The sequence below is a fragment of the Janthinobacterium rivuli genome, from assembly GCF_009208735.1.
Taxonomy (GTDB): domain Bacteria; phylum Pseudomonadota; class Gammaproteobacteria; order Burkholderiales; family Burkholderiaceae_D; genus Janthinobacterium.
In genome coordinates this window covers 169,305-281,359 of record NZ_WFLJ01000009.1, presented here as the reverse complement: position 1 = coordinate 281,359, position 112,055 = coordinate 169,305, and the positions used below count along the sequence as shown (strand labels likewise).

Sequence of the window (112,055 nt, the reverse complement as noted above, 5' to 3'; positions counted from 1 at the left end):
TCCTGACAGCCCGCAGCGACGAGATCGACCGTATCGTCGGCCTGGAAATCGGCGCCGATGACTACGTCACCAAACCGTTTTCGCCGCGCGAACTGGTGGCGCGCATCCGCGTCATCCTGCGCCGCGCCGGTGTCGCGCAAGCGCCCCGCGAGACTGGCATGACGATAGCCGCGCCTGTCGCCGCGACCGCGCCGGCGCGCTTCGAATTGCGCGCGCTGGAGGCGAAAGTGCTGTTTCACGGCCAGCCGCTGGACCTGACCCGCTATGAATACCTGTTGCTGAAAACCCTGCTCACGCATCCCGGTCACGTGCTGTCGCGCGCGCAACTGATGCAGCGCGTGTGGAGCGGTGCGCCCGACACGCTCGAGCGCACCGTCGACGCGCACGTCAAATCGCTGCGCGCCAAGCTGCGTGCCATCGATGCGCAGGTCGACCCCATCCAGACCCACCGTGGCCTCGGCTACAGCCTGGCCGGCGCATGAAGATCGGCCTGCGCATCCTGCTGGGCTATTTCCTGATCGTCGGCCTGGCCGCGTGGTTCTTGCTGAATGTGTTCATGGAGCAGGTCAAGCCCGGTGTGCGCTCGACCCTGGAAGACACCCTGGTCGATACTTCGCAACTGCTGGCCAGCCTGGTGGCGCCCGACGTGAAGGCGGGCACGCTGGCGCAGTCGCCCGTGGCCGAACGCATGCAGGATTACGCGCGCCATGGCGTGGACGTCAATATCAATGGCGTACGCAAGCGCACGCTCGATTACCGCATCTACATTACGGACCGGCGCGGCATCGTGCTGTTCGACTCCAGCGGGCGCGACGTGGGGCGCGACTATGCGCGCTGGAATGACGTGTATCTGACCTTGCAAGGTAAATATGGCGCGCGCAGCACGCGCACCCGGCCGGACGACGAGATGTCGACGGTGATGCACGTGGCCGCGCCGATCCGCGATGGCAGCGAGGTGATCGGCGTGCTGACGGTGGCCAAGCCGAATGCCAGCGTGCAAGCGTTTGTCGAACGCAGCCAGCGCAAGATACTGCAGCGTGGCGCCATCCTGTTGCTGCTGTCGCTGCTGATCGGTCTGGCGTTCGCCTGGTGGTTGCACCATGCGCTGGGCAAGCTGATGGATTACATCGGCGACGTGGAAGCCGGGCGCAAGGTGGCGCTGCCGGCGCTGGGCAGGAACGAGATCGGCACCCTGGGCCGGGCCCTGCAGGCGATGCGCACGCGCCTCGAGGGCAAGGAATATGTGGAGCAGCTGATGCATACCCTGGCGCATGAATTGAAAAGCCCGATCGCCGCCATCCAGGCCTCGGCCGAACTGTTGCAGGAAGACATGCCGCCGGCCGAGCGCCGCCAGTTCCTGGCCAGCATCCTGGAACAGAATGCGCGCCAGCGGCAGCTGATCGACAAGCTGCTGGCCCTGGTGCGCGTGGAAAAGCAGCAGCGCCTGGACAACCCCGAGCGCCTCGCGCTGGGGCCCCTGCTGGCGCAAGTGGCGCAGGACGCGGCCGCCAGCCTGGCGGTACGCGGCGTGCAGTTGCGGCTCGATGCCGACGAGCTGAGCGTGGCCGGCGACGCCCTGCTGCTGCGTCAGGCGCTGGGCAATCTGCTCGACAACGCGACCGGTTTTGCGCCGCCCGGCAGCTGCATCGATCTGACGGCGCGGCGCCAGGGCGCGCATGTGGACATTGTCGTGCGCGACCGCGGCGCAGGCATTCCCGCGTATGCGCTCGAGCGCGTCTTCGAGCGCTTTTATTCCCTGCCGCGCCCGAGCGCCGGCAAGAGCACGGGCCTGGGCTTGCCCTTTGTGCGCGAGGTCGCTTCCCTGCATGGCGGCACGGTCGAGGTGCTCAATCATCCGGAGGGCGGCGCCTGCGCGTGCCTGCGCCTGCCGCTGGCGTAGCGCCATGCAATTATTTCCGGACTTCACACGCAACGCACATTCAGCGCACATGGTTTTTTTACACTGGCATCCTCACTTCAAGGATACGCCATGCAAAAAACTCTATTCGTCAAAGCGTTGATCGTGTTCGGCCTGATGCTGGTGATCGGCCTGCCTTTGCTGATGATTCAGGAAACGATCAAGGAGCGGATGGAATTCCGCCAGGAAGCCGTCAACAGCATCGCCGCCGATTCGGTGCGCGAACAAACCATCATCGGTCCCATCCTGGTGATTCCCTACACGGAGCAGTACGAAGAGCGCGTGGAGGTGGCCAGGGGCGATGACAAGGAAGTAAAAGCGCCCGTACGCACGGAGTTGCTGCACCGCACGGCGCAGCGCCGCCTGCTCGTGTATCCGAACTTCTTGCTGCAGGACGGCACCATCGAGACCGACCGCCGCTACCGCGGCATCCACCAGGTGCTGGTGTACAGCGGTCAGCATGCGTTCAGGGGCGACTTCACGGTGCCGGCCAGCACGCAGTTGCCGCGCAAGTCGCCGGATTCGCGCGTCACTCTGGGCGAACCGTTCGTCGCGCTGTCCATCGAGGACGTGCGCGGCATCCGCAATATCCCGAAAATCGATTGGGGTGGGCGCCAGATCGAGTTCGAGCAGGGCACCGACCTGTTTGCCTTCCGCAGCGGGCTGCACGCGCCGCTGGGCGCCATCCCGCTGGCACAGGCGCAACAGGTGAAATTCAGCTTTGACCTGGGTCTCGACGGCATCGAACGCCAGCATTTCGTGCCGGTGGCAAAAAATAGCCAGATCAGCATCAAGTCGAACTGGCCCCATCCGCAGTTTGGCGGGCGCTTCCTGCCGTCGCCGAAGAATCGCCAGATCAACGCCGATGGCTTTCAAGTCGAATGGAATATCTCGTCGCTGGCCACCAATGCGCAAACGCAGCTGAGCAGCATCGAAGGCGAGTTCAAGGTGCCCGACAGCGCGCCGCTGGGCCAGATCGACCGCTTCAGCGTCGGCTTCATCGAGCCGGTGAACGTGTATTCGCAATCGGACCGGGCCACCAAATATGGCTTGCTGTTCGTGGCGCTGACCTTTGCCGCTTTCTTCATCTTTGAAATTTTGAAGAGCCTGCCGATCCACCCGGTGCAGTACCTGCTGGTGGGCCTGTCGCTGGTGATCTTCTTCCTGCTGCTGGTGGGCCTGGCCGAGCATATCGCCTTCCTGGCCGCCTACCTGATCGCCAGCGCCGCCTGTATCGTGCTGACCAGCTTTTACCTGATGCACGTGCTGCACAACGCCTGGCGCGGCATCGGCTTCGGCCTGGCGCTGACGATGCTGTATGGCGCGCTGTATGGTTTGCTGAACTCGGAAAACAACGCGCTGGTCATGGGCAGCATCCTGCTGTTCGCCGTGCTGGCGGCCATCATGGTGGCGACGCGCAAGGTGGACTGGTATCAGATTGGCAAAGGAGCGCCGCAGGAGTAGGGGTTGCCCGGACACCATGGATGGGAAGGGCGCACATGCCATCGTGCGCCCCGTGTGTTTCTGTCATCGCCCGCCAGACCGCATGCAGCCGTGCTGTGCGTCCGTTAAGTTGCCTCGCGGCAGCGCTTTTTCGACGCCCCGACAACTCCCGCAGGGGCGTCGCGCAACACTTTGACATACCTCGTGTTAACTTGTTGCGTCAAGGGTTTTTGTGCTATATACTAGCCGGCTTCGGTATGGATTCGTCTTTTTTGAGTCCTACGTTACTTTGTAGTTAAACAAGCCCCGCCCAATCGCAGGTGGGAATGGAGAAAAAATGAGCCTAGGCCTTCTCGGTCGCAAGGTTGGTATGATGCGCATTTTCACGGATGAAGGGGATTCGATCCCGGTCACCGTGTTGGACGTATCGAACAACCGTGTTGCGCAAATCAAAACCCCTGAAACAGATGGTTACTCCGCTGTTCAGGTCGCATTCGGTCAACGTCGCGCTTCCCGCGTGACCAAAGCTGTTGCTGGTCATCACGCTAAAGCTGGTGTTGAAGCCGGTACTCTGTTGAAAGAGTTCCGTGTCGACGCTGCCAAAGCCGCTGAACTGAAAGCTGGCGATGTTGTCGCTGCTTCCCTGTTCGAAGTCGGTCAAAAGATCGACGTGCAAGGCGTTACCATCGGTAAAGGCTATGCAGGCGTTATCAAACGTTACCACTTCGCTTCTGGCCGTGCAACGCACGGTAACTCGCGTTCGCACAACGTTCCAGGTTCCATCGGTATGGCACAAGATCCAGGTCGCGTTTTCCCTGGTAAGCGCATGACCGGTCATCTGGGTGACGTCAACCGTACGATCCAGAACCTCGTGATCGCCCGTATCGATGCCGACCGTCAGCTGCTGCTGGTCAAAGGCGCGATTCCAGGTGCGAAAAATGGCCAGGTAGTTGTCTCGCCAGCCATCAAAACCAAAGCCAAGAAGGGAGCTTAAACGATGGAACTCAAGCTTCTGAATGCGCAAGGTCAAGCCGCCTCGAACGTTGCTGCAGCCGATACGATTTTCGGCCGTGACTACAATGAAGCGCTGATCCACCAAGTCGTCATCGCTTATCAAGCGAATGCACGTAGTGGTAACCGCAAGCAAAAAGACCGTGAAGAAGTTCACCACACGACGAAAAAGCCATGGCGCCAAAAAGGTACCGGCCGCGCTCGTGCTGGTATGTCGTCGTCGCCACTGTGGCGCGGCGGTGGTCGGATTTTCCCGAACTCGCCTGACGAAAACTTCACCCACAAAGTGAACAAAAAAATGTATCGCGCAGGTATCTGCTCGATCCTGTCGCAGCTGGCTCGCGAAGAGCGCCTGATCGTCATCGACGATCTGACGATCGACGCGCCAAAAACCAAGCTGCTGTCGCAAAAATTGAACGGCCTGGGCTTTGATTCGGTTCTGATCATCACCGACGTTCTGAACGAAAACCTGGAACTGGCATCGCGCAACCTGCCTAACGTACTCGTCGTTGAGCCACGTCACGCAGACCCGATGTCCCTGGTGTTCTACAAGAAGATCCTGGTCACCAAAGCTGCATTGGCCAAGATTGAGGAGATGCTGGCATGAGCGCGATTTTGAAACATAGCGAAGAACGCTTGATGAAGGTGCTGTTGGCGCCCGTGATTTCCGAAAAGGCCACCATGGTCGCGGAAAAGAACGAGCAAATTGTATTCCGCGTACTGCCGGATGCAACCAAGCCTGAAATCAAGGCAGCGGTCGAACTGCTGTTCAAGGTTGAAGTTCTGTCCGTGCAAACTGCAAACCGCGAAGGTAAGCAAAAGCGCACCGGCAAGTTCAACGGTCGTCGTAACCATACCAAGCGTGCTTTCGTGTGCCTGAAGCCTGGCCAGGAAATCAACTTCTCCGAGGAGGCTGCATAATGGCACTCGTTAAGATGAAACCAACCTCGCCAGGCCGTCGCGGCATGGTGAAGGTGGTGAATGCCGACCTGTACAAAGGTCGTCCGTTCGCTGCCCTGGTTGAAAAGAAATCCAAGACCGCTGGTCGTAACAACAACGGTCACATCACCACCCGTCATATCGGTGGTGGTCACAAGCAACACTATCGCTTGATCGACTTCAAGCGCACCAAAGATGGTATTCCAGCGAAAGTGGAACGTATCGAATACGATCCAAACCGCACCGCGAATATCGCTCTGTTGTGCTACGCCGACGGCGAGCGTCACTACATCATCGCAACCAAAGGCATGGCCGTTGGCGACAGCGTGATGAACGGTTCGGAAGCACCGATCAAATCGGGTAACTGCTTGCCAATCCGTAACATCCCAGTCGGTACCGTGATGCATTGCGTCGAAATGCTGCCAGGTAAAGGTGCTCAAATGGCACGTACCGCTGGCGCTGGCGTTGTGCTGATGGCACGTGAAGGTACCTACGCTCAAGTGCGTCTGCGCTCGGGTGAAGTACGTCGCGTGCACATCGAGTGCCGTGCAACGGTTGGTGAAGTCGGCAATGCCGAGCACAGCCTGCGTAAAATCGGTAAAGCTGGCGCGATGCGCTGGCGCGGTGTTCGTCCTACCGTTCGCGGTGTGGTCATGAACCCGGTCGATCACCCGCACGGTGGTGGTGAAGGTAAAACAGCAGCTGGTCGTCATCCAGTTTCGCCTTGGGGCCAACAGACTAAGGGTAAGAAGACACGCAGCAACAAGCGTACTACTTCCATGATCGTCTCGCGCCGCGGCAAGAAATAAGGGGTAGCACATGACACGTTCATTGAAAAAAGGGCCGTTCTGTGACGCCCACCTGGTGAAAAAAGTTGAAGCCGCGCAAGCAGCCAAAGACAAAAAGCCAATCAAAACCTGGTCGCGTCGTTCGACAATCATGCCTGACTTCATCGGCCTGACGATCGCGGTGCATAACGGCAAGCTGCACGTGCCGGTTTATGTTTCCGAAAACATGGTTGGTCACAAGCTCGGCGAATTCGCACTGACCCGTACGTTCAAGGGCCATGCAGCTGACAAAAAGGCTAAGAAATAATGGAAACTAAAGCTATCCTCAAAGGTGTGCGCCTGTCGGACCAAAAGGGCCGCCTGGTTGCTGACCTGATCCGTGGCAAGAAAGTTGACGCTGCACTCAACATCTTGCAATTCAGCCCGAAAAAAGGTGCTGCGATCATCAAACGCGTTCTGGAATCCGCTATTGCGAATGCCGAGCACAATGATGGTGCGGACATCGACGAATTGTTCGTGAAAACGATCTACGTCGAAAAGGGCCCCGTCCTGAAGCGCTTCACCGCGCGTGCAAAAGGCCGTGGCGACCGTATTTCGAAACAATCCTGTCACGTTTACGTGACTGTCGGTAACTAAGGAGCCACGATGGGTCAGAAAATTCATCCAACCGGTTTCCGTCTGGCGGTCACCCGTAACTGGGCTTCGCGCTGGTATGCAGGCAACGGTAATTTCGCTGCCATGCTGAACGAAGACTTGAAAGCACGTGCTTACCTGAAAAAGAAACTGAAGAACGCTTCCGTTGGCCGCATCGTTATCGAGCGCCCAGCCAAGAACGCGCGCTTCACGATCTACAGCTCGCGTCCAGGCGTGGTCATTGGTAAAAAAGGCGAAGACATCGAAGTACTGAAGTCCGCGCTGACCAAGATCATGGGCGTACCTGTTCACGTGAACATCGAAGAAATTCGCAAGCCAGAAATCGACTCGCAACTGATCGCCGATTCGATCGCTCAGCAGCTGGAAAAACGGATCATGTTCCGCCGCGCCATGAAGCGTGCAATGCAAAATGCAATGCGCCTGGGTGCTCTCGGTATCAAGATCATGTCGTCCGGCCGTCTGAACGGTATCGAAATCGCACGTAAAGAGTGGTACCGCGAAGGCCGCGTGCCTCTGCATACCCTGCGCGCCGATATCGACTACGGTACCAGCGAAGCGTCGACCACCTACGGCATCATCGGTGTCAAGGTGTGGGTATACAAGGGTGACCGCGCGCCTAACGGCGATGCACCAGTCATCGATACCCCAGCTGACGAGAAGAAAAGCCGCGGCCCACGCCGTGACGATGGCAAGCCAGCTGGCCGTCCACGTCCAGCCGGTGCCGGTGCGAAACCATCCACAGCACCAGGTGCACGTGTGCGTACCGCCGCTAAACCGGCCGCCGCAGCAGCACCAGCTGAGAAAGCAGGAGAATAATCATGCTGCAACCAGCACGCAGAAAGTATCGTAAAGAGCAGAAAGGCCGTAATACCGGTATTTCGCACAGCCGCGGCACCGCCGTGTCGTTTGGCGAATTCGGTCTGAAGGCAGTTGCGCGCGGTCGTATCACTGCGCGTCAAATTGAAGCGGCGCGTCGTGCAATGACGCGTCACATCAAGCGCGGTGGCCGTATCTGGATCCGTATTTTCCCGGACAAACCGATTTCGAACAAACCGGCTGAAGTCCGTATGGGTAACGGTAAAGGTAATCCTGAGTACTACGTCGCTGAAATTCAGCCAGGCAAAGTACTGTACGAAATGGATGGCGTTGATGAAGCGCTGGCACGGGAAGCATTCCGTCTTGCCGCCGCTAAACTGCCACTGGCGACGACGTTTGTCATCCGCCAAGTCGGCCAATAATTGGAGTTGTATATGAAAGCATCTGAACTCCGCGGCAAGGACCAGCCAGCTCTGCAAAAAGAGCTGAATGACCTGTTGAAGGCACAGTTCGGCCTGCGCATGCAAATCGCTACGCAGCAGCTGAGCAACACTTCGCAGCTCAAGAAGGTACGCCGCGATATCGCGCGTGTGAAGACGGTAATGAATCTGAAGGAAGCCAAATGAACGAACCAGTGAAACAGTCGCTCAAGCGCACGCTGATCGGTAAAGTGGTTTCGGACAAGATGGACAAGACCGTTACCGTTCTGATCGAGCGCCACGTAAAACATCCTTTGTATGGCAAGATCATCATGCGTTCGAACAAGTATCACGCGCATGACGAGACCAACCAAGTCAAGGCCGGTGATACGGTCGAGATCCAGGAAGGTCGCCCGATCTCCAAAACGAAGGCATGGACGGTGACACGTGTGGTTCAAGCCGCACCAACCGTTTAAATAAAAACCACCGTTTCGGCGGTGGGTTTTAATTAGTACTTGCAGGCCCGCAAATTGTATGTAATACTTGCGGGCTTCGTTCATGTAACGCCGCAAAGTGTCTGGCCACAGACAGTAGCATTCGCGGTCAGTTGATGTATGAAGGTCATGCACCCAAACAGTGAAGCCCAGCAGGGCGGCTCTGGCGGGACCAAGACTGACCGTGGGTCTACATTGTGTGGATTCTTCGGCTTAAGTTGGGAAAGAGAATACTATGATTCAAACTGAAAGCCGGCTCGAAGTGGCTGACAATACCGGTGCCAAAGAAGTAATGTGCATCAAGGTATTGGGCGGCTCCAAGCGCCGTTATGCTGGCATTGGCGATGTGATCAAGGTAACCGTTAAGGTTGCTGCGCCACGTGGCCGTGTCAAAAAAGGTGAAATTTATAACGCCGTGGTTGTGCGCACCGCTAAAGGTGTTCGCCGCCAAGACGGTTCCCTGGTGAAGTTCGACGGCAACGCCGCCGTTCTGTTGAACGCCAAGCTGGAACCGATCGGTACCCGTATTTTTGGACCTGTCACACGCGAACTGCGTACTGAGAAGTTCATGAAAATCGTGTCCCTGGCACCGGAAGTCCTGTAAGGAGTCGTAATGGATAAGATTCGTAAAAACGACGAAGTCATCGTTCTGACCGGGAAAGACAAGGGCAAACGTGGTGTGGTACAGCAGCGTATCGATGCTGAACATATCGTGGTTGACGGCATTAACATCGCTAAAAAAGCGACTAAGCCAAACCCGATGACTGGCGTAACTGGTGGTATCGTCGATAAGACCATGCCAATTCACGTGTCCAACGTTGCATTGTTTAATGCAGCGACTGGCAAGGCAGATCGCGTGGGTTTCAAAGAAGTGGACGGCAAGAAAGTTCGCATCTTTAAATCCTCCGGCGAAGTAGTGAAGGCTTAAGAAATCATGGCACGTCTCCAAGAATTCTATAAAGAAAAAGTCGTTGCCGACCTGACCAGCAAGTTTGGTTACAAGTCGGTAATGGAAGTTCCACGCCTGACCAAGATCACCCTGAACATGGGTGTTGGTGAGGCTATCGCGGATAAAAAAGTTCTCGAGCACGCAGTTGCTGACTTGACCAAGATCGCCGGCCAGAAGCCAGTGACCACCAAGTCCCGCAAAGCGATCGCAGGCTTCAAAATCCGTGAAGGTTACCCGATCGGTACGATGGTCACCCTGCGCGGCGCTCGCATGTACGAGTTCCTGGATCGCTTCATTACCGTGGCTCTGCCGCGCGTACGCGATTTCCGTGGTGTGAACGGCCGTGCATTTGATGGTCGTGGCAACTACAACATCGGTGTCAAGGAACAGATCATTTTCCCTGAAATCGAATACGACAAGATTGACGCGTTGCGCGGTATGAATATCAGCATCACGACAACCGCTAAGACCGATGACGAAGCCAAAGCTTTGCTCGCCGCCTTTAAATTCCCTTTCAGGAACTGATCATGGCCAAACTGTCACTGATTAATCGTGAGATCAAGCGTGCTGACCTGGTGGCGAAATTCGCCCCTAAGCGCGAAGCTCTCAAGGCCATCGTCGATGACCAATCGAAATCGGAAGAAGAGCGCTACGAAGCTCGCCTGAAACTGCAGGCGCTGCCACGTAACTCGAACCCGACGCGTCAACGTAACCGTTGCGCCATCACTGGTCGTCCGCGCGGCACATTCCGTAAATTCGGTCTGGGTCGTATCAAGCTCCGTGAATTCGCCATGCGTGGTGAAATTCCGGGTATGACAAAAGCAAGCTGGTAATAGGAGAATATGCAATGAGTATGAGCGATCCTATCGCCGATATGCTGACCCGCATTCGCAATGCACAAGGCGTGCAAAAGACGACCGTGGCCATGCCATCGTCGAAAGTCAAAATTGCGATTGCCAGCGTCCTGAAGGACGAGGGTTACATTGAAGATTTCGCTGTTGCCGAAGCTGGTGGCAAAGCGGAACTGAAAATCGGTTTGAAGTATTATGTTGGCCGTCCCGTCATTGAGCGCTTGGAGCGCGTGTCCCGTCCGGGTCTGCGCGTCTACAAGGGTAAAGACGAGATCCCTGTTGTGATGAATGGCTTGGGTGTGGCGATCGTGTCGACTCCGCAAGGCGTCATGACTGACCGCAAAGCACGCGCTACCGGTGTCGGCGGCGAAGTTATTTGCTACGTGGCTTAAGGAGTTACACATGTCTCGAGTAGCTAAAATGCCTATCGTAGTGCCAGCTGGCGCCGAAGTCGCCATCTCCGCACAAGCGATCACCGTAAAAGGCCCGCTGGGCGTACTTTCCCAGGCCCTCACCGGCCAGGTCAAAGTGGAAAACAATGCAGGAACCCTGAGTTTCGACGTGGCGAACGACAGCCGCGAAGCCAATGCCATGTCCGGCACGCTGCGCGCACTGGTCAACAACATGGTTGTTGGCGTCACCAAGGGTTTCGAGAAAAAGCTGAACCTGGTAGGCGTGGGTTACAAGGCGCAAGCTCAAGGCGACAAGTTGAATCTGTCCCTGGGTTTCTCGCACCCTGTAGTGCATGACATGCCAGCTGGCGTTACCTGCGCAACACCAACCCCGACCGAGATCCTGATTAAAGGTATCGACCGTCAACAGGTTGGCCAGGTAGCCGCTGAAGTTCGTGCTTACCGCGCTCCTGAGCCTTATAAAGGCAAGGGCGTTCGCTATGCGGACGAAGTGGTTAAGCTTAAAGAAACCAAGAAGAAGTAATTAGGGGCTGACGATGGATAAGAAAGAATCACGGCTTCGCCGCGGACGCCAAACCCGCATCAAGATTGCGGAATTGAAAGTAAATCGCTTGTCGGTGCATCGCACCAACCTGCACATTTACGCCAACCTGATCAGCCCGGACGCTAAAGTCCTGGTTTCGGCCTCGACGGCTGAAGCGGAAGTTCGCGCTGAACTGGCAGGCCAATCCGGCAAAGGCGGCAATGCCGCTGCTGCAGCCTTGATCGGCAAGCGCGTCGCTGAAAAAGCGTTGAAAGCAGGAATTACCGAAGTTGCGTTCGACCGCTCCGGTTTCCGTTACCACGGCCGTGTGAAAGCGTTGGCAGAAGCCGCACGCGAAGCCGGTCTGAAGTTCTAAGGATCAATCATGGCAAAAATGCAAGCAAAAATGCAAAGCGACAAGCCGGATGATGGCATGCGCGAAAAAATGATCGCGATCAACCGCGTGACCAAAGTGGTCAAGGGTGGTCGTATCATGGGTTTCGCCGCGCTGACCGTAGTTGGTGATGGCGATGGCCGCGTCGGCATGGGCAAGGGCAAATCGAAAGAAGTGCCAGTTGGCGTGCAGAAGGCAATGGAAGAAGCCCGTCGCAACCTGATCAAAGTACCGCTCAAAAACGGCACCTTGCATCACACGGTTGTTGGTCGTCACGGCGCCTCCAAGGTCCTGATGAACCCAGCTAAGCCTGGTACTGGCGTTATCGCTGGTGGCGCAATGCGCGCTATCTTCGAAGTGATGGGCGTGACGGACGTGGTGGCGAAATCCACCGGTTCGAACAACCCATACAACCTGGTACGCGCTACGCTGGACGGCCTGTCGAAAATGAGCACTGCTTCCGATATCGCTGCCAAACGCGGCAAGTCGGTCGAAGACATTCTGGCTTAAGGTGGACAAAATGACAAACACAGTCAAAGTGCAATTGGTCAAGGGCTTGATCGGTACGCGCGAATCGCATCGCGCTACCGTGCGCGGTCTGGGTCTGCGTCGTGTAAATTCGGTTTCCGAATTGCAAGACACCCCATCCGTACGCGGCATGATCAATAAAGTATCGTATCTCGTTAAAGTTGTCGGGTAAGCCTTCGGGCTTACACGAACGGAGCAAATCATGGAATTGAATACTATTGCACCAGCCGAAGGCGCTAAGCACTACAAGCGTCGCGTCGGTCGCGGTATCGGCTCCGGCCTGGGTAAAACCTCGGGTCGTGGTCACAAAGGTCAGAAATCGCGTTCGGGCGGCTTTCATAAAGTCGGTTTCGAAGGCGGTCAGATGCCTCTGCAACGCCGTCTGCCTAAGCGCGGTTTCAAATCGATGCACGCAACCTTCAAAGCTGAAGTGCGCCTGTCCGATCTGAACAACCTGGCTGTTGGCGATGTCGACATTCTGGTCTTGAAGCAAGCTGGCGTTCTGGGCGTGTTGGCCCGTGACGTGCGCGTGATCTTGTCCGGCGAAATCACCAAAGCGGTGAATTTGAAGGGCTTGAAAGTGTCCGCTGGCGCGAAAGCAGCCATCGAAGCAGCCGGCGGCTCGGTAGCCTGAGTTGACCGCTAACAGCTTGATCGGAGCGAAAATTGGCGACTAATCCACAACTTGCTAAAAGTGCAGCGGCCGGTTTCCCTTGGGGACGGCTCTGGTTTTTGCTTGGCGCATTGGTGGTTTATCGTATCGGTGCTCACGTCCCGGTTCCCGGGATTGACCCGACACAATTAGCCTCGCTGTTCAAGGAGCACGAAGGCGGCGTCCTGGGCATGTTCAACATGTTCTCGGGCGGTGCCTTGTCTCGTTTTACAGTGTTTGCGCTGGGTATCATGCCTTATATCTCGGCCTCGATCATCATGCAATTGCTGTCGATCGTGTCACCGCAGATGGAAGCGTTGAAAAAAGAAGGCGAAGCAGGTCGTCGCAAGATCACCCAGTACACCCGGTATTTCACGGTTGCCCTGGCACTGTTCCAAGCGTTAGGCATTGCAGTCGCACTGGAGTCGCAAGCTGGTCTGGTGTTGGAACCTGGTCTTGCATTCCGCTTCGTGACGGTCGTCACTTTGTTGACCGGAACAATGTTTTTGATGTGGTTGGGTGAGCAAATTACCGAGCGTGGTTTGGGTAATGGCATCTCGATCATCATTTTTGCCGGGATTGCAGCAGGTCTGCCGTCGGCGTTGGGTGGCTTGTTCACTCAGGTGTCGAATGGTTCGATCGGCAGCTTCAGCGCGATTTTCATCGTGATCCTGGTAGCGCTGGTAACGTACTTCGTCGTATTTGTCGAACGTGGTCAGCGCAAAATATTGGTCAATTACGCGAAGCGCCAGGTAGGCAACAAGATTTATGGCGGTCAAACCAGCCATTTGCCGTTGAAGCTGAACATGGCCGGCGTGATCCCGCCGATCTTTGCTTCTTCGATCATCTTGTTTCCGGCCACTATCGTGGACTGGTTTTCAAAGGGCGCCGACAACGCTAACCCTGCGGTGCGGTTCTTGAAAGATTTGGCAGCATCGATGGGGCCTGGTGAGCCTATCCATGCGCTGTTGTACGCAGTGGCGATCGTGTTTTTCTGTTTCTTCTATACAGCGCTGGTCTTTAACAGCAAGGAAACAGCGGATAACTTGAAGAAAAGCGGTGCGTTCATTCCCGGGATCCGTCCAGGCGAGCAGACAGCCCGTTACATCGACAAGATCCTGACACGCTTGACACTTGCCGGCGCAGTCTACATCACCCTGGTGTGTTTATTGCCGGAATTTATGCAAGCCCAGTGGAAAGTACCATTCTATTTCGGCGGTACTTCTTTATTGATTATTGTAGTTGTCACCATGGATTTCATGGCGCAAGTACAGAACTACGTGATGTCGCAGCAATATGATTCGCTGCTGCGCAAAGCAAATTTCAAGGGCGGAATTCCGACGCGTTAAGCGCGGTAAACATACCGAATGGCAAAAGACGACGTCATACAGATGCAGGGCGAGATTCTTGAGAATCTCCCAAATGCAACATTTCGAGTGAAGCTGGAGAACGGACACGTGGTGCTCGGGCATATTTCAGGTAAAATGCGGATGAATTATATTCGCATTCTCCCTGGAGACAAGGTGACGGTGGAGTTAACGCCGTACGACCTGAGCCGAGCCCGCATTGTGTTCCGTACCAAGTAACACACTGAATCAAACCAAAGAAGCGAAAGAAAGAGCCCAAAAATGAAAGTTCTCGCATCAGTCAAGCGGATCTGCCGCAACTGCAAGATCATCAAGCGCAAAGGCGTAGTCCGCGTAATCTGCGTGGAACCACGTCACAAGCAGCGTCAAGGTTAATCGAGGAATAACAAATGGCACGTATTGCAGGGGTTAATATCCCAAATCATCAGCATACCGTTATCGGCCTGACGGCCATCTACGGTGTGGGCCGTCCACGCGCAGAGAAAATCTGTGCATCGACCGGTGTAGCAACCAACAAAAAGATCAAAGATCTGGATGACAGCGAACTGGAAAAACTGCGCGATGAAGTAGGTAAATTCATCGTCGAAGGCGATCTGCGTCGTGAACTGTCCATGAACATCAAGCGTTTGATGGATCTGGGTTGCTACCGCGGCATGCGTCATCGTAAGGGTCTGCCTTGCCGTGGCCAGCGTACGCGTACGAACGCACGTACCCGCAAGGGACCGCGTAAAGCCGCTCAATCGCTGAAAAAATAATCCGCTAGGGAATAATTATGGCTAAGTCGCAAAATAACGCCGCATCAGCACGCGTGCGTAAAAAAGTTAAAAAGAACGTCGCTGAAGGCATCGCACATGTCCACGCTTCGTTCAATAACACCATCATTACCATCACCGATCGTCAAGGCAATGCCTTGTCGTGGGCTACCTCCGGCGGTGCAGGCTTCAAGGGTTCGCGTAAATCGACCCCATTCGCAGCGCAGGTCGCCGCGGAAGCCGCTGGTAAAGTGGCTGTTGAGTGTGGCGTAAAGAACCTGGAAGTACGTATCAAGGGCCCAGGTCCTGGTCGTGAATCCGCCGTTCGCGCGCTGAACAACCTGGGCATCAAGATCACCGAGATCCAGGACGTGACGCCGGTACCGCACAACGGTTGCCGTCCACCGAAACGTCGTCGTATCTAAGATAGTGTTGCAGAGGGCGCTTCGGCGCCAGCTGCTTTGCTGTCTGTTGTAACTCAGTACAGTTGTGTGAAAACGCTGGAGCAGGGAGCCGGAAACGGTTATACTGCCCGGCTGTTCTTGCCTGTCAAATTCTGTTTGACGGGTTTTTCGTTTTCAGCCACCGTCTGATTGAAACCAAATCAGACTAGCGCCTAACCGCATCAGTGTGTTTGATCATGCATGTGGCTGGGGCGTTATCATTTAAAAAAAGGAAGTATCGTGGCACGTTATATCGGACCTAAAGCAAAACTTTCCCGCCGTGAAGGTACAGACCTGTTCCTGAAGAGCGCACGTCGCTCGCTGGACAGCAAGTGCAAACTGGACGTCAAGCCAGGCCAGCACGGTGTCAAATCCGGCGCCCGCACCTCGGACTACGGTAACCAACTGCGCGAAAAGCAAAAAGTCAAGCGCATGTACGGCGTGCTGGAACGTCAATTCCGCCGCTACTTCGCTGAAGCAGACCGTCGTAAAGGCAACACCGGCGAAACGCTGTTGAAGTTGCTGGAAACGCGTCTGGACAACGTTTGCTACCGCATGGGCTTTGGCTCGACCCGCGCTGAAGCGCGTCAATTGGTCAGCCACAAAGCGTTCACCGTGAACGGTATCGTTGTGAACATCGCTTCGTACGCGGTCAAAGTTGGCGACATCATCGCTGTTCGTGAAAAATCGAAAAAGCAAGTGCGTATCGTTGAAGCACTGTCGCTGGCTGAACAAGTTGGCATGCCTAGCTGGGTTTCGGTTGATGCCAAGAAAATGGAAGGTACCTTCAAGTCCCTGCCAGAGCGTAACGAAATCGCTAACGACGTCAACGAATCGCTGATCGTCGAGCTGTACTCGCGTTAATAGTAGTCAGTAGCAAGATTCCCGCCCACTTTGCAATTTGTAAAGTGGGCGTTTCACTAATGCCATCAGCCTTATCGGTGTAATGAGCCGAGGGTATTGAAAAGGACATTTCATGCAAAACAGTTTGTTGAAGCCACGTATTATCGATGTTGAAGCTCTCGGTGCAGGTCACGCCAAGGTCGTGATGGAACCGTTCGAGCGCGGCTATGGCCACACATTGGGTAACGCGTTGCGCCGCGTTCTGCTGTCGTCGATGGTGGGCTACGCGCCGACCGAAGTGACGATCGCTGGCGTCGTCCACGAATATTCCTCCCTCGATGGCGTGCAAGAAGACGTCGTCGATCTGTTGCTGAACTTGAAGGGTGTGGTTTTCAAAGTCCACAACCGCGATTCGGTAACCCTGACCCTGAAAAAAGAAGGCGAAGGCGCGATCCTGGCCTCCGACATCGACCTGCCGCATGACGTCGAACTGATCAACCCTGACCACGTGATCGCCCACCTGACCGCCGGTGGCAAGCTGGACATGCAGATCAAGGTTGAAAAAGGCCGCGGCTACGTTCCTGGTAACGTGCGTCGCCTGTCGGAAGACACGAACAAGACCATCGGCCGCATCATTCTCGATGCGTCGTTCTCGCCAGTGCGCCGTGTATCGTACTTCGTTGAATCGGCTCGCGTCGAACAGCGTACCGACCTGGACAAGCTGATCATCAACATCGAAACCAACGGCGTGATCTCGCCGGAAGAAGCGATCCGCCAGTCGGCCCGCGTCCTGGTGGACCAGTTGAATGTGTTCGCCGCCCTGGAAGGCACGGAAGCTGCCGCCGAAGCGCCATCGCGCGCTCCGCTGGTCGATCCTATCCTGTTGCGTCCAGTCGACGACCTGGAGTTGACCGTGCGTTCGGCGAACTGCCTGAAAGCGGAAAACATCTACTACATCGGCGACCTGATCCAACGTTCGGAAAACGAACTGTTGAAAACGCCAAACCTGGGCCGCAAATCCCTGAACGAAATCAAGGAAGTGCTGGCATCGCGCGGCTTGACCTTGGGCATGAAGCTGGAAAACTGGCCGCCTGCCGGTCTGGAAAAGTAATTCGTAGTTGTAGCAAACTGCCTGGGACAGGTGTCCCAGGCTTTTATTTTGTAGCACCAAACCGGCCCGCGATGAAGCTTCTGCCTCATTGATCGAAGAGCTGGAATTTAAACACTCACCGAAAGGATTTATCATGCGTCACGGTCACGGCCTCCGTAAACTGAATCGTACCTCGTCCCACCGTCTGGCAATGCTGCGCAACATGACAGTATCGCTGCTGCGTCACGAAGCGATCAAAACCACCCTGCCAAAAGCAAAAGAACTGCGCCGCGTTGTCGAGCCAATTCTGACCCTGGGCAAAACCGACTCCCTGGCAAACAAGCGTCTGGCCTTCAACCGCCTGCGCGACCGTGAAATGGTCGTCAAACTGTTCGCTGAACTGGGCCCACGTTTCGCCAACCGTAACGGTGGTTATGTACGTATCCTGAAAATGGGTTTCCGCGTCGGCGATAACGCTCCTATGGCGTTCGTTGAACTGATGGATCGTCCAGATACGACCGAAGCAGTTGAAGTTGCTGGCGAGTAATCCCAGTAATTGCATCTAAGAAAGCCAGGCCTAGCCTGGCTTTTTTGTTTTCTGCTGCAGCTATCCTTTCAGCGGTGTACTATTCTTCTTTCGCGCCGGCCCGGCACAAGCGCTGCCTGCTCCGCGCGTCCTCTGTCGAATGGTCGAAAAGGTAGTTCATGTCCCGTTTCCCCTCCAGCGCCACCGCGCGCGCCGCCCCACTGCATTCACTGCTGATCTGGTTTGCCACCTGTTTTCTGCTGGCCATGGCCGTCTTTGGCAGCCATCATGCCCGCGCCGACGATGAATTCCTCGATCCTGAACTGGCGTTCAAATTTTCCGCGCGCATGCAGGACCCGTCCACCATCGCCGTCACCTACGTGATCGCCGACGGCTACTATATGTACCACGAGCGCTTCAAGTTCGAGGCCGTGGGCGCCAAGCTGGGCACGCCCGTTTATCCGGCTGGCAAGGTCAAGTTTGACGACACCTTCCAGAAGAACGTGGAAACCTTCCGCAAGACGCTGACCATCACGATTCCCGTGGAGGCGGCCGGCGCGTTCACCCTGAAGGCGACGGGACAGGGCTGCTCCGACAAGGGCCTGTGCTATGCGCCGCAGGATGCGACGGCCCAGCTGGTGGGCGGTGGCGGCGGCCAGAGCACGGCACCGGGCGCCGGCCTGCCGTCGAAATTCGCCCTGCCGGCGGCGCCCGCAGTCGACACGGCGGCCGTCAACGGTCCGCAGGCGCAGGCGTCGCCTGGCGTGTCCGTGCTGAGCATTCCCCAGGCCGATATCACCAGCACGCCCGAGCCGGTGGCTGCGGCACCCGTGGCGGCAAGCTCTGCGCCCGCGCAAAGCGAGATGGGCAAGATCGAAGCGGCCTTGAAGGGCGGCAAGCTGCTCGTCATCGTGCCGCTGTTCATGCTGCTGGGCCTGGGACTGGCATTTACGCCGTGCGTGCTGCCGATGGTGCCGATTTTGTCGTCGATCATCATCGGCGATGGTGCCAAGGTCAGCCGCTCGCGCGGCTTGCTGCTGTCGCTGACCTACGCGCTGGGCATGGCCATCGTCTACACGGCGCTGGGCGTGGCGGCCGGCCTGGCGGGCGAAGGGCTGGCGGCCCAGCTGCAAAACCCGTGGGTGCTGGGCTTCTTTGCCTTGCTGATGGCGGGCCTGGCGCTGTCGATGTTCGGTTTCTATGAATTGCAAGTGCCGGCTTTCCTGCAAGGCAAGCTGACGTCCGTATCGAATCAGCAATCGTCGGGCCGCCTGGCGGGCGTGTTCGTCATGGGCGCCATTTCCGCCCTGATCGTGGGGCCATGCGTGGCCGCGCCGCTGGCCGGCGCCTTGTTGTACATCAGCCAGACGCGCGACGTCGTCATCGGCGGCAGCGCCCTGTTCGCCATGGCCGTGGGCATGAGCGTGCCGCTGCTGCTGGTGGGCGTCTCGGCCGGCACCTTGCTGCCGCGCGCCGGCGCCTGGATGGATGCCGTCAAGCGCTTCTTTGGCGTGCTGCAGCTGGGCGTGGCCTGGTGGCTGGTTTCGCCCGTGCTGCCGGGCGCGGTGCAGATGCTGGGCTGGACGGTCTTGTTCGTCGGCTATGGCATGTATCTGCTGGTGGGCAAGAGCGGCGCGCAGAACGCCTGGATCCCCAAGGCCTTCGGCCTCGTGTTTGCCGTGCTGGGTGCGATGCAACTGGTCGGTGTGGCCAGCGGTGGCCGCGACCCGCTGGCGCCGCTGGCGCACCTCGGTGGCGGTCAAGTGCACGCGCAGCCGTTTACGCGCGTAAAAACCGTGGCGCAACTCGATGCGGCGCTGGCGCAGTTGAATGGCAAGCCGGCCCTGCTGGACTTTTATGCGGACTGGTGCGTGTCGTGCATCGAGATGGAAAAGCTGACCTTTGTCGATCCCGCCGTGCGCGAGAAGATGGGGCAAGCCGTGCTGCTGCAGGTGGACGTGACGGCCAATGACGCGGACGACAAGGCCATGCTGAAACGCTTCCAGCTGTTCGGTCCGCCGGGCATCATCATGTTCAACCCGCAGGGGCAGGAAATTGCCCAGTCGCGCGTGATCGGCTTCCAGAATGCCGCCACCTTCCTGGCATCGTTGCGCAAGCTCGACGGACAGTAAGCGGTTACTTGTCTCGCCAATAAGAAAAAGCCTGCATTGCAGGCTTTTTCTGTCTTTACGCCCGAGACAACTTAACCGGCTTTGGGATGCTGCTGCATGCCATGGTGACCACCGCGGTGGCCGCCGTGCTTGCCGCCAGGCACGCTGTCGTCAAACACTTTCTTTTGCTCCGGCGTCAGCACGGCGTAGAAGGTTTTCAACGAAGCCAGACGGCTTTCCTGGTCCGCGATGCGTTCCTTCGACATGGCGATCCATTGCTCCATGCGTTCCGGCGCCGACAGCTTGGCCATCGCTTCGTGCTTGGCTTTCCAGTCGCCCATCGGTTTTTTCGGCGCGTTGGCCGCCGTGAACGTGGCCCAGGCCGGTTCCTGCGCGGCCGTCAGCTTCAGCTTGTCGTGCAGGCGCGCCTGGTACTTGGCCATGCGCTCGGCCGGGTTGCCACCGCGGTGGCCTTCATGTTGCATCTTGGTGCTGGCGGCAGGCGCGCTGGCGGCCGCTTCCTGGGCGTGGACGGTCAGCGATGCCGCACCCATGCCGAGTACGCTCATGGCGATGATCAAGTTTTTGCGTAAAGTCTTCATTGAGGCGTTCATCTGGATTCCTTTGTAAAAATGAGAGGTGTGCATGTTGCTGCACATGAATCCATGGTGGACGCGCCATGTTTCCCCGAAGTGTCCGCTGCCAGACAGTTTGTATCTATATGTTTCTTCGGGTCTTCTATATACAAGACGATACAAATGCGTTGTGCAAGGGCGGGGGAAGTGGGGATAATTCGTACCATGGAACCCACTTCTACAATTCTCATCGTCGACGACGACCGCGATATCCGCAGTTTGCTGGCGGACTACCTGGAAACGAACGCCTACCGCACCCTGGGCGCGGCAGATGGCACGGCCATGTGGAAAATCCTCGATGAAACGCGGCCCGACTTGATCGTGCTCGACTTGAACCTGCCCGGCGACGACGGCCTGACCCTGTGCCGCAAGCTGCGTGCGCAGTCGACCGTGCCGGTGATCATGTTGACGGCGCGCAATGAGCCGCTGGACCGCATCCTGGGTCTGGAAATGGGCGCCGACGATTATTTGCCGAAACCGTTCGAGCCGCGTGAATTGCTGGCGCGCATACGCAGCGTGCTGCGTCGCAGCCATGCCATGCCGTCGAACGTGCCCTCGGACAAGGCGCAACAAATCCGCTTTTCCGGCTGGACCCTGGACTTGACGGCGCGCCACCTGCTCAATCCCAGCGGCCTGGTGATCATGCTGTCGGGCGCGGAATTCCGCTTGTTGCGCGTGTTCCTGGAACACCCGAACCGCGTGCTCAACCGCGACCAGCTGCTGAACCTGACGCAAGGCCGCGACGCCGATCCGTTCGACCGCTCGATCGATATCCAGATCAGCCGCCTGCGGCAAAAGCTCGGCGAGGATGCCCGCTTGCCGCAAATCATCAAGACCGTGCGCAACGGCGGCTATGTGCTGGCCGGCCAGGTCAATGTGGAGCCGCACGCGTGAAGGCCTTCCTCGGGTCGATGACGGGCCGCGTCTTCATGTTCCTGCTGATCGGCATCGTCGCTTCGGCCGCGCTGACGCAGTGGCTGGCCGTGGGCGAACGTCAGCGCGCCATCGAGCAATACCGCGACTACCACGCCGTGGAGCGGGCCGAGCAGCTGGTGATGGCGGCCGACGTGGTGCCGCTGGCCTCGCGCGCCGCCTACCTGAAGGTCGCCAACAAGGGCAGCGTGCGCCTGGAATTGCGGCCTGATACGGAACACACGCCCGGCGCGCCGACGGAATTTTCCACCGCGCTGCAAGCCAAGCTGGGCGAGGGCTTCAAGGTCAGCGCGCTGGCCGAACGCCCGGCCGCCTGTGTCAAGCCGCGCCAGACGCCGGGCATGTTTGCGGCCAAGCCATGGGGCGGCACCTGCGAAAACCTCGACGTGCGCATGCAGGATGGCCACGTGCTGCGTCTGATGGTCTTGCCGCCGCGCCAGCAGCCGCCGTTCAACGAACATAACGACTGGATGACCTTGCTGCCTTTCCTGATCAGCATCGCCATCCTCGCCTACCTGGTCACGCGCATGACCATGCGCCCGCTCAAGCAGCTGGCGCAGGCGGCGAAAGACCTGGGCAACGACATCAACCATCCGCCGCTGACCCTGTCGGGCGCCAGCGAGATTCGCCAGGCCAGCGCCGCCTTCAATGCCATGCAGGCGCGCATCCGCCAGCATATTTCCCAGCGCACGCAAATGCTGGCGGCCATCACGCACGACTTGCAGACGCCGCTGACGCGCTTGCGCCTGCGCCTGGAAAAAGTGGCGGATACGGAATTGTATGACCGCCTGGTGGGCGACCTGTCGGCCATGCAAAGCATGGTCAAGGAAGGACTGGACCTGGCCCGCTCGATGGATAGCACGGAAGCGATGCAGGCGCTCGACCTCGATTCCCTGCTCGACAGCGTCTGCTCCGACGCGGCCGATGCCGGCCAGAAAGTCACCCTCGCTGGACAGGCGGACATGGCCTTGATGGCGCGCCCGATCGCCATGCGGCGCTGCCTGGTGAACCTGATCGACAATGCCGTCAAATATGGCCTGTATGCGCAGGTCACCGTCGAACGCATCGCGGGCGCCGCGCGCATCCGCATCCGCGACGGCGGTCCCGGTATTGCGCCAGATCAGCTTGCCAAGGTGTTCGAACCGTTTTACCGCATCGAGACCTCGCGTTCGCGCGAATCGGGTGGCACGGGCCTGGGATTGACCATCGCGCGCAATATCGCCGAGCAGCATGGCGCCACGGTTTCACTGCTCAATCATGTCGACGGTGGACTGGAAGTCACTCTGATCGTGCCAGAGTATTACGCTGGAAAGTAAGCATTTCCATGCGACAATATTGTGCTTTTGCCCCCCCGGCAACTACATTCAACCTGCAGCCCTGCGCTGCAACAGCGTGACAGAACAATGAAAAAGACTAGCCTGGCAATCCTCGTGGGTGCGGCCCTGTGTATCGGTGGCGGCATCTGGTATTTCAATCATCCGTCCGGCGCGGCGACCGGCGGGCAGGATGGCAAGGGGAGCAAGGGCGGACAAGCGCCGACGACGGTGAGCGTGATCGCGCCGCTGCGCCAGGATGTGCCGATGGTGCTGCAGGCCAATGGCAGCGTGACGCCGATCAGCAGTGTCGATTTGCACCCGCAGACGACCAGCACGATTACCAAGGTGCACATCCGCGAAGGGCAGTTCGTCAAGCAGGGCGAGTTGATGTTTACGCTCGATGCGCGCAGCGAGCACGCGAATGTCGACAAGGCGCAGGCGCAGGTCTTGCGCGACCGCGCCTCGGTGCAGGATTTCGAGCGCCAGCTCAAGCGCAACCAGGATTTGCTGAGCAAGAACTTCATCGCCCAGGGCGCCGTCGATACCCTGCAAAGCCAGCTCGACGTGGCACGTGCCTTGCTGGCCGCCGACCAGGCCGCCTTGCGCGCCGCCCAGGTCGATTCCAGCTACACTGTCCTGCGCGCGCCCCAGGCGGGCAGGGTGGGCGCCATCAATGTCTACGCGGGCAGCCTGGTGCAGCCGACGACGTCGCTCACCAGCATCACCCAGCTCGACCCGATTGACGTGGCGTTCACCTTGCCGGAAAGCAGCTTGTCGGGCTTGCTGGCGGCGCAGAAGGCGGGTGAGGTGCCCGTCACGGCGCTGTTGTCCGATGCGGGCGGCAAGCAACTCGATGGCAAACTCAGTTTCATCGACAATGCCGTCGATCCCGCGACGGGTGTGATCAAGGTCAAGGCGCGCTTCAATAATGGCGGTACCGACCTGTGGCCTGGCCAGTACGTCAACACGCAGCTGACCGTGCGCACCCTCAAGGATGCGCTGGTGATCCCGCAAAACGCCATCATCACCAATACCACGGGCGTCTTCGTGTATTCGATGGAGCCCGATAATACGGCCAAGGTACGCAAGATTGCCCGCGTGTATGCGTTTGGCCCGAATGCCGTCGTGACCGGATTGAGCGGTGACGAGAAAATCATCGTCGATGGCAAGCAGAATCTGCGTCCGGGCGGCAAGGTGCGCCTGGCGGAAAAACACAAGGCCGCCGACGGCGCCGCCGCAGCGCAGGGCAAGCCAGCATGAGTCTGTCCGAACTGAGCATCCGCCGCCCCGTCATGGTGGTGCTGCTGTCCCTCTCCATCATCCTGGCCGGCGTGCTGGCGTATGGCCATATTCCCGTGGCCGCCTTGCCGAGTTATAACACGCCCGTCATCAACGTCAGCGCCGACCTGGCCGGCGCCAGCCCCGACACCATGGCGTCCTCGGTAGCCTTGCCGCTGGAAAAGCAGTTTTCCACCATCGCCGGCCTGAGCCTGATCACCTCCACGAGTACCCTGGGCAACACCTCGCTGACCCTGGAATTTGACGCCAGCATCAATGTCAACGAGGCGGCCGTGGACGTGCAGGCGGCCCTGCTGCGCGCGCAGCGCCAGTTGCCGACGGAAATGACGGACTTGCCATCCTACCGCAAGGTCAATCCGGCCGATGCGCCCGTGCTGTTCATCCAGATGACGTCGCCTTCGCTGAATTTGTCGGATCTCAATGATTATGCGGAAAACCTGATCGCGCCCAGCCTGTCGACCTTGCCTGGCGTGGCCCAGGTCAGCGTGAATGGCCAGAAGCGCTTCGCCGTGCGCGTGCGCGCCCGTGCCGACCTGTTGAACGCGCGCAACCTGACGATGGACGAACTGGCCGCGGCCCTGCGCGCGTCGAACACGAATTCGCCGCTGGGCATCCTTGACGGCCCCAGCCAGACCCTGACCATCCAGGGCAACCCGCAAATGATGAAAGCGGCCGATTTTGCCGAACTCATCGTTGCCACCCGCAATGGCCAGCCCGTCCGGCTGAAGGAAGTGGCCGAGGTGGAAGACAGTTTCCAGTCGACCAAGACTGCCGGCAGTTTCAATGGTGAGCGCTCGATCACCTTGCTGGTGCAGCGCCAACCGGATGCGAACACGGTGCAAGTGGTCGATGCCGTGCGCAAACTCTTGCCGGGTTTCAAGGCCCAATTGCCCGCTTCCATCCAGATCAGCCTGGTCAATGACCGTTCCGTCTCGATCCGCGAAGCGATCCACGACGTCAACCTGACCCTGGCCCTGACGGTGATCCTCGTGGTGCTGGTGATCTTCCTGTTCCTGCACCGCGCGGCGGCCACCTTCATTCCGGCCGTCACCATGCCGATCTCGCTGCTCGGCGCGCTGGCCCTGCTGTACTGGCTCGGCTATAGCCTCGACAACGTGTCGCTGCTGGGCATTACCCTGGCCGTGGGCCTCGTCGTCGACGATGCCATCGTGGTGCTGGAAAACATCGTGCGCCATATCGAGATGGGCAAGAAGCCGATCCAGGCGGCCCTGGTGGGCGCCAAGGAGATGGGTTTTACCATCATCTCGATTTCCGTCTCGCTGGTGGCCGTGTTCATTCCCATCTTCTTCATGCCGGGCGTGATCGGCTTGCTGTTCCACGAATTTGCCGTCGTCGTCTCGCTGTCCATCCTCGTCTCGGCCATCGTGTCGCTGACCTTGGTGCCGATGCTGGCCAGCCGTTTCCTGCCGGCCGATTCGCGCGAACACAATGACAGTGACCCCACGCATGGCGAGAAAACCTTCATCGGCCGCCATTTCGAGGCGGGTTTCACGAAATTGCGCAATGGTTATGTGCATCTGCTCGACAAGGCCCTGGCGCACCGCAACGTGGTGCTATGCATCGCCGTGTGCACCTTCGCGCTGACGGTGCTGTTGTACGCCACGATACCGAAAGGTTTCTTCCCCGAGGAAGACCTGGGCCAGATCCAGGTGAATACGGAAGCGTCGGAAGACATTTCCTCGGCGGCGCTGCAAGACTTGCAATCCCGCGTGGCGGCCGTGCTCAAGGCGGATCCCAGCGTCCAGGACGTGACCTCGTTCGTCGGCGGCGGCAACACGGGCCGCATGTTCATGGTCTTGAAACCGCGCGGCGAACGGCCGAAAATGCCCGTGGTGCTGGAAAACCTGCGCCGCGCGACGAGCGCCGTGCCCGGCATGGCCGTGTATTTCCGCCCCGTACAGAACTTGCAGCTGGGCGGACGCCAGAGCAAGAGCCGCTACCAGTACACCTTGCAAAGCGTCAGTCCCGACGCCTTGAACGACTGGGCGGAAAAGTTTATTGCGGGCATGAGGGCCGATCCCGCCTTCCGCGACGTCACCAGCGATTCGCAGATCAAGGGCTTGCAGGCGTCCCTCCGGATCGACCGCGACAAGGCCAACTTGCTCGGTGTGCAGATGTCCGATATCCGCACGGCGCTGTATAGCGCCTTTGGCGAGCGGCAAGTGTCGACCATCTATTCCTCGGCGGCCAGCTATTACGTGATCCTGGAAGCGGCCACGGCCGACCGCCAGTATGACGATGCGCTCACGCGCGTGTCCGTGCGCAGCAAGTCGGGCGAGCTGGTCAAATTGTCGAGTATTGCCTACGTGGAACGCACGATCGGCCCCACCTCCGTCAATCACCAGGGGCAGTTGCAGGCCGTCACCATCGCCTTCAACCTGGCGCCGGACGTGCCGCTCGGTGTCGCCACGGGCAAGATCGATGTGATGGGCAAGGACATGAGCTTGCCTGCCTCCATCATCACGCGCTACGGCGGCGACGCGGCCGTGTTCCAGGATTCGCAGTCGAGCCAGATCATCCTCATCATCGCCGCGCTGGCCGTGATCTATGTGCTGCTGGGCGTGCTGTATGAAAGCTACATCCACCCGCTGACCATCCTGGCCGGCTTGCCGTCGGCGGCCGTGGGGGCGCTGTTGACCCTGCGCCTGTTCGGCATGGACCTGACCATGATCGCCATCATCGGCATCTTGATGCTGATCGGTATCGTCAAGAAAAACGCCATCATGATGATCGACTTCGCCCTGCATGCGCAGCGCAATGAAGGCATGAGCCCGCCCGAAGCCATCCGCCAGGCGTGCATCCTGCGTTTCCGTCCCATCATGATGACGTCGGCGGCGGCCTTGATGGGGGCCTTGCCGATCGCCCTGGGCCTGGGCGCCGGCGCCGAGCTGCGCCAGCCGCTGGGCTTGGCCGTGGTCGGGGGCTTGCTGTTTTCGCAAGTGATTACCCTGTTCATCACCCCCGTCATCTATTTATTCCTCGACAAGTACAGCGGCACGGGCCCGTTGACGGACGAGCAACTGGTGGCGCTCGACAACAAGGCCTGAGCCGCCACACGGCCACCACCGGCGCCCCGTTCCTGCGTGAATGCGGCGCCGGTTTTGTATGGGCGGTGATACATACGGTAACAACCGTCAAGGGAGCGCTCGGGTACTCTGGTTGCCGCTGCAAGGAATGTCGCTATCCTGTACGCTTCGGGTTGGAAAGGCCGAGGAAGTGTTCCCAAAAGCAAGGGACTCTGGCACTATGGCTGCCCTGTAATGTTATTTCTTCGCTACACAGAAAGCACGATTCATTTTGCATGACACGACCCATTTGATGGCTGCCGATTCCGATGTTTGCCCCACTTGCGGGCAGGTGATCCAGTCACCACCGGCCTACGGGTCCAAGACCAGCACCACGCGCAAGGTGGCGCTTGGCGTGTCCGTCTTGCTGCACGTGCTGCTGGCGGCGTATGCATTGTTTCGCAGCGACACGATTGAAAAGATCCCGCCGCCGAAGAAGGAAAGCGCGATGGTCTACATCGCGCCGCTGAAGGACAAGCCGCAACCGAAGCCGCAGCCGAAACCCACGCCGAAACCGAAGGACACGAAAGTGGCCAAGGTGAAACCGCCACCGGCGCCGAGCAAGCGCGTGGTCACGAAAGACGTGCCGCGCGACAAGCCGAAACTGGAAACCTTCACGCCGCCGCTGGTGTCGAAAGTGCCGTTGCCACCGCCGCCGGCTGAAGACATGAGTTCGATGATCGAGCAGCGCCGCAAGCAGCGCGAGGCGCAGAACCCCGCGCCGCCGGCCGAGGAAAGCGAAAACGACCGCGCCATGCGCGTGGCCAAGGCGAATATCGCCGGTGCCCAGGGACGCAATGCCGGCAGCGACCGCGAGGATTCGGGCGGCGTGTTTTCCATCGTCAACCAGACCTCCTTCAGTGCCGAAGTCAAGTTCAAGGGCTGGAACGGCAACTTCAAGCGCAACTGGCTGAAGCAGGAAAAAGTGGAGCTGGGCAATGAGCCCGATATCGAAACGGCCATCATCAAGAAGATGATCCAGCTGATCCGTGCCGAAAAACCGGGCGACTTCGTGTGGGAATCGCGCCGCCTGGGGCGTAACGTCAACCTCAGCGCCCGCGTGGAAGACACGGCCGAGCTGACTGCCTTCCTGCGCCAGGAATTCTTTTCCGAGAAGCGCCCGGGACGGCGCTAGACGCCAGCCAGGCTGACGGCAAAAAAAAGGCTGCGCCGTGTGAACGGGCAGCCTTTTTGTTTGCCGCTGGAGAAAATCAGGCGGGCTTGTCGGTTCCCGCTTCCGGCTCGACGTCGTCTTCCATGTCGATCAGTTCGACCATCTGGGCCGCGCCGTCTTCGCTGATGCCGGCCAGTTCCATGATCTTGTCATTGGCTTCGTCGATGCCGACGCGCTTCAAGGCCGAGAACAGTTGCACGGTGAATGGGAAGCCCACGCCGTCTTCATCCACATAGCTGTCGAGCTTGGCTTTCGCCTGGCGCAAGGCATTCACGGATTCATTGCGGTTCAATTTATCGACTTTGGTCAGGATGCAGTGGATCGGTTTACCCGTCGGCGCGAACCATTCCAGCATTTGAATGTCCAGGTCGGTGAACGGACGGCGCGAATCCATGATCAGGATCAGGCCGGCCAATTGCTCGCGGCGCTGCACGTAGTCGCCCAGCAGGCGCTGCCAGTGCAATTTCGCCGAGCCCGATACTTCCGCATAGCCATAGCCCGGCAAGTCGACCAGCAGGCATTCGATCTCTTCGACGATGGTGGCGTCCTTGCGGTGCTGCGCCACGTGGGCGCCGCCGATGGAGAAGTAGTTGATGTGCTGGGTACGGCCAGGTGTCTTGGAGGCGAACGCCAAGCCTTTCTGATTACACAGGATGTTGATGGCGGTCGATTTACCGGCATTGGAGCGGCCGGCAAAGGCGATTTCCGGCACCGTGGTATCGGGCAGGTCACGCAATTGGTTGACGGTCGTAAAGAAACGGGCTTGCCAGAGTTTTGACATGGGAATAGTAAAGCAACAAAAGGGAGCGATAAGGGAGCGATAACGCCAAGAAGCTATTGTACAATAAGGGGTTGTTTATTGTTGCCGGCGTAGCAGCGATGCGGCTTGCGGTCCTGAAAATAAAGCAAAAATCCACAGGGCGCGGCAATGTCCACCACTAATTTCTCACTGTCTCAGGGTGCCTGAATGAATCGTGCGTTTTCACCGTTTATCAAATCCATGCTGCTCGCTTTGCTGGCCGTATCGGCAACTGCTTCCGCGGTCGAAGCACCGAAACCGGCCGTCAAGGCGGACGCCGCAAAAGGCGCCACCCTGTACGCCGATGGCGATGCGGCGCGCGGCTTGCCTGCCTGCGTCTCCTGCCATGGCGCGGCCGGCAATTCGACCATCACGGTCAATCCGAAGCTGGCCGGCCAGCACGAAAGCTATATCTACAAGCAATTGGTCGACTTCACCACGCCGGAGCGCAACCAGCCCGTCATGACGACGTACGCGAAGATGCTCAGCGATGCCGACAAGAAGAATATCGCCGCCTACCTGGGCGCGCAGCTGTCCAAGCCGGGCGCCGCGAAAAACAAGGACACTATCGACCTGGGCAAGAAAATTTACCGTGGTGGCATTGCTTCCAAGCAAGTTGCCGCCTGCGCTAGCTGTCATGGCGCGACGGGCAATGGCATTCCCGTCCAGTATCCGCGCATCGCCGGCCAGCACCAGGACTACACGGTGGCCCAGCTGACGATGTTCCGCAGCACCAAGGCTGATGCCCGCAAGAACAGCGCGCAAATGCACACGATCGCCGCCCGCATGTCGGATGACGAGATCGCCGCCGTGGCCGATTACATCGCCGGCCTGAAGTAAGTTTTCATAGTGGCAAGAGATTGCCAGGCGCATCAACGCGCATGAATGAGGGCGGCCGTGTCAACAGGCTGCCCTTTTTTATGGCAAGGGCCAAACAGGAGTATGCTGCCGCCTTGCGCGGAGAAACTATCTGCTCCATGCCACCTTTTCTTCAAGATTGCATATCCCGTATGAGTATCCACGTATGAGCACAGGCACGACCGGAATCGAGTTAAAGACCCAACGCCGCAGCCTGGCTGAATTTGTCGAGCTGGTCTCGTCGATGCGCTTTGCCATCAGCCTGCTGACGCTGATCGCCGTCGCATCCATCATCGGCACCGTGCTCAAGCAAAACGAGCCCATGCCCAATTATGTGAACCAGTTCGGGCCGTTCTGGTTCGCCGTCTTCGACAAGCTGAGCCTGTATTCCGTGTATTCGGCCTGGTGGTTCCTCGTGATCATGGGTTTCCTCGTCGCCTCGACCTCGCTGTGCATCGTGCGCAATGCGCCGAAGATGCTCAAGGACATGCGCAGCTGGCGCGACAATGTGCGCGAGCAATCGCTGCGCAATTTCCACCACAAGATGGAATGGCAGGCGCCGCTGCCGCGCGCCGTGCTGGCGCAGCAGATGGTGATGCGCCTGAAAGACGCCGGCTACGGCGCCAAGGTGGTCGAGAAGGAGAATGCCACCCTGGTGGCCGCCAAGCGGGGCGCCGCCAATAAATGGGGCTATATCTTTGCCCACGGCGCCATCGTCATCATCTGCGTGGGCGGCTTGCTCGACTCGGAAATGCCTATCCGCGTACAGCAATGGTTCTTTGGCAAGACGCCGTTTTCCGGCAGCGGCGTGATCGCCGACATTCCCGCCCAGCACCGTCTGAGCCTGTCGAATCCCACGTTCCGCGGCAATACCATGATCCCGGAAGGCTCGTCGAGCAACACGGCCATTATTCCCCAGGCCGATGGCGTGCTGATCCAGGATCTGCCGATCACCATCTTGCTGAAGAAATTCCACATCGATTTCTACAGCACGGGCATGCCCAAGCTGTTTGCCAGCGATGTCGTCATCACCGACCACGCAACGGGAGAAACTTTCCCGGCAACCATTAAAGTCAATCAGCCGCTGCTGTACAAGGGCCTGGCCCTGTACCAGTCGAGTTTTGAGGATGGCGGCAGCAAGCTCAAGTTGACGGGTTATCCGATGACGGGCAAGACGACGAAACGTTTCGATATCGGTGGCGAAGTGGGCGGCAGCACGCCGCTCGAGCGCAGCGATGGCAATTCCTACACGGTGGAATGGTCCGGTTTCCGCCCCTTCAACGTGGAAAACCTCAGCGCCGGCCAGGATGTGCGCGCCGTCAGCAAGGCGGAAAGTTTTAACGATAAATTCGCCGTCGGCCTGGACAAGCGCCTCGGTTCGGCCGCGAAGAACGCGAATAACAAGGATCTCAAGAACGTGGGACCGTCGGTGCAATACAAATTGCGCGACAAGACGGGCCAGGCGCGCGAGTACCAGAACTACATGCAGCCCGTCACCGTCGATGGCACGACGGTGTTCCTGGCCGGCATGCGCGTCAACCCCAGCGACCCGTTCAGCTATCTGCGCATTCCCGCCGATGACAATTACAGTGTGAACGAATGGATGCGCCTGCGTGCCGCGCTGCAAGATCCCGCGTTGCGCCAGCAGGCCGCCACGCGCTATGCGGCGCGCGCCATGCCGCAGGCGGGCGCGGAAGCCTTGCGCAGCCAGCTGCAGGAGTCGGCGGCGAAGAGCCTGGGCATCTTTGCTGGCAATGGGCAAGAGGGCGGTTTCCTCGCCATTTCGCGTTTCCTGGAGAAAATCCCTGCCGCCGAGCAAGAAAAAGCGGCCGATATCTTCATGAAAATCTTGAATGGCAGCCTGTGGGACTTGTGGCAGGCGGCGCGCGCCCAGGATGGCTTGAAAGCCATCGAGGCCGATGACAAGCACGGCCGCTTCCTGCAACTGGCCACGAATGCGCTGTCCGACAGCTTCTTCTATGGCGCGCCCGTGTATCTGCAACTGGACGACTTCACGGAAATCAAGGCGTCCGTGCTGCAGGTGACGCGTTCGCCGGGCAAGAGTGTGGTCTACCTCGGTTGCCTGTTCCTCGTGATCGGCGTATTTTCCATGTTTTATATCCGCGAGCGCCGCTTGTGGGTGTGGCTCAAGGATGCGGACGGCGGCAGCGAAGCCTTGATGGCCATGAGCACGCAACGCAAGACGCTGGATTTTGAAAAAGAATTTGAGAACTTGAAGGCAAAGCTGCCGCAATCGGCGTAAGCTGCGCTGTGTCTGGGACGCTTGCGCGTCGCCGGGAATGGAGAAAATGATGGAATTGGCAAACAAGCAAATATATACGCAGGAACCAGGATTTTTCAAGCGCCTGAGCCTGATCGATTGGCTGTATGGCGCCGGCTTGCTGGCCGCCTCCCTGTTCGGCCTGATGCGCTTTGGCGCCTTCATGGATATCTATGAGAAGGCCATCCTGCTGGCCGCGGCGCCCACGTTCGCGTGGCTGGGCTGGCACTGGAAGCCCGTGCGCTGGCTGATTCCCCTGGCGGCTGTGCTGTCGCTGTTCGCCATCGAGCTGTACGCGGGCCACCTGGAGATGGCGAACCAGAAATTCTTCCTGAAGTACATCTTGTCGAGCCAGTCCGCCATCCTGTGGATGGGCACCCTGTTCGTGCTGTCGACCCTGTTCTACTGGATCGGCCTGGTGGCGCGCTCGGAATTCGGCTCCTCCGTCGGCTCCCTGCTGTGCTGGGCCGGCGTGGTGCTGGGCCTGACGGGCATGCTGGTGCGCTGGTACGAGTCTTACCTGATCGGCGCCGACGTGGGCCACATTCCCGTGTCGAACCTGTATGAAGTGTTCATCCTGTTTTCCTTGATCACGGCCATGTTCTATCTGTACTACGAGCAACATTATGCGACGCGCCAGCTGGGCGCCTTCGTCATGCTGGTCATTTCGGCGGCCGTCGTGTTCCTGATGTGGTACACGGTCACGCGCGACGCGGCCGAAATCCAGCCGCTGGTGCCGGCCCTGCAAAGCTGGTGGATGAAGATCCATGTGCCGGCCAACTTCATCGGCTATGGTACGTTCGCCCTGTCGGCCATGGTGGCGGCGGCCTATCTGCTCAAATCGAGCGGCTACCTGGTCGACCGCCTGCCGTCGCTGGAAGTGCTCGACGACGTGATGTACAAGGCCATTTCCGTCGGCTTCGCTTTCTTCACGGTAGCGACCATCCTGGGCGCCTTGTGGGCAGCCGAGGCATGGGGCGGCTACTGGTCGTGGGACCCGAAGGAAACGTGGGCGCTGATCGTTTGGCTCAACTATGCAGCCTGGCTGCACATGCGATTGATGACGGGCTTGCGTGGCCGCGTCGCCTCGTGGTGGGCGCTGGTGGGTCTGCTGGTGACGACGTTCGCGTTTTTGGGCGTGAATATGTTCCTTTCCGGCCTGCACTCTTACGGAAAGCTTTAATGACAGAAGCGTCATGAACGGCCCGGGAAAACTGGTGTAAGGTACATTCAATCACCTTTTCCCGGAGCCGCCATGTTGATCAAGCGCAGTCCCAACGGCATTGAGTTGCCGTATTCTTCCGAAATCACGCCACGCGCCGTGTTCGAATCGCGTCGCAGCTTCATCAAGCAAGTGGCGCTGGGCTCGATGTCCAGCGCAGCCTTGCTGGAAATGGCCAGCCGCGAAGCCTTCGCGCAAGGCACGAATCCCAAGCTGGCTGCCAAACTCAATCCCGCCTATTCGGCGCTGGAAAAGCAGACGGCCTATAAAGACGCCACCAGCTACAACAATTTCTACGAATTCGGCACGGACAAGAGCGACCCGGCGCAAAACGCGGGCACCTTGCGCACGCGGCCGTGGACGGTCAGCATCGAAGGCGAAGTGAAAAAGCCGATGACCCTGGACCTCGATGCCTTGTTGAAGCTGGCGCCGCTGGAAGAGCGCGTGTACCGGCTGCGTTGCGTGGAGGGCTGGTCGATGGTCATCCCGTGGGTCGGTTACTCCTTCTCGGAAATTATCAAGAAGGTCGAGCCGACGGGCAATGCCAAGTACGTGGAATTCATCACCCTGGCCGACAAGAAACAGATGCCTGGCGTGGGCAGCCGCGTGCTGCAGTGGCCGTATACGGAAGGCTTGCGCATCGACGAAGCGAACCATCCGCTGGCGTTGCTGACCCTGGGCATGTATGGCGAAACCTTGCCCAACCAGAATGGCGCGCCCGTGCGCATGGTGTTACCGTGGAAATATGGTTTCAAGTCCGCCAAATCCATCGTCAAGATCCGTTTCGTCAAGGAACAGCCGCGCACGTCCTGGAACCTGTCGGCGCCGTCCGAATACGGTTTTTACTCGAACGTGAACCCGAACGTCGATCATCCGCGCTGGTCACAAGCTTCCGAGCGGCGCATCGGCGAAGACGGTTTTCTCACGCGCAAGCGCAAGACCCTGATGTTCAACGGCTACAACGACGTGGCCTCGCTGTATACGGGCATGGACCTGAAGAAATTCTTTTAAGGACAGACCATGGCCATCAACCCCACGAGCAAACAGCTGTCGCTGCTGAAAAGCCTGATCTTCCTGCTGGCGCTGCTGCCGTTCGCACGCATGGTCTGGCTGACGTACACGGGGCAGTTGGTGGAGCCGCTGGAATTCATCACGCGCGGCACGGGCGACTGGACCCTGTATTTCTTGTGCATCAGCCTGGCGGTCACGCCTTTGCGGCGCTTCACGCAGTGGAATTGGCTGATCAAGCTGCGGCGCATGCTGGGCCTGTTCGCGTTTTTCTACGCGACATTGCACTTCACCACTTTCTTATGGTTCGATCACTTCTTTGATGTGCAGGAAATGTGGAAGGATGTGCTCAAGCGCCCGTTCATCACGGTGGGCTTCATCGCCTTCGTGCTGCTCATTCCGCTGGCCGTGACGAGCACGAACGGCATGGTGAAAAGCCTGGGGGGCAAGCGCTGGCAGTGGCTGCACCGGCTGATCTATGTTATCGCACCGCTGGGCATCCTGCACTTCTGGTGGATGAAGGCGGGCAAGCACAATTTCGCGCAACCGATACTATTCGGTGCCATCGTCGCGGTACTGCTGTTAATTCGCGTGTATTTCGCCTGGAGCAAGCGAGTCAAAAGCGCCAGGGCGGCGCATGTCGCCACCTCGGTGCGTTCCGTTTAGGTGGCCGGCACGATGACCGGTGGCGGCGGCACGGGCGCCGGTTCGACGGGGCCTTTGGCCGGTGCGCCCTTGGCCGCTGGCGGCTTGGGCAGGTACAGGGGACCGGGCTGGCCGCAGCCGGCCAGGACGCTAGAGACCACAATGGCAATGCCGATATAAAACGCTGAGGATGACTTCACGATTAGAATCACGGTTTGATTAAGATCTTTGGAGTGTAGCATGAGCGAATCGGAATTCCTGGCCCTGGCCGAAGCCACCCTGACCCAGATCGAGGCGGCGCTGGACCGGCTGAACGATGAAGACGTGCTCGACGTCGAATGCAGCCGCAGCGGCAATGTGCTGGAAATCGAATTCATCGATAACGGCACGAAAATTATCGTCAATAGCCAGGCCCCCATGCGAGAAATGTGGGTGGCGGCCCGTTCCGGCGGCTTTCACTACAAGCGCGTTGGCGACGAGTGGATCAATACGCGCGACGGCTCCGAACTGTTTGCGGCCCTGTCCAGCATGGCCAGCGAGCAGGCGGGTGCGCCCGTGGTACTGAAGTAATTGTTTTAGCCGCGCGCAATAAAAAAGGGCAGACTGTTCAGTCCGCCCTTTTTGCATGATTACCGCTTAAAACAATTCATTTTTCACGGCTTCCTTGGCTTTCTCTTCCTCCGGCGTGCCGCGCGCGGCGCCTTCCAGGCTGCCCACGCCCGTGCCCGGTGGATTTTCCGCATAGTAATACTCGTCGCCCACGTGGATCAGGCCTTCCGGCACGGCGCGTTCCTCGACGGGAATGCTTTTCAGGGCTTTCGCCATGTAGCTGATCCAGATCGGCAAGGCCAGGCCGCCGCCCGTTTCCCGGTTGCCCAGGTTGCGCGGCTGGTCGTAGCCGATCCAGGCGATGCCCACCAGCTTGGCCTGGTAGCCGGCGAACCACGCGTCGATGGAATCGTTGGTCGTGCCCGTCTTGCCGGCCAGGTCAGGGCGCTTCAAGGCCATGGCCTTGTTCGCCGTGCCGAAGCGCACGACGTCGTTGAGCATGCTGTTCATCATGAAGGCGTTGCGCTCGTCGATGACACGGTTGGCTTCCTCGCCCGCCAGGTCCGGCTTGGCTTGCGACAGGATATTGCCATCGCTATCGGTCACCTTGGCGATCAGATACGGGTTGATCTTGTAGCCGCCGTTGGCGAACACGGCATACGCGCCCGCCATCTGCAGCGGCGTCACGTTGCCGGCGCCCAGGGCCAGGGTCAGGTAGGGCGGGTTCTTGTCCGCGTCAAAGCCGAAACGCGTCGCGTATTCCTGGCCGTACTTGGCGCCGATCTTGTGCAGGATGCGGATGGAAATCATGTTTTTCGATTTCATCAGACCCTTGCGCATGGTCATCGGACCATCGTATTTGCTGTCGTAGTTCTTCGGTTCCCACGCCTGGCCGCCCGTCTGGCCCGCGTCAAATGAAATCGGCGCATCGTTGATGATGGTGGCCGGCGACAGGCCCCGTTCCAGCGAGGCGGAATAGATGAAGGGCTTGAAGGCGGAACCGGGCTGGCGCCACGCCTGCGTGACGTGGTTGAACTTGTTGCGGTTGTAATCGAAGCCGCCCACCATGGCGCGGATGGCGCCGTCCGTGGTGCTGGCCGAGACGAACGCCGATTGCACTTCCGGCATCTGCGTCAAGACCCAGGCATTGCCCTCCTGCATGACGCGGATCACGGCGCCGCGCTTGATGCGGCGGTTCGGCGCCGCTTTTTCCGACAGCCAGGCCGCGCCGAAGGTCAGGCCGGGGCCGGTAATGGTGATTTCCTCGCCGGCCGAGGTGACTGCCTGCAAGGACTTGGGCGACGCTTGCAGCACCATGGCGGCGATGATGTCGTCGCTGTCCGGATGGTCGGCCAGTTCCGTTTCGATCGCGTCATCCGCTTCGGCCTTGGTTTTTGGAATCTCGATGTAGGCTTCCGGGCCGCGGTAACCGTGGCGTTTCTCGTAATCCATCACGCCCTTGCGCAAGGCGATGTAGGCGGCGTCCTGGTCGGCCTTGGTGATGGTGGTGTAGACGTTCAGGCCGCGCGTATAGGTATCTTCCTTGAATTGCTCGTAGACGAGCTGGCGCGCCATTTCCGACACGTATTCCGCGTGCACGCCGAAGGCGCTGCTGTCGGTTTTCACTTTCAGCTCTTCATTTTTCGCTTCTTCGTATTGCGCCGGCGTGATGTAGCCCAGCTGTGCCATGCGCTGCAGGATGTATTGCTGGCGCATGCGCGCGCGTTTCGGATTGACGACGGGATTGTAGGCGGACGGCGCCTTCGGCAAGCCGGCCAGCATGGCCGCTTCGGCCACGGTCAGGTCCTGGATATTCTTGCCGAAATAGATTTGCGCGGCCGAGGCGAAGCCGTAGGCGCGCTGTCCCAGATAAATCTGGTTCATATACACTTCGAGGATCTGGTCCTTGCTGAGGTTTTTCTCGATCTTCCAGGCCAGCAAGACTTCATATGCCTTGCGTTTCAAGGTCTGTTCGCTGGACAGGAAGAAGTTGCGCGCCACCTGTTGCGTGATGGTCGAGGCGCCTTGCTTGGCACCGCCCGTCAGGTTGTGCAGCGCCGCGCGCGTGATGCCCAGGTAATCGACGCCGCCATGTTCATAGAAGCGGTCATCTTCGATGGCCAGCACGGCTTTCTTCATGACATCGGGAATATCCTTGATGTGCACCATGTTGCGCCGCTCTTCGCCGAACTCGCCGATCAGCACACTGTCGGACGTGAACACGCGCAGCGGCATCTTTGGCTTGTAATCGGTCAGGGTATCGAGCGCCGGCAGGTTCGGATAGGCCATGGCCAGGCCAAAGACCACCAGCAAGACGCCGACGATGCCCAGGCCCAGCAGCGATACCAGGGCCATCAGCAGGAAACGTTTGGGTTTGCTGCCCTTGGCGGGCGGCTTCGAGCCAGCGGGGGCGGCGGATTTTGAAGATGTCATGCGTCGTATGTCTTTCGGTTAATTATGCCGGCCAATTATAAGCGAGCTTGCCGGGGTGGCAGCGCGCCGTGGCGCTTGCCGGGGGGACAGTCGGAACTTGCCGATACTCTATATAAGCGTGTATTGGCCCGCTGGCAACCAGGATTTGGTAACAATTATTCTGCGCCAGATCAGGGCCCGGCAAGATAGGCGCCGCACGCCGCAGGCTCCGGCGTGAAATCCATTTACAAGCCAGCGCTGCCGGGACTAGGCTTTCGGATGGCGCTCACTCCTCCCACGCTCACGTTTCTCCATGAAAAACATGTCCGTCAGCAATTTTCTTGGCATCGGCTTGCTGGGCGTCGATATCGCGGACGATGCCGTGCGCATGGTGGAGTTGAGGCGCCGGCGGGGAAAACTGTCGTGCCGGCATTGCGGCGCCGCCGCGCTGGCCCCCGGCGTGATATTGGAGGGCAATGTCGAGGACATGGCGGGCCTGGCCGATGCCTTGCGCCAGGCCCACCGCGACAGTGGCAGCGCCTGCACGCGGGTGGCGCTGGCCATGCCGGCCACGGCCCTGATCACGCATGCGCTCCGTCTGCCCGCCGGATTGCCGGAGGAACAGCTGGAAATCCTCGTGGAACTGGAAGCGGCGCAATACATGCCGTTTGCGCTGGAAGACGCCAGCCTGGATTTCTTCATTCTCGGCCCCACGCCGCCGCTGGCCGGAGCGCCAGGCAAGGAGGTCGAGGTGTTGCTGGTGGCGGCGCGGCGCGCCAGCGTGCTGCGCCGTATCGAGGCGGCGACGGCGGCGGGCTTGCTGGCCGTCGTCATGGATAGCGAGGCGCTGGCCTTGCAGGCGGCGCTCGCGCAGGGGGGCTGGCAAGTCTTGCCCGACGGTGGCGTGCCCTACCAGCTGGCCTGGGGCCTGGCCTTGCACCGGTACGCCCGATGATGCGCCTGACGCAAGTGCAACGCATCAACCTGTTGCCATATCGCCAGGCGGCACGACGCCGGCGAATTCAGCTGTTGCTGTGGCAACTGGCGGGCGGGGCGCTGCTGGGATTGCTGCTGGCCCTGGCGACGGGCGCCTGGCTGCAACACCAGCTCGACGCGCAGCTGCGCCGCCAGGAGGGCTGGCGCAGTGCCATGCAGCAAGTCGATGCCGTCCTCGCCAGCGGCAAGCGGGTGCGGGGCGAAACGGCGGCGCTGTTGCTGCGCCAGCAGGCCATGGCCCGTTTGCAGGAGCAGCGCAATGCCTGGGTGCGCATGCTGGACGCGCTGGCCCGGGCGATGCCGGCCGGCGTGACCTTGCATAGCGTGCGCCAGGAAACAGCAATGGTGCGCTTGCAGGGGCAGGCCGTGTCGCAGGACAAGGTCGCGGCACTGCTGCTGGCGCTGGAGCAGGCGGCGCCCTGGTCCCGCCCGGCATTGGTGGAAGTGCGCGGCGCGGCCGATGGCGCCGTGGAATGGACGGTACGGCTGGCTTTGGCACCCTAATCCAGGAGGTTGATCATGCTGAGCTTGAAGACCGCGTCGCTGTGGCCGCTACCTGCGCGCCTCGCTTGCGCCGCCCTGGCCGCTACGCTGGTGGCGGCCCTGCTGCACCTGGCGTGGCTCGATGGACTGCGTGCGGCCCTGCAGGTGGCGCAAGGCGAGCAGGCCCGCTTGCGCGCCGCCCATCTGTCGGCGCAGGCCAGGGCGACGCAGTTGCCGCAATGGCGCGCACAGCAGCGCCAGGCCGGCGCCGAGCTGGCCTTGCTGGAACAGCAACTGCCCGACCAGCAAGCGATGGCGCTGCTGTTGACGCAGATTAATGACGCAGGTCAGTCGCGCGGGCTGCAATTTTCCCTGTTCAAGCCGGGCGCGGCCCGACCGCAGGCGCCGTATGTCGCCTTGCCGATCGCGATACAGTTGCGCGGCGGCTATCACGCCATGGGCGCGCTGCTGGCGGACCTGGCGCGCCTGCCGCGCATCGTCACGGTGCACGAACTGGCCTTGACCCTCGGCAAGGATCGTCTGCTGACCCTCGACGCCGTGCTGCAATCGTATCGCTTGCCCGCAGCGGGGGAGCTGGCGGCGCAAGCGGCTCTGGCGCCCAAAGCGGATGCGCCAGCCGCCGCGCCGGCATGGCGTCCGCTTGCCGCTGTCGCGCCGTACTCTTATGCGGCCGCCGCCCTGGCCGATCCTTTTGCTGCCTTGCCGCCGGCCGGTGCGCCGGGGCAGCGGGGCGCTGTGGCGGGGCCCGACCCGCGCCGCGTGCGCGAACCGCTGGAAAGCGTGGCCTTGCCGGGCATCAGCATGGTCGGCAGCGTGCAACAGGACGGTCGCCTGAGCGCGTTGCTGCTGGCGGGCCAGCGCGTGTACCGGGTGGCGGTGGGCCAGTATCTGGGGCAAGACCACGGCGTGGTGACGGACATCAGTCAACAGGCCGTGCAGTACCGTGAATTGTTGCGCGAGGCCGATGGTCCCTGGCGCGAGCGGCGCGGCAGCCTGGCCTTGCAAGTGACGGGGGCAAAGGCCAGCCTGCCCGAGGCGGCGCCATGAGGCCGCGCCGCATGCTCGTGGCCGCCATGCTGTGTCTGCATGCCGACGGCCTGGCCCAGGAAGCCGTGGTACACGTGTCGGCCCCGCGCTTGTACGCTGGCGAGAAGATTTCCGTCGATTTCCAGAACGTGGGCGTGCGCGCCGCCCTGCACATCCTGGCCGATGCGTCTGGGCAAAACATCATCGCCAGCGACAGCGTGGCGGGCAATGTGACCCTGCGCCTGCGCGACTTGCCGTGGGACCAGGCGCTCGACGTGCTGCTGCAGGCCAAGGGCCTCGACATGCGGCGCAACGGCAACGTGCTGTGGATCGCGCCGCGCGAGGAAATGCTGGCGCGCGAAAAGCTGGAGCTCGAAACGCGCGCGCAGATCGCCGAGCTGGAACCGCTGCAATCGGCCATCTTCCAGCTCAATTACCAGAAGGCCGAAGCATTCCGCACCGTGTTCGGTCTCGATGCGGGGGAAGGGCGCAGCCGCTTGCTGTCGCGCCGTGGCAGCGTGCTGATCGAGCCGCGCACCAACCAGCTGTTCGTCACCGACGTGCCGGCGCGCCTGGAACAGATCCGGCAGCTGATCGCCAAGACAGATATTGCTACGCGACAAGTGATGATCGAGGCGCGCATCGTCGAGGCGAACGACAGTTTCAGCCGCAACCTGGGCGCGCGCCTGGGTTTTACGGACCAGCGCCTGGCGGCGGGCCAGCTGCCCGGCTTTTCCCTGGGCGGCAGCGGGCGCCGCGCGGCCATCGGCGGCAGCTATCAGGGCGTGGGCGAGGCGACGGGGCAAACGGTGGCAGGCAGCGGCGCCTTCGTGCCGAATACGCAATTCGTCAACTTGCCGGCCGCCAGCATCAATGGCTTGCAGCCGGCCAGTTTCGCCCTGAGCCTGTTTTCGGCGGCCGCCAACCGCTTTTTGAACCTGGAACTGTCGGCACTGGAAGCGGATGGCAGGGGCAAGATCATTTCCAGCCCTCGCGTGGTGACGGCCGACAAGGTGCTGGCGCTGATCGAGCAGGGCATCGAACTGCCGTACCAGGTGGCCACCAGCAGCGGCGCCACGTCGATCACCTTCCGCAAGGCGAATCTGCGCCTCGAAGTGACGCCGCAGATCACGCCGGACGGCAATGTGGTGCTGGAAGTGGACGTCAACAAGGACAGCGTGGGCCAGGAAACCCGTTCCGGCTTCGCCATCGACACCAAGCACGTGCGCACGCAGGTGATGGTGGAGGACGGCGGCACGGTGGTGCTGGGCGGCATCTATCAGCAATCGGAACGGGGTACGGACAGCAAGGTGCCGATTCTTGGCGACATCCCCGTGCTCGGTGTTTTTTTCCGCAGCACGGGCCGCAGTCAAGAAAAAACGGAACTGATGGTGTTTATTACGCCGAAAATAGTGGCAGATCGGCCAGCAACACGTTAATGTCACATCTTTACGTTTAAGTAACAATGCAAACGAAAGCGGACTGATGGCGACTATGCGGAATGTATCTTGGGGCAACACTTATTGGAGTCGGGTATCGAATTGGCTGGTCTTGCTGGCGCTGGGCGCCTTGCTGGCCGCGTGTGGCGGCGGTGGCGGCGATCCGACCCTGGGCGTCAAGGATGGCGCCAATGCCGGCGTTGGCAGTGTGGTATTGGTTGCTGGTGCAACAACGATTGTTGCTTCGGGCGCGGATGGCACGGAAGTCGTGCTGACAGTCGTGGTGAAAAATCCTGGCAATAATGCCATGACAGGCCAGACGGTGACCTTCACCGCCAGTTCCGGCATCATCAGCAATACCAATCGCGTGACGGATGCCAATGGCACGGTGACGGAAAAACTCAGCGTGAAAGGCGATGCGAGCTTGCGCGACATTACCATCAAGGCCAGCAGCGGCGGCGTTGAATCGGCTCCCGTGGTGGTGAAAGTAGTGCCCGTCACCTCCGGCATTGCCAGCTTGCTGCTGACGTCTTCCGGTGGCACGCTTGCTTCGTCGGGCGGTACCGCCGTCAACGTGATCGCCTTTGTCAAAGATGCCAACAATGCCGTCGTGCCCAATGCCAGCGTGACGTTCGCCGCCGATTCGGGCGCGCTTGGCGCGACCAAGGTCAGCACCAATGCGCAGGGACAGGCGCAGGTCAGCCTGAATACAGGTGGCGATGCCAGTTTGCGCACGATCAAGGTCACGGCCAGCGCAGGCGCGCAAACGGCCAGCACGGACATCGGCGTCAGCGGCACCCGGCTGGTCATCAATGCCTTTTCGACGGTGAACCTGAAGACGAGCACCGACATGGTGGTCAAGCTGGTCGACTCGAGCGGCAATCCCCTCGTCGGCAAGCCGGTCACCTTCAGCGCGCGCAGCAATGCCATCACGGTCAAGGGCGGCGGCGCCAGTCCCGCGTTGACCGACAACAACGGCCAGCTGGTGTTGAGCTACAACGCCCAGGCGGGCAGCAGCGACAGCATCAGCGTCAAGGCGCAGGGCGACAGCGTTGTGTTGCCAATTACAATTAATGCATCGAACTTCACGATCAATGCCGTGTCGGGCGGCAATGTGGCGTTGACCGCCCTGAACACGAACACCTGTTATGCCGTGACGGTGCATAGCGATGTGGCTGGCGTGCCACAAACGGGCAATGTGCGTTTCAGTACGTCGCGCGGTGCCATCTACCAGGATGCCGCCTGCGGCACGCCATTGCAGGCGCCGCTGGCGCTGGTGGGAGGCAATGCCATCGCCTACGTACAGGCCAGCGGCGCCGGCCTGACCGCCCTGACGGCGCAGTACGAAGGCAGCGGCGCCTCGGTACAGTCGGAAGTGGAGTTCGTTGCGCCATTGACGGCCCAGTCCACGATTAGCCTGCAAGCCGACCCGGCGGTCATCGGCGCCAATACGGCCGGCAGCACGGCGCAGCGCAGTGCCTTGCGCGCCATCGTGCGCGATGGCACGGTGGAAAACAACCTGGTCAAGAATGCCCAGGTGAGCTTTTCGATCCAGGCCGATGCCAGCAATGGTTCCCTGAGTTCGCCTTCGCTGGTCGTCACCGACAGCGACGGCGTGGCCACGGTCAGCTACATCGCGGGGCAGGGCACCACCGGTGTCGATGGCGTCGTTGTCAAGGCGCAACTGCAGGGCGTGTCGAGCAATGCCGCCACGGTCAAGCTGACGGTGACGAAAAAGTCGCTGTTCATCAGCGCCGGCAGCGGCAATGCGCTCGACGCCTCCGACAGCAGCACCTATCGCAAGACGTATAGCGTGTTTGTGACGGACGCCGCCGGTAACCCCGTGCCGGACGTGATCATCACGGCCGCCGCCTGGCCCCGCTATTATTACAAAGGCTATCTGCAATATTCCCAGAGTGCCCAGTCGTGGATCGTCGTGAGGACCGCGAACGCCTGTGACAATGAAGACCGGGACCGCAGCGGCACCTTCAATCCGAATAACGACTTCAACCTCAATGGCCGTCTCGACCCGGGCATTCCGCTCAATTTGTCGACCGGCGGCAAGACCGACAGCTCGGGAACTGCGATCGTCACCCTGACTTATCCGCGCGACAGGGCCAACTGGCTGGACGTCGAATTGACGATTCGTGGCAATAGTTCCGGGACGGAGGCAACTTATGTCGGTTACACTTTGCTTCCGGGGCTGGCTACGGACTTTAACCGCGTGGATGTTTCACCTCCAGGCGTCCTGAGTCCGTATGGGCAAGCCACTGATTGTCGTAATCCAAATTAACTGTCGCAGCACATGCAAAATCTGTTTTTAGTAGGCCTCATGGGCGCAGGAAAAACCACGATCGGGCGCATCCTGGCCCGCAAGCTGGGCTTGCGCTTTGTCGATTCCGACCACGAAATCGAGGCACGCACGGGAGCGACCATCCCGTGGATCTTTGAAATCGAGGGCGAGGCCAGCTTTCGCCGGCGCGAGGCCGAGGTGATCCGCGACCTGAGCGCCCAGGAAGGCATTGTCATGGCCACCGGCGGCGGGGCCATCCTCAACGCCGACAGCCGCGCCTATCTGAAGGAGCGGGGCACGGTCGTCTACCTGCGCGCCAGCGTCAGCAACATTCTCGCGCGCACCAGCCATGACAAGAACCGCCCGCTGCTGCAGACGGCGGACCCGCGCAAAAAACTCGAGGAATTGACGTCGCAGCGCGAGCCCCATTACATGGAAGTGGCCGACATTGTGATCGACACGGGCCGTCCTAACGTACAATCGATGGTTCAGACCATCCTGATGCAGCTGGCCAGCCTCGAATGCGAGGCCTCGCCCAACTGCGTCATTCATGCAGAGCCTTCGATGAACGAGCAATCCAAAATGTTGTTGAGCGTAGACCTCGACGAGCGCAGTTATCCGATCGCCATCGGTCCCGGCCTGCTGGCCGACGCCGATGCGCTGCTGCGCCATATCAGCGGCCACAAGGTGGCCATCGTCACCAATACCACCGTCGCGCCGCTGTACCTGGGCCGCCTGCAGGCGGCGCTGGCCAGCGATGGCCGCGAAGTGATCTGTATCGTCTTGCCGGACGGCGAAGAATATAAGAACTGGGCCAGCCTGATGCAGATCTTCGACGCGCTGCTGGCCAACAAATGCGACCGCAAGACCACCCTGGTGGCGCTGGGCGGCGGCGTGATCGGCGACCTGACCGGCTATGCGGCGGCCAGCTACATGCGCGGCATCGGCTTCGTGCAGGTGCCCACCACCCTGCTGGCGCAGGTCGATTCCTCCGTCGGCGGCAAGACGGGCATCAACCACCCGCTGGGCAAGAACATGATCGGCGCCTTCTACCAGCCGCGCGCCGTGATCGCCGACACCTCGACCCTGGAAACCCTGCCGGCGCGCGAGCTGTCGGCCGGCCTGGCCGAAGTGATCAAGCATGGCGCCATCATCGACGCGGCGTTTTTCGACTGGATCGAGGCGAACATGGCCAAGCTGATGGCGCGCGACAAGGGCGCCCTCGCGTATGCCATCGCCCGCTCGTGCGAAATCAAGGCCGACGTGGTGCGCCAGGACGAGCGCGAAGGCGGCTTGCGCGCCATCCTGAACTTCGGCCACACCTTCGGCCACGCCATCGAGGCGGGCCTCGGCTACGGCCACTGGCTGCACGGCGAAGCCGTCGGCTGCGGCATGGTGATGGCGGCCGACCTGTCTTGCCGCATGGGCTATATCGACCAGGCGGCCGTCGAGCGCGTGCGCCAACTCGTCGCCGCCGCCGGCCTGCCCGTGAAGGCGCCGGATCTGGGCGTGGAGCGCTGGCTGGAACTGATGGAAGTGGACAAGAAGAACGAGGGCGGCGCCATCAAGTTCATCCTCTTGAAACCGTTGGGCAGCCCGTGCATCACGTCCGCGCCGCACGAACTGGTGCTGGCCACCCTGGCCGCCGGAGTGCAATAGCATGCTGCCGGAAGACTTCCTCGCTCCGTACGCGGCCCATTCGGCACAGGGGCAGGGACGTCGCTTTGCCGAGGCGCCGCACGCCTCGCGCAGCCAGTTCCAGCGCGACCGCGACCGCATCATCCATTCCTCGGCCTTCCGCCGCCTCGAATACAAGACCCAGGTTTTCCTCAACCACGAGGGAGACCTGTTCCGCACGCGCCTGACGCACAGCCTGGAAGTGGCGCAAGTGGGGCGCTCCATCGCGCGCAACCTGCGCCTGAACGAAGACCTGGTCGAAGCCATCGCGCTCGCGCATGACCTGGGCCACACGCCGTTCGGCCACGTGGGCCAGGATGTGCTCAATGAATGCATGCAGGCGCACGGCGGCTTCGAGCACAACCTGCAAAGCCTGCGCGTGGTCGACACGCTGGAAGAGCATTACGGCGCCTTCGATGGCTTGAACCTGATGTTCGAGACGCGCGAAGGCATCTTGAAACACTGCTCGTTGGCGCATGCGCGCGAACTGGGCCCTGTGGCGCAGCGCTTCATCGACCGCACGCAACCGACCCTGGAAGCGCAGCTGACCAACCTGGCCGATGAAATCGCCTACAACAGCCACGATATCGACGACGGCCTGCGCTCCGGCCTGATCACCATCGCCCAGCTGGAAGAGGTGGAGTTCTTCGGCCGCCTGTGGCGCGACGTGCAGCAGGCGTTTCCCGGCCTGTCGGGCCGGCGCGCCATCTACGAAACCCTGCGCCGCCTGATCACGGCCCTGGCCGACGATCTGATCGTCACGTCGAATGCCCTGATCCTCGACGCCGCTCCCCGAGACGTCAGCGAAGTGCGCGCCAGCCCGCCATTGATCCGTTTTTCGGACGCCATGCGCAAGGATGCAACGGAGCTGAAACGCTTCTTGAGGGCGAACCTGTACCGCCACTACCAGGTCAACCGCATGCGCGTCAAAGCGAGCCGCATCGTGCGCGAACTGTACGACAGCTTCATGGCCGAACCGGCCCTGCTGCCGCCCGACTATCAGGTCAATGGCGATGATGTGACCAAGCAGGCGCGCAAGATCGCCGACTACATCGCCGGCATGACGGACCGCTACGCGATCCGCGAGCATCGCCGGCTGTATTCGCTCGACGAGCTGTAAGCGCATTACCCCCATTCATTGCGCCTGTCAATTGGCATGATCATCTAGGTCACCACCCGATCACCCCAATACCCCCGCAGCACCTTCTTTTCTATCATGGCAGCAAGTCAACAAGGGCTTGCCGCCCATAGTCAAGGAGAGTGTCATGATTGAATCGCGCCGCAGTTTCTTGCGCGCCTTGCCAGCCGTAACCATCGGCGCGGCCATCGCGCCGCTGCCCGGCAAGGCCGCCACCAAGGGCGAAGGCGGCCAGCGCTGGGCGATGGTGGTCGACGTACAGAAATGCATCGGCTGCCAGGCTTGTACCGTCTCCTGCATCATGGAAAACGCCGTGCCGGAAAACAGCTTCCGCACCGTCGTCTCGACCTATGAAGTCAAGGAAGAGAACCGCTGCGGTACCTACATGCTGCCGCGCCTGTGCAACCACTGCGCCAATCCCCCCTGCATTCCCGTCTGTCCCGTGGGCGCCACCTTCCAGCGCAAGGATGGCGTCGTCGTCGTCGACGGCGACCGCTGCGTGGGCTGCGCCTACTGCGTGCAAGCCTGTCCGTACGACGCGCGCTTCATCAACCACGAGACGGGCAAGGCCGACAAATGCACGTTCTGCGCGCACCGCGTCGACGAAGGCTTGCTGCCGGCCTGCGTGGAAACCTGCGTGGGCGGCGCGCGCATCTTCGGCGACCTGAATGACCCGGACAGCATGGTGCATCAGCTGCTCACCGAGAACAAGGTGAAGGTGCTCAAACCCGAGCAGGGCACCCAGCCCCACGTGTTCTACCTGGGACTCGATACGCGCTTCGCCGGCCACGTCGAGGGCGAAGCGACACTTTGGCAACCGAGCAAACACGGGAAATAAACCATGGACAGCCACATCACCGAAATTCTCAACGTCACGCGCGAAGCGGCATGGCTGCCGTGGGCGGTGCAGTATTTTTTCCTCATCGGCCTCAGTTACGGCAGCTTCATGCTGACCCTGCCGTACTTCGTTTTCGGCCGCAAGGCGTATGAGCGCCTGGGACGCATCGCGCTGCTGGCGTCCCTCGTCTGCGGCGTGACGGCGCCCGTGGCGCTGCTGGCCGACTTGCACGGGCCGGGCCGCTTCTACCATTTCTATATTTACTTCCAGCCACAGTCGTGGATGTCGTGGGGCTCGTTCTTCATCCCCCTGTATCTGGGCTGTTTGATGCTGTACGCCTGGCTGGCGCTGCGCAGCGACTTCGCCGCGCGGGGGCAGGGCCAGGACCGTCTGGCCTTCGCCTATCGCCTGCTGGGGCGCGGTGGCGCCGCTTCCTTGCGGGCCATCCGCATCGCCGCCGCCTTCACCTTGCTCGCCGCCTTTGTCGTCGGACTGTACACGGGCATGGAAGTGATGGTGGTGCGCGCCAGGCCCCTGTGGTTCACGCCTTTCCTGCCGGCGCAATTTGCTGCCACGGCCTTTGTCGGGGCGGTGGGCCTGGCGCTGCTGTTCAACCGCTTCCTGCCGGGCCGCGACCAGGCGCTGGAGGTGTCCTTGAACCGCGCGCTGGCCCTGTCGCTGGCGCTGGTGCTGGCGCTGGGCGGCGGCTGGCTGTTCGTCAGCCTGTCCGGCGTGAGCGCCAGCCACAGCATGGCCTTCACCCAGGTGGCGGGCATGCCGCAATGGCAGTTCACGGCCGTGTGGGCCGTGCTGTCGTCCATCGTGCCGATGGCCCTGGCCATCTGGCGCCCTGCCAGCAGCGGCCTGGTCAACGGCCTGATCGCGCTGCACAGCGCGTGGATGATGCGCTGGACGATTTTCATCGGCGGCCAGACGATCCCGAAAACGGGCGCGGGCCTGTACGACTACCACCTGCCGATGGGGAACGATGGCTTGATGGGGATCATCGGCACGGCCGGCCTGTGGATCGCGCTGCTGTTGCTGATGCTGGAATTTTTGCCATGGGCCGGACGCGTCGTCGCCGCACGCAGCCGTCCCGCCATGGCCACGCACTGAGGAGAGAATAATGAACGAACAAAAAAACAACGACGTCCCTGACGACGAAAGCGAAAAACGCCGCAAGCTGCTGCGCTACGGCGCCATCGGCGGCGGACTGGCCGCGTTTGCCGCCAGCTTTTCCACCACGGCCGGCCGCATGGTCGACCATGCGCTGGGCAAGGACAAACCCGTGCAGAAACTGCACGGCAATTCGCTGCCGCCCGAGTTTTCCGTCGATACGGCCACGGGCAAGCTGACGGTCAACCCCGACCAGCAGGTCAGCTACACCATGTGCATGGGCTGCACCACGTTTTGCGGCGTGCGCGTGCGCCTCGATAAAAAGAGCGGCAAGGTGCTGCGCGTGGCGGGCAACCCGTACAGCCCCCTGTCGGCCGATCCGGCGCTGCCTTACCAGACCTCGATACGCGACAGCTTTGTGTCGCTGTCGCGCTTCCAGGAAAAGGGCTTGAAAGGGCGCTCCACCGCTTGCGGCCGCGGCAACGGCGTGCTGGAACAGATGGAGTCGCCGTTCCGCGTGCTGGCGCCCATGAAGCGCGTGGGACCGCGCGGCGGCGGCCAGTGGGAACCGATCGCCTTCGACCAGCTGGTGAAGGAGGTGACGGAAGGCGGCGACCTGTTTGGCGAAGGCCACGTGCAGGGCTTGCGCGCCTTGCGCGAGCTGGAAAAACCGATCGATCCGGCGCAGCCGGAACTTGGGCCGCAAGTGAACCAGGTGGGTTTGATGTGCAGCACGGACGATGGCCGCCTGGCGTTCGGCACGCGTTTTTTCAAGCAGTCGTACGGCAGTCTGAACCTGGTCAACCACGGCTCGTATTGCGGCGGCGCGTACCGCAGCGGCTCGGGCGCCATGTTCGGCGACATGAAGAAAATGCCGCACGCGAAAGTGGACCTGGAAAACACGGAATTTTGCATCTTCGTCGGTACGGCGCCCGGCAATGCGGGCAATCCGTTCAAGCGCCAGGGCACGCTGATCGCCAAGGCCCGTTCGGGCAAGCGCGAGTTCAGCTACGTCGTCGTCGATCCCGTGCTGACGAACGCGGACAGCCTCGCGGCGGGAGACCGCAGCCGCTGGGTACCGATCAAGCCGGGCACGGATGGCGCGCTGGCCATGGCGATGATCCGCTGGATCATCGAACATGAACGCTATGACCGCAACTTCCTCGTGCAGCCGAACCTGAAGGTGGCGGAAGCGGCCGGCGAAGCCGCCTGGTGCAACGCCACGCACCTGATCATCAGCGAGAAGGGCCATCCGCGCGATGGCCGCTACCTGCGCGCGTCGGACATCGGCGCGGTGGAGCTGGCGGAAGAAGAGCGCTACAAGGATGGCGACGCCTTCTGCGTGATCGACGCCGCCACGCAAGCCATCGTGCCGCACAATGCCGCCAAGGGCGAGGCGCGGCTGTTCTTCGACGGCCCGCTGGACGTGGCGGGCGCGCCGCTGCACCTGAAGACGGCCATGACGATGCTCAACGAGGAAGCGCAGCGCCACAGCATGGACGAGTATTCGGCTGCCTGCGGCATCACGCGCGACATCATCGAAGGCCTGGCGCAGGAACTCACCAGCCACGGCAAGCGCGCCGCCGTCAATGCGCACGGCGGCATGATGTCGGGCGCGGGCTTCTATAACGCGTATGCGCTCGTCATGCTCAACACCCTGATCGGCAATTTGAACCGCAAGGGCGGCACCCTCGTCAACGGCGGCAGCTTCAAGGATGCGGGTCCCGGTCCGCGCTATAACCTCGAAAGCTTCGACGACGAGATCAAGGCGGCCGGCATGCCGATCGGGCGCAATGTGCCATATGAAAAAACCTCGGAATTCAAGCTGAAGAAGGAAGCGGGCAAGGCGTATCCGGCCAAGGCGCCGTGGTATCCGAACGCGCCCGCGCTGGCCACCGAATGGCTCACTAGCGCCATGAACGGCTATCCGTACACCCTGAAGGCGCTGATCCTGTGGAGCTGCAATCCCGTCTACGGCATCACGGGCTTGCGCGCGCAGATCGGCAAGGAGCTGGCCGATCCGAAGAAGATTCCCCTGATCGTCGCCATCGACCCCTTCATCAATGAAAGCTCCGCATTTGCCGACTACCTGCTGCCCGACACCCTGCTGTACGAAAGCTGGGGCTGGGCTGGCGCCTGGGGCGGCATGCCCGTCAAAATGAGCACGGCGCGCTGGCCCGTGGTCGAGCCGCGCGTGCAAAAGACGCCAGACGGCCAGACCATCTGCATGGAATCGTTCTTCATCGCGCTGGCGAAAACGATGGACTTGCCCGGTTTCGGTTCAGAAGCCTTGCAGGACATGGATGGCCAGCGCTTCCCCCTGCAGCGCGCGGAAGACTGGTATCTGCGCGGCGGCGCCAACATCGCCTGGCAGGGAAAAACGGCGGTGCCGGAGGCCAGTGACGACGACATCGTGCTGTCCGGCGTGGCGCGCATCCGCCCCGAACTGGAGCGCACCCTGAAGCCGGAAGAGTGGCGCAAGGTGGCCTTCATGCTGGCGCGGGGAGGGCGTTACCAGAGCTATGGCGAGATGTTCGGCCTGCGCCTGCCGCCGCCGGCGAATCCCAAGGCGCCGGCGGCGCCCGCACCGGTCGTCGACGACACGCCGTATCCGCAGGACTGGTCCACGCACCGCTATCTGAAACCGATGATGCTGTACAACGAGGGCCTGGGTGTGAGCAAGAACAGCTTGAGCGGCAAGCGCTTCCCCGGCACGCCCGCCTGGCGCGTGGCGGCGTTTGCCGACGGCACGCCGGTGCGCAAGACCTATCCGGCCAGCGAATGGCCGTTCGAGTTGATCAGCTTTAAATCGGCGCTGCAGAACTCCTACAGTATCGGCGCGCGGCGCTTGCGCGGCATCCATCCGGACAACCCGGTCGCCGTGCATCCCGACGATGCGGCGCGCCTGAAGCTGGAAAATGGCGATGCTATTTACCTGGAAACGCCGGGCGGCAGGGCCAGGGCCACGGTGATGCTGCGCCATGGCGTGCAACGGGGCGTGATCGCCGTCGAACATGGTTTCGGCCACAAGGAGCACGGCGCGCGCGCCCACCGCATCGGCAAGCTGCGCCAGCCCGACGAGCCGGCCATCGGCGCGGGCATCAACCTGAACGACCTGGGGTTGACGGATCCGAGCCGCGGCGACAAGAACGTGTTTGTCGATCCCGTGTCGGGCACGTCGGTGCGGCAGGGACTGCCGGCGCGCATCGTGCGGGCCTAGATTTGTCCACCCGCCATCAGCAGCCGGGCCACCTCGGCTGCTGAATGCAGGCCCAGTTTTTCCATCGTGTTATGGCGGTGCACCTGCACCGTCTTGTCGCTGATGCCCAGTTCGCGGGCGATGACTTTCGAGGCTTTGCCTTCGGCCATCAGCAGGGCCACTTCGCGCTCGCGTGCAGTGAGCCTGGCCAGCGCCGATTGCGCCGTATTCGCGCTGGCGGCGCTGCGGCTTTCTTCCACGCTGCGGGCCACGGCGCGCGAGACGGCGTCCAGCAATACCTGGTCCTTGCATGGTTTTTCCAGAAAATCGCAGGCGCCCGCCTTCATCGTTTGCACGGCCATGGCCAGGTCGCCGTGGCCGCTGAGGAAAATCACGGGCAAGGAGATCGCATGGCGCGCCAGCTCCTGTTGCAGTTCCAGCCCGCTCATCATGGGCATGCGCACGTCGAGCAGCAGACAGCCGGGCGCATGGCCGGCATAGCGCTGCAGGAAATCGCGCGCCGATTCAAACGCCTGCACTTGCCAGCCGGCCGAATCGAACAGATAGGCCAGCGAGCGGCGCATGGCGGCATCGTCGTCGACGACAAAGATGATGGCATCGCTTTCGTTCATGGTGTTTCCTCTGGTGTTTCCTGATGTGCTGCCATGCCGCTATCTTCGGGCAGGCGGAACCAGACCGTCAAGCCCGGCGCATCGGCGTTGGCGTGCGCCGACAGGCTGCCGCCGAACGATTCGATGATGCTTTTGCTGAGCGACATGCCCAGGCCCAGGCCTTCGGCCTTGGTGGTGAAGAAGGGCTCGAACAGGCGCGCCATCTGCGCCGCCTGCAGGCCGCAGCCGGCATCGCGCACGGCCACCGTGCAGGCGCCGTTTTCGCGGTGCAGCAGCACGCCGATGGCATGCTGCGGATTGTCGTTTTCCACCTGCGCATCGAGCGCATTTTTCAGTAAATTGAGCAGCACCTGCTGCACTTGCTGTGGGTCGGCCAGCACGCGCGGTGCCGCGCTGGCCGCCTCGTGGCGCCAGCTGATATTGGCTTGCGGATGGGCCGCGCGGAACAGCGAGACCGCCTGCTCCACGGCGTCGGCCAGGGCGAAGGCCGTGCTGTGCGCGGGACGCTTTTGCGCCATCGCGCGGATGTGACCCATGATGGCGCCCGCGCGTTCGCTTTGCGTGGCGATTTCCTGCGCGCCGTCGAGCAGCGGCGCCGCGTCGAGCCGGCCCGCCGCGATGCGGCGCGCCATGCCGCGCGCGAAATTGCCGATGGCCGCCAGCGGCTGGTTCAATTCGTGCGCGATGGCGCTGGCCATCTCGCCCAGAATCGCCAGGCGCGCCGTGTGATCGAGCGTGGCCTGGCGCTGGCGCGCCTGCTCTTCCAGCGCGCGCTGCTGGTGCTGGGCGGCGCGCAGTTGCTCCGTGCGCCGGCTGACCAGGTATTCCACGCGCACCGTGTGCACGGCCCAGGCGACGAGCAGGGCCAGCACCAGCAGCATCCAGCCCCAGTAGCGGCGCAGCGCCGTCTCGAACGTCAGCTTGTCCAGATAGGCGTAGGGACCGATGCGCAGGTCGCGGAACAGTTCATCGACGATCTGGTAATCGCTGGGCACCGTCCAGCTGTAGCCTTCCTCGGTGCGCGGCATGGCCAGCAGGGCTTGCGCCACTTTTTTTGCCAGCGCGGGCGGCGTCTGGCGCAGGGCCACGAAGGGCCAGTCCGGATATAGCCGCGACGAGCTGGCGCAGCGAAAACCGGGAATCGGGCGCGTGGTGATCACGCGCAGTTCCTCGGCGCGCACTTCGCCGCGCGCCACCATCTGTTCCAGCAAACAGGTGCGCACGATGCCCGCATCCATGCGCCCGGCGCGCACGGCGTCGACGATCTGCTGCGAGGGAAAGCCGCTGTAGCGCAGGCTGGCGAAATCATGCGTGGGATCGATGCCCGCTTCGCGCAGTTCGCGCGCGGCGATCTGGTAGCCGCCAAAGGCGTCGGGCGCCACCGCCATCACGTTCTTGCCCGCCAGGTCGGCCAGGTCGTGCAGCGGCGACGCGCTGCGCACGACGATGGCCGAGCCGATGGCCTGGCGCGGCGAGTCCGTCCATGGCGATTCGAGCGTGGCGATGCGGCTGGCTCCATCGCTGTGTTCCAGCGCCACGTAATGGCCGCTGCTGGTGATGGCGAAGGCGATGGCTTGCGACTGCACGGCGCGCGTCAATCCCGCCTGGTCGTAGTCGGCCAATGTAAAACGGATGCCGGGGATGCTGGCTTGCAGGTGGCGCGTCACGTACGACCAGTCCTGCTGCACGGCGTCGCCGCCCTTGTAGGCCAGCACGCCTATTCTCACCTCTGGCAGTTCGTCGGCCGCTTGAACGCCGTGCCAACACAGCGCCGCCAGCGCCAGTACGACAAGCCTGCGCACTAGAACATGCTGCGCTGCGCCGAACGCGCATCGCCGAACAGGTCCAGCAGCAGTTTCTTGATGGGCGCCGGCAGCGGCGCGTCGGCGATGTTCGCGCCGTCGTACCAGACGTGGGTGGACTCTCCGGCCAGCGCCAGACGGCGCGCCAGGGTGATGCGGCAGGGGACGATGTGCAGTTTGTAGTGGGTAAACACGTGCACGATGGGCAGCAGCCGTTCCTGCGTCTCGATGGCGCCGAAGGGCGCCACGGCGCGCGCCAGCGCATCCTGGTCGATGTCGCGCGGACAGTCTGCATCGGCCAGCACGTGGCCATCGAGTTCCGGCAGCGACAGCAAGCCGCCCCAGATGCCGGAGCCGGGGCGCTGCTCCAGCAGCACCTGGCCATCGTCGATGACGACGAGCATGACCGCGTGTTTTTCCGGGCTGGTTTTCTTCGGTTTGCGCACCGGTAAGTCTTTGACCCGATGGGTGGCGTAGGCCACGCAGCGCGGCTGCAGCGGGCAGCGGCCGCAATCGGGGCTGCTGCGCGTGCACAGGGTGGCGCCGAAGTCCATCAAGCCCTGCGTGTAGGCTTCGATGCCAGTCTCCGGCAGCAGCGCCTCGGCGCGGCGCCACATGGCTTCCTCGACGCGTTTTTCGCCGGGGTAGGCATCGATGCCGAACGCGCGCGCGAAGACGCGCTTGACGTTGCCGTCCATGATGGCCGCGCGCGTGCCGCTGGAAAACGCGGAGATGGCGGCGGCCGTCGAGCGGCCGATGCCGGGCAGGTCGGCCAGCAGGGCCGGATCGCTGGGGAAGACGCCGTCGTATTCGGCCACCACGCGCTGCGCGCACTTGTGCAGGTTGCGCGCCCGCGTGTAGTAGCCAAGGCCGCTCCACTGCGCCATCACGTCTTCGACGGGCGCGCTGGCGAGGTCGCGCAGGGTGGGGAAGCGTTCGAGGAAGCGCGCGTAGTAACCGAGTACGGCGGTGACCTGGGTTTGCTGCAGCATGATTTCGGACAGCCAGATCAGGTAGGCGTCGCGCGTGTTTTGCCACGGCAGCGCATGGCGGCCATGCTGCTTTTGCCAGGCGATGACGGTGGCGGAAAAAGTGGGGTCGATATAGTCTTCTAAAGGTGCCGCGCCCGTGGCGGGCGAGAGCGGATGCAGCAGACGTTTCATGCAGGGTTCCAGTGTTCTGTTGTTTGATGTGGCTCAGCTTGCGCTGGCGGCGCGCAAGGCGGCCAGCAATTGCGCCAGCTGCGCCTTGTCGCGTTCGAGCGCCGCCAGGCTCGCTTCGAAGCCGGCGATCTTCTGTTCCAGGCTGCCCGTCGCGTCGTGGATGCGCTGGATCGAGGCAAAGCGCAGTTTCAGCTGTTCCTTGTATTCGACGATCTGCGCTTCGAGCGGCGCCATGATGACTTTCAGCCAGGCGCTGGCGTCGTCGTTGGCGTTGGTGAAGCTGCGGCGCACGCGCGAGGCGATGGTGTCGAAAAATTTTTCCATCAGCACGACGCGGCTGGTGGTCAGCAGGGTCGCCGTGCCGAACTGCTTGTGATACACGGCTTCGATGTCGGCGATTTCCTGGCGATAGCGGGCCAGTGAAAACGGCATCGGCAAGGCCAGCGCCAGGCCATGTTCGGAGGCGAATTTGCGGTACATCACGTTCATCATTTCCGTGATCTCGGCCGTCTTGCCTTCCGAGCGGTCCAGGTTGCTGGCGATGCGCTCGAAGTACTGGCGCACGGCTTCGCGCAAGCCCGTGAAAAAGCGGCTGCGCTGCATGGCGGCGCGCACGCCATCGATATCGTCGCGCACGATGTCCATGCCCAGGCTCGTGTACAGCTCCGTCGACAGGCGGGTGAACACGGCGCGCGTTGCCTGCAGCTTGAACAGGCTGCTGTCGAATTCCTTCTTCTCGATATCGATGCGCCGCATCATGTGCGCAATCACGCTCTGGTTCTTGCCGCGCAAGCTGTGCAGTTCGTGCAGCTGCTCGGCGATGCCGCGCGCGCGCGCCGCCGCCTGCACCTGCTGCGCCGCTTCGATGGCGTCCAGGTCGAACGCCAGCTGGCGCCGGATGATGTCCTTGCGCGCGGGGATCAGCTCCTCGAACAGGGCCGTCTCCAGCGGCAGCAAACGGCTCTTGTCCAGCAGCGCCGCATCGTGGTTGATCTTGCCAACCAGGGCCTTTTGCGCAGAGACGGGAAACACCTGGCCGGTGTCCAGTGTCAACAGATGCGCCACGCTGGCCTGCTGGCGTTCGATCGCCTGCGCCACTTCGGCATCGCCGCGCAATTCATCCCACATGCTGTCGATCTTGTTGAGCACCACCAATCGCCCCGCGCCGGCGCCGATATGGTTGCGCCATACCTCGATGTCGCTGCGCGTGACGCCCGTGTCGGCCGCCAGGATGAACAGCACCGCGTGCGCATTCGGGATCAGGTTCAGGGTCAGTTCCGGTTCCGTGCCGATGGCGTTCAGGCCCGGCGTGTCGAGGATGACGAGGCCCTGTTTCAGCAGCGGATGGGGGAAGTTGATGATGGCGTGGCGCCACATGGAAATTTCCACCTGGCCGTCCTCGTCGAGCATGGCGGGAGCGTCCGCGTCGTCGGCGTCGTACAGGCCGTAGCGCGCCGCTTCTTCCACGCTGACTTTTTTCGTCAGGCTGACCTGGCGGATGGCTTCCTGCATGTCGCCGCCCGCCTCGATATTCAGGGGCAGGACGGTCCAGGCGGCGGGCAGGTCGCGGTAGTCGCTGGTCGACAGGTTCTGTGCGCGCGTCTCGATGGGCAGCAGCCGGATCGATGGCGGCCAGGCCGCGTCGTACAGCAGCTCGGTGGGGCACATGGTGGTGCGGCCCGCGCCCGAGGGCAGGATGCGCTGGCCGTAGCCGGCAAAGAAGATGGCGTTGATCAGCTCGGATTTGCCGCGCGAGAACTCCGCCACGAAGGCCACCGATAAACGGTCATCGGCCAGGCGGGAGCCACAGCGCGCCAGGCGCAGCGCGGAGGCGCCGTCGACCAGGCCCGCCGCGCTGGCGGCTTGCCGGTATGCCTGCAAGGCGGCCTGCACGTCCTGGCGCCACGCGCTGTATTGTTCCAAGTCTCTGACCATCTGGCTCCCTTTGCGTATGACTTACTTTTGACAATTCACGCAGTAAAACGTGGAACGCTGGCCCTGCACGATTTGCCGGATCGGCGCGCCGCAGACGCGGCATGGCTTGCCCGCGCGGTTGTACGTGAAATACGTCTGCTGGAAGTAGCCGGACTGGCCGTTCACGCCGATGAAGTCGCGCAGGGTGCTGCCGCCTTGCACGATGGCTTCGGCCAGCACGTCGCGGATCGATTGCGCCAGTTTCTCATAGCGGGCCAGGCCAATGCGCCGGGCCGGCGTCTTCGGGTTGATCCCCGCGCGGAACAGGCTTTCGGAACAATAGATATTGCCCACGCCGACGACGATGTCGCCCGCCATCAGCACCTGCTTGATATTGCTGCCCTTGTTGCGCGTTTTCTCGAACAGCAGCTGGCCCGTGAAGCCGCCTTCCAGCGGTTCCGTGCCCAGGCCGCGCAGCAGCGCGTGGCCATCGAGCGGGCCGTCGGCCTCGTCGTGCCACAGCACGGCGCCGAAGCGGCGCGGGTCCGTCATGCGCAGCACCTGGCTGCCGCCGTCCGCGTCTTCCACGACGAGGTCGAAATGGTCGTGCTTTTGCGCCTCCGTCCCCGGCGGCAGCACGCGCAAATGGCCCGACATGCCCAGGTGGATGATCAGGGTGCCGTGGCGGAAGTGGATCAGCAGGTATTTGCCGCGCCGCCCCGTCAAGCCGATGGTTTGCCCCGACAATTGTTCGCCCAGGGCAGGGGGGAAGGGCCAACGCAGGCCGTCGCGGCGCAGCACGACGGCGCGCACGGCACGGCCTTCGATGTGGGGCGCGACACCGCGCCGTGTGACTTCGACTTCTGGCAATTCTGGCATAGGGCTCGAATGGTGGAAAACCGGGTAAAAAACAGGCGGGTTGCCGGCGAACGGCTGGCCCGGGCACGCTACGCCGCCACGACGTATATATTTCGTTACATACGTGAAGTACGCGATAGCCGCGTTGGGCGTAGAATCAAACTTTGCCGTTTAGCCAGGATCAGCCTTTGAAAAACGCTTTCGCCATTGTAACCTTGTCCGCCCTGATGGCCACGCATGCCATGGCACAGACGCCTGTCGCCCCTGTCGATGGGGTGGCCAGCCCTGCTGCTGCCACGGCGCAGCCAGTGCCCGACACCGAATCCGGCGACGACGCCAAGGGCGAGAAACTGCCCAAGGTCGAATTGAGCAGCGACCTGCTGTACAAGCTGACCAAGGCGGAAATGGAATTCAAGAGCGGCCAGTGGCAAGGGCCGTACGTGACGATGATGGTGGCGGCGCAGCAGACGCGCGACCCGCGCCTGGCGCGCCGCGCATCCGAAATGGCGCTGGCCGCCAAGCAGGGCAGCGAAGCGCTGGCGGCCATCCGCCTGTGGCGCGAGCTGGCGCCCGAATCGGACGAGGCAACGCAATTCTTCCTCGGCTTTGTCGTCCTGACGGACAAGATCGACGAAGCCGAACCGATCTTCGCCGAGCGCCTGGCCAAGGCGCCGGCGGGCGCACGCGGCGTGGCCCTGTTCCAGATGCAGCAGATTTTGTCGCGCTCGAATGACAAGCTGTTCGCGTATGCCATGCTCACGCGCCTGGTGCAACCCTACCTGGACATGTTCGAAGCGCACCTGGTGCTGGCGCAGGGCGCCTTGTCGCTCGGCGAGCGTGAGCGCGCCATCGGCGAAGCGAACAAGGCGCTGGCGATCAAGCCGAACTCCGAGTTGGCCGCGCTGACCCTGGCACAGGTGACGGGCGAACCCGCGGCGGCGGGCAAGGTGCTGGCCACCTTCCTGCAAAAGAATCCGGACGCCGTCGAAGTGCGCGGCGCGTATGCGCGCCTGCTGGTCGAGCAAAAACAGCTGGAGCCGGCGCGCGACCAGTTCCTGCTGCTGCTGAAAAGCCAGCCCGACAACGTGGGCGGCCTGTATGCGCTCGGCATCGTGGCGCTGCAGCTGGAAGATACCAAGGGCGCGGAGCAGTACTTCAAGCGCTTCCTGGCCGTGCTCGAAAAATCCCCGGGCGACACGCGCGACCCGTTCAAGGCCCTGATGATCCTGTCGCAGATCGCCGAGACGCGCGGCGACACGGCCGGCGCCATCGCCTGGCTGGACAAGGTCGACAACAGCGCGTCCAGCGGTTATGTCGAGGCGCGCCTGCGCCGCGCCCAGCTGATCGCCCGTGGCGGCAATCTCGATGCGGCGCGCAAGGCGCTGACGGAAATCGAAACGGACGATCCGGCAAGCCAGGCGCAGGTGCTGCTGGTCGACGCGCAATTCCTGCGCGATGCCGGCTACGTGCAAAGCGCCTACACGGTGCTGGAAAACGCCTTGCTGCGCTTCCCCGACAATCCGGAGCTGCTGTACGACTACGCCTTGCTGGCCGAGCGCCTGGACAAGCTCGAGCTGATGGAGGCGAGCCTGCGCCGCGTGATGGCGCTGGCGCCCGACAACCAGCACGCGTACAACGCCCTCGGCTATTCGCTGGCCGAACGGGGCATCCGCCTGCCCGAGGCCCATGCGCTGATCGAGAAAGCCCTGCAGATGGCGCCGGGCGACCCGTTCATCATGGACAGCATGGGCTGGGTGCAGTTCCGCATGGGCAACCTGGCCGCGGCGGAAAACGCGCTGCGCCGCGCCTATGCCGTGCGCAGCGACCCGGAAATCGCCGTCCACCTGGGCGAAGTGCTGTGGCAGAAGGGCGACAAGGATGAGGCGCAAAAGCTGTGGCGCGAAGCGCGCAGCAAGGACCCGAAAAACGATGCGCTGAAAAGTACCCTGGCGCGCTTGAATGTCAGTTTGTGATTGTTAACCCAAGGACAAATGCTGGGGTCAGACCCTGTAGGGGGAATGCGTTCCAATGGAACGCATTCCGATCCCGCAGGGACTGACCCCGGATTTTGCACTTGGGGTGGACTCAAAAAATTTCCCATGCCAAAAAACATCTTTGCTCTCACCGCTCTTTGCCTCTCCCTGTCGGCCTGCTCGACCCTGCCTTCCCCCTTTTCCTCCGGCGCCGCGCCATCGTCGCAAGCGGTGGCCCCTTACCGCGAGCAGGTGGAGCTGACGGGGCGTTTGAACGTGGTGTACCAGAAGGATGACAAGCCCGAATCGGCCACCGTCAATTTCAACTGGCAGCAGACGGCGCAGCGCACGGACGTGACCCTGTATTCGCCCGTCGGCAGCACCCTGGCGACGATCGCCGTCACGCCGCAGCAGGCCGTGCTGACGCAAAGCGGCAAGGCGCCGCGCAGCGCGCCCGATGTCGATACCCTGAGCGCGCAGATGCTGGGCTGGTCCTTGCCCGTGTCGGGCTTGCGCGACTGGCTGCAAGGCTATGCCGTGGGCGCCGATGGCAAGCGTTTCGTCGCGTCGCCGGCGAACGACAGCGTCACCACGAAAGACGGCTGGCGCCTGCGCTATGTGTCGTGGCAAGAAGTAGGGCAAAATGCGGCCGACAAGACACCGGGCGCCTTGCCCCAACCGCGGCGTATCGATGCCGAACGCAATGCCAGCGCGCAGGCCGATGCCGTGGCGCTGCGCATCGTGCTCGATCCCGCCCCATCCGCACCTGCACCATGACACTGACGACTTTGAACAACTGCCCGGCACCGGCCAAACTGAACCTCTTTCTGCACGTCAACGGCCGCCGCGCCGATGGCTACCATTTGCTGCAGACGGTGTTCCAGTTGCTCGACCATGGTGACACCCTGCATTTCGCGCTGCGCGACGACGCGCTGATCCGCCGCGTGACGGAACTGGCCGGCGTGCCGCAAGAGCAGGATCTGATCATCCGCGCGGCGACATTGCTGCAGGCCGAAGTGCTGCGCCGCACTGGCGCCTTGCCGCGCGGCGTCGACATCGCCATCGACAAGGTGCTGCCCATGGGCGGCGGCCTCGGTGGCGGTTCGTCCGACGCGGCCACGGCCCTGATGGCCTTGAACCGTCTGTGGCAGGCAGGGTTGAGCCGCGAGGAATTGATGGCGCTGGGCTTGCCGCTGGGCGCCGATATCCCGTTTTTCATCTTTGGCGAGAATGCCTTCGCCGAAGGCGTGGGCGAAGCCCTGCAGCCCGTCGCCACGCCCGAGTGCTGGTATGTGGTGATCGAGCCGGGCGTGCAAGTGCCGACCGCCGCAATTTTTTGCGCGGAAGGCTTGACGAGGAATTCCGAACCCGTCACAATAGCGGACTTTTCCAGGTACCTCGCAGCAGGAAACGGTGCGGGCGGGTTTGGTAAGAATGATTTACAGCAAGTGGCATGCAGTCTTTTCAAGCCGGTAGCAGATGCGGTAGAATGGCTGGGTGCTTACGGTGAAGCCAGGATGACTGGTTCCGGTGCTTGTGTGTTTAGTGCGTTTGGCAGTCAGGAAGAAGCGGATGCGGTGCTCAGCAATGTGCCACCAGTCTGGAACGCCTGGAAGGCAAAAGCGCTGAATCGCCACCCGATGCTCGCCATGTTGTAAAGCAAAGCAGGCAGCAAAAAATATTTTGCTTAACGTCAAAAAGTCGGTATAATGCTGGCCAACATGACGGCAAGCAGTCAGTAACGTAGGGGAATCGCCAAGCTGGTTAAGGCACTGGATTTTGATTCCAGCATGCGAAGGTTCGAATCCTTCTTCCCCTGCCATCCTTTCACCGTAGTCTGTCGATGCGAAGTTAGCGTCCAGTGCGGGAAAAAGCAGATATGTCGCCACGCGGCATATTCTAAACAATGACTGACCGGGCCTATGCCCGGTTAGTGCTTTTCAAGACTTCTATATCACCTCTTGGGACTCCCATGGCTTACGAAAACCTGATGGTTTTTACCGGCAACGCGAATCCAGCGTTGGCAGAGGGGGTCGCAAAAAACCTCGGCATCCCTCTCGGTAAAGCAAACGTTTCGAAATTCTCCGACGGCGAAGTAATGGTCGAGATTAACGAAAACGTGCGCGGCAAGGATGTTTTTGTTTTGCAATCCACCTGTGCTCCAACCAACGACAGCCTGATGGAAATCATGCTGATGGTTGATGCCTTGAAACGTGCTTCCGCTGGCCGCATCACCGCCGCGATTCCTTACTTCGGCTACGCCCGCCAAGACCGTCGTCCACGCTCCGCGCGTGTGGCGATTTCGGCCAAGGTGGTGGCGAACATGCTGGAAGAAGCCGGTGTCGAGCGCGTCCTGATCATGGACTTGCACGCTGACCAGATTCAAGGTTTCTTCGATATCCCAGTCGACAATATTTACGCTTCGCCAATTTTGCTGGGTGACCTGCAAAAGAAAAACTACCAGGATCTGCTGGTGGTGTCGCCGGACGTCGGCGGTGTGGTACGTGCGCGCGCCCTGGCAAAACGCCTGGGCTGCGACCTGGCCATCATCGACAAGCGTCGTCCAAAAGCGAACGTGTCCGAAGTGATGAACATCATCGGTGAAGTCGAAGGCCGCAACTGCGTGATCATGGATGACATGGTCGACACGGCAGGCACGCTGACCAAGGCTGCCGAAGTGCTCAAGGAGCGCGGCGCGAAGAAAGTCGTGGCGTATTGCACGCACGCGGTGCTGTCGGGCCCGGCGATCGACCGTATTTCGGCGTCGTCACTCGATGAGCTGGTCGTGACCGACACGATCCCCCTGTCCGAAGCGGCCCTGGCCTGCGGCAAGATCCGTCAATTGACGTGCGCGCCGCTGCTGGCCGAGACGTTCAAACGCATCATCAAGGGTGACTCCGTCATCTCGCTGTTCATCGACTGATTCGATCAGCAGTAACAGACGTACTGCCTGCGGCGCGACCGGCTTTTTGCCTGTTGCGCCGCAGTGTTTTAATTTTCGGGGTGTTTTGCACCCCATTTTCGAGGATGCCTGGTCGCGGGCATCCTCATAACACAAGGCGCAAGCCTTGTTCTTCTTGGAGTTTCACATGAAAGTTATCGCATTTAAACGCGAATTGCAAGGTTCCGGAGCGAGCCGCCGCCTGCGCATTTCCGGCCAAACCCCTGGTATCGTCTACGGTGGCGCTGAAGCCCCTGTGCTGATCTCGCTGGATCACAACGCCCTGTACCACGCGTTGAAAAAAGAAGTGTTCCACTCGTCGATCCTGGACCTGGAAATCGACGGCGTTTCCCAGCAAGTTCTGTTGCGCGACTTCCAAGTCCACGCATACAAACAACTGGTTCTGCACGCTGACTTCCAGCGCGTCGACTCGAAGCAAGCCATCCACGTGAAAGTGGCGCTGCACTTCGTCAACGCTGACGTTTCCCCGGCAGTCAAACTGCACGGCGCGACCATCAGCCACGTAGCCAACGAAATCGAAGTTTCGTGCCTGCCAGGCCAACTGCCAGAATTCATCAACGTTGACCTGTCGAACATCGACGTCGGTCACTCGCTGCACGTTGGCGACCTGGTCCTGCCAGCTGGCGTGACCGCTGTCACCCACGGCGCCAACCTGACCATCGCTACCGCTTCGGTACCGGCTGGCCACGTTGCCGCTGAAGCCGAAGCAGCTGCCGCTGTTGAAGCCGACAAGAAGTAATTCTGCCGCCGCAGCAATGCGGTAGTCGCAAGGAAAAACCCGCCAGGTTCGCCGCGCGGGTTTTTTTCTGCCCGTTTTCACCGATAATACGTTTTTACACTGCAGACACAGCCATGCCCATACGCCTGATCGTCGGCCTCGGCAACCCGGGACCCGAATACGAACAAACCCGCCACAACGCCGGCTTCTGGCTGGTGGACAACCTTGCCAACAGCTTGCCCGGCACGCGCTTGCAGCGCGATTCGCGCTACAACGCCATGCTGGCCAAGACTTCCATCGGCGGCAACGAAGTCTGGCTGCTTGAACCGCTGACCTTCATGAACCGCTCGGGCCAGTCCGTGGGCGCACTGGCGCGCTTCTTCAAGATCGCTGCCGATGAGGTGCTCGTCGTGCACGACGAACTCGATCTGATGCCCGGCATCGCGCGCCTGAAAAAGGGCGGCTCGGCTGGTGGCCACAATGGCTTGAAGGACATCACGGCCGCGCTGGGCACGCAGGATTACTGGCGCTTGCGCCTGGGCATCGGCCATCCGCGCACCCTCAGCCTGCAGCAGCAGGTGGCCGACTTCGTGCTGCACCGCCCGCGCCGCGAGGACCAGGAACTGATCGAGCAAGCGATAGAAAAATCGTTGCAGGTCATGCCGCAGATCGTCGAAGGCAAGTTCGAGGCGGCCACCATGAAACTCCATACCGCCTAGTTATTTCCCCGCCTTGCCGAAGCCGGCCATGATGGTTTTCGCCATCTGCTGCTGGCTGGCCTGGGCGCTGCTGCCTTCGCCCGCGTTGGCGGCGATCAGCAAGCCGTCGCCGCTGCCGGGCGCCAGCGCGATCAGCGCATGCCAGTAGCCGTTCGACCCCAGATGCGTGAGCACGCGCTGCGGCGCTTGTGGTGGAAAGTGCATCACGCCCCAGCCCAATGCCGCATTCGTGTCGCCCTGCGCCGTATGCAGCAAGACATACGTTTCCTGTTTCAGCAGCTTGCCCTTGCCCTGTTCGCCGTGCAGTTGATCGAGCGCAAACTTGGCCCAGTCTTGCATGCTCAGGTGAATTTCCCCATCGGGCGCCATCATCAGCGGATTGCTGGCCAGCAATCCGGCGATCGGTTTGTTTTCCTTGTGGCCCAGATTCTGCCCGCGCACGGTGGGGCCGAAGGCGGCCCGCATACCCAAGGGACCGAACACCTCCGCCAGCATCAACTCCTCGTACGTCTTGCCCGTGATCCGCTCGGCGATGGCGGCGGCGATCATGGCGCCGCTGTTCGAGTAATGCGATTCGCCACGTGGCGCGGCCACCGGCGCGTCGGCCAGCGCGCGCTGCGCGTATTCCAGGCGCAGCACGGGCAAGGGGCGCGTGTCCGTGTAGGTGGAATTGATCCACGCCTCGTCGGGATTGGGCGGCAGGCCGGCGCGGTGCGACAGCAGATCCATCAGGTTGACGTCGCGGTATTCGGCGCGCATGCCGCCGGCCAGCGCGGGCAGCATGCTGGACAGCGGCGCATCCCACGACAGCACGCCCCGTTCCACCAGCCGCGCGATCAGGGTCACCGTCATGGCCTTGCCGTCGGAGCCGATATTCCACACGTCATCGGCGCCCACCGTGTCGTGGCCGTCATTGGCGCGCACGCCCGCCTGCGCCTGCGCATCGATCTTGCCGTCGCGGATCACGAGTATGGCCATGGCCGGCACGCTCTTGTCGGCCAGCGCCTGCTGCAGCATGGCATGCAAGTCATGGGCGCGGGCGGCGCCGCTGAGCAAAAAGGCGGTGCTGCAAACGAGCGAGGCAAGCAGGGTTTTCATGGTGTCTCCAGTCGATAGGGTAGGGTGAATATGTTAAAATAGTCGCAAAACATGATCTAATTATTGTTTTACGATAATTTATTCTAACCACACTTGACGTTTTCGTATACTTTTAAATATGCAAAAAAATCAGACGGGGCCGGCGGCGCTGAGCCGGCGCGTGCGCTACGGCGTCTCCGCGTTCTTTGTGCTGTACCTGCTTCTGACGGTGCTGGGCTGGCTGGCGCCCGCGCCTGCCGTGCAGGGAGCGGTCGGCGGCGCCGGCATGTATGAAGTGTTGCTGCAATTGCAGAGCCAGCCATTCGAGCGTCTGGCCGCCATGACCCTGTGGCAGCGTGGATTGGGCCTGGCGCTGGCCTTGCCTGCCTTGTGCGTGCTGGGTGACGCCGTGCGCCAGCTGGCCCTGGTCTTGCGCCAGTTCGAACAGGGCGTGTACTTCACGCCGCAGGTGGCGCGGCACTTTCGCCGTTTCGCCGGAGGTTTGCTGCTGGGAACGGTGTTGACCTTGCTGGAACCCACTGTGCGCGGCATGCTGTTCGGCTTGCTGGAAGAGGGGACGAGCCAGCTACGCCTGGTCATCGACATCACGGGCGGCGACCTGTGGACCCTGCTGCTGTGTTCAGTTTTCTTTGCGCTGGCGCAAATCCTCCATGAAGGCCAGCGCCTGGCCGATGAAAACAGCGGGTTCATCTGATGGGCATCGTCGTGCGTCTCGACCTGGTACTGGCCAGGAAAAAAGTGAAATCAAAGGAACTGGCCGCCTTTATCGGCATCACGGAACAGAACCTGTCGCTCTTAAAGTCGGGCAAGGTACGCGGCGTGCGTTTCGATACCCTGTCGAAAATTTGCGAAATGCTCGAATGCCAGCCCGGCGATCTCCTGGAATTCGATGCGTCGCAGGCGGACGACGGAGATGGCGACAGTTAGCGTCGCCATCCCGGTTTTTTTGAAGAGTAGGGTGCATAGAGGTACAATTGACCCTTAGAGCATGAATACAGCAAGATTATCCAGAAAACGCCCGCAACGGCCGTTTTGCACCAGCCGCTTGCCGGCAATATTGATTATTTAAAGGTTTTCCATGAGTCTCCAATGCGGTATCGTCGGCTTGCCGAACGTCGGCAAGTCCACCCTGTTCAATGCACTGACGAAAGCCGGCATCCCGGCTGAAAACTATCCGTTCTGCACCATCGAGCCGAACGTCGGCGTCGTCGAAGTACCGGACCCGCGCATGGATGCGCTGGCCGCCATCGTCAAGCCGGAACGCATGGTCAACGCCATCGTGGAATTCGTCGACATCGCCGGCCTGGTGGCTGGCGCATCGAAAGGTGAGGGCCTGGGCAACCAGTTCCTGTCGCACATCCGCGAGACGGACGCCATCGTCAACGTCGTGCGCTGCTTCGAAGATGACAACGTCATCCACGTGGCCGGCAAGATCAACCCGCTCGACGACATCGAAGTCATCCAGACCGAGCTGGCGCTGGCCGACATGGGCACCGTGGAAAAAGCCATCCACCGCGAAAACAAGAAAGCCCGCTCGGGCGACAAGGACGCGGCCAAGCTGCTGGCCATCATGGAACGCATGATGCCTTACCTGAACGACGCGAAGCCCGTGCGCGCCATGGGCCTCGATGCCGACGAAATGGAACTGATCAAGCCTTTGTGCCTGATCACGGCCAAGCCGGCCATGTTCGTGGCCAACGTGTCGGACACGGGCTTTACCAACAACCCGCTGCTGGACCAGCTGACGGCCTATGCGCAATCGCAAAACGCGCCCATCGTCGCCATCTGCGCGGCGCTGGAAGCGGAAATCGCCGACCTGGACGACGCCGACAAGGGCGCTTTCCTGGCCGACATGGGCATGGAAGAGCCGGGCCTGGACCGCCTGATCCGCGGCGCCTACAAACTGCTGGGCCTGCAAACCTACTTCACGGCCGGCGTGAAGGAAGTGCGCGCCTGGACCATCCATGTGGGCGACACGGCGCCGCAAGCGGCCGGCGTGATCCACACCGACTTCGAGCGCGGCTTCATCCGCGCGCAAACCATCGCCTATGACGACTTCATCGCCTACAAGGGCGAGGCGGGCGCCAAGGAAGCGGGCAAGATGCGCGCCGAAGGCAAGGAATACGTCGTCAAGGATGGCGACGTGCTGAACTTCCTGTTCAACGTCTAACTCCAATAAGGCCAGCGGCTCCCGGGCCGCTGGGAAAGCTGGCTGCACGCCGTCTTTGCGTGGCGTGCGTTCAGCGTCGTAGTGCGTCCTGGCGCAGCAGGTGCTCCAGCCGCAGCGGGTATTGCCGGCTGTTTCCCGTCGCGGCCGGGATTGTCCGGACAGCCAGAATACCTGTGCCTGTCTGGGGAATGGAAATCCCGTTGCGAAGGCAGTCGTGCTTCGTTGAGTAAATTTCTCGCAATGCAGTTGAAAGGTTGCTCCCGTGTTTTATATCTTTGGCTCCCCACGTTCCGGTACCACCTTGCTGGCGCAATGCATCAGCGCGCATCCCGACCTTATCGTTCCAGATGAAACCGATTTCATCGTACCTCTCGCCTTCCTTGTCAACCGGATCAGGGATGCGGCCATTGGCAGGGAGTTGATCTTCAAGTTGATTGTCAGTTCGACCCGCTTTTCCGCCAGTCTGGGGCAATATCTCAGCATGGATGACATCCGCGCCTGCGTATTTGACTGCGGCTATGATGCCAATGCAATCGTGAATGCCATTTATGCGCAGTTGGCTTCAGTGGCGGGAAGAAAGATGGCTGGCGACAAGTCGCCCAATGACTTGATGTCCATGCGGATGCTGATTGAGTCTGGCGCGTTGGGCGGTGCGGATAAAGTCATCCATATCGTGCGTGACATTCGCGATCTGATGTTGTCATTGAATCGGACGGGATGGGCAGAAGATTTCGAGGAGTATTTCCCGAGAATCTGGTCGTCAACCAATCTGTATTTGAAATACGAGATGGAAAAAGTGGCGGAGAATTATCTCCTTGTCCGCTACGAAGATTTCGTGGCCGACCCTGCCAAGGTGTTGACGGGCGTGGCGGAATTTATGGGTGTGCAATATACCGACGGCATGCTGCGTCCGGAAAACAGGAGCACTCGCTACCAGGGCGTCAGTCACCACAGCAATCTCTATAACGAGATTAATACGGGCGCAGTCCGGCAGTTCGAGGCAGCCATGGGCGAAGAGAGCCGTGAAAAATGCCGCCGGCAGGCAGAGGAAGCCATGCAGGCTTTCGGCTACGCGGAATAAGCGGTCCTCGTGCTGAACGGGGCATGACCTTGCGCTTGTGGTCCATGATGGCATGCCTGCCGGAACATCCCGCTTGGCGTAGCGTTACCGCGATCCAGGCGGACCTCAACGTGGCTTCCTTCGCGCGACATTATTGCTGCACTTTTTGTTGAGCGTATGCATAACAGCTGAGTTGCGTGAGCTGATCCCATGCCTTGGCGTGGGGGTGAAAAACCTGCAAGCCATTGATTTTCAGGTTTTTTTTCCACTTGCCTGGCCAGTCCAGGCTGGCGTTGCGTATGTGCGCGGCACGATGCTTGCGGCTGTCTTGTTTCTTCCCATATAATGAGAATAATTCTCATTTATATTTGTGTGCCTGCGGTTCCGCTGGCCATCGACCACAGGAAGGGTATCGTGAGCACCGCCGAGTTAGCGCTTCAGCAGCAAGTCAGCAGTCTGTACACCGATCACCATCACTGGCTGCGTGGCTTGCTGCGCCGTAAGCTCGGCAATGCCTTCGATGCGGCCGACTTGGCGCACGACGTGTACCTGCACCTGATGAAGACGGGCAGGGTGCCGCCGGCCGGGGAGTCGCGCCGCCACCTGACGCAGATCGCCAACGGCATGGTCATCGACCTGTACCGCCGCCGCCAGATCGAAACGGCCTACCTGGAAGTGCTGGCCCTCGTGCCCGAGGCGCTGGCCCCGTCCGAGGAAGAGCGCGCGCTGGTGATCGCGGCGCTGACGGAAATCGACGCCGTGCTGCACCGCTTGCCCGCCAAGGCGCGCACCGCCTTGCTGCTGTGCAAGCTCGACGGCCTCAGCTACCGCGATATCGCCGCCGAATTGCAGGTGTCCGTCTCGTCCGTCGAAAAATACATCGCCGCCGGTTTGCTGGCCTGCTACCAGGCCATGCATGCGCCGGACGCCTGAGTCATGGACGTGGTGATCGCGCCCGCCATCGTGCAGCAGGCGGCCCAGTGGATGGCGCGCCTGTGGTCCGATGACGCCAGCGACGCAGACCGGGCTGCCTGTGCGCGCTGGTGCGCGGCCCATCCGCACCATGCCATCGCCTGGCAGCGCTTGCAGGCGTTCGAAGGCAAACTCCACAGCGTGCCGCGCGACGCGGCCCGCCATGCGCTGCGCGAACCGGCGCCGGCCGCCTACCTGAACCGTCGCCGAGCCATGAAGCTGCTGGCCGTGCTGCTGCCCGTGGGCGGCATGGCGTACCTGCTGCGCGGCACGGATGCCTGGCAAGTGGCCACGGCGGGGCATGCCACGGCCACGGGCGAGATCCGCGAGATTACCTTGCCTGACGGCACGCGCGTGACGCTCGCGTCCGCTTCCGCCATCGACGTGCGCTTCGACGCCAGTGAGCGCCTGCTGATCCTGCGCAGCGGCGAAATCCTCGTCACCACGGCGCACAATCCCGATCCGGCGCAGCGGCCTTTCCGCGTGCAGGGCCGCCATGGCACGGTGCAGGCGCTGGGCACGCGTTTTACCTTGCGGCAAGACGAATACACGTCGCGCGTGGCCGTCTTCGAGGGCGCCGTCGAGGTGCGCCTCGCGCATGCGCCCGGCCGGCCCGTGCGCATCGACACGGGCTACAGCGCCATTTTCTCGGCCGATATCGTGCAATCGGCCGGCCCCGTGCCGGCCAGTGCGGCGGCCTGGACGAAAGGCGTGCTGGTGGCCGACAACATGCGCCTCGACGAGCTGATCGCCGAACTGGCCCGTTACCGGCCCGGCCTGCTGCGCTGCGACCCGGCCGTGGCCAGCTTGAGCGTCAATGGCGTGTTTTCCCTGAGTGACACGGACCGCGCGCTGCATAACCTGGCGCTGGCCTTGCCCGTGCAGATCGTTGCGCGCACGCGCTACTGGGTGACGGTGCAAGCCATCCCCCGCGCCGCGGCCTGACAATTTTTCGGGTCCGATTGAGGGTTTTGCATTCTCGTTCGGGATATACGGTAAGAGCCACCCTTATCCATTGAACTTATGCCCGTTTTTTCCCGTTTTTCCCATGCGTAGCCAACGCCGCCTGGCCGGCCCGATCAGCCGGATACTGCAGCCCATCCGCGGACGCCTGATCGTCGCCGCCGGGCTCGCCGGTACGGGTTCCATGCTTACCCTGGTGCCGCTGGCCGGCATCGCGCGGCTGGCGCACATCGCCCTGGACCCTGCGCTGGCGCACGGCGAGGTGTGGCCGGTCATCCTCGCCAGCGTCGCCTGCCTGTTTGCCGGCATGGCCTTGATCTCGCTGGGCGAACTGGCCGCGCACCTGGCCGACAACCGCCTCACCCATCGATTGCGCCTGCAAGCCATGCAGCGCCTGGGGCAGGTGCCGCTGGGCTGGTTCACCAGCCGGGCCTCGGGCGAGGTCAAGCAGGCGATGCAGGACGACATCAACACCCTGCACAGCCTCACGGCCCATTTCTATACGACGACGGCGCGCGCCGTGGGCGCCATCGCCATCTCCGTCATCTATCTGTTCGCCATGGACTGGCGCCTGGCCCTCATCGCCATCCTGCCGTTTCCCGGCTTCTTCCTGTTCTTCGGCCGCGCCATGAAGGCCAGCGGCGGCAACATGGAACAATTCGTCGCCGGCATGGGGCGCATCAACAATGCCGTGGTGGAGTTCGTCAATGGCATACCCGTGGTCAAGGCCTTCGGCGCCACGGGACGCGCGCATGGCAGCTACCGCACGGCCGTCGATGCGTTTGCCGAGGCGTTTGCCGCCTTTACGCGCCCTCTCGTCGGCTCGATGGCCAATGCCAACGCGCTGATCGCGCCGGTCGCCGTGCTGGGCGTGGTGGTGATCGCCGGCACCGTCTTCGTGGCCCTGGACTGGATGGCGCCCGTCGATATCCTGCCGTTCGCCCTGGTGGCGCCCGGCATATCCGCGCCGATGCTGTTGCTGCACTATCTGACGCATGACCTCAACAACGCCACGGGCGCGGCACAGCGCGTGCAAGCCTTGCTCGATACGCCCGTGCTGGCGCAGCCGGCGCCGGAGGAGCAGCAATTGCCGAATGGCACCGAGATCCGCATGGACGGCGTGGCGTACGCCTACGACGGGCAGCACAAGGTGCTGTCGGATATCACGCTGACCTTGCAGCCCGGCACGGTGACGGCCATCGTCGGCGCCTCCGGTTCCGGAAAATCCACCCTGGCGCGGCTGCTGCTGCGCTTTTTCGATCCGACCGAAGGGCGCATCACCCTCGGCGGCGTCGACTTGCGGCACATCGCCACGCCCGAGTTGTACCGGCGCATCGGCTTCGTGCTGCAGGAAGTGCGGCTGATCCACGCCAGCGTGCGCGAGAACATCGCGCTGGGCCGGCCATCGGCCAGTGCGCACGAGGTGGAAGCGGCGGCGCGCCTGGCGAATATCCACGAGCGCATCCTGGCCTTGCCGCGCGGCTACGATGCCGTCATCGGCGAGGATGCGCAATTGTCCGGCGGCGAATTGCAGCGCGTCAGCATCGCCCGCGCCGTGCTGCTCGACCCGTCCGTGCTGGTGCTCGACGAAGCGACGGCGGCGGCCGACGCGGAAAACGAGGTGGCGATCCAGGACGCGCTGTCGCGCTTTGCGCGGGGCCGCACCTTGCTGGTGATCGCGCACCGGCTCGACACCATCATGCACGCCGACCACATCGTCGTCGTCGAGAACGGCGCCATCGTCCAGCAGGGCCGCCATGCAAGCTTGCTCGCCGACAAGGGCCGCTATGCGCAACTGTGGGCGCTGGGCGGCTATCCGGCATCCCCGGAAGAAGTGGCGTCCCCATGCTGAAAACATTCATTCAACTGCTGGGCGATGATGCGCCCGTGTTCCGCCGCTACTGTGCCATGGCGCTCGCGTATGGCGTGCTCAGCGGTCTGACGATCACGGCGCTGGTGCTGGCCCTGGGCCGTCTGCTGGGCGGCGACGTGGGCGCTGCGGCCCTGTGGCTGGGCGTGCTGCTGGCCGGGCTGGTCGCTTGCTGGGCCTGGCGGCGCCAGGTGGAAAAAGCGGGCGTGCGCGTGGGCGTGACGGTCTTGCAAGGGGCACGCCAGCGCCTGGGCGACCACGTGGCGCGCCTGCCCGTCGGCTGGTTCACGCCGGAGAACACGGCGAAACTGGGTCACCTCATCACGCAAGGCATGATGAACGTGGCGCAGCTGCCGGCCCACGTGCTCACGCCCGTGATCTGCGGCGCCGTCACGCCCGTGGTGCTGCTGGCTGCGCTGTTCGCACTGCACTGGCAACTGGGCGTGCTGGCGCTGCTGGCGCTGCCCCTGCTGGCCGGCGCCTTGCGGCTGACGGCGCACCTGGGCCAGCGCGCCGACGATGCGTATCATCATCATTTTTCACAGACCAGCCAGCGCCTGGTGGAGTTTGCGCAAGCGCAATCCGTCTTGCGCGCCTTCCATGGTAACGGCAGTGGTGCAGCTGACGGCGGCATGCGTTTCCTGCAGCAAGCCATCGACGCGCAGCGTCACGCCGGCACGCGGCTGATCTATCTCTCGGCGCTCGCCTCGGTGCTCAACGCCTGGACCGTGCAAGCCATCTTCGCCGCCTTGCTGGCGGCCGCCGCGCTGTGGCAGGGCAGCCTGCCGGGCGGTGCCGCCGTTGCGCAAGACGCCATCGCCGGCATCGTGGCCTTGCTGCTGGTGGTGCGTTTCGTCGACCCGCTGCAGGAAGTGGCCAGCTATGGCGAAGTGCTGCGTGGCGCGCGCGGCCCGCTCGATGCGGCGCGCACTATTTTCGCCGTGCAACCGCTGCCGGAAGCACACGAGCCGCAAGCGCCGCGCGATGGCGCCGTCGAATTGCGCGACGTGGCTTTCCGCTATGCACAGGATCAGCCCGACGTCTTGACGGGCATCAAGCTGCAGATTGCGCCGGGCAGCATGACGGCGCTGATCGGCGCTTCCGGCTCCGGCAAGACGACCCTGGTGCGCCTGCTTGCGCGCTTCTTTGACGCCAGTGCAGGCGCGGTGCTGGTGGGCGGCGTCGATGTGCGGAATATGTCCAGCGAGCAATTGGCTGGCCAGATCAGCCAGATCTTCCAGGACAGTTATCTGTTCCAGGGCAGCATCGCCGACAACATCCGCCTCGGCAAGCCGGACGCCACCGATGCCGAGGTGCGGGAAGCGGCGCGCCAGGCGGGTGTGGCCGAGATCATCGCCCGCTTGCCGCAGGGATACGATACCCTGGTGGGCGAGGGCGGCGCGCGCCTGTCCGGCGGCGAACGCCAGCGCATCGCGATTGCCCGCGCGCTGATCAAGGATGCGCCGATCCTGCTGGTCGACGAGGCCACGGCCGCGCTCGACGCGGAAAACCAGGCGGCCATCGCCGAGGCGCTGACGCGGCTGCGCGGCAAGCGCACGGTGATCGTCATCGCCCACCAGCTGTCGACGGTGGCCATGGCCGACCAGATCGTCGTGCTGGACGGTGGCGTGATCCGCGAGCAGGGTGCGCCAGCCGCCTTGCGCGCACAAGGCGGCCTGTACGCGCACTTCCTGGCCCAGCGCCAGGCGGCCAAGGGCTGGCGCATCGGCTCCGCCGCGCCGCAGTCGTGAAAGGGATGACGCTTTGATACAGGCGCGTCTGTTTTTCGTCTTCTTGCTGCTGTGCGGCGCATCGCTGTTGGTCGGCGCGCGGGACATTGCGTGGACGCAGCTTTTCTCCTTCTCCGATGACGCCTGGCTGACCCTGACGGCCAGCCGGCTGCCGCGCTTGGCGGCGCTGGTGCTGACGGGCGTGGGTCTGTCCGTCTGCGGCGTCATCCTGCAGCACATCGTGCGCAATAAATTCGTCGAGCCGGCCACCTCGGGCGGCCTCGACGCGGCCAAGCTGGGCATCCTCGTGGCGCTGACCGTGGCGCCTGCGGCGGGCACGGCCGGCAAGATGGCGTTCGCGCTGGCTTTCTGCCTGGCTGCCAGCGTACTGTACGTGGCGCTGATCCGCCGCATCCGCTTCAAGAACACGATCCTGGTGCCCGTGATCGGCCTCGTGTATGGGGGCGTGCTCAGTGCCGTGGCCGAGTTCTATGCCTACCGCAACAACATCATGCAAAGCATGCAGGGCTGGCTGCTCGGCGATTTTTCGAAGATCGTGCAGGGCAACTATGAAATCATTTACCTGATCCTGCCCATCGTCGCCCTGACGTATGTGTACGCGCAACGCTTTACCGTGCTGGGCATGGGCGAGGGCATGGCCGCCAGCCTGGGCCTGAACTATGCGGGCACGGTGGCGCTGGGCCTGATGCTGGTGGCCGTCACGGTGGCGGCCACGGTGATCACGGTGGGGGCGATCCCGTTTGTCGGCCTGGCCATCCCGAATCTGGTGGCCTTGCGCCATGGCGACAAGCTGGGCCGCACCCTGCCCATCGTCGCCCTGTGCGGCGCCTCGCTGCTGCTCGCTTGCGACATCGCCGGGCGCCTGCTGATCTACCCGTTTGAGGTGCCGATCGGCCTGACGGCGGGCGGCGTGGGCGGGGTGCTGTTTCTCATATTGATCATCCGGGGGCGGCGATGAGGCGGAGAGTCAACCTGCGGACGCTGTGGCTGGTCGTTGCTTGTCTTGCGCTGGCCTTCCTCTTTCTCGGCGCCAACCTCGACTTTGATTACGTCATCCCCAAACGCCTGGCGCGCCTGGCCGCCATCGCCATCGGCGGCGTTTGCGTGGCCGTCTCTTCGATTGTGTTCCAGACCATCGCCGGCAACCGGATACTCACGCCGGCCGTCATGGGTTACGAAGCCGTATATTTGCTGCTGCAATCGCTGCTGATCCTCGCGATGGGCATGCACAGCGTGGTGCTGCTGGGGCCGAACGGCAATTTTGTCGTGTCGATCGCGCTGATGCTGGCGTATTCCTGGGGCATCCACCACTGGCTGTTTCGTGATGGCCAGAACAACGTGTATTTCCTGTTGCTGCTGGGATTCGTCCTGACGATGGTGCTCGGCACGTTGACCCAGTTCATCCAGCTGCGCATCAGTCCGGGAGAATTTGCCATTCTGCAAGGGTTCAGCCAGGCCTCGTTCAACAAGGCGCAGCCCATGCAATTGCTGTACTCGGCCGTGCTGGCGGGCGCCGCCTGCGTGGCCATCGTAAAAACCTTGCCGGCGCTCGACGTGCTGGCGCTGGGGCGCGAGCAGGCCATCTCGCTCGGTATCGATTACCGGCGCACGGTGCGGCTGCAGTTGGCGTTGATCGCCGTGCTGGTGGCCGTGTCGACGAGCCTGCTGGGCCCCACGGCCTTCATGGGCATCTTTGTAGCGAACACGACTTACGCCCTGGCCCGCACGGGGCGCCATCGCGCCACTTTGCCGCTGGCCTGCGCCATCGCCATCGCCATCTTCCTCGCCGCCCAGTTGTTGGTCGAGCACGTTTTCAATTACCGGACCACGGTCGGCATCCTCGTCAACCTGGTGTGTGGCGCGTATTTCCTCGCGCTCATGGTCCGCACCCGAGGCACCGCATGATCCACGTCAAACAGATCGAAAAAAGCTACGGCGCAAGGCGCGTGCTGGACAAGGTCAGCACGCAGTTTCCCAAGGGAAAAGTGACCTCCTTGATCGGCCCGAACGGCGCCGGCAAGACGACCTTGCTGATGCTCATCGCGCGCCTGCAGGAAGCGAATGGCGGCGAGATTGCGATAGACGGGCGCAGCATTGCAACCGTCCGCATTGCCGACTATGCACGGCAGGTGGCCACCCTGCGCCAGGCGCCTGATTTCAACCTGCGCCTGACGGTGGAAGAGCTGGTCGCCTTTGGCCGCTTCCCCTACAGCCGAGGCGCGTTGACAGAGCAGGACCGGCAAGCCATCGATGAGGCCATCGCTTTTTTATCTCTGGAACATTTGCGCCTGGCGTATGTCGATGAACTGAGCGGCGGCCAGCGGCAGATGGCCTTCCTGGCCATGACGATCGCCCAGCAGACGGAGATTGTGCTGCTCGACGAGCCGCTCAACAACCTCGACATGAAGCATGCCGTGCAGATCATGCGCGCGCTGCGCCGCCTGTGCGACGAGCAGGGCCGCACCGTGATCCTGGTGATCCACGACATCAATTTCGCCGCCAATTATTCGGACCACGTCGTCGCCATGCAAGGCGGCGCCGTGCGCTTTGCCGGCCCCGCGCACGAGGTCGTCACGGAGGAACGCTTGCGCGCGCTGTACGACATCGACTTTCACATCGTGCGCAACGGGCGCGGCTGCGTCTGCAATTACTTTACCCCCACAGGAGCTTGAGATGATCTGGAACCAACCCCGTCTGGCAATCGCCGCGCTGCTCGTCGCCATGGCCGCCCTGCAAAGCTGCACGGACAAGACGACGGCGCCGCCAGCGCCCGCCGTGCCATCGTCGGAGCAGGCATTTTCTCCCATCACCATCGTGCACAAGCTGGGCACGACGGTGCTCAAGCATCGTCCGCAGAGGGTGGCCGTGCTCGACATGAATGAAGTCGATTTCCTCGACCAGCTGGGTGTGCCCGTGGCCGGCATGGTGAAGGATTATGTGCCGCATTTCCTCACGCGCTACAAGGATGACCAGGGCATCGGCGACCTGGGCGCCATCGTGCAGCCGAATCTCGAACGCGTCCACGCGCTCCAGCCCGACCTGATACTGATGACCTCGATCCAGGCCAACCATTACCAGGAACTGAGCCAGATCGCGCCCACGGTGCATTTCGACGTGGATTACCAGAACAGCGAGAGCAAGCACATCGAGGTGGTCAAGCAACACTTGCTGACCCTGGGACGCATCTTCGGCAAGGAAGACGTCGCCAGCCGCAAAGCGCAGGAACTGGACGCCAGGGTGGCGGACGCGCGCAAGGTGACGCGGGACCGTCCCGAGAAGGCGCTGATCGTGCTGCACAACAACGGCGCCTTCAGTTCGTTCGGCGTGCAGTCGCGCTACGGTTTTGTTTTCGATGCGCTGGGCGTGAAGCCTGCCAGCTCGGCCATCGAAGCGGGCTTGCATGGCCAGCCCATTTCCAGCGAATTCATCCAGCAAGCCAATCCCGACATCATTTATGTGGTGGACCGCACGGCCGTGATGGAACACCGTCCCGTCATGACGGCCGAACAGATGGCCAATCCGCTGTTACGCCAGACCAATGCCTGGAAGAACGGCCGCGTGGTCTTCGTCGATGCGGACGCCTGGTACATCACGGCGGGCAGCGTGACGTCGCTGCAACGGGTGATCGACGACGTGCTCAAGGGCTATCAGTGATGTGCATTATTTTTTGTAATGAGTCGTATTTGCATTGAGGAATTTTCCTGTTCGTTCGGGAGATAGGGTGAGAACAAGCAATCATCCATCTGAAAGGATTTACCGTATGACACAACGCATGACAACGCGCCGCCTTCCCGCCTTCACATTGAACCGTATCGCCACCGCCGTGCAACTGGCGCTCATCACGGGTTTGACCGCAGGGGCGCTGGGCGTGGCGGCCCCGCCGGCGTACGCGCAAGCGGGGGCGGGCCAGGCCCGGCAAGCGTTCAGCGTGCCGGCCGGTACGCTGGGCCTGGCGCTCAACACGTTCGCGGCGGCGGCGGGCGTCGAATTGACGGTCGAGGCTAGCCTGCTGCAAGGCAAGAACAGCGCCGGCCTGTCCGGCAGCTACAGCGTGCCCGAAGGCTTTTACGAATTGCTGCGCGGTCATGGCTTGCAAGCCGTGCGCGAGGGCAATGGCAGCTACACGCTGCGCCGCGAGCCGGTGCACAGCGCCGCCGCCGAAGCCGCCGCCACCATGCCGGCCGTCACGGTGTGGGGCAAGGGCAACGCCGTGACGGAGGCCTACGCAGGCGGACAAGTGGCGTCCGGCGGCCGCGTGGGGTTCCTGGGTGACAAGGACTTCATGGAAACGCCCTTCAACACCATCAGCTATACGGACAGATTCATCGAAGACCGCCAGGCGCGCGACATCACCGACGTGATTTCCGCCGCCGACCCTACCGTCTTCAGCAGCGGCATGACGGGCATCATCGGCGAGAATTATGCGATACGGGGTTTCAGCTCGAATATCGGCGACGTCGCGTTTGGCGGCCTGTACGGCATCTCGCCGTATTACCGCACTTCGCCCGAAATGTTCGAGCGCATCGAGGTGCTGAAAGGGCCGTCGGCTTTGCTCAATGGCATGCCACCGGGCGGCTCCGTGGGCGGCAGCATCAACCTCGTGCCCAAGCGCGCGGGCGATGCGCCGCTGGCGCGCGTGACGGCGTCGTACATGTCGGACTCTCAATGGGGCGGCCATGTGGACCTGGGCCAGCGCTTTGGCGAGAATCAACAATTCGGCGTCCGCGTCAACGGCGTCTACCGCGATGGCGACGGCGCCATCGAGCACCAGAAAAAGAAGACCCGGCTCGTCTCCGTGGGGCTGGACTGGCGTGGCAATGGCGCGCGCCTGTCCGCCGACCTGTACCACAGCGAGGACCGCGCCGATGGCTTGAACCGGGGCGTCAACCTGGCCCCCGGCTTGCCCGTGCCGCGTCCGCCGAAAGCGCAAACCCTGCTCAATCCCAGCTGGGCGTTCTACGACACCAAGGACAGGGGCGCCATGCTGCGCGGCGAACTGGACCTGAACGAGCAGCTGATGGCGTATGCGGCCGTGGGCGCCAGCCGGGCCGATTATCAGTCGACGGGCGCCTATCTGGTCCAGGTATTCAACACGGCCGGCGACTACCGCACCAATCTTGCCGACCTGGGTTTTGACGTGGAAAAGCGGTCGGCGGAAGCGGGCTTGCGCGGCAAGCTGCGCACGGGCGATATCGGCCACCAATGGGCCGTCAACGCCACCTATTATCACCACACGGACAAGCAGTATGGGCGCAGGAATACCCTGGCGCAGGACTGGATCACGAACATCTACCACCCCGTCTGGGGACCGGCGACGCGTTTCGAGGCGCCGCAAATTTCCAAGGCGGAACTGCGCCTGGCCAGTGTCGGCCTGGTCGACACGCTGTCCTTTGCGCAAGACACCGTGCAACTGACGGTGGGCTTGCGCCGCCAGGAAGTGCTCAGCGATACCTTCAACATCAAGACGGGCGCGCGCACGTCCCGTTACGATGAAGGTGCCACCACGCCCGCCGCCGCCTTGCTGGTCAAGGCGAGCAAGACGATCTCCCTGTACGGCAACTACATCGAAGGCTTGAGCCAGGGCGCCACGGCGCCGTTGACGGCGGCCAACTCTGGCGAGGTCTTTGCACCGTACAAGTCGAAGCAGGCGGAGCTGGGCGTCAAGGTCGACCTGGGCGAGTTCGCGCAGACGGTCAGCGTGTATGAAATCAGGCGGCCGAGCAGCTACGTGGACCCGGTCAGCAATATCTTTTCCTTTGGCGGCGAACAGCGCAACCGCGGCATCGACTGGGGCTTCTTCGGTTCACTCCTGCGCGACGTGCGCCTGATGGGCGGCGTGGCGTATGTCGATCCGGTCTTGAGCAAGACGGTGGGCGGCGCCAACCAGGGCAAGCAGGCAACGGGCGTGCCCAGGCTGCAAGCCAAGCTGGGCGTCGAATGGGATACGCCGGCCATCCCCGGCGTGACCCTGACGGCGAATGCGACGGCGGCCTCGAAGCAATACATCAATGCCGACAATTCGATGTCCGTGCCGGGCCGTACCGTGTTGGACCTGGGCGCCCGCTATGCGACGAAGGCGGCGGGCCGGCCCCTGACCGTGCGCGCCAGCGTGACGAACGTCGGCAACAGGGCGTACTGGGCGCTGCCGCAATGGACCAGCCTGGGCCTGGGCGCGCCGCGCACGGTCATGCTGTCGGCCACGACGGCGTTTTAAGCTGGCTAGTCGTCCGGGCCGCGCGCCAGGCTGCTTGAACGTTGCCACGTCCACATCAGGCCGATGCCGGCCGAGGTGCCGCTGTTCTGGCGCAACAGGGGGCTGGCGCGGTTGGCGGCGCCTGCGTAGTTGTCGTAGCGCAAAAACGCGAAGGCGCGCCAGTCCCGCTGCAGCCGGTAGGAGCCGCCCAGGCCCAGCCGCGTGAGCATCAGCCCGCTTTTTGCCGCATACGCGGGGCGCTCAGCGGTGGCAAACGCGGGGTTGACGCCATACAAGTAATCGTTGATGGCGGCATTGCCGAATACGGCGCCGACGCTGGCATCGACTTGCCATGCCTGCTGCTCGTCGTGCAGCGCGTACACGAGGCGCGGCTCGAACGTGGCGCCCTGACGGCGCAGGCCGCCGCGCGCTTCGATGACGGCGCGCAAAGGCAGTTCCAGCCCCAGGCGGCTGTGCGGCGTCGGCTCGGCCAGCTTGATTTTCAGGCGCGGGCCAAACTCCACCAGGGTGCCCAGATCCGGCATGCCGCGCCGGGCCGGCACGTCGCTGGAGCGGGCCGGCAAGGACAGGGCGAAACCGATATCGAGGTCGAGACGGTCCGTGTCGAGCAGGCGCGCGCCCACGCCGGAGCGGTCGGCGCGCAAGACTTTGCCGCGATAAATCAGATAGGGCAGGGCCAGGTTGCGCGTCGAGCGTTCGCTGGCGCCCGGATAGGCGGGCGTGACGGCCATGCCGCCGAACACGCCCGTTTCCCATAAGGGCAAGGCTGGCTCTGCGGCAAGTGCCGGCGCCATGGCGGCGAAGAGGGAGCCGGCGGCCAGCAAGGTGCGTGCGATGTTCATGGCTGGACTCCGCAAGGCTTGCCGACTGGCAGCGATTCCAGGTCCGTCAATGTGTCCGGTTTCTTTCCCAGCGCGTTGGCCTGGCGGAAATGAAATGCGGCCGCGTCGGTGCGGCAGGCGGCGCTGGCGGCGCGTCCCGCCTGGTAGTGCAAACGGGCTTGCCAGGCAGCATCGCCGTGACCGAGTTCCGCATTGTCGGCCGCGGCCGCGTAGTTGCGCATGGCCCGCTCCCAGTCGCCCTGGCTGGCGGCCTCCCGCGCGAACTGTTCCAGCTGCGCCGCCGTGCGCAGTTCGATTTGCGTCGAGCAGGCGCTCAGCGCCATCAGGACGAGCGGCAGGATGAGGCAAGCGCGGAAGGGGCGTAGTGTGGGCATGGCGCCACTCTAGCGCATCGGCAGGCGCGCACGTTTGCGCGATACGCATGAATTCGGGTTTTGCGCCGGCATGGATGACATATAATTTGCACACGACTTTGTTATTTTTGACAGTACACCTCACGGGAGCACCATGTTTTCACGCAAATTTCATTCTTGTGCACAGCTGATGCTGGCTACCTTGCTGATGGGCTTTATCGCCGCTTCCCCCGCGCGCGCGCAGCAAGCGGCCGTCAAATTGCCGAATGTGGTGATACTGGCCACGGGCGGCACGATCGCCGGCAGCGGCGCCGACAGCACCACCACCGTTGGCTATACCTCGGCCACCGTGGGCGTCGAGCGCCTGATCGCCGCCGTGCCGGAACTGAAAAAAGTGGCCAATGTGAAAGGCGAGCAAGTGTTCCAGATCGCCAGCGAAAGCATGGGCAATAGCCACTGGCTGGCCCTGGCCAAGCGCATCAACGTGCTGCTGGCCTCGAACGATGTCGATGGCGTGGTCGTCACGCACGGCACCGACACCATCGAGGAAACGGCGTATTTCCTGAACCTGACCGTGAAAAGCCACAAGCCGGTGGTGGTGGTGGGCGCCATGCGTCCGTCGACGGCCATCTCGGCTGACGGCCCGATCAACCTGTACAACGCCGTGATGCTGGCCGGCAGCAAGGAAGCCGTGGGCAAGGGCGTGCTGGTGGCCTTGAACGACCAGATCAACGCCGCGCGCGAAGTGACCAAGACGAATACCTCGACGACCGACACCTTCAAGTCGCCGGAACTGGGCATGCTCGGCTACATCCAGGGCAGCAAGGCCTTCTTTTACCGCCAGTCGACGCGCAAGCACACACTGGAATCGGAATTTGACATCAGCAAGCTCGACGCCCTGCCGCAAGTCGATATCGTGTATGGCTACGCCAACATGAACCGCGTCGGCATGGACGCCTTCATTGCCGCCGGCGCCAAGGGCATCATTCACGCGGGCGTGGGCGATGGCAGCGTGGCCGCGCAAATGAAGCCGGCCCTGGTGGAAGCGCGCCAGAAGGGCGTGCTGATCGTGCGTTCGAGCCGCGTCGGCCAGGGCATCGTGGCGCGCAATGGCGAGGCCAACGACGATGAACTCGACAGTGTCGTGTCCGACACCCTGAACCCGCAAAAAGCCCGCATTCTGCTGATGCTGGCCTTGACCAAGACGAATAGCACGCAAGAAATCCAGCGTATTTTCTACACGTATTGATCACTGCCGCGCCAGGCCAGCCTCATTGGCTGAGCCTGGCCGATTTACGCTCGCCCGCTTTGCTGCCATACTGCGTTTCTGAATAATTTCCTGGCAGAAGTTGCAATACTGCCCCGGCCCATGGCTATCCTGTCCGACATCATTCTGTACCCCATCAAATCCTGCGCCGGCGTCCACCTGCGCGAGGCGGTCCTGACGCGTTCAGGGCTGATGAGCGAGCACGTGTTCGACCGCGAATGGATGGTGGTGGACGAGCACGGCCGCTTCCTGACCCAGCGCGAACATCCGCGCATGGCGCTGATCGTGCCGTCCATCAAGGCCACCACCCTGGAATTGCGCGCGCCGGGCATGCTGCGCCTGGAAATCGAGCTGGGCTTGCCCCATCCGCAACTGGCGCCCATGCTGGACGTGCAAGTGTGGGACGATAGCGTGCGCGCCTACGATTGCGACGACGTCACGGCCACCTGGTTTTCCAACGCCATCGGCGTGCCGTGCCGCCTGGTACGCTTTCACCCGGACGTGGTGCGCGCCACCAGCACCACCTGGACCGATGGCGTGGCCGCCTCGGCCATGTTTGCCGATGGCTACCCCGTGCTGATCGCCGGCAGCGCCTCGCTGGACGATGTCAATGACAAGCTGCGCGCCGCCGGCCGTGAAGCGCTGCCGATGAACCGTTTCCGGCCCAACCTCGTGGTCGGCGACATCGGCGCCTTCGAGGAAGATTACGCCGACTTCCTGCAATTTGGCGCCACCGTGTTAAAACCCGTCAAGCCGTGCTCGCGCTGCCCGATCCCGTCGGTGGACCAGGCCACGGGCGTGCCCGGACCGGATCCGCTCGATGTCATGCATGGCTATCGCGCCAAGCCCGAGCTCGACGGCGCCATCTGCTTCGGCATGAACGCCATCGTCACCGAAGGCGGCGACGAGCGTATCGTGGTGGGGCAGGATATCGGTTTCGAACTGGCATTTTAAGCATGGCGCCCGCACAGAAGGGTTTAAGGTTTCTATGAATCAAGCAATACCGCCGGACCCGCGCATTGCCAGCCTCGAAGCCGAAAACCAGGCTTTGCGCGCGCGCATGGCTTTCTTGTTGGAACAGGTCGAGCGCAACCACGACATCATGTGCCGCCACCAGGCGTTCGACCTGGAAATCGTCGGCGCGTCCACGTTTCCCGAACTGATCGGCACCATCTTCCGCACCCTGCCCGTGATTTCCGACCTCGACGGCGTCACCTTGAGCCTGCTCGACGAGGATGACGATATCGTGCTGGTGATGGAAAAGCTGGGCGTCGATTTCAGCGCCTTTCCGCAGTTGCTGTTCGTGCATGCCGTGGCGGAGCTGGGGTTTGCACCGCCGGCGCCCGTGGCCGAGGGGGAAGCGGCCTTGCCGCCGTTGCCGCTGCTGGGGGCCTTCGATGCGGCCCTGCATGGCCCGCGTTTTCCGCAGATCGACGTTCCCCTGCGCAGCGTGGCGCTGGTGCCCTTGCTGCGCAACAAGCGCCTGATTGGCAGCCTGAACCTGGCCAGCGGCGACGTGACGCGCTTTACGCCCGCGCTGGGCACGGATTTCATCAAGCATATGGCGTCCATCATCGCCATTTGCCTGGAAAACGTGATCAGCAATGAAATGCTGAAATACATCGGCTTGACCGATTCCCTGACGGGCGTCTACAACCGCCGCTATATCGACCGCCGGCTGCTGGAAGAAATCGCCCGCGCGCGGCGCCAGAATTATTGCATTTCGTGCATGTATATCGACATCGACCATTTCAAGCTGGTCAATGACACCTATGGCCACCAGGGCGGCGATGAAGTGCTGCGCGAAGTGGCCACGCGCATCCGCACGGAATTGCGCCGCTCCGATGCGCTGGGCCGCTTCGGCGGCGAGGAATTCGTCGTGCTGCTGATCGACGCCGACCTCGACAGCGCGACCTTCGTTGCCGAACGCATCCGCGCCAGCATCGCCGGCACCATGTTCGATTTGCCGGGCAGCGCGCAAGCGTGGGTCAGCGTGTCGATCGGCGTGGCCAGCCTGGAAGCGGGCGCGGCCTTGCTGCCGATCGAAACGGTGGCGCAGCAACTGGTGGCGCACGCCGACCAGGCCCTGTACCAGGCCAAGGCCGACGGCCGCAACAAGGTCGTCAGCTGGCAGGCGCAGGCCGAGTAATTATTTCAACAGCAAGGTTTCCGCCTTGGCCACGGCGTCGGCCGTGCCGCGCAGCACCACCACGTCGCCGCTGGCCAGCTGCGTCTCGGGGCTGACCTCGAGGCGGTCGCGGCCACGGCGGATGGCCGTCACGAACGCGCCGCAGCCGGCCACGTCGATCGCACTCAAGGGCAAGTCCACGCAGTGCGCGCCCTCGCTGACGGTGACCGTATGCAGGCGTTCCAGCTCGGCGTCGTCGTCCGCGTCGCTGGAACCGTGGAAATAGCCGCGCAACGATGCATAGCGTTCCTCGCGCGCCGCCTGCACCCGGTGCACCACGCGCCGCAGGGGCACGCCCATCATGATCAGCGCGTGCGAAGCGAGCATCAGGCTGCCTTCCATCAATTCCGGCACCACTTCGGCGGCACCCGCCTGCTTCAACTGGTCGAGGTCGCTATCGTCGTGGCTGCGCACGATGACGGGCAAGGTGGGCGCCATTTCTTTGAGTAAATGCAATAACTTCAGTGCCGAAGGCGTGTTGGCGTAGGTGATCACCACGGCGCTGGCCCGATAGATGCCGGCCGCCACCAGGCTTTCGCGCCGCCCCGCGTCGCCATATGACACGTGGGCGCCGGCCAGCTGCGCTTCCTGCACCCGCTCCGGGTCCAGGTCCAGCGCGTGGTATTCGATCTTTTCTTCCGCCAGCAGGGTGGCCAGGCTTTGCCCGCTGCGGCCGAAACCGGCGATCAGCACGTGTTTCTGCGACGCCATGGTGCGCGTGGCGATCTTGGTCAGCGCCAGCGATTGCATCATCCAGTCGTTGGCCGCCAGTTTCATGACGATGGCGTCGGACTTGGCGATGAGGAAGGGCGCCACCAGCATCGACAGCACCATGGCCGCCAGCACCACCTGCACGACGAACGGGTCCATCAGCTTGATGCCGCCGGCCAGGTTCAGCAGCACGAAGCCGAACTCGCCCGCCTGCGCCAGTCCCAGCCCCGTGCGCAGGGCCACGCCGTTGCTGGACCCGAACAGCCGCGCCAGGCCCGCGATCAGGGCGAATTTCAGCAGCACGGGGCCGCACAGCAGCAGCAGCACCAGCCACCAGTTGTCGAGCACCACGCGGATATTGAGCAGCATGCCGACGGTGATGAAGAACAGGCCCAGCAGCACGTCGCGGAAGGGCTTGATATCCTCTTCCACCTGGTGCTTGAATTCCGTCTCGGAAATGAGCATGCCGGCAACAAACGCGCCCAGGGCCAGCGACAATCCTGCCCGTTCCGTGATCCAGGCCGCGCCCAGCGTGATCAGCAGCAGGTTGAGCATGAACAATTCCTGCGAGCGGCGCTTGGCGACGATGGTCAGCCAGCCGCGCACCATCTTCTGGCCGATGAACAGCAGCAGGATCAGCACGACCAGGGCCTTGCCGCCGGCCCAGGCCAGGGTTTCGGCCAGGTTGTCCGAATCGCGCGTGAGGGCGGGAATGAGGATCAGCAGGGGCACGACGGCCAGGTCCTGGAACAGCAGGATGCCGATGATCTTGCGGCCGTGTTCGCTTTCCAGTTCCAGCCGTTCCGTGAGCATCTTGGAGACGATGGCCGTCGACGACATGGCCAGCGCGCCGCCCAGGGCGAACGCGGCTTGCCAGCTCAGGTGGATGTAGGCGGACAGATAACGGGCAACGAACCAGCCGAAGACGACGGTGGCGATGATGGTCGTGACCACCTGCGCCATGCCAAGGCCGAAGACGATGCGCCGCATGGCGAGGAATTTGGGAAGAGAAAATTCGAGCCCGATGGAAAACATCAGGAAGACGACGCCGAACTCGGCCAGGGTGTGGCTGGCCTCGTTTTCCGCCGCCAGGCCCAGCGCGTGGGGGCCGATGACGATGCCGACGGCCAGGTAGCCCAGCATGGGCGGCAAATGCAACATTCTGAAAGCGACCACGCCCAGCACGGCGCTGCCGAGTAACATCAGGGTCAGTTCAAGCGAGGAAAACATGGGTTGCCCGGTACGGTCAATGGAAATCGTTGTTTGTTGTGACTGGCAAGTTTTTTGCTTTCCTAATTCGTTTATACTTTGGGCATGAGTGTAACCCATGAAAAAACAATGCTGAAAGCTTTTGATCGAATTGACATGCAAGCGACGACCGAGCGCGCTGTCGCGCTGGCCCGCACCACCTTGCAGATCGAGTCCGACGCCATCAATGCCCTGCACGCGCGCCTGGCCACGGACGACAGCGTGGGCCGTGCCGTGGCGATGTTGCTGCAATGCAAAGGGCGTGTCGTCGTCTCGGGCATCGGCAAGTCCGGCCATATCGCGCGCAAGATTGCCGCCACCCTCGCTTCCACCGGCACGCCGGCCCTGTTCGTGCATCCGGCCGAAGCGGCCCATGGCGACCTGGGCATGGTCACCTCGGACGATGCGTTTATCGCCATCTCGTACTCGGGCGAATCGTCGGAACTGATGGCTATCATGCCCGTCGTCAAGCGCATGGGCGGCGTACTGATTTCCATGACGGGTAAACCGAACTCCAGCCTGGCCCAGTTGGCCGATGTGCATCTGGATATTTCTGTTGAGAAAGAAGCCTGTCCGCTGAACCTGGCGCCTACGGCCAGCACCACCGTGACCCTGGCCCTGGGCGACGCGATCGCTGTGGCCTTGCTCGACCTGCGCGGCTTCAAGGAAGAAGATTTCGCCCGTTCGCATCCGGGCGGCGCCCTGGGCCGCCGCCTGCTCACCCACGTGCATGACGTCATGCGCAGCGGCGAACGGGTGCCGAAGGTGCCAGTGGACGCCTCGCTGCTGCAGGCGCTGGAAGAAATGACGAAGAAGGGCATGGGCATGACGGCCGTCGTCGACGCGGACGACCGTCCCGTGGGCGTGTTTACGGATGGCGATTTGCGCCGCATGTTCGAGCGCGTGCAGGATTTCACGCAAGTGGCGATCCGCGACGTCATGCATGCGCAGCCGCGCAGCATCGCGCCCGAACGCCTGGCCGTCGACGCCGTGGCCGTGATGGAGCAGTACCGCATCAACCAGATGCTGGTCGTCGATGGCGACGGCAAGCTGGTGGGCGCGCTGCATATCCATGATCTGACGCAAGCGAAGGTGATCTGATGGACAGCGTGGCGGACAACCTGGCGCGCGCGGCCAAGGTCAAACTGATGATCTTTGACGTCGATGGCGTGCTCACCGACGGCAGCCTGCATTTCGGCCCCGACGGCGAGATGATGAAAACGTTTAATGTGTATGATGGCCTGGGCATCAAGCTGCTGCAGGAATCGGGCGTGCAGACGGCCATCATCAGCGCGCGCCGCTCGGCGATCACGGCGCGCCGCGCGCAAGACCTGGGCATTACCCATGTGCACCAGGGCGGCCACGACAAGCTGACGCCGTTTCGCGAACTGTTGGCGCTGACGGGCTTGACGGAAGAGCAATGCGGCTATATCGGCGACGACGTCATTGACGCGCCCATCCTGAAACGCGTCGGCTTTGCCGTCAGCGTGCCGGGCGGGCGTCCGGAGGCGCAGGGCCTGGCGCACCATGTGACGCAGGCCGGCGGCGGCCGCGGCGCGGTGCGCGAGATCTGCGAATTCCTGCTGCGCGCCCAGGACAACTATGCGCGCGTCATGGCGCCGTTCCTGGAGTGAGGCGCGCCGCCTCGCCAGTGACCTTTGAAAGAGTGAAGCCCTATGCGTAAGCCAGGAGGCGCCCATCGCTGGCGCATGATTTTTACCGTGCTGGGCGCGGTTGTCGTCGCGCTGGGCAGCTTTTGGCTGCTCGAGGTGATGAACAAGAACAGCCAGGACATCACGGCCAGCAAGCATCTGGATGAGCCCGACTATTTCATCACCAATTTCAGCATGGTGCGCATGGATTTGACGGGTAAACCCAGCTATATCGTCTCGGGCACCAAGCTCACGCATTATCCGCTGGACGATTCGTCCGATATCGACCAGCCTTTCGTGCGCAAGCTCACGCCCGGCATGCCGCCGTTGAACATGAATGCGGAACTGGCGCATATCGACCAGGACAATACCCGGCTGCAATTGCACCGCAAGGTCGTGATCGACCGCGTGGCCAGTCCGAAGGCGCAGAACCTGACGGTCAGGACGGAAGCGTTGACGGTGTTCCCGGACGAGGAAAGAATGGAAACGGACGTGCCTGTCGATATCCTGACGGGCGCCTCGCGCATCAACGGCATCGGCATGAAGGCCAATAACGCCACCGGCGTGGTGGAAGTGCAGAATGCGCTGCGCATGGTCCTCCCGCCGAAACCGCGCCCGGCCGCGGCGGCAAAATGACAGAATGAAACAAGGAAACCATACTATGAAGAACATCTTGCTGTTGACCGTATTTTCTCTGGCCATGACAGGCGTGGCGCATGCCGAGAAAGCCGATTCCGAGAAGGAAGCCGTCATCACGGCGCGCAGCGGCCATGTCGACGACGTCAAGCAGGTGCGTACCCTGACGGGCGACGTCGTGCTGGTCAAGGGCACCCTGACCATGAAGGCGGGCCGGGCCCTGATCACGGAAGACCCGCAAGGCTACCAGTTCATTACCTTCTGGGCCGATCCCGGCAAGCTGGCCACCTTCCGCCAGAAGCGCGATGGCGCGGGCGACCTGTGGGTCGAAGGCGAAGCGGAGCGCGTGGAATACGACAACAAGACGGAGGTGGTGAAACTGTTTTCCAAAGCCAAGCTGACGCGCCTGGAAGGCACGAAAGTGACCGACGTGGCCAATGGCGCCTTCATCTCGTATGACAGCCGCAAGGAAGTGTTTGCGATGGAAAATTCCGATAGCGGCACCAGCACCGCCGATGGCGGCAGCGTGCGTATGGTGATCCAGCCGAAGACCAAGTCACCGGCGGCGGAGAAAGCGCCGGCCACGCCTGCGCCAGGAAAGAAATAATGGACAATACTCGTTGCGGCAGCACCCTGATCGTTCGCGGGCTGCAAAAAACCTACGGCAAGCGCCAAGTCGTGCATGATGTCTCGCTGCAAGTCGAATGCGGCGAAGTGGTGGGGCTGCTGGGCCCGAACGGCGCCGGCAAGACCACCTCGTTCTACATGATCGTCGGCCTGGTGCCGTCGGACGGCGGCAGCATCGACATCAGTGGCGTGGACATCTCCAGCCTGCCGATCCACCGCCGCGCGCAGATGGGCCTGTCCTACCTGCCGCAGGAAGCGTCCGTCTTCCGCAAGCTGACGGTGGAAGACAATATCCGCGCCGTGCTGGAAATCCAGACCGTCGAAGGCCGACCGTTGAAGAAGGCCGAGATCGAGGAGCGCCTGGATAAACTGCTGGCCGACTTGCAGATTGAAAAGCTGCGCGAGAACCAGGCCCTGTCGCTGTCCGGCGGCGAGCGGCGCCGCGTGGAAATCGCCCGCGCGCTGGCCACCGATCCCCGCTTCGTGTTGCTCGACGAACCGTTCGCCGGCGTCGATCCGATCGCCGTGATCGAGATCCAGCGCATCGTGCGCTTCTTGAAGGAGCGCAATATCGGCGTGCTGATCACCGACCATAATGTGCGCGAGACGCTGGGTATTTGCGACCGTGCCTACATCATCAACCAGGGCTCGGTACTGGCGTCGGGACGCCCCGACGACATCATCGCGAACGAGTCGGTACGCCGGGTCTATCTGGGCGAACACTTCCGCATGTAAGCCAATGAAACAATCATTGCAGCTGCGCACTTCGCAGCACCTGGCACTGACGCCGCAGTTGCAGCAATCGATACGCCTGTTGCAACTGTCTACCCTGGAATTGCACCAGGAGTTGGAGCAATTGCTGACGGATAATCCCTTGCTCGAACGCCTCGACGATCCGCTCGACCGTTCGTTGCGCCTGCTGTCCGACGGGGCCTTGAGTTCCACGGCCGCGCCGGCCGAAGCGCCGCCCCAGCCGCCAGGCCAGGAGGCGCCCGCGGCGCCCGCCGAAGCGGAGGCGTTTGACGGCGAGGCCGCTGACAGCCCGGCCGCCGCGGATGGCGGCGACAGCGACTGGAGCGAGGCGAGCCGGGGCAAGGCGCCCGACGACGAAGATTCGCGCCCGCAGCTGGAGGCCCATCACTGCACCCTGCGCGAGCACCTGATGGAGCAGATGCGCGTGACGGTGCTCGAATTGCGCGACCGCGCGCTGGTCGAGCTGATCATCGACGCGCTCGACGACAATGGCTACCTGGAAGAGTCGCTCGACGAGATCCTGGCGCGCCTGCCGGAAGAGCTGGAAATCGACGCCGACGAGATGCGCACGGCCTTGTCGCTGCTGCAAAGTTTCGATCCGCCCGGCGTGGGCGCGCGCAATGCGTCCGAATGCCTGGCCCTGCAAATCAAGCGCTTGCCGCATGTTGCCATGGTGACGCGGCGCATGGCCCTCGTCATCGTGGAAAAGCACCTGGCCTGGTTTGCCCAGCGCGACTTCAACAAGCTGAAAAAAGCCCTCGATTGCGACGATGAAGACTTGCGCGAGGCGCAGACGGTGATTCGTCAGTGCAATCCGCATCCGGGTGCCGTGTTCGCCTCGGACGTGTCCGATTACGTGGTGCCTGACGTCGTCGTCAAGCGCGCGCGCAATGGCTGGCAAGTCACCCTGAACAACGACGTCATGCCGCGCCTGCGCGTCAACGCCATGTACGCCAACCTGCTCAAGCAGGGCAAGGGCGAGGGCGCCATGGGTGCACAGTTGCAGGAAGCCAAGTGGCTGATCAAGAACATGCGCCAGCGCTTCGACACGATCCTGCGCGTGGCGCAGGCGATAGTAGAAAGACAAAAGAACTTTTTCTCGCATGGGGCCGTTGCCATGCGCCCCCTTGTGCTCCGTGAAATAGCTGATACACTGGGTTTACACGAGAGTACTATCTCGCGGGTAACAACTCAAAAGTACATGCTGACCCCGCACGGCATGTTCGAGTTGAAATATTTCTTTGGTAGCCACGTCGCCACCGAAGCGGGGGGCGAAGCGTCATCGACGGCGATACGGGCATTGATCGTGCAACTGACAGGAGCAGAAGACCCTAAAAATCCTTTATCCGACAGTAAGATTGCGGACATGCTGGGGGAACAAGGCATGGTGATTGCGCGACGTACTGTTGCCAAATACCGGGAAGCATTGAAAATTCCGCCAGTGAGCCTGCGTAAGTGTTTGTAAGTTTTTTTCGGTTCCTCTGCGGGCCGGATACGATGGACCGCACGAACCCGATCATCTTTAGGAGTGTGTATGAATCTCACCATCAGCGGACATCATCTCGAAGTGACACCAGCCATCCGTGAATACGTACAAACGAAACTGGAGCGCGTGAAACGTCATTTCGATCAAGTCATCGATATCGCCGTGATTCTGACCGTGGATAACCTCAAAGAGAAAGAAAAACGTCAAAAGGCCGAAGTCAACCTGCGCCTGAGTGGCAAAACTGTCTATGTAGAAAGCTTGGCGCACGACCTGTATGCCGCCATCGATACCCTGATCGACAAGCTGGACAGGCAAGTGATGAAATACAAAACCAAAGTGCAAGGGCACGGTAAAGAGGCGATCAAGCATCTGCCAGACAACTCCGAGGAAGACGCTGTCGTCGCCGTCTAAGGCCACCCGCTTCCAGCAGTTGTGATCAACTAAGGGCGCACATCTTGCGCCCTTTTTTGCGCCCAGCGGAACGCAATGTTCCCCGCGCAGGCGCTAGAATGTTTGCACTTTCACTTCTTTCCTGCCTGCCATGAGCGACTTCGTCCAGACCTCCATCCGTCACCGCACCGGGCACATCGTGCTCGACCGTCCGAAAGCCTTGAATTCCCTGTCGCTGGACATGGTGCGCGCCCTGAGCGCGGCCCTGCTGGCCTGGCGCGACGATCCGCAGGTGGACGCCGTCGTCATCCGATCCAGCAGCGACAAGGCCCTGTGCGCCGGCGGCGACATCCGTTTCTTTTACGATGCGGGCCTGGCCACGCCGCAAGGCGGCAGCGCCTTGCTGGAAGATTTCTTCACGGAAGAATATGCTTTAAATCATTTAATTCATTTTTACCCGAAACCGTATATCGCCGTGATGGATGGCGTGGTGATGGGCGGCGGCATGGGCGTGGCGCAAGCCGGGCCTGGCAACCGCTTGCGCATCGTCACGGGCCGCACGCGCATGGCCATGCCGGAAGTCAATATCGGCCTGTTCCCGGACGTGGGCGGCAGTTATTTCCTGTCCCGTCTGGCCGGTCATCTCGGCCTGTACCTGGGCTTAACGGGTTTGACGATCAACGCGGCCGATGCCCTGTACACGGGCCTGGCCGATGTCTACCTGCCCGAGGCGCAGATGGGGGCGCTGCTGGCCCTGTTCGAATCGACGCCGGGCGAGGCCTTGCCGGTGGCCATCAAGGCGCTGGCGGCGCCGTTCCAGGCCGAGGCGGGCGTTTCTGCCCTGGCCACGGCGCGCGCGGCGCTGGACCGCCATTTCGGCGCCGGTTCCGTGGCGGCCATCATGGCCTCGCTGGCGCAGGACGACGGCGCGTTCGCCGCCAAGGCCCTGGCGGCCATGCGCCTGCGTTCGCCGCTGATGATGTCGGTGACCCTGGAATTGCTGCAGCGGGGCGCGCATCTGGGCGTGGCCGATTGCCTGCGCATGGAGCGCACGGTGGTGCGCCACAACTTCGAACATGGCGAAGTGCTCGAAGGCGTGCGCGCGCTGGTGGTCGACAAGGACAATGCGCCGCGCTGGAACCCTGCCAGCCTGGACGAAGTCGACGCGGCCATGGTGGCGCGCTTCTTTGCCCCCGTCTGGCCGGCCGCTGCGCATCCGCTTTATCATCTGAAGTAACAACGCTGGATAAAACCGTAGCGAGCGGAAGGGAGAGGTGGTTGAGAAGCGGAACTGTGCTTTACGCACAGTGAGCATCGCAGACCACCTATACCGACGCGCAGTAGGTTTTATTGGCGTTCTCTAGCTGCGCTCGCGGTGGCGTAGAACCACGCGCTCGTTGGGGCCGAAATATTGCGCCAGCCGTTCCGCCATGTACACGGAGCGGTGCTGGCCGCCCGTGCAACCGAGGGCCACCGTCAGGTAGCTGCGGTTGTCGGACTTGAATGACGGCAACCATTTCTCGATGAAGGCGCGGATGTCGGCCAGCAGTTCCAGCGCGCTCGGCTGTGCGTCGAGGAAGGCGATCACGGGCGCGTCGCGGCCGTCGAGGGGGCGCAGCGCCAGGTCGTAATAGGGATTGGGCAAGGCCCGCACGTCGAAGACGAAATCGGCATCCAGCGGCACGCCGAGCTTGAAGGCGAACGATTCAAAGAACAGGGTCAGCGGCGCGCGTTCGGAGGCGACGATATCCTTGATCCAGGCGCGCAATTTGTTGGCGCTCAGTTCCGACGTATCGATCACATGGCCCAGCTGCTCGATGGTCGACAGGCGTTCGCGTTCTTCCGAAATGCATTCGATCAGGGTGCGGCGGCTGGCCGGATTCTGGTTCGGACGCAATTCATGCGACAGCGGATGGCTGCGCCGCGTTTCCGAAAAGCGCGCCACCAGTGAATGCGTGGTGGCCGTCAAGAACATGACCTTGACGTCGTGCCCCTGGTCGCGCAGCAGGGCCACATTGTGCGGCAAGCTGACGAGCGACTCGGCGCTGCGCGCATCGACGGCGACGGCCAGTTGCGGTGTACCTTCGTCGAGCAGGGTTTGCACCAGGCTGGGCAGTAAGGCCGGTGGCAGGTTGTCGACACAATAGTAGCCGGTATCTTCCAGCACATTGAGCGCGACGGATTTGCCGGAGCCGGATATTCCGGTGATAAGGACGATATGCATACGCCGATCATACAATAAAGATCGGCACTGCGCTCCCGGGGCAATGATCTTTACAAATTATTGCAATTTCATATATGTATTTCGTAGGTCGGCCTAGCGCAAAGCGGTGCAGCAGGGAATTCACGCAGCACAGCTGGGTGCCTGCGCAACGGTTCGCCCTTGCAAGGGCGAACTCCATTGCAGACTAGTCACCACTCATTGCTAATCTCTGCCGTTCCATGAACTCTTGCAAGGTATCGATGCCGCGCAGTTGCAAAATCGTATTGCGTACGGCCGCTTCCAGCAGCACGGCGATGTTGCGGCCGGCGGCGACGGGGATGACGACCTTGCGCACGGGCAGGCCCAGCACGTCTTCCGTGGGGAACAGGAAAGGCAGGCGCTCGACTTCTTCTTCCAGCGCGTTGCGGCGCACCAGGTGCACGATCAGCTTCAAGCGCATCTTGCGGCGCACGGCCGTTTCGCCAAAGATGGCCTTGATGTCGAGCAAGCCCAGGCCCCGCACTTCCAGCAGGTTTTGCAGCAGGGGCGGGCAGCGGCCTTCGATCATGTTGGGCGCGATGCGCGAGAATTCGACGGCGTCGTCAGCCACCAGGCCGTGGCTGCGCGAGATCAGCTCCAGGCCCAGCTCGCTCTTGCCCAGGCCCGAATCGCCCGTGATCAGCACGCCCACGCCCAGCACGTCCATGAACACGCCATGCATGATGATGCGCTGTGCGAGTTTTTTCGACAGGTAGACGCGCAGGAAGTCGATCACTTGCGCGGCCGGCAGCGGGGTCGAGAACAGGGGGATGTTTTGCTCGTCGCAGATGGCGAGGATGTCGGGCGGCGTTTCCAGCCCTTGCGCGATGATCAGCGCGGGCGGACCGCCGGCGATCAGCTCGCCGATCACGTGAGTGCGCGTGTTGACCTTCAAGCGCTGGTAGTAATTGATTTCCTGGTGGCCGAAGACCTGGATGCGGCCCGGATGGATCAGGTTCAAGTGGCCCACCTGGTCGGCGGCCGACGAGACGTCGCCCGAGATCAGGCGTTCGCCGCCGGGGAAGCCGGCGAACCAGCCCAGTTGCAGACTTTCACGATTATCGTCGTACAGGCGTTGTATCGTCAGCGGCGTTTGCAACATGGCAGTCTTCTTCAGGAGTGGAGGAATACCTGAAGTTTAACCCGCCGCTTGCAGACTGGGTTGCCAATTGACGATGCGTGAATGGACGGATTTCGGTTCCGGATCCGTGGCCAGCGCCGTGCGGAAGGCATCATCGGAAAACATTTCGGCGATTTCCGACAGGATTTCCAGATGTTGCTGGGTGACATGATCGGGAATCAGCAGGAAAAACAGCAGATTGACGGGCTTGCCATCGGGCGACTCGAACGGAATCGGTTCGGCCAGGCGCACGAAGGCGCCCAGTGGCGCTTTCAAGGTCTTGCTGCCCTTGACTCTGCCATGCGGCACGGCCACGCCATGGCCGAGGCCAGTCGAGCCCAGGCGTTCGCGGGCAAACAGATTGTCCGAGACGGTGGAGCGGGCGATGCCGTAATTGTTTTCGAAGATCAGGCCGGCTTGCTCGAAGGCGCGCTTTTTACTGGAGACTTCCAGGTCCAGCAGGACGTTTTCGAGGGATAATATTTTGCTAAGATTAGTCATGACACTCAATGAAATGGTGCAATGCGCAGAGGGCTTGCGAGCCGAATTATAGGCCTGTTTCGGCGGCCTGTAACGCCAATTCTCAACAGTATACGCCCGCTGCGGGCGCAGTGGGCGCTACAACCCGTGACGCCATCATTTTAGCAAAAAAATAACGCCTGGGTGTATCGGCTATTTCTTGATGAAAAACACGCGGCGCGCCGGTTTTTCCGCCGCCGAATGCCGATTTTCCGATTTTTCAGCGTCTTCGACATGCTCTGCGGCATTACTGCAACGTTGTTTTAAAACACAGCCAACATTCCTGTTGGCATGGTGTTGTGGTGTTGCTTGGTGTTACTGGCGCGCATTGCGCAGATTGCCCGGCATCGCTCCCGTGCTGAAGTTGCTGCGCCACGGATTGATATCGAGGCCGCCACGGCGCGTATAACGCGCATACACGGACAGTTTTTGCGGCTTGCACTGACGCAAGATGTCGACAAAGATGCGCTCCACGCATTGCTCGTGGAATTCATTGTGTTCGCGGAAGCCGATCAGGTAGCGCAACAGGCTTTCCTGGTCGATCTGCGGTCCCGCATAGTCGATCTGCACGCTGCCCCAGTCGGGCTGGCCCGTCACCAGGCAATTCGATTTGAGCAAGTGCGAGACGAGTTTTTCTTCCACTGGCGCCTCGTCCAGTGCCGCCTTCAAGAGCAGCGGCGAGGGCGTGTATTGCGTGATTTCCAGGTCCAGGCGGTCGAGCAGCACGCCGTCGAACTCGCCCATTTTGAGCTTGCCGAAATCTTCCTGCAAGGTCAGTTCCACTTGCACGGGCGCGCCGAAACCGTTGGACAAATCCTGCTTGAGCAGGGCCAGCAAGGCATCCGGGCTATCCAGTTTGGTCTGGTTGAACGAGTTCAGGTACAGCTTGAACGATTTCGATTCGATGATGTTCGGCGAATCGGCCGGGGCGCTGACCTTGGCGATGGCCACCTGCGGCTTGCCGCGCTGATTCAGCCACGACAGTTCATACGCATTCCAGATGTCGAGGCCGAAGAACGGCAGGGTGCCGCGCAATTCCAGCTCGTCGCGCTTGCCCTGGCGCGGAATCGGAAACAGCAATTCCGGCGCGTAATCGGTGCGGTAGGCGGAGCTTTTGCCCAGCGGGGATTGTTCGGCGAGGTCGTTGGTGGTGGTCATGGTCGTGTGGCTACAAATTCTGTGAAGGGTGAATGGTAGCTTATTTCAACCCAACGGCGACGGCTGGGGTCGTACCCTGCAGGGTACGACCCCAGTATTTGCAGTTGGGCTTATTACCCCAGGAACAGTTTATACACAGGATTGCTGCTTTCATCCCAGTAACGGTACCCCAGGGTATCGAGGAAGCGGGCGAATTCCCCCATCTCGTCGGGTGGCACTTGCAGGCCGATGAGGATGCGGCCCACGTCGCCGCCCTGGCTGCGGTAATGGCACAGGGAAATATTCCAGTTCGGCGCCATGCTGTCGAGGAAGCGCATCAGCGCACCCGGGCGCTCGGGAAATTCAAAGCGGTACAGCAGCTCGTCCTGCGCCAGCTGGCTCTTGCCACCCACCAGGTGGCGGATGTGCGACTTGGCCAGCTCGTCGTGGGTCAGGTCCAGGGTCTTGAATTCATGTTCCTCGAACGTCTTCGCCAGCACGCTGGATTCATGCCGGTCAGCGATCTGGATGCCGACGAAGACGTGCGCGGCTTTTTCATCGCTGATGCGGTAGTTAAATTCCGTCACGTTGCGTGCGCCGATGAGCGAGCAGAAGCGCTTGAAGCTGCCCCGCTGTTCGCGCATGGTGACGGCAAACACGGCTTCGCGGAATTCGCCCAGTTCCGCCCGTTCCGCGACGAAGCGCAAACGGTCGAAATTCATGTTCGCGCCGCTGGCGATGGTGATCAGGGTTTCATTGTTGACGGGATGCTTGGTCAGGCTGGCCCGTTCCACATAGGCCTTGGCGCCGGCGATGGCCAGCGCGCCCGACGGTTCCAGGATGGAGCGCGTATCCGTAAACACATCCTTGATGGCGGCGCAGATGGCGTCCGTGTCGACGGTGATGATCTCATCGACATACGCCTGCACGAGGCGGAACGTTTCCTCGCCGGCCAGGCGCACGGCCGTGCCGTCGGCGAACAGGCCCACGTCGTTCAGGGTCACGCGCTCGCCCGCTTTCAGCGAGCGGGCCATGGCATTCGAATCGACGCTTTGCACGCCGATGATCTTGATGTCGGGGCGAATCTGTTTCACATAGGCGGCAATGCCGGCGATCAAGCCACCGCCGCCGATGGGGGCGAAGATGGCGTGGATGGGGCCGGCGTGCTGGCGCAGGATTTCCATGCCGATCGTACCCTGGCCGGCGATCACGTCCGGGTCATCGAACGGGTGCACGAAGGTCAGCTTCTGTTCCTTTTCCAAGGTCAGCGCATGGTTGTAGGCATCGGTATACGACTCGCCGTGCAGCACCACTTCCACGTTCACGCCGCCGCGTCCCTTGACCGCCTCGACTTTCACCAGCGGCGTGGTGGTCGGCATGACGATGACGGCGCGGCAACCCATGCGCGCCGCCGACAGGGCCACGCCCTGGGCATGGTTGCCGGCCGAGGCGCAAATCACGCCGCGCTTGCGGTCCGCTTCGCTGAGCTTGGACATCTTGTTGTAGGCGCCACGAATCTTGAAGCTGAACACGCTTTGCATGTCTTCGCGCTTGAAGTAAATCTGGTTGTTCAGGCGCTGCGACAGGGCAGGGGCCAGTTCCAGCGGCGTTTCGGTAGCGACGTCATAGACGCGGGCGGTCAGGATTTTCTTGAGGTAGTCGATGTTCATAGTCTGCAAGCAAGTGATTCTGGGCCAGAAAGGGTCTGGAGCGTGTCGGGCGATAGCGGCGGCGCCGCGGCGGATAGCCTGGCGACAATAATGCTCTGTGGAACTGCGGGCGGGTAGGCCTTTGCCGGTCGGCGCGGATTGTGCGGCGCCCAGGCTGCTCTTCATTATAATGGAGAGCCTTACCGCATCGCGAAGTGTTCCATGATCGAATCCGCAATCGCCTGGCTGCTGCAGCTGATCGCAGCACCGGAAGTCGGGCTGACCTCGGTCTTTCTGATCAGCTTTATTTCCGCCACCTTGTTGCCGCTCGGCTCGGAACCGGCCGTCTTTGCCGTCATCAAGGCCAATCCCGCGCTGTTCTGGGCCGTCATCGGCGTCGCCACCCTGGGCAATACCTTGGGCGGTATCGTCGACTACTGGCTCGGCTACCGCGCCAAGCAGGCGTTCGCCAAGGAGCGCGACACGCGCTGGTTCCGCTGGCTGGCCCGCTATGGCGCCAAGACCATGTTGCTGGCCTGGCTGCCCATCGTGGGCGACCCGCTGTGCACCCTGGCCGGCTGGCTCAAGCTGCCGTTCTGGCCTAGCGTGGTTTACATGGCCATCGGCAAGTGCGCGCGCTATCTCACCATGACGGGCTTGCTGCTGTACGTGCCCGATGGCGTATGGCACAGGATTGGACAAATGCTGGCGTAAACGGCAGGCAAACGGGCGTAATGCAACGCCAGTTTGCCCCATTTTCGGGCAGTTCGATAGTTTGTGACCGAGTCCGATTCTTGGCATTTTTGCGTCAAAAAATCATCTAAACTGGTTTTTTATTCATGCAAAATAGGGCTTTTCCATATTTGCTATGGTGGCCGATGCGGTGCTTAACCCTTAGGCGGCCTAAGGCTGTTCCGGCATGGTGCGGCGCAATAAGATAAAATGGGCCTTTAGGGTCCAGTCCACACCGTCACCACACTCCATGAACGCTCCCGCACAAATCCAAGCTTTACTGGCAGAAACGCCGAATGGTCCCGCAGCAAGCCGCCTGCGCGAAATCCCATATAACTACACGTCGTTTTCCGATCGCGAGATCGTCATACGCCTGTTGGGGGAGGACTCCTGGCGCCTGCTCGACGAGCTGCGCGGCGCCCGCCAGACGGGCCGTTCGGCCCGCATGCTGTACGAGGTGCTGGGCGACATCTGGGTCGTGCGCCGCAATCCTTACCTGCAGGATGACTTGCTGGACAATCCGAAGCGCCGCCAGGGCTTGATCGATGCCTTGCATCACCGCCTGGCCGAAGTCGACAAGCGCCGCCTGTCCATCGATGCGGCCGGCGGCGATGCGCTGGCTGCCGGTGAAGCGCCGGAAGTGGCGCAAGCGCGCAGTCGCAATGTGGAACTGCTGCTGAAGGCTGCCAGCAAGGCCGTGGCCGACTTCGGCGACGAATTCCGCAAGACGTATGACTTGCGCAAGCGCACGGTCAAGGTGCTGGGCCGCTACACGGAAAAGCACAATGTGCGCTTCGACGGCATGACGCGCGTGTCGCACGTGACGGACGCCACCGACTGGCGCGTGGAATACCCGTTCGTCGTACTCACGCCCGACACGGAAGAGGAAATGGCCGGCCTGGTGAAGGGTTGTATCGAGCTGGGGCTGACCATCATCCCGCGCGGCGGCGGCACCGGCTACACGGGCGGCGCGATTCCATTGACGCCGATGTCGGCCGTCATCAACACGGAAAAACTCATCACGCTGGGCGCCGTGGAAATGACGGTCTTGCCGGGCCTCACGCACGAATACGCGACGATCCATTCGGGCGCGGGCGTGATCACGAATAAAGTGTCGGAAGCGGCGGAAAAGGCCGGCTTTGTCTTCGCCGTCGATCCGACCTCGGCCCATGCTTCCTGTATCGGCGGCAACGTCGCCATGAATGCGGGCGGCAAGAAGGCCGTGCTGTGGGGCACGGCGCTCGATAACCTGGCCTCGTGGCGCATGGTCGACCCGAACGGCGACTGGCTCGACGTCACCCGCCTCGACCATAACCTGGGCAAGATCCACGATATCGCGCTGGCACGTTTCCAGCTGGAATGGCGTCACCCGAGCACGCGCGACGCGACCAAGCCGAACGCGCCGTTCAAGACGGAAATCCTGGAAATTCCTGGCCGCAAGTTCCGCAAGGAAGGCCTGGGTAAGGACGTGACGGACAAATTCCTCGCCGGCTTGCCGGGCATCCAGAAGGAAGGTTGCGACGGCTTGATCACGTCGGCGCGCTGGATTCTGCACAAGATGCCGAAATTCGCCCGCACCGTCTGCCTGGAATTCTTTGGCCAGGCGCGCGACGCGATCCCGTCGATCGTGGAAATCAAGGATTACCTGGACGGCTTGCCGGCCAAGGGCGAGCAATACACGAGCATCCGCCTGGCGGGCCTGGAACACCTGGACGAGCGCTACCTGCGCGCCGTCGGTTACGCCACCAAGTCGAAACGGGGCGTGCTGCCGAAGATGGCCCTGTTTGGCGACATCGTCGGCGACGATGAAAACGCCGTCGCGCAAGCGGCGTCGGAAGTGGTGCGCATTGCCAATACCCGCGTGGGCGAAGGCTTTGTTGCCGTCAGCGCGGAAGCGCGCAAGAAATTCTGGCTCGACCGGGCCCGCACGGCCGCGATCGCCAAGCACACCAACGCGTTCAAGATTAATGAAGACGTCGTGATTCCGCTCAACCGCATGGGCGAATACACGGATGGCATCGAACGCATCAATATCGAGTTGTCGATCAAGAACAAGCTGCAACTGGCCGACGCCTTGAGCGAATTCTTTGGCAAGGGCAACTTGCCTGTTGGTAAGAGCGACGACGCTTCCGACGACCGCGTCGACGATGCGGAAATGCTGGGCGACCGCGCCGAGCAGGCGCAGCAGCTGTTGGCGCAAGTGACGAGCCGCTGGACCTATCTGCTGGCCCAGCTGGACCGTCCGCTGGCCGACGTGAAGGGTGAATTGGCCGAGCTGGGCATGGAGCGCTTGCTGCCCGTGTTCGAGGCACGCCTGGAAACCCAGCCGGACGCCACCCTGTTCGACGTGGTGCAGGACCGCACCGTGCGCGTGACCTGGAAGCAGGAAATCCGCGCCCAGCTGCGCCAGATCTTCAACGGCGCCGCCTTCAAGCTGATCCTCGACGAGGCCACGGCGATTCATGCGCGCATCTTGCGTAGCCGCGTGTTCGTCGCGCTGCACATGCACGCGGGCGACGGCAACGTGCACACGAACTTGCCCGTCAACTCGGACAATTACGCAATGCTGCAGGACGCCCATGAAGCCGTGGGCCGCATCATGATCCTGGCCCGCTCGCTCAATGGCGTCATTTCCGGCGAGCACGGTATCGGCATCACCAAGCTGGAATTCCTGACGGAAGAAGAGATCGGCGACTTCCGCAGCTACAAGCAGCGCATCGATCCGGAAGGCCGCTTCAACAAGGGGAAACTGCTGAACCTGCCAGGCATGGGCGCCGACTTGCGCAATGCCTACACGCCATCGTTCGGCCTGATGGGCCACGAGTCCTTGATCATGCAGCAAAGCGATATCGGCGCCATCGCCGACAGCGTCAAGGATTGCTTGCGTTGCGGCAAGTGCAAACCCGTGTGCTCGACCCACGTGCCGCGCGCGAACTTGCTGTATTCGCCGCGCGACAAGATCTTGGCGACCTCGTCCCTGATCGAAGCCTTCCTCTACGAAGAGCAGACGCGCCGCGGTATTTCCATCAAGCATTGGGAAGAATTCGAGGACGTGGCCGACCACTGCACGGTGTGCCATAAATGCGTGACGCCTTGCCCCGTCAACATCGACTTCGGCGACGTGTCGATGAACATGCGCAACTTGCTGCGCAAGATGGACAAGAAGAGCTTTAATCCGGGCACCAAGGCGACGATGATGTTCCTCAACGCCACCGATCCCGTGACCATCAACGCCACGCGCAAGGTCATGATCGGCTGGGGTTACAAGGCGCAGCGCCTGGGCCACGATTTGCTGAAGAAGTTTGCCAAGAAGCAAACCAAGGCGCCGCCGCCGTCGACCGGCAAGCCGCCCGTCAAGGCGCAGGTGATTCACTTCATCAACAAGAAGATGCCGGGCAACCTGCCGAAGAAATCGGCGCGCGCGCTGCTCGACATCGAAGACGACAAGGTCATCCCGATCATCCGCAATCCGAAGACGACGACGGCCGATACGGAAGCCGTGTTCTACTTCCCTGGTTGCGGTTCGGAACGCCTGTTCTCGCAAGTGGGCCTGGCCACGCAAGCGATGCTGTGGGAAGTGGGCGTGCAGACGGTCTTGCCGCCAGGCTACCTGTGCTGCGGTTATCCGCAGCGCGGTGCGGGCGAGTTCGACAAGGCCGAGAAGATGATGACGGACAACCGCGTCCTGTTCCACCGCATGGCCAACACGCTCAATTACCTGGACATCAAGACGGTGCTCGTCTCGTGCGGCACCTGCTACGACCAGCTGGCAACATACCAGTTTGAAAAGATTTTCCCCGGCTGCCGCATCATGGATATCCATGAGTATTTGCTGGAGAAAAACGTCAAGCTGGAAGGCGTGAACGGCACGCGCTATATGTACCACGAGCCATGCCACAATCCGATGAAGCTGCAGGAATCGGGCAAGACCATCAACTCCCTGATCAGCACGGTGGACAACGTGAAGATCGAGAAGAATGACCGTTGCTGCGGCGAATCGGGTTCCCTGGCCGTCACGCGTCCCGACATTTCCACGCAAGTGCGTTTCCGCAAGGAAGAAGAGATGGTCAAGGGCGCCGACAAGCTGCGCGGCGACGGGTTTACCGGCGACGTGAAAATCCTCACCAGCTGCCCGTCGTGCCTGCAAGGCTTGTCGCGCTACAATGACGATTCGGGCACGACGGCCGACTACATCGTCGTCGAGATCGCCAAACACTTGCTGGGAGAGAACTGGATGCCGGATTACGTGAAGCGCGCCAATGACGGCGGCATTGAACGGGTGTTGGTGTAATGTCCACGCCTTGCGATCTGTGCAGCTTGCTGGATGGCTACGCCAACAAGCAGGGTCTGGAGACCTTGCTGTGGCGCAGCGAGCGCCTGTCCGTGGTGGCCGTCGACGACCCCAGCTACCCCGGTTTTTGCCGCGTGATCTGGAACAAGCACGTCAAGGAAATGACGGACTTGACTCCCGGCGAGCGCAACTACGTCATGGAAGTCGTGTGGCAAGTCGAGCTGGCCGTGCGTGAAGTGATGCAGCCGGAAAAGGTCAACGTGGCCAGTTTCGGCAACATGACGCCGCACGTGCATTGGCACGTGATTCCCCGCTACCGCGACGACGCGCATTTCCCGAACCCGAGCTGGGCGGTGATCCAGCGCGAGACGGCGCCCGAGGTGCTGGCCGCGCGCCGCGCCCTGCTGCCCGCCTTGCGCGCCGCCATCATTCAACGTTTATCCGCATAAAGTATCGTCATGACTGAAAAAGCAGCAACGCCCCAACCCACCGGCTTGACCGTGCACAACCAGTCGCGCGTGCTCGACGTGGCTTTCGACGATGGCAACACATTTGCGCTGCCCTTCGAATACCTGCGCGTGTACTCGCCGTCGGCTGAAGTGCAGGGCCATGGCAAGGGCCAGGAAACCTTGCAATTAGGCAAGCGCCTGGTCGGCATCACGGGTCTTGAGCCTGTCGGCAACTATGCCGTGCAGCCCACCTTCAGCGATGGCCACAATTCCGGCCTGTACACCTGGGCTTATTTGTACAAGCTGGGCGCCGAACAAGCGACCCTGTGGCAGGATTACCTGGATCGCCTGGCAGCCGCCGGCTATCCGGGCGACAGCGGCCGCGACGCCAAGGCCGACATGACGGTCAAGCAATCTTCCGGCGGCCACGTGCATGGTCCCAGCTGCGGGCATAAACATTAAAACACCTGAAAAACCTACTGCACGTCGCCATTTGCGGCCGCCGATGCTCACTGCCTCGGCGGCCCCGTGCTTAGCACAGTTCCGCGTCTCGGCCACAACTTGCTTCCGCTCGCTACGGTTTTTTAGGCGTTTAGAAAAAATAGTGCGGTAAGCTTGTCGGATTGCTGCATATCCATTCGTCGTATGAATGCCCGCGCTTGCGGGCATTTTTCTTTTGGAGAAGAGACCATGGAATACCTGATCCTGATCTACGCCGATGAATCCCGCTATGAAACCATGCCGGAAGGACAGATGGCCAGCCTGATGGCCGACTTTGCCAGCTATACGCAAGACCTGGAAGCGGCCGGCGTGCTGCGCGGCGGCGCCGAGCTGGCGCCCGTGGGCAGCGCCAACAGCGTGCGCGTGAGAAACGGCACGCCGGTCATCACGGATGGGCCGTTCGCGGAAACCAAGGAGCAGCTGGGCGGCTATTACCTGCTGGACTGCGCCCACCTGGACGAGGCGCTGGCCTGGGCCGGGCGTTGTCCGGCCGCTTCCCTGGGCACCATCGAAGTGCGGCCCGTCACGGCCTGAGCATGGCCGGCGACGCCATCGCGGCCGTCGAACACGTCTTTCGCCAGGAAAAGGGCAGGGTGCTGGCCGGCCTGATGCGGCGCTTCGGCGACCTGGGCCTAGCGGAAGATGTGTTGCAGGAAGCATGCCGCAAGGCGCTGGAACTGTGGCCACGCGCGGGTATCCCGTCCAATCCCGCGGCCTGGCTCACTTCCGTGGCGCGCAATGCGGGTCTCGACCACGTGCGCCGCGCGGGCAAGAGCGTCGTCGACGCCGAGGCCGTGCTGTCGAGCTTGCCTGCATCCGTGATGGAAGAGCCGCCCGCCATCGGGGATGATCGCCTGCGCCTGCTGTTCATCTGCTGCCATCCCGCGCTGGCACCTGAGGCGCAGGTGGCGCTGGCCCTGCGCACCCTGTGTGGCTTGACCACGGCGGAGATCGCACGCGCCTTCGGCCTGGCGGAAGCGGCCCTGTCGCAGCGCCTGCTGCGCGCCAGGCGCAAGATCGCCGAAGCGCGCATCCCTTTCGAGTTGCCACCGAAGCAAGAATTGCAGCAACGGCTGGCGCAAGTGCTGCATGTCATCTATCTGGTGTTCAGCGAAGGTTATTGCGCCAGCGGCGGCGATAGCTTGCTGCGCGCCGACCTGTGCGCGGAAGCGCTGCGCCTGGGGCGGCTGCTCGACAGCCTGCTGCCGCCCCAGCCGGAAGTGCAGGGGCTATTGGCCTTGATGCTGCTGCAGGCGTCGCGCGGCCCGGCCCGCCTCTCGCCCGAGGGGCATTTGCTGACCCTGGAAGAGCAGGACCGCCGCCTGTGGCACGGAGATTTGATCGCCGAGGGACTGGCCGTGCTGGAACTGGCCTTGCCGGCGCGCGCGCCGGGGCCATACCAGTTGCAGGCGGCCATTGCCGCCTTGCACGCCAAGGTGGCTGCGGCCAGCCAGACGGACTGGCGCCAGATCCACGTCCTGTACGGCGCCTTGCTGCGGCACAAGCCGGAACCCTTGATCCTGCTCAATGCCGTGATCGCCTGCGCCATGGCGCATGGCGCCGAACACGGGCTGGCGTGGCTGGAACGCCTGGAAGCCGTGCCCAGCCTTGCCAGCTCGCACTATCTGCACGCGGCCCGGGCCGACCTGTTGCGCCGCCAGGGCGACCGGCCGGGGGCCCTGGCGGCGTATGCCCGGGCGGCCATGCTGGCCGCGAATGCAGTGGAAAGGCAATACCTTCTCCGGCGTCACGGGGAAATGCGCCTGCCGCTTGTATAATGCTCCCAAGTTCAAACAGACTGCCTACCATGACCAATACGACCCATTTCGGATACAAAACAGTTGCAGAAGACGACAAAGTGCGCGAAGTCGCCAAGGTGTTCCATTCCGTCGCTGCCAAATACGACGTGATGAACGACTTGATGTCGGGCGGGCTGCACCGTCTGTGGAAGACGTTCACCATCGCCAACGCGGGCGTGCGCCCCGGTTTCAAGGTGCTCGACATCGCCGGCGGCACGGGCGACCTGTCGAAGGCGTTCGCCAAGCAGGCCGGTCCAACTGGCGAAGTGTGGCTGACCGATATCAATGAGTCGATGTTGCGCGTGGGCCGCGACCGCCTCTTGAATCGCGGCTTGCTCACCCCCACCTTGTTGTGTGATGCGGAAAAACTGCCATTCCCTGACAATTATTTCGACCGTGTCAGCGTGGCCTTTGGCCTGCGCAACATGACGCACAAGGATGTGGCGCTGGCGGAAATGCGCCGCGTGCTGAAACCGGGCGGCAAGCTGCTGGTGCTGGAGTTTTCCAAGGTGGCCGCGCCCCTGCAAAAGCCGTACGACCTGTATTCGTTCTCGGTCTTGCCGTGGTTCGGACAGAAGATCGCCGGCGACGCGGAAAGCTATCGCTACCTGGCAGAATCGATTCGCATGCACCCGGACCAGGAGACGCTGAAGACCATGATGGAAACGGCGGGCCTGGAGCGCGTGCAGTACTACAATTTGACGGCAGGCATAGCCGCTTTGCATACCGGCATCAAGATGTAATGCATCAACGTTGGTGATTTTAGGAGATGGAATGAAATTGAAGAAATTTATGGTCGGCATGATGCTGGCCGCGACCACGGTATCCATGCTGGGCGAGGCGCTGGCCCGTCCCATGGGCGGTGGCCGTTCGTTTGGCCGCCAGTCGCAAAACGTGGGCCGCCAGGCGCCCGCGCCGGCACCAACCCCGGCACCGGCCGCCGCGCCACGCCAGGCGCAACCTGCGCCAGCTCCCGCACCGGCGCCTGCCGCCAAGGCACCGAGCCGCTGGAAGGGCTTGCTGGGCGGCGCCTTGCTGGGCCTGGGCCTGGGCGCGCTGCTGTCGCATTTCGGCCTGGGCGGCGCCCTGGCCAGCATGATCAGCACCCTGCTGATGGTGGCCTTGCTGGCCGGCGTGGCCTTCTTCATCTACCGCATGGTGCGCGGCAAGCGCGATAACAATGCCAACGGCAATGCGCCGTTCGCCGGCTTTGGCAACCAGCCTGCGCCAGCCGGCAACGTGCCCGACATCGGTTCGCGCATTCCGCCGCTGCCGCCGCTGCAACCGGTCTCGTCGGGCGTCGGCCTGGATAAGCCGGTCCCGGCACCGGCTGCCGCGCCATGGGGCGTACCAAGTGACTTCGACAAGGAAGCCTTCCTGCGCCACGCGAAAAGCAATTTCATTCGCCTGCAAGCGGCCTGGGACAAGGCCGACGTCAACGATATCCGCGAATTCACGTCGCCGGAAGTGTATGCGGAACTGCGCATGCAAATCCAGGAACGGGGCGCGCAGCCGGACTTCACGGACGTCGTCACCATCGACGCCGAACTGCTGGGCATCGAGACGAGCGTCAACGATTACCTGGCCAGCGTGAAGTTTACGGGCCTGATCCGTTCGGCGCCAGGCGCGGCGGCCGAGCCGTTCGCGGAAGTGTGGAATATGTCGAAACCCGTCAGCGGCAATAGCGGCTGGGTTCTGGCAGGCATCCAGCAATTGAATTAATTGTCAAAACTTGCTGAATAATGGCTTAAGTTCATGCGGAATGCATGATGCTTAACAGATATTTCCTGCTGAACTGGTAAGATCGAAACCGCCCGCGTTGTTTTACGGGCGGTTTTTTCTTTTTAGGGGCGCGCCTGGCGCGCTGTATATAGATGGCACCACTTTCCGACCTTTCCCTGATGACGCCCGTCATCGCGACTATCAACCATTTGCTGGCGCAAGAGCCGTGGGCGCGCCAGCAGCTGGTCGTGCACGCCGGCAAGCTGGCCTGCATCGACACGGGCGCCGTGGCTTTGCGCCTGCGCGTCGACAGCGCCGGCATGCTGGAGGCTGCGCCGGCCGACATGCCGGCCAACGTCACCATCCGCGTGAAACTGTCCGATGTGCCGCTGATCCTGCAAAACCGCGAACGGGCGTTTTCCTACGTCAAGATCGAGGGCGATGCCGAGTTTGCCAATGCGATTTCGCAATTGAGCAAGGGCTTGCGCTGGGAAGCCGAGCACGACCTGGAAAAACTGGTCGGTCCCATGCTGGCCACGTGCCTCGTTTCCGGCGCGAAGGATGCCGCCGCCTTTGTGCGCACGGGCCAGCAAAAGCTGGCGGAAAACGTGGCCGAATATTTCCTCGACGAACAGCCCATGCTGATCCGTCCTTCCACCCTGCAAGAGTATTCCGCTGGCGTGACGCGCGTGCGCGATGATGTCGAACGCCTGGCCAAGCGCCTTGCCCGGCTGGAAAGGGCGGCCGCCGCCGTCCAGCCGCAGTCCTCCTCACCGGATTTGTCTACATGATATTGAAATTCCTGCGCCTGTTTAAAATCATCCGTGTTTCCATCAAGTACGGTCTGGATGAGATAGCGATTTCTGGTCTGCAAGTTCCCCGCACCGCCAAATTGATCGACACCCTGATATTCTGGCGCGACCTGTCGTCGCCGCGGGGCTTGCGCCTGCGTCTGGCGCTGGAAGAGCTGGGCCCGATTTTCGTCAAGTTCGGCCAGGTGCTGTCGACCCGGCGCGACCTGATGCCGCTCGACATCGCCGAAGAACTGGCGCGCCTGCAAGACCGGGTGCCGCCGTTCGATTCCGACCTGGCCATCGCGCAGATCACCAAGTCGCTCGGCGCGCACCCGGATCAGTTGTTTGCCCGTTTCGAGCGCGAACCGGTGGCGTCCGCCTCGATTGCCCAGGTGCACTTCGCCACCCTGAAAGATGGCCGTGAAGTGGCCGTGAAGGTCTTACGTCCCGGTATGAAAAAGCTGATCGATGAAGACGTGGCCCTGATGCACATCGCCGCCGACTGGACCAGCCGCCTGTGGGCCGACAGCAAGCGCCTGAAGCCGAAAGAGGTGGTGGGCGAGTTCGACAAATACCTGCATGACGAGCTGGACCTGATGCGCGAGGCGGCCAACGCCAGCCAGCTGCGCCGCAATTTCGCCAACTCGGACTTGCTGCTGGTGCCGGAAATGCACTGGGATTATTGCTCCAGCAGCGTCATCGTGATGGAACGCATGTACGGGATTCCCGTGTCGCAGACCGAGCGCCTGGTGGCGGCCGGCGTGGATTTGCGCAAGCTCTCCAGCGATGGGGTGGAGATTTTCTTCACGCAAGTGTTCCGCGACGGCTTTTTCCATGCGGACATGCATCCGGGGAATATCCTCGTGTCGATCGCCCCCGACTCGTTTGGCCGCTACATCGCGCTCGACTTCGGCATCGTGGGAACGTTGAACGACTACGACAAGGATTATCTGTCGCAAAACTTCCTCGCCTTCTTCCGCCGCGACTACAAGCGCGTTGCCGAGGCGCACATCGAATCGGGCTGGGCGCCGAAGGATACGCGCGTCGATGAGCTGGAAGCGGCCGTGCGCGCCTGCTGCGAGCCGATCTTCGACCGTCCGCTGAAAGATATTTCTTTTGGGCAAGTCTTGCTGCGGCTGTTCCAGACCTCGCGCCGCTTCAACGTGGAAGTGCAGCCGCAGCTGGTGCTGCTGCAAAAGACCCTGCTCAATATCGAGGGTCTGGGCCGCCAGCTGGACCCGGAACTGGACCTGTGGCAAACGGCCAAGCCTTACCTGGAAAAATGGATGAGCAACCAGGTGGGGCCGCAAGGCTTCATGGAACGCCTGCGCGCCGAGGCGCCCCGTTATGCGCACATCTTCCCGCAACTGCCGCGCCTGCTGCACCAGGCCTTGACGGTGCATGGCGAACCGCGCGAAAACGACGTGGAATTGATGAAAACCTTGCTGGCGGAACAACGCCAGACGAACCGCTTGCTGAGCTTTATCGTGTACTTCGTGGGCGCCTTCGCCCTCGGCGCGCTGGGCTTGCAAGTGTTCATGCGCTGGCATCAACTGCCGTTTTAACTGGCTGAGGACGTAAGTGATGGCTGACTTCCATACCCGCGACCCGCTCTCGCCCGCCTTCTGGGACGAGCGTTTCGAGAAGCAATTCACGCCCTGGGACCACGGCGGCGTGCCATCGCGCCTGCGCCGCTTCGTTGCCGGCAGCCCCGTGCCGCTGCGCTGCCTGATTCCCGGCT

At 61.9% G+C, this 112,055-nt stretch carries 111 protein-coding genes, 1 tRNA gene and 1 pseudogene (2 of these 113 cut by a window edge); 95 read left to right on the top strand and 18 right to left on the bottom strand.

What is annotated here, in order from left to right; translation table 11 throughout:
- The 32 genes from creB to dsbD form a co-directional block, all read left to right on the top strand.
- On the top strand, positions 1-482 hold the 3' portion of the coding sequence (gene creB, locus GCN78_RS14500; protein ID WP_152252311.1) for a two-component system response regulator CreB. It extends 250 nt beyond the left edge of the window; only the last 482 of its 732 coding nucleotides appear in the window; the start codon falls outside the window, past its left edge; it ends in the stop codon at positions 480-482.
- Entirely contained in the window at positions 479-1,900 is a 1,422-nt protein-coding gene (gene creC / locus GCN78_RS14495) for a two-component system sensor histidine kinase CreC (RefSeq protein ID WP_152252310.1), read from the top strand. Before creB ends, creC begins: the two co-directional genes overlap by 4 nt.
- Before the next feature lie 90 nt (positions 1,901-1,990).
- Positions 1,991-3,382 carry a cell envelope integrity protein CreD gene (gene creD / locus GCN78_RS14490; RefSeq protein WP_152252309.1) on the top strand — a complete coding sequence of 464 codons (1,392 nt, stop codon included), beginning with the start codon at positions 1,991-1,993 and terminating at the stop codon, positions 3,380-3,382.
- Between the two features lie 316 nt (positions 3,383-3,698).
- Entirely contained in the window at positions 3,699-4,355 is a 657-nt protein-coding gene (gene rplC, locus GCN78_RS14485; RefSeq protein ID WP_010394393.1) for a 50S ribosomal protein L3, read from the top strand.
- 3 nt (positions 4,356-4,358) lie between these two features.
- Complete coding sequence (gene rplD, locus GCN78_RS14480; RefSeq protein WP_034753197.1) at positions 4,359-4,979, top strand: 50S ribosomal protein L4; 621 nt, start codon at positions 4,359-4,361, stop codon at positions 4,977-4,979.
- Positions 4,976-5,293 carry a 50S ribosomal protein L23 gene (rplW, locus tag GCN78_RS14475; protein ID WP_010394398.1) on the top strand — a complete coding sequence of 106 codons (318 nt, stop codon included), beginning with the start codon at positions 4,976-4,978 and terminating at the stop codon, positions 5,291-5,293. The genes rplD and rplW overlap by 4 nt, the downstream gene beginning before the upstream one ends.
- Positions 5,293-6,120: a 50S ribosomal protein L2 gene (rplB, locus tag GCN78_RS14470; RefSeq protein ID WP_034753198.1), complete on the top strand. Its 828-nt coding sequence runs from the start codon at positions 5,293-5,295 to the stop codon at positions 6,118-6,120. The genes rplW and rplB overlap by 1 nt, the downstream gene beginning before the upstream one ends.
- A 10-nt stretch (positions 6,121-6,130) precedes the next feature.
- The gene (rpsS, locus tag GCN78_RS14465; protein ID WP_008444295.1) at positions 6,131-6,406 is read left to right on the top strand and encodes a 30S ribosomal protein S19; all 276 of its coding nucleotides are present in this window, start codon (positions 6,131-6,133) and stop codon (positions 6,404-6,406) included.
- Entirely contained in the window at positions 6,403-6,735 is a 333-nt protein-coding gene (gene rplV, locus GCN78_RS14460) for a 50S ribosomal protein L22 (RefSeq protein ID WP_170840583.1), read from the top strand. Before rpsS ends, rplV begins: the two co-directional genes overlap by 4 nt.
- Positions 6,736-6,744: 9 nt before the next feature.
- The gene (gene rpsC, locus GCN78_RS14455) at positions 6,745-7,569 is read left to right on the top strand and encodes a 30S ribosomal protein S3 (RefSeq protein ID WP_034753199.1); all 825 of its coding nucleotides are present in this window, start codon (positions 6,745-6,747) and stop codon (positions 7,567-7,569) included.
- A gap of 2 nt (positions 7,570-7,571) precedes the next feature.
- Positions 7,572-7,991 carry a 50S ribosomal protein L16 gene (gene rplP / locus GCN78_RS14450; RefSeq protein ID WP_034753201.1) on the top strand — a complete coding sequence of 140 codons (420 nt, stop codon included), beginning with the start codon at positions 7,572-7,574 and terminating at the stop codon, positions 7,989-7,991.
- Positions 7,992-8,003: 12 nt separating this feature from the next.
- Positions 8,004-8,195 (top strand): 50S ribosomal protein L29, encoded by a 192-nt coding sequence (rpmC, locus tag GCN78_RS14445; protein ID WP_010394412.1) that lies wholly within the window; start codon positions 8,004-8,006, stop codon positions 8,193-8,195.
- Positions 8,192-8,464 carry a 30S ribosomal protein S17 gene (gene rpsQ / locus GCN78_RS14440; protein WP_010394415.1) on the top strand — a complete coding sequence of 91 codons (273 nt, stop codon included), beginning with the start codon at positions 8,192-8,194 and terminating at the stop codon, positions 8,462-8,464. The genes rpmC and rpsQ overlap by 4 nt, the downstream gene beginning before the upstream one ends.
- Positions 8,465-8,717: 253 nt before the next feature.
- Entirely contained in the window at positions 8,718-9,086 is a 369-nt protein-coding gene (rplN, locus tag GCN78_RS14435; RefSeq protein WP_008444317.1) for a 50S ribosomal protein L14, read from the top strand.
- A 9-nt stretch (positions 9,087-9,095) separates the two neighbouring features.
- A complete protein-coding gene (gene rplX, locus GCN78_RS14430; RefSeq protein ID WP_034753204.1) occupies positions 9,096-9,410 on the top strand; it encodes a 50S ribosomal protein L24 in 315 nt (104 codons plus the stop codon).
- Positions 9,411-9,416: 6 nt separating this feature from the next.
- Entirely contained in the window at positions 9,417-9,956 is a 540-nt protein-coding gene (gene rplE, locus GCN78_RS14425) for a 50S ribosomal protein L5 (RefSeq protein WP_010394421.1), read from the top strand.
- 2 nt (positions 9,957-9,958) lie between these two features.
- On the top strand, positions 9,959-10,264 hold the full coding sequence (gene rpsN, locus GCN78_RS14420) for a 30S ribosomal protein S14 (protein WP_010394423.1): 306 nt from the start codon (positions 9,959-9,961) through the stop codon (positions 10,262-10,264).
- A 14-nt stretch (positions 10,265-10,278) separates the two neighbouring features.
- Positions 10,279-10,674 carry a 30S ribosomal protein S8 gene (rpsH, locus tag GCN78_RS14415; RefSeq protein ID WP_034753208.1) on the top strand — a complete coding sequence of 132 codons (396 nt, stop codon included), beginning with the start codon at positions 10,279-10,281 and terminating at the stop codon, positions 10,672-10,674.
- Between the two features lie 10 nt (positions 10,675-10,684).
- The gene (gene rplF / locus GCN78_RS14410) at positions 10,685-11,218 is read left to right on the top strand and encodes a 50S ribosomal protein L6 (protein WP_034778281.1); all 534 of its coding nucleotides are present in this window, start codon (positions 10,685-10,687) and stop codon (positions 11,216-11,218) included.
- Between the two features lie 13 nt (positions 11,219-11,231).
- Complete coding sequence (gene rplR, locus GCN78_RS14405) at positions 11,232-11,594, top strand: 50S ribosomal protein L18 (protein WP_010394431.1); 363 nt, start codon at positions 11,232-11,234, stop codon at positions 11,592-11,594.
- A 9-nt stretch (positions 11,595-11,603) separates the two neighbouring features.
- On the top strand, positions 11,604-12,122 hold the full coding sequence (rpsE, locus tag GCN78_RS14400; RefSeq protein ID WP_010394433.1) for a 30S ribosomal protein S5: 519 nt from the start codon (positions 11,604-11,606) through the stop codon (positions 12,120-12,122).
- Positions 12,123-12,132: 10 nt separating this feature from the next.
- Positions 12,133-12,312: a 50S ribosomal protein L30 gene (gene rpmD / locus GCN78_RS14395; RefSeq protein ID WP_010394435.1), complete on the top strand. Its 180-nt coding sequence runs from the start codon at positions 12,133-12,135 to the stop codon at positions 12,310-12,312.
- A 30-nt stretch (positions 12,313-12,342) separates the two neighbouring features.
- The gene (rplO, locus tag GCN78_RS14390) at positions 12,343-12,774 is read left to right on the top strand and encodes a 50S ribosomal protein L15 (RefSeq protein WP_034753211.1); all 432 of its coding nucleotides are present in this window, start codon (positions 12,343-12,345) and stop codon (positions 12,772-12,774) included.
- 32 nt (positions 12,775-12,806) lie between these two features.
- Positions 12,807-14,141 (top strand): preprotein translocase subunit SecY, encoded by a 1,335-nt coding sequence (gene secY, locus GCN78_RS14385; protein ID WP_010394438.1) that lies wholly within the window; start codon positions 12,807-12,809, stop codon positions 14,139-14,141.
- A gap of 18 nt (positions 14,142-14,159) precedes the next feature.
- Entirely contained in the window at positions 14,160-14,378 is a 219-nt protein-coding gene (gene infA, locus GCN78_RS14380; protein WP_005663428.1) for a translation initiation factor IF-1, read from the top strand.
- A gap of 42 nt (positions 14,379-14,420) precedes the next feature.
- Positions 14,421-14,534: a 50S ribosomal protein L36 gene (rpmJ, locus tag GCN78_RS14375; protein ID WP_010394471.1), complete on the top strand. Its 114-nt coding sequence runs from the start codon at positions 14,421-14,423 to the stop codon at positions 14,532-14,534.
- A 14-nt stretch (positions 14,535-14,548) separates the two neighbouring features.
- On the top strand, positions 14,549-14,914 hold the full coding sequence (rpsM, locus tag GCN78_RS14370; RefSeq protein WP_046681666.1) for a 30S ribosomal protein S13: 366 nt from the start codon (positions 14,549-14,551) through the stop codon (positions 14,912-14,914).
- Between the two features lie 17 nt (positions 14,915-14,931).
- Positions 14,932-15,336, top strand: a complete 405-nt coding sequence (gene rpsK, locus GCN78_RS14365) for a 30S ribosomal protein S11 (RefSeq protein ID WP_010394475.1) — start codon at positions 14,932-14,934, stop codon at positions 15,334-15,336.
- Positions 15,337-15,594: 258 nt separating this feature from the next.
- Positions 15,595-16,218 (top strand): 30S ribosomal protein S4, encoded by a 624-nt coding sequence (rpsD, locus tag GCN78_RS14360; protein WP_071325659.1) that lies wholly within the window; start codon positions 15,595-15,597, stop codon positions 16,216-16,218.
- Positions 16,219-16,330: 112 nt separating this feature from the next.
- Entirely contained in the window at positions 16,331-17,308 is a 978-nt protein-coding gene (locus GCN78_RS14355) for a DNA-directed RNA polymerase subunit alpha (RefSeq protein WP_008444343.1), read from the top strand.
- Positions 17,309-17,441: 133 nt separating this feature from the next.
- The gene (gene rplQ, locus GCN78_RS14350) at positions 17,442-17,834 is read left to right on the top strand and encodes a 50S ribosomal protein L17 (protein WP_034753219.1); all 393 of its coding nucleotides are present in this window, start codon (positions 17,442-17,444) and stop codon (positions 17,832-17,834) included.
- Positions 17,835-17,992: 158 nt separating this feature from the next.
- On the top strand, positions 17,993-19,945 hold the full coding sequence (gene dsbD / locus GCN78_RS14345; protein ID WP_152252308.1) for a protein-disulfide reductase DsbD: 1,953 nt from the start codon (positions 17,993-17,995) through the stop codon (positions 19,943-19,945).
- A gap of 71 nt (positions 19,946-20,016) precedes the next feature.
- Here dsbD and GCN78_RS14340 read toward each other — a convergent pair whose 3' ends face one another.
- Positions 20,017-20,526 (bottom strand): Spy/CpxP family protein refolding chaperone, encoded by a 510-nt coding sequence (locus tag GCN78_RS14340; RefSeq protein WP_193316736.1) that lies wholly within the window; start codon positions 20,524-20,526, stop codon positions 20,017-20,019.
- A gap of 198 nt (positions 20,527-20,724) precedes the next feature.
- Here GCN78_RS14340 and GCN78_RS14335 point away from each other — a divergent pair, with 198 nt between their 5' ends.
- The 5 genes from GCN78_RS14335 (at position 20,725) to GCN78_RS14315 (ending at position 28,328) form a co-directional block, all read left to right on the top strand.
- On the top strand, positions 20,725-21,453 hold the full coding sequence (locus tag GCN78_RS14335) for a response regulator (RefSeq protein WP_034753223.1): 729 nt from the start codon (positions 20,725-20,727) through the stop codon (positions 21,451-21,453).
- The gene (locus GCN78_RS14330; RefSeq protein WP_152252306.1) at positions 21,450-22,808 is read left to right on the top strand and encodes an ATP-binding protein; all 1,359 of its coding nucleotides are present in this window, start codon (positions 21,450-21,452) and stop codon (positions 22,806-22,808) included. Before GCN78_RS14335 ends, GCN78_RS14330 begins: the two co-directional genes overlap by 4 nt.
- A gap of 87 nt (positions 22,809-22,895) precedes the next feature.
- Entirely contained in the window at positions 22,896-24,068 is a 1,173-nt protein-coding gene (locus GCN78_RS14325; protein ID WP_152252305.1) for an efflux RND transporter periplasmic adaptor subunit, read from the top strand.
- Positions 24,065-27,175: an efflux RND transporter permease subunit gene (locus tag GCN78_RS14320; RefSeq protein ID WP_152252304.1), complete on the top strand. Its 3,111-nt coding sequence runs from the start codon at positions 24,065-24,067 to the stop codon at positions 27,173-27,175. Before GCN78_RS14325 ends, GCN78_RS14320 begins: the two co-directional genes overlap by 4 nt.
- A 271-nt stretch (positions 27,176-27,446) precedes the next feature.
- The gene (locus GCN78_RS14315) at positions 27,447-28,328 is read left to right on the top strand and encodes a hypothetical protein (protein WP_226939639.1); all 882 of its coding nucleotides are present in this window, start codon (positions 27,447-27,449) and stop codon (positions 28,326-28,328) included.
- A 76-nt stretch (positions 28,329-28,404) separates the two neighbouring features.
- Here the strand turns inward: GCN78_RS14315 and yihA are convergent, their stop codons facing one another.
- Entirely contained in the window at positions 28,405-29,148 is a 744-nt protein-coding gene (yihA, locus tag GCN78_RS14310; protein WP_034778293.1) for a ribosome biogenesis GTP-binding protein YihA/YsxC, read from the bottom strand.
- Between the two features lie 186 nt (positions 29,149-29,334).
- On the opposite strand from yihA, the gene GCN78_RS14305 reads away from it, so the two are divergent.
- The 5 genes from GCN78_RS14305 to GCN78_RS14285 all read left to right on the top strand — a co-directional run bounded on the left by GCN78_RS14305 (position 29,335) and on the right by GCN78_RS14285 (position 35,201).
- A complete protein-coding gene (locus GCN78_RS14305; protein WP_152252303.1) occupies positions 29,335-30,006 on the top strand; it encodes a c-type cytochrome in 672 nt (223 codons plus the stop codon).
- A gap of 184 nt (positions 30,007-30,190) precedes the next feature.
- Positions 30,191-32,287 (top strand): cytochrome c biogenesis protein ResB, encoded by a 2,097-nt coding sequence (locus GCN78_RS14300; protein ID WP_152252302.1) that lies wholly within the window; start codon positions 30,191-30,193, stop codon positions 32,285-32,287.
- A gap of 49 nt (positions 32,288-32,336) precedes the next feature.
- Positions 32,337-33,488: a c-type cytochrome biogenesis protein CcsB gene (gene ccsB, locus GCN78_RS14295; RefSeq protein WP_152252335.1), complete on the top strand. Its 1,152-nt coding sequence runs from the start codon at positions 32,337-32,339 to the stop codon at positions 33,486-33,488.
- A 72-nt stretch (positions 33,489-33,560) separates the two neighbouring features.
- On the top strand, positions 33,561-34,538 hold the full coding sequence (gene msrP, locus GCN78_RS14290) for a protein-methionine-sulfoxide reductase catalytic subunit MsrP (RefSeq protein ID WP_152252301.1): 978 nt from the start codon (positions 33,561-33,563) through the stop codon (positions 34,536-34,538).
- A 9-nt stretch (positions 34,539-34,547) separates the two neighbouring features.
- The gene (locus GCN78_RS14285) at positions 34,548-35,201 is read left to right on the top strand and encodes a protein-methionine-sulfoxide reductase heme-binding subunit MsrQ (protein ID WP_152252300.1); all 654 of its coding nucleotides are present in this window, start codon (positions 34,548-34,550) and stop codon (positions 35,199-35,201) included.
- Here the strand turns inward: GCN78_RS14285 and lptM are convergent.
- A complete protein-coding gene (gene lptM / locus GCN78_RS29710; RefSeq protein WP_099409297.1) occupies positions 35,198-35,422 on the bottom strand; it encodes an LPS translocon maturation chaperone LptM in 225 nt (74 codons plus the stop codon). The two genes, GCN78_RS14285 and lptM, sit on opposite strands and share 4 nt — an antisense overlap.
- On the opposite strand from lptM, the gene cyaY reads away from it, so the two are divergent.
- On the top strand, positions 35,421-35,750 hold the full coding sequence (gene cyaY / locus GCN78_RS14275; RefSeq protein ID WP_092802037.1) for an iron donor protein CyaY: 330 nt from the start codon (positions 35,421-35,423) through the stop codon (positions 35,748-35,750). The two genes, lptM and cyaY, sit on opposite strands and share 2 nt — an antisense overlap.
- Positions 35,751-35,816: 66 nt before the next feature.
- Here the strand turns inward: cyaY and GCN78_RS14270 are convergent, their stop codons facing one another.
- Positions 35,817-38,162, bottom strand: coding sequence for a penicillin-binding protein 1A (locus tag GCN78_RS14270; protein ID WP_152252299.1), 2,346 nt, complete (start codon positions 38,160-38,162; stop codon positions 35,817-35,819).
- 292 nt (positions 38,163-38,454) lie between these two features.
- Here GCN78_RS14270 and pilM point away from each other — a divergent pair, with 292 nt between their 5' ends.
- From pilM to GCN78_RS14220, 10 genes and pseudogenes are all read left to right on the top strand, one after another.
- Complete coding sequence (gene pilM, locus GCN78_RS14265) at positions 38,455-39,096, top strand: pilus assembly protein PilM (protein ID WP_152252298.1); 642 nt, start codon at positions 38,455-38,457, stop codon at positions 39,094-39,096.
- A complete protein-coding gene (locus GCN78_RS14260) occupies positions 39,093-39,641 on the top strand; it encodes a PilN domain-containing protein (RefSeq protein ID WP_152252297.1) in 549 nt (182 codons plus the stop codon). Before pilM ends, GCN78_RS14260 begins: the two co-directional genes overlap by 4 nt.
- A 15-nt stretch (positions 39,642-39,656) precedes the next feature.
- A complete protein-coding gene (locus GCN78_RS14255) occupies positions 39,657-40,688 on the top strand; it encodes a pilus assembly protein PilP (protein ID WP_152252296.1) in 1,032 nt (343 codons plus the stop codon).
- A gap of 92 nt (positions 40,689-40,780) precedes the next feature.
- Positions 40,781-42,106 (top strand): annotated as a pseudogene (locus tag GCN78_RS14250) (type IV pilus secretin PilQ); the annotation flags it as partial.
- Positions 42,107-42,161: 55 nt separating this feature from the next.
- Positions 42,162-44,399 (top strand): beta strand repeat-containing protein, encoded by a 2,238-nt coding sequence (locus GCN78_RS14245; RefSeq protein ID WP_226939638.1) that lies wholly within the window; start codon positions 42,162-42,164, stop codon positions 44,397-44,399.
- Positions 44,400-44,438: 39 nt separating this feature from the next.
- Positions 44,439-46,058 (top strand): bifunctional shikimate kinase/3-dehydroquinate synthase AroKB, encoded by a 1,620-nt coding sequence (aroKB, locus tag GCN78_RS14240; protein WP_413465209.1) that lies wholly within the window; start codon positions 44,439-44,441, stop codon positions 46,056-46,058.
- Between the two features lies 1 nt (position 46,059).
- A complete protein-coding gene (locus GCN78_RS14235; protein WP_152252293.1) occupies positions 46,060-47,196 on the top strand; it encodes a deoxyguanosinetriphosphate triphosphohydrolase in 1,137 nt (378 codons plus the stop codon).
- Positions 47,197-47,341: 145 nt separating this feature from the next.
- A complete protein-coding gene (gene dsrO, locus GCN78_RS14230) occupies positions 47,342-48,052 on the top strand; it encodes a sulfate reduction electron transfer complex DsrMKJOP subunit DsrO (protein WP_152252292.1) in 711 nt (236 codons plus the stop codon).
- Positions 48,053-48,055: 3 nt separating this feature from the next.
- Complete coding sequence (gene nrfD / locus GCN78_RS14225) at positions 48,056-49,168, top strand: NrfD/PsrC family molybdoenzyme membrane anchor subunit (protein ID WP_152252291.1); 1,113 nt, start codon at positions 48,056-48,058, stop codon at positions 49,166-49,168.
- A gap of 10 nt (positions 49,169-49,178) precedes the next feature.
- A complete protein-coding gene (locus tag GCN78_RS14220; RefSeq protein ID WP_152252290.1) occupies positions 49,179-52,388 on the top strand; it encodes a molybdopterin dinucleotide binding domain-containing protein in 3,210 nt (1,069 codons plus the stop codon).
- Here the strand turns inward: GCN78_RS14220 and GCN78_RS14215 are convergent.
- Genes GCN78_RS14215 through mutM form a run of 5 tightly spaced genes read right to left on the bottom strand, consistent with a single transcriptional unit; the run spans position 52,385 to position 58,757 of the window.
- Complete coding sequence (locus GCN78_RS14215) at positions 52,385-52,999, bottom strand: response regulator transcription factor (RefSeq protein ID WP_152252289.1); 615 nt, start codon at positions 52,997-52,999, stop codon at positions 52,385-52,387. The two genes, GCN78_RS14220 and GCN78_RS14215, sit on opposite strands and share 4 nt — an antisense overlap.
- Entirely contained in the window at positions 52,996-54,801 is a 1,806-nt protein-coding gene (locus GCN78_RS14210; protein ID WP_193316734.1) for a sensor histidine kinase, read from the bottom strand. Before GCN78_RS14210 ends, GCN78_RS14215 begins: the two co-directional genes overlap by 4 nt.
- Complete coding sequence (gene mutY / locus GCN78_RS14205; protein WP_152252287.1) at positions 54,801-55,964, bottom strand: A/G-specific adenine glycosylase; 1,164 nt, start codon at positions 55,962-55,964, stop codon at positions 54,801-54,803. Before mutY ends, GCN78_RS14210 begins: the two co-directional genes overlap by 1 nt.
- A gap of 33 nt (positions 55,965-55,997) precedes the next feature.
- Complete coding sequence (locus GCN78_RS14200) at positions 55,998-57,899, bottom strand: dynamin family protein (protein WP_152252286.1); 1,902 nt, start codon at positions 57,897-57,899, stop codon at positions 55,998-56,000.
- Positions 57,900-57,920: 21 nt separating this feature from the next.
- Positions 57,921-58,757 carry a bifunctional DNA-formamidopyrimidine glycosylase/DNA-(apurinic or apyrimidinic site) lyase gene (gene mutM, locus GCN78_RS14195; protein ID WP_152252285.1) on the bottom strand — a complete coding sequence of 279 codons (837 nt, stop codon included), beginning with the start codon at positions 58,755-58,757 and terminating at the stop codon, positions 57,921-57,923.
- Positions 58,758-58,924: 167 nt separating this feature from the next.
- Here mutM and GCN78_RS14190 point away from each other — a divergent pair, with 167 nt between their 5' ends.
- The 7 genes from GCN78_RS14190 (at position 58,925) to pth (ending at position 65,108) form a co-directional block, all read left to right on the top strand.
- A complete protein-coding gene (locus GCN78_RS14190; protein ID WP_152252284.1) occupies positions 58,925-60,709 on the top strand; it encodes a tetratricopeptide repeat protein in 1,785 nt (594 codons plus the stop codon).
- 126 nt (positions 60,710-60,835) lie between these two features.
- Positions 60,836-61,486, top strand: a complete 651-nt coding sequence (locus GCN78_RS14185; RefSeq protein ID WP_152252283.1) for an outer membrane lipoprotein LolB — start codon at positions 60,836-60,838, stop codon at positions 61,484-61,486.
- A complete protein-coding gene (gene ispE / locus GCN78_RS14180; protein WP_152252282.1) occupies positions 61,483-62,367 on the top strand; it encodes a 4-(cytidine 5'-diphospho)-2-C-methyl-D-erythritol kinase in 885 nt (294 codons plus the stop codon). The genes GCN78_RS14185 and ispE overlap by 4 nt, the downstream gene beginning before the upstream one ends.
- A gap of 87 nt (positions 62,368-62,454) precedes the next feature.
- A tRNA-Gln gene (locus tag GCN78_RS14175) sits at positions 62,455-62,531 on the top strand.
- A 150-nt stretch (positions 62,532-62,681) separates the two neighbouring features.
- Entirely contained in the window at positions 62,682-63,632 is a 951-nt protein-coding gene (locus GCN78_RS14170; protein ID WP_131688255.1) for a ribose-phosphate pyrophosphokinase, read from the top strand.
- Between the two features lie 166 nt (positions 63,633-63,798).
- A complete protein-coding gene (locus GCN78_RS14165; protein ID WP_131688254.1) occupies positions 63,799-64,410 on the top strand; it encodes a 50S ribosomal protein L25/general stress protein Ctc in 612 nt (203 codons plus the stop codon).
- Between the two features lie 113 nt (positions 64,411-64,523).
- Positions 64,524-65,108 carry an aminoacyl-tRNA hydrolase gene (gene pth / locus GCN78_RS14160; protein ID WP_086145733.1) on the top strand — a complete coding sequence of 195 codons (585 nt, stop codon included), beginning with the start codon at positions 64,524-64,526 and terminating at the stop codon, positions 65,106-65,108.
- Here the strand turns inward: pth and GCN78_RS14155 are convergent, their stop codons facing one another.
- Positions 65,109-66,206, bottom strand: a complete 1,098-nt coding sequence (locus tag GCN78_RS14155) for a serine hydrolase domain-containing protein (protein WP_152252281.1) — start codon at positions 66,204-66,206, stop codon at positions 65,109-65,111.
- A 118-nt stretch (positions 66,207-66,324) separates the two neighbouring features.
- Here GCN78_RS14155 and GCN78_RS14150 point away from each other — a divergent pair, with 118 nt between their 5' ends.
- The 13 genes from GCN78_RS14150 (at position 66,325) to GCN78_RS14090 (ending at position 81,206) form a co-directional block, all read left to right on the top strand.
- Positions 66,325-66,900 (top strand): hypothetical protein, encoded by a 576-nt coding sequence (locus GCN78_RS14150; protein WP_152252280.1) that lies wholly within the window; start codon positions 66,325-66,327, stop codon positions 66,898-66,900.
- Positions 66,900-67,133, top strand: a complete 234-nt coding sequence (locus GCN78_RS14145) for a helix-turn-helix domain-containing protein (RefSeq protein ID WP_152252279.1) — start codon at positions 66,900-66,902, stop codon at positions 67,131-67,133. Before GCN78_RS14150 ends, GCN78_RS14145 begins: the two co-directional genes overlap by 1 nt.
- A 151-nt stretch (positions 67,134-67,284) precedes the next feature.
- Complete coding sequence (gene ychF / locus GCN78_RS14140; RefSeq protein WP_034778348.1) at positions 67,285-68,376, top strand: redox-regulated ATPase YchF; 1,092 nt, start codon at positions 67,285-67,287, stop codon at positions 68,374-68,376.
- 262 nt (positions 68,377-68,638) lie between these two features.
- Positions 68,639-69,457 carry a sulfotransferase family protein gene (locus GCN78_RS14135; RefSeq protein ID WP_152252278.1) on the top strand — a complete coding sequence of 273 codons (819 nt, stop codon included), beginning with the start codon at positions 68,639-68,641 and terminating at the stop codon, positions 69,455-69,457.
- 393 nt (positions 69,458-69,850) lie between these two features.
- Positions 69,851-70,369 (top strand): sigma-70 family RNA polymerase sigma factor, encoded by a 519-nt coding sequence (locus GCN78_RS14130; RefSeq protein ID WP_152252277.1) that lies wholly within the window; start codon positions 69,851-69,853, stop codon positions 70,367-70,369.
- A gap of 3 nt (positions 70,370-70,372) precedes the next feature.
- Positions 70,373-71,353: a FecR domain-containing protein gene (locus GCN78_RS14125; RefSeq protein ID WP_152252276.1), complete on the top strand. Its 981-nt coding sequence runs from the start codon at positions 70,373-70,375 to the stop codon at positions 71,351-71,353.
- A 103-nt stretch (positions 71,354-71,456) separates the two neighbouring features.
- On the top strand, positions 71,457-73,223 hold the full coding sequence (locus GCN78_RS14120) for an ABC transporter ATP-binding protein (protein WP_152252275.1): 1,767 nt from the start codon (positions 71,457-71,459) through the stop codon (positions 73,221-73,223).
- Entirely contained in the window at positions 73,217-74,992 is a 1,776-nt protein-coding gene (locus tag GCN78_RS14115; RefSeq protein WP_152252274.1) for an ABC transporter ATP-binding protein, read from the top strand. The genes GCN78_RS14120 and GCN78_RS14115 overlap by 7 nt, the downstream gene beginning before the upstream one ends.
- A gap of 16 nt (positions 74,993-75,008) precedes the next feature.
- A complete protein-coding gene (locus GCN78_RS14110; RefSeq protein ID WP_152252334.1) occupies positions 75,009-75,950 on the top strand; it encodes an ABC transporter permease in 942 nt (313 codons plus the stop codon).
- A complete protein-coding gene (locus tag GCN78_RS14105) occupies positions 75,947-76,897 on the top strand; it encodes an iron chelate uptake ABC transporter family permease subunit (RefSeq protein WP_152252273.1) in 951 nt (316 codons plus the stop codon). The genes GCN78_RS14110 and GCN78_RS14105 overlap by 4 nt, the downstream gene beginning before the upstream one ends.
- Positions 76,894-77,664, top strand: a complete 771-nt coding sequence (locus GCN78_RS14100; RefSeq protein ID WP_152252272.1) for an iron ABC transporter ATP-binding protein — start codon at positions 76,894-76,896, stop codon at positions 77,662-77,664. The genes GCN78_RS14105 and GCN78_RS14100 overlap by 4 nt, the downstream gene beginning before the upstream one ends.
- Position 77,665: 1 nt before the next feature.
- Positions 77,666-78,646 (top strand): siderophore ABC transporter substrate-binding protein, encoded by a 981-nt coding sequence (locus tag GCN78_RS14095; RefSeq protein ID WP_152252271.1) that lies wholly within the window; start codon positions 77,666-77,668, stop codon positions 78,644-78,646.
- Positions 78,647-78,752: 106 nt separating this feature from the next.
- Positions 78,753-81,206 carry a TonB-dependent receptor gene (locus tag GCN78_RS14090; RefSeq protein ID WP_152252270.1) on the top strand — a complete coding sequence of 818 codons (2,454 nt, stop codon included), beginning with the start codon at positions 78,753-78,755 and terminating at the stop codon, positions 81,204-81,206.
- Positions 81,207-81,211: 5 nt separating this feature from the next.
- Here the strand turns inward: GCN78_RS14090 and GCN78_RS14085 are convergent, their stop codons facing one another.
- Together GCN78_RS14085 and GCN78_RS14080 are read right to left on the bottom strand one after the other, a co-directional pair.
- Complete coding sequence (locus GCN78_RS14085; RefSeq protein WP_152252269.1) at positions 81,212-82,048, bottom strand: MipA/OmpV family protein; 837 nt, start codon at positions 82,046-82,048, stop codon at positions 81,212-81,214.
- Positions 82,045-82,422, bottom strand: coding sequence for a hypothetical protein (locus GCN78_RS14080; RefSeq protein ID WP_152252268.1), 378 nt, complete (start codon positions 82,420-82,422; stop codon positions 82,045-82,047). Before GCN78_RS14080 ends, GCN78_RS14085 begins: the two co-directional genes overlap by 4 nt.
- A 133-nt stretch (positions 82,423-82,555) precedes the next feature.
- Here GCN78_RS14080 and GCN78_RS14075 point away from each other — a divergent pair, with 133 nt between their 5' ends.
- The 3 genes from GCN78_RS14075 (at position 82,556) to GCN78_RS14065 (ending at position 85,817) form a co-directional block, all read left to right on the top strand.
- Entirely contained in the window at positions 82,556-83,650 is a 1,095-nt protein-coding gene (locus GCN78_RS14075) for a type II asparaginase (RefSeq protein WP_152252267.1), read from the top strand.
- Positions 83,651-83,770: 120 nt separating this feature from the next.
- On the top strand, positions 83,771-84,622 hold the full coding sequence (locus GCN78_RS14070) for an MOSC domain-containing protein (RefSeq protein WP_152252266.1): 852 nt from the start codon (positions 83,771-83,773) through the stop codon (positions 84,620-84,622).
- Positions 84,623-84,656: 34 nt separating this feature from the next.
- A complete protein-coding gene (locus tag GCN78_RS14065) occupies positions 84,657-85,817 on the top strand; it encodes a GGDEF domain-containing protein (RefSeq protein WP_152252265.1) in 1,161 nt (386 codons plus the stop codon).
- On the opposite strand, the gene GCN78_RS14060 is transcribed toward GCN78_RS14065, so the two are convergent.
- Positions 85,818-87,797: a monovalent cation:proton antiporter family protein gene (locus tag GCN78_RS14060; protein WP_152252264.1), complete on the bottom strand. Its 1,980-nt coding sequence runs from the start codon at positions 87,795-87,797 to the stop codon at positions 85,818-85,820. It lies immediately after the preceding gene.
- An 84-nt stretch (positions 87,798-87,881) separates the two neighbouring features.
- Between GCN78_RS14060 and GCN78_RS14055 the strand changes: the two genes are divergently transcribed.
- The 8 genes from GCN78_RS14055 (at position 87,882) to GCN78_RS14020 (ending at position 94,596) form a co-directional block, all read left to right on the top strand.
- Positions 87,882-88,916 carry a KpsF/GutQ family sugar-phosphate isomerase gene (locus GCN78_RS14055; RefSeq protein ID WP_413465208.1) on the top strand — a complete coding sequence of 345 codons (1,035 nt, stop codon included), beginning with the start codon at positions 87,882-87,884 and terminating at the stop codon, positions 88,914-88,916.
- Positions 88,916-89,449, top strand: coding sequence for a KdsC family phosphatase (locus tag GCN78_RS14050; RefSeq protein WP_077398943.1), 534 nt, complete (start codon positions 88,916-88,918; stop codon positions 89,447-89,449). Before GCN78_RS14055 ends, GCN78_RS14050 begins: the two co-directional genes overlap by 1 nt.
- Positions 89,450-89,491: 42 nt before the next feature.
- Positions 89,492-90,103, top strand: a complete 612-nt coding sequence (lptC, locus tag GCN78_RS14045; protein WP_226939637.1) for an LPS export ABC transporter periplasmic protein LptC — start codon at positions 89,492-89,494, stop codon at positions 90,101-90,103.
- Between the two features lie 25 nt (positions 90,104-90,128).
- Entirely contained in the window at positions 90,129-90,710 is a 582-nt protein-coding gene (gene lptA, locus GCN78_RS14040; RefSeq protein ID WP_152252262.1) for a lipopolysaccharide transport periplasmic protein LptA, read from the top strand.
- A complete protein-coding gene (gene lptB / locus GCN78_RS14035; RefSeq protein ID WP_034753325.1) occupies positions 90,710-91,465 on the top strand; it encodes an LPS export ABC transporter ATP-binding protein in 756 nt (251 codons plus the stop codon). The genes lptA and lptB overlap by 1 nt, the downstream gene beginning before the upstream one ends.
- A gap of 4 nt (positions 91,466-91,469) precedes the next feature.
- Entirely contained in the window at positions 91,470-92,948 is a 1,479-nt protein-coding gene (locus tag GCN78_RS14030; protein WP_152252261.1) for an RNA polymerase factor sigma-54, read from the top strand.
- A 69-nt stretch (positions 92,949-93,017) separates the two neighbouring features.
- Positions 93,018-93,380, top strand: coding sequence for a ribosome hibernation-promoting factor, HPF/YfiA family (hpf, locus tag GCN78_RS14025; RefSeq protein ID WP_035824124.1), 363 nt, complete (start codon positions 93,018-93,020; stop codon positions 93,378-93,380).
- A gap of 130 nt (positions 93,381-93,510) precedes the next feature.
- Entirely contained in the window at positions 93,511-94,596 is a 1,086-nt protein-coding gene (locus tag GCN78_RS14020) for an enoyl-CoA hydratase/isomerase family protein (RefSeq protein WP_152252260.1), read from the top strand.
- A 123-nt stretch (positions 94,597-94,719) separates the two neighbouring features.
- Here GCN78_RS14020 and rapZ read toward each other — a convergent pair whose 3' ends face one another.
- The 5 genes from rapZ to ilvA form a co-directional block, all read right to left on the bottom strand.
- Positions 94,720-95,583: an RNase adapter RapZ gene (gene rapZ / locus GCN78_RS14015; RefSeq protein ID WP_152252259.1), complete on the bottom strand. Its 864-nt coding sequence runs from the start codon at positions 95,581-95,583 to the stop codon at positions 94,720-94,722.
- 184 nt (positions 95,584-95,767) lie between these two features.
- Positions 95,768-96,703 carry an HPr(Ser) kinase/phosphatase gene (gene hprK / locus GCN78_RS14010; RefSeq protein WP_034753337.1) on the bottom strand — a complete coding sequence of 312 codons (936 nt, stop codon included), beginning with the start codon at positions 96,701-96,703 and terminating at the stop codon, positions 95,768-95,770.
- A gap of 36 nt (positions 96,704-96,739) precedes the next feature.
- Positions 96,740-97,222 (bottom strand): PTS sugar transporter subunit IIA, encoded by a 483-nt coding sequence (locus GCN78_RS14005; RefSeq protein WP_071079718.1) that lies wholly within the window; start codon positions 97,220-97,222, stop codon positions 96,740-96,742.
- A gap of 333 nt (positions 97,223-97,555) precedes the next feature.
- The gene (gene queF, locus GCN78_RS14000) at positions 97,556-98,398 is read right to left on the bottom strand and encodes an NADPH-dependent 7-cyano-7-deazaguanine reductase QueF (protein WP_152252258.1); all 843 of its coding nucleotides are present in this window, start codon (positions 98,396-98,398) and stop codon (positions 97,556-97,558) included.
- Positions 98,399-98,511: 113 nt separating this feature from the next.
- A complete protein-coding gene (gene ilvA, locus GCN78_RS13995) occupies positions 98,512-100,047 on the bottom strand; it encodes a threonine ammonia-lyase, biosynthetic (protein WP_152252257.1) in 1,536 nt (511 codons plus the stop codon).
- Between the two features lie 201 nt (positions 100,048-100,248).
- On the opposite strand from ilvA, the gene GCN78_RS13990 reads away from it, so the two are divergent.
- The 11 genes from GCN78_RS13990 to GCN78_RS13940 form a co-directional block, all read left to right on the top strand.
- Positions 100,249-100,740: a YqaA family protein gene (locus GCN78_RS13990; protein WP_152252256.1), complete on the top strand. Its 492-nt coding sequence runs from the start codon at positions 100,249-100,251 to the stop codon at positions 100,738-100,740.
- 268 nt (positions 100,741-101,008) lie between these two features.
- Positions 101,009-105,049, top strand: coding sequence for a DUF3683 domain-containing protein (locus GCN78_RS13985; RefSeq protein WP_152252255.1), 4,041 nt, complete (start codon positions 101,009-101,011; stop codon positions 105,047-105,049).
- A complete protein-coding gene (locus GCN78_RS13980) occupies positions 105,049-105,498 on the top strand; it encodes an HIT family protein (protein WP_152252254.1) in 450 nt (149 codons plus the stop codon). The genes GCN78_RS13985 and GCN78_RS13980 overlap by 1 nt, the downstream gene beginning before the upstream one ends.
- A 9-nt stretch (positions 105,499-105,507) precedes the next feature.
- A complete protein-coding gene (locus GCN78_RS13975; protein WP_152252253.1) occupies positions 105,508-105,960 on the top strand; it encodes a gamma-butyrobetaine hydroxylase family protein in 453 nt (150 codons plus the stop codon).
- A 228-nt stretch (positions 105,961-106,188) separates the two neighbouring features.
- On the top strand, positions 106,189-106,533 hold the full coding sequence (locus GCN78_RS13970) for a YciI family protein (protein ID WP_152252252.1): 345 nt from the start codon (positions 106,189-106,191) through the stop codon (positions 106,531-106,533).
- Positions 106,534-106,535: 2 nt separating this feature from the next.
- Entirely contained in the window at positions 106,536-107,777 is a 1,242-nt protein-coding gene (locus tag GCN78_RS13965) for an RNA polymerase sigma factor (RefSeq protein ID WP_152252251.1), read from the top strand.
- A 29-nt stretch (positions 107,778-107,806) separates the two neighbouring features.
- Complete coding sequence (gene ubiE / locus GCN78_RS13960; RefSeq protein ID WP_034753359.1) at positions 107,807-108,541, top strand: bifunctional demethylmenaquinone methyltransferase/2-methoxy-6-polyprenyl-1,4-benzoquinol methylase UbiE; 735 nt, start codon at positions 107,807-107,809, stop codon at positions 108,539-108,541.
- A gap of 31 nt (positions 108,542-108,572) precedes the next feature.
- Positions 108,573-109,520 carry a Tim44 domain-containing protein gene (locus tag GCN78_RS13955; protein ID WP_152252250.1) on the top strand — a complete coding sequence of 316 codons (948 nt, stop codon included), beginning with the start codon at positions 108,573-108,575 and terminating at the stop codon, positions 109,518-109,520.
- Between the two features lie 152 nt (positions 109,521-109,672).
- On the top strand, positions 109,673-110,311 hold the full coding sequence (locus GCN78_RS13950; protein WP_226939636.1) for a ubiquinone biosynthesis accessory factor UbiJ: 639 nt from the start codon (positions 109,673-109,675) through the stop codon (positions 110,309-110,311).
- The gene (gene ubiB / locus GCN78_RS13945) at positions 110,308-111,879 is read left to right on the top strand and encodes a ubiquinone biosynthesis regulatory protein kinase UbiB (RefSeq protein WP_046682125.1); all 1,572 of its coding nucleotides are present in this window, start codon (positions 110,308-110,310) and stop codon (positions 111,877-111,879) included. The genes GCN78_RS13950 and ubiB overlap by 4 nt, the downstream gene beginning before the upstream one ends.
- A 19-nt stretch (positions 111,880-111,898) precedes the next feature.
- Positions 111,899-112,055, top strand: the start of a protein-coding gene (locus GCN78_RS13940; protein WP_152252249.1) for a methyltransferase. Its footprint extends 446 nt past the window's final position; 157 of the gene's 603 nt are visible here — the first part of the coding sequence; it begins with the start codon at positions 111,899-111,901; the stop codon falls past the right edge of the window.

What these genes read in the sequence shown, in the direction of transcription:
- creC (WP_152252310.1), top strand. Translation starts at nt 479, where the DNA reads ATGAAGATCGGCCTGCGCATCCTGCTGGGCTATTTCCTGATCGTCGGC.
- creD (WP_152252309.1), top strand. Translation starts at nt 1,991, where the DNA reads ATGCAAAAAACTCTATTCGTCAAAGCGTTGATCGTGTTCGGCCTGATG.
- rplC (WP_010394393.1), top strand. Translation starts at nt 3,699, where the DNA reads ATGAGCCTAGGCCTTCTCGGTCGCAAGGTTGGTATGATGCGCATTTTC.
- rplD (WP_034753197.1), top strand. Translation starts at nt 4,359, where the DNA reads ATGGAACTCAAGCTTCTGAATGCGCAAGGTCAAGCCGCCTCGAACGTT.
- rplW (WP_010394398.1), top strand. Translation starts at nt 4,976, where the DNA reads ATGAGCGCGATTTTGAAACATAGCGAAGAACGCTTGATGAAGGTGCTG.
- rplB (WP_034753198.1), top strand. Translation starts at nt 5,293, where the DNA reads ATGGCACTCGTTAAGATGAAACCAACCTCGCCAGGCCGTCGCGGCATG.
- rpsS (WP_008444295.1), top strand. Translation starts at nt 6,131, where the DNA reads ATGACACGTTCATTGAAAAAAGGGCCGTTCTGTGACGCCCACCTGGTG.
- rpsC (WP_034753199.1), top strand. Translation starts at nt 6,745, where the DNA reads ATGGGTCAGAAAATTCATCCAACCGGTTTCCGTCTGGCGGTCACCCGT.
- rplP (WP_034753201.1), top strand. Translation starts at nt 7,572, where the DNA reads ATGCTGCAACCAGCACGCAGAAAGTATCGTAAAGAGCAGAAAGGCCGT.
- rpmC (WP_010394412.1), top strand. Translation starts at nt 8,004, where the DNA reads ATGAAAGCATCTGAACTCCGCGGCAAGGACCAGCCAGCTCTGCAAAAA.
- rpsQ (WP_010394415.1), top strand. Translation starts at nt 8,192, where the DNA reads ATGAACGAACCAGTGAAACAGTCGCTCAAGCGCACGCTGATCGGTAAA.
- rplN (WP_008444317.1), top strand. Translation starts at nt 8,718, where the DNA reads ATGATTCAAACTGAAAGCCGGCTCGAAGTGGCTGACAATACCGGTGCC.
- rplX (WP_034753204.1), top strand. Translation starts at nt 9,096, where the DNA reads ATGGATAAGATTCGTAAAAACGACGAAGTCATCGTTCTGACCGGGAAA.
- rplE (WP_010394421.1), top strand. Translation starts at nt 9,417, where the DNA reads ATGGCACGTCTCCAAGAATTCTATAAAGAAAAAGTCGTTGCCGACCTG.
- rpsN (WP_010394423.1), top strand. Translation starts at nt 9,959, where the DNA reads ATGGCCAAACTGTCACTGATTAATCGTGAGATCAAGCGTGCTGACCTG.
- rpsH (WP_034753208.1), top strand. Translation starts at nt 10,279, where the DNA reads ATGAGTATGAGCGATCCTATCGCCGATATGCTGACCCGCATTCGCAAT.
- rplF (WP_034778281.1), top strand. Translation starts at nt 10,685, where the DNA reads ATGTCTCGAGTAGCTAAAATGCCTATCGTAGTGCCAGCTGGCGCCGAA.
- rplR (WP_010394431.1), top strand. Translation starts at nt 11,232, where the DNA reads ATGGATAAGAAAGAATCACGGCTTCGCCGCGGACGCCAAACCCGCATC.
- rpsE (WP_010394433.1), top strand. Translation starts at nt 11,604, where the DNA reads ATGGCAAAAATGCAAGCAAAAATGCAAAGCGACAAGCCGGATGATGGC.
- rpmD (WP_010394435.1), top strand. Translation starts at nt 12,133, where the DNA reads ATGACAAACACAGTCAAAGTGCAATTGGTCAAGGGCTTGATCGGTACG.
- rplO (WP_034753211.1), top strand. Translation starts at nt 12,343, where the DNA reads ATGGAATTGAATACTATTGCACCAGCCGAAGGCGCTAAGCACTACAAG.
- infA (WP_005663428.1), top strand. Translation starts at nt 14,160, where the DNA reads ATGGCAAAAGACGACGTCATACAGATGCAGGGCGAGATTCTTGAGAAT.
- rpmJ (WP_010394471.1), top strand. Translation starts at nt 14,421, where the DNA reads ATGAAAGTTCTCGCATCAGTCAAGCGGATCTGCCGCAACTGCAAGATC.
- rpsM (WP_046681666.1), top strand. Translation starts at nt 14,549, where the DNA reads ATGGCACGTATTGCAGGGGTTAATATCCCAAATCATCAGCATACCGTT.
- rpsK (WP_010394475.1), top strand. Translation starts at nt 14,932, where the DNA reads ATGGCTAAGTCGCAAAATAACGCCGCATCAGCACGCGTGCGTAAAAAA.
- GCN78_RS14355 (WP_008444343.1), top strand. Translation starts at nt 16,331, where the DNA reads ATGCAAAACAGTTTGTTGAAGCCACGTATTATCGATGTTGAAGCTCTC.
- rplQ (WP_034753219.1), top strand. Translation starts at nt 17,442, where the DNA reads ATGCGTCACGGTCACGGCCTCCGTAAACTGAATCGTACCTCGTCCCAC.
- dsbD (WP_152252308.1), top strand. Translation starts at nt 17,993, where the DNA reads ATGTCCCGTTTCCCCTCCAGCGCCACCGCGCGCGCCGCCCCACTGCAT.
- GCN78_RS14340 (WP_193316736.1), bottom strand. Translation starts at nt 20,526, where the DNA reads ATGAAGACTTTACGCAAAAACTTGATCATCGCCATGAGCGTACTCGGC.
- GCN78_RS14335 (WP_034753223.1), top strand. Translation starts at nt 20,725, where the DNA reads ATGGAACCCACTTCTACAATTCTCATCGTCGACGACGACCGCGATATC.
- GCN78_RS14325 (WP_152252305.1), top strand. Translation starts at nt 22,896, where the DNA reads ATGAAAAAGACTAGCCTGGCAATCCTCGTGGGTGCGGCCCTGTGTATC.
- GCN78_RS14320 (WP_152252304.1), top strand. Translation starts at nt 24,065, where the DNA reads ATGAGTCTGTCCGAACTGAGCATCCGCCGCCCCGTCATGGTGGTGCTG.
- GCN78_RS14315 (WP_226939639.1), top strand. Translation starts at nt 27,447, where the DNA reads ATGGCTGCCGATTCCGATGTTTGCCCCACTTGCGGGCAGGTGATCCAG.
- yihA (WP_034778293.1), bottom strand. Translation starts at nt 29,148, where the DNA reads ATGTCAAAACTCTGGCAAGCCCGTTTCTTTACGACCGTCAACCAATTG.
- GCN78_RS14305 (WP_152252303.1), top strand. Translation starts at nt 29,335, where the DNA reads ATGAATCGTGCGTTTTCACCGTTTATCAAATCCATGCTGCTCGCTTTG.
- GCN78_RS14300 (WP_152252302.1), top strand. Translation starts at nt 30,191, where the DNA reads ATGAGCACAGGCACGACCGGAATCGAGTTAAAGACCCAACGCCGCAGC.
- ccsB (WP_152252335.1), top strand. Translation starts at nt 32,337, where the DNA reads ATGGAATTGGCAAACAAGCAAATATATACGCAGGAACCAGGATTTTTC.
- msrP (WP_152252301.1), top strand. Translation starts at nt 33,561, where the DNA reads ATGTTGATCAAGCGCAGTCCCAACGGCATTGAGTTGCCGTATTCTTCC.
- GCN78_RS14285 (WP_152252300.1), top strand. Translation starts at nt 34,548, where the DNA reads ATGGCCATCAACCCCACGAGCAAACAGCTGTCGCTGCTGAAAAGCCTG.
- cyaY (WP_092802037.1), top strand. Translation starts at nt 35,421, where the DNA reads ATGAGCGAATCGGAATTCCTGGCCCTGGCCGAAGCCACCCTGACCCAG.
- lptM (WP_099409297.1), bottom strand. Translation starts at nt 35,422, where the DNA reads ATGCTACACTCCAAAGATCTTAATCAAACCGTGATTCTAATCGTGAAG.
- GCN78_RS14270 (WP_152252299.1), bottom strand. Translation starts at nt 38,162, where the DNA reads ATGACATCTTCAAAATCCGCCGCCCCCGCTGGCTCGAAGCCGCCCGCC.
- pilM (WP_152252298.1), top strand. Translation starts at nt 38,455, where the DNA reads ATGAAAAACATGTCCGTCAGCAATTTTCTTGGCATCGGCTTGCTGGGC.
- GCN78_RS14260 (WP_152252297.1), top strand. Translation starts at nt 39,093, where the DNA reads ATGATGCGCCTGACGCAAGTGCAACGCATCAACCTGTTGCCATATCGC.
- GCN78_RS14255 (WP_152252296.1), top strand. Translation starts at nt 39,657, where the DNA reads ATGCTGAGCTTGAAGACCGCGTCGCTGTGGCCGCTACCTGCGCGCCTC.
- GCN78_RS14245 (WP_226939638.1), top strand. Translation starts at nt 42,162, where the DNA reads ATGCGGAATGTATCTTGGGGCAACACTTATTGGAGTCGGGTATCGAAT.
- aroKB (WP_413465209.1), top strand. Translation starts at nt 44,439, where the DNA reads ATGGGCGCAGGAAAAACCACGATCGGGCGCATCCTGGCCCGCAAGCTG.
- GCN78_RS14235 (WP_152252293.1), top strand. Translation starts at nt 46,060, where the DNA reads ATGCTGCCGGAAGACTTCCTCGCTCCGTACGCGGCCCATTCGGCACAG.
- dsrO (WP_152252292.1), top strand. Translation starts at nt 47,342, where the DNA reads ATGATTGAATCGCGCCGCAGTTTCTTGCGCGCCTTGCCAGCCGTAACC.
- nrfD (WP_152252291.1), top strand. Translation starts at nt 48,056, where the DNA reads ATGGACAGCCACATCACCGAAATTCTCAACGTCACGCGCGAAGCGGCA.
- GCN78_RS14220 (WP_152252290.1), top strand. Translation starts at nt 49,179, where the DNA reads ATGAACGAACAAAAAAACAACGACGTCCCTGACGACGAAAGCGAAAAA.
- GCN78_RS14215 (WP_152252289.1), bottom strand. Translation starts at nt 52,999, where the DNA reads ATGAACGAAAGCGATGCCATCATCTTTGTCGTCGACGACGATGCCGCC.
- mutY (WP_152252287.1), bottom strand. Translation starts at nt 55,964, where the DNA reads ATGAAACGTCTGCTGCATCCGCTCTCGCCCGCCACGGGCGCGGCACCT.
- GCN78_RS14200 (WP_152252286.1), bottom strand. Translation starts at nt 57,899, where the DNA reads ATGGTCAGAGACTTGGAACAATACAGCGCGTGGCGCCAGGACGTGCAG.
- mutM (WP_152252285.1), bottom strand. Translation starts at nt 58,757, where the DNA reads ATGCCAGAATTGCCAGAAGTCGAAGTCACACGGCGCGGTGTCGCGCCC.
- GCN78_RS14185 (WP_152252283.1), top strand. Translation starts at nt 60,836, where the DNA reads ATGCCAAAAAACATCTTTGCTCTCACCGCTCTTTGCCTCTCCCTGTCG.
- ispE (WP_152252282.1), top strand. Translation starts at nt 61,483, where the DNA reads ATGACACTGACGACTTTGAACAACTGCCCGGCACCGGCCAAACTGAAC.
- GCN78_RS14170 (WP_131688255.1), top strand. Translation starts at nt 62,682, where the DNA reads ATGGCTTACGAAAACCTGATGGTTTTTACCGGCAACGCGAATCCAGCG.
- GCN78_RS14165 (WP_131688254.1), top strand. Translation starts at nt 63,799, where the DNA reads ATGAAAGTTATCGCATTTAAACGCGAATTGCAAGGTTCCGGAGCGAGC.
- pth (WP_086145733.1), top strand. Translation starts at nt 64,524, where the DNA reads ATGCCCATACGCCTGATCGTCGGCCTCGGCAACCCGGGACCCGAATAC.
- GCN78_RS14155 (WP_152252281.1), bottom strand. Translation starts at nt 66,206, where the DNA reads ATGAAAACCCTGCTTGCCTCGCTCGTTTGCAGCACCGCCTTTTTGCTC.
- GCN78_RS14150 (WP_152252280.1), top strand. Translation starts at nt 66,325, where the DNA reads ATGCAAAAAAATCAGACGGGGCCGGCGGCGCTGAGCCGGCGCGTGCGC.
- GCN78_RS14145 (WP_152252279.1), top strand. Translation starts at nt 66,900, where the DNA reads ATGGGCATCGTCGTGCGTCTCGACCTGGTACTGGCCAGGAAAAAAGTG.
- ychF (WP_034778348.1), top strand. Translation starts at nt 67,285, where the DNA reads ATGAGTCTCCAATGCGGTATCGTCGGCTTGCCGAACGTCGGCAAGTCC.
- GCN78_RS14125 (WP_152252276.1), top strand. Translation starts at nt 70,373, where the DNA reads ATGGACGTGGTGATCGCGCCCGCCATCGTGCAGCAGGCGGCCCAGTGG.
- GCN78_RS14120 (WP_152252275.1), top strand. Translation starts at nt 71,457, where the DNA reads ATGCGTAGCCAACGCCGCCTGGCCGGCCCGATCAGCCGGATACTGCAG.
- GCN78_RS14115 (WP_152252274.1), top strand. Translation starts at nt 73,217, where the DNA reads ATGCTGAAAACATTCATTCAACTGCTGGGCGATGATGCGCCCGTGTTC.
- GCN78_RS14105 (WP_152252273.1), top strand. Translation starts at nt 75,947, where the DNA reads ATGAGGCGGAGAGTCAACCTGCGGACGCTGTGGCTGGTCGTTGCTTGT.
- GCN78_RS14100 (WP_152252272.1), top strand. Translation starts at nt 76,894, where the DNA reads ATGATCCACGTCAAACAGATCGAAAAAAGCTACGGCGCAAGGCGCGTG.
- GCN78_RS14095 (WP_152252271.1), top strand. Translation starts at nt 77,666, where the DNA reads ATGATCTGGAACCAACCCCGTCTGGCAATCGCCGCGCTGCTCGTCGCC.
- GCN78_RS14090 (WP_152252270.1), top strand. Translation starts at nt 78,753, where the DNA reads ATGACACAACGCATGACAACGCGCCGCCTTCCCGCCTTCACATTGAAC.
- GCN78_RS14085 (WP_152252269.1), bottom strand. Translation starts at nt 82,048, where the DNA reads ATGAACATCGCACGCACCTTGCTGGCCGCCGGCTCCCTCTTCGCCGCC.
- GCN78_RS14080 (WP_152252268.1), bottom strand. Translation starts at nt 82,422, where the DNA reads ATGCCCACACTACGCCCCTTCCGCGCTTGCCTCATCCTGCCGCTCGTC.
- GCN78_RS14075 (WP_152252267.1), top strand. Translation starts at nt 82,556, where the DNA reads ATGTTTTCACGCAAATTTCATTCTTGTGCACAGCTGATGCTGGCTACC.
- GCN78_RS14070 (WP_152252266.1), top strand. Translation starts at nt 83,771, where the DNA reads ATGGCTATCCTGTCCGACATCATTCTGTACCCCATCAAATCCTGCGCC.
- GCN78_RS14065 (WP_152252265.1), top strand. Translation starts at nt 84,657, where the DNA reads ATGAATCAAGCAATACCGCCGGACCCGCGCATTGCCAGCCTCGAAGCC.
- GCN78_RS14060 (WP_152252264.1), bottom strand. Translation starts at nt 87,797, where the DNA reads ATGTTTTCCTCGCTTGAACTGACCCTGATGTTACTCGGCAGCGCCGTG.
- GCN78_RS14055 (WP_413465208.1), top strand. Translation starts at nt 87,882, where the DNA reads ATGAGTGTAACCCATGAAAAAACAATGCTGAAAGCTTTTGATCGAATT.
- GCN78_RS14050 (WP_077398943.1), top strand. Translation starts at nt 88,916, where the DNA reads ATGGACAGCGTGGCGGACAACCTGGCGCGCGCGGCCAAGGTCAAACTG.
- lptC (WP_226939637.1), top strand. Translation starts at nt 89,492, where the DNA reads ATGCGTAAGCCAGGAGGCGCCCATCGCTGGCGCATGATTTTTACCGTG.
- lptA (WP_152252262.1), top strand. Translation starts at nt 90,129, where the DNA reads ATGAAGAACATCTTGCTGTTGACCGTATTTTCTCTGGCCATGACAGGC.
- lptB (WP_034753325.1), top strand. Translation starts at nt 90,710, where the DNA reads ATGGACAATACTCGTTGCGGCAGCACCCTGATCGTTCGCGGGCTGCAA.
- GCN78_RS14030 (WP_152252261.1), top strand. Translation starts at nt 91,470, where the DNA reads ATGAAACAATCATTGCAGCTGCGCACTTCGCAGCACCTGGCACTGACG.
- hpf (WP_035824124.1), top strand. Translation starts at nt 93,018, where the DNA reads ATGAATCTCACCATCAGCGGACATCATCTCGAAGTGACACCAGCCATC.
- GCN78_RS14020 (WP_152252260.1), top strand. Translation starts at nt 93,511, where the DNA reads ATGAGCGACTTCGTCCAGACCTCCATCCGTCACCGCACCGGGCACATC.
- rapZ (WP_152252259.1), bottom strand. Translation starts at nt 95,583, where the DNA reads ATGCATATCGTCCTTATCACCGGAATATCCGGCTCCGGCAAATCCGTC.
- hprK (WP_034753337.1), bottom strand. Translation starts at nt 96,703, where the DNA reads ATGTTGCAAACGCCGCTGACGATACAACGCCTGTACGACGATAATCGT.
- GCN78_RS14005 (WP_071079718.1), bottom strand. Translation starts at nt 97,222, where the DNA reads ATGACTAATCTTAGCAAAATATTATCCCTCGAAAACGTCCTGCTGGAC.
- queF (WP_152252258.1), bottom strand. Translation starts at nt 98,398, where the DNA reads ATGACCACCACCAACGACCTCGCCGAACAATCCCCGCTGGGCAAAAGC.
- ilvA (WP_152252257.1), bottom strand. Translation starts at nt 100,047, where the DNA reads ATGAACATCGACTACCTCAAGAAAATCCTGACCGCCCGCGTCTATGAC.
- GCN78_RS13990 (WP_152252256.1), top strand. Translation starts at nt 100,249, where the DNA reads ATGATCGAATCCGCAATCGCCTGGCTGCTGCAGCTGATCGCAGCACCG.
- GCN78_RS13985 (WP_152252255.1), top strand. Translation starts at nt 101,009, where the DNA reads ATGAACGCTCCCGCACAAATCCAAGCTTTACTGGCAGAAACGCCGAAT.
- GCN78_RS13980 (WP_152252254.1), top strand. Translation starts at nt 105,049, where the DNA reads ATGTCCACGCCTTGCGATCTGTGCAGCTTGCTGGATGGCTACGCCAAC.
- GCN78_RS13975 (WP_152252253.1), top strand. Translation starts at nt 105,508, where the DNA reads ATGACTGAAAAAGCAGCAACGCCCCAACCCACCGGCTTGACCGTGCAC.
- GCN78_RS13970 (WP_152252252.1), top strand. Translation starts at nt 106,189, where the DNA reads ATGGAATACCTGATCCTGATCTACGCCGATGAATCCCGCTATGAAACC.
- GCN78_RS13965 (WP_152252251.1), top strand. Translation starts at nt 106,536, where the DNA reads ATGGCCGGCGACGCCATCGCGGCCGTCGAACACGTCTTTCGCCAGGAA.
- ubiE (WP_034753359.1), top strand. Translation starts at nt 107,807, where the DNA reads ATGACCAATACGACCCATTTCGGATACAAAACAGTTGCAGAAGACGAC.
- GCN78_RS13955 (WP_152252250.1), top strand. Translation starts at nt 108,573, where the DNA reads ATGAAATTGAAGAAATTTATGGTCGGCATGATGCTGGCCGCGACCACG.
- GCN78_RS13950 (WP_226939636.1), top strand. Translation starts at nt 109,673, where the DNA reads ATGGCACCACTTTCCGACCTTTCCCTGATGACGCCCGTCATCGCGACT.
- ubiB (WP_046682125.1), top strand. Translation starts at nt 110,308, where the DNA reads ATGATATTGAAATTCCTGCGCCTGTTTAAAATCATCCGTGTTTCCATC.